Source organism: Streptomyces sp. NPDC006335 (genome assembly GCF_040612795.1).
GTDB lineage: Bacteria > Actinomycetota > Actinomycetes > Streptomycetales > Streptomycetaceae > Streptomyces.
This window is the reverse complement of record NZ_JBEXQX010000001.1, coordinates 1202936-1310365: the sequence shown is the minus strand read 5'-3', so window position 1 is coordinate 1310365 and position 107430 is coordinate 1202936. Positions and strand designations below refer to the sequence as shown.

91 protein-coding genes, 1 tRNA gene and 1 pseudogene (1 of these 93 running past the window's edge) are annotated in these 107430 nt (G+C 72.3%); 40 read left to right on the top strand and 53 right to left on the bottom strand.

Annotation, left to right across the window (positions count from 1 at the left end):
* The 7 genes from ABZ098_RS05830 to ABZ098_RS05800 all read right to left on the bottom strand — a co-directional run.
* A partial coding sequence (locus tag ABZ098_RS05830) for an extracellular solute-binding protein (protein WP_356587567.1) occupies positions 1-506 on the bottom strand: 506 nt, incomplete at its 3' end.
* Positions 507-708: 202 nt separating this feature from the next.
* On the bottom strand, positions 709-1764 hold the full coding sequence (locus tag ABZ098_RS05825; protein WP_356587565.1) for a LacI family DNA-binding transcriptional regulator: 1056 nt from the start codon (positions 1762-1764) through the stop codon (positions 709-711).
* 1374 nt (positions 1765-3138) lie between these two features.
* Positions 3139-3528 carry a D-ribose pyranase gene (rbsD, locus tag ABZ098_RS05820; protein WP_356587563.1) on the bottom strand — a complete coding sequence of 130 codons (390 nt, stop codon included), beginning with the start codon at positions 3526-3528 and terminating at the stop codon, positions 3139-3141.
* Entirely contained in the window at positions 3525-4430 is a 906-nt protein-coding gene (locus tag ABZ098_RS05815; protein WP_356587561.1) for a ribokinase, read from the bottom strand. The genes rbsD and ABZ098_RS05815 overlap by 4 nt, the downstream gene beginning before the upstream one ends.
* 66 nt (positions 4431-4496) lie before the next feature.
* Positions 4497-6443, bottom strand: coding sequence for a substrate-binding domain-containing protein (locus tag ABZ098_RS05810; RefSeq protein WP_356587559.1), 1947 nt, complete (start codon positions 6441-6443; stop codon positions 4497-4499).
* Positions 6430-7959, bottom strand: coding sequence for a sugar ABC transporter ATP-binding protein (locus tag ABZ098_RS05805; protein WP_356587557.1), 1530 nt, complete (start codon positions 7957-7959; stop codon positions 6430-6432). The genes ABZ098_RS05810 and ABZ098_RS05805 overlap by 14 nt, the downstream gene beginning before the upstream one ends.
* The gene (locus tag ABZ098_RS05800; RefSeq protein WP_356587555.1) at positions 7956-8975 is read right to left on the bottom strand and encodes a LacI family DNA-binding transcriptional regulator; all 1020 of its coding nucleotides are present in this window, start codon (positions 8973-8975) and stop codon (positions 7956-7958) included. Before ABZ098_RS05800 ends, ABZ098_RS05805 begins: the two co-directional genes overlap by 4 nt.
* Before the next feature lie 209 nt (positions 8976-9184).
* On the opposite strand from ABZ098_RS05800, the gene ABZ098_RS05795 reads away from it, so the two are divergent.
* Positions 9185-9550 (top strand): hypothetical protein, encoded by a 366-nt coding sequence (locus ABZ098_RS05795; protein ID WP_356587553.1) that lies wholly within the window; start codon positions 9185-9187, stop codon positions 9548-9550.
* A 187-nt stretch (positions 9551-9737) separates the two neighbouring features.
* Here ABZ098_RS05795 and ABZ098_RS05790 read toward each other — a convergent pair whose 3' ends face one another.
* A complete protein-coding gene (locus tag ABZ098_RS05790; protein WP_356587551.1) occupies positions 9738-10763 on the bottom strand; it encodes a hypothetical protein in 1026 nt (341 codons plus the stop codon).
* Positions 10764-10863: 100 nt separating this feature from the next.
* On the opposite strand from ABZ098_RS05790, the gene ABZ098_RS05785 reads away from it, so the two are divergent.
* Positions 10864-11523 carry a TetR/AcrR family transcriptional regulator gene (locus tag ABZ098_RS05785; RefSeq protein ID WP_356587549.1) on the top strand — a complete coding sequence of 220 codons (660 nt, stop codon included), beginning with the start codon at positions 10864-10866 and terminating at the stop codon, positions 11521-11523.
* 29 nt (positions 11524-11552) lie between these two features.
* On the opposite strand, the pseudogene ABZ098_RS05780 reads toward ABZ098_RS05785, so the two are convergent.
* A pseudogene (locus ABZ098_RS05780) lies at positions 11553-11735 on the bottom strand (hypothetical protein); the annotation flags it as partial.
* 125 nt (positions 11736-11860) lie between these two features.
* Here ABZ098_RS05780 and ABZ098_RS05775 point away from each other — a divergent pair.
* Positions 11861-14110 (top strand): ATP-dependent RecD-like DNA helicase, encoded by a 2250-nt coding sequence (locus tag ABZ098_RS05775; RefSeq protein WP_356587547.1) that lies wholly within the window; start codon positions 11861-11863, stop codon positions 14108-14110.
* Between the two features lie 231 nt (positions 14111-14341).
* Positions 14342-15631, top strand: a complete 1290-nt coding sequence (locus ABZ098_RS05770) for a citrate synthase (protein ID WP_356587542.1) — start codon at positions 14342-14344, stop codon at positions 15629-15631.
* Positions 15632-16407: 776 nt separating this feature from the next.
* On the opposite strand, the gene ABZ098_RS05765 is transcribed toward ABZ098_RS05770, so the two are convergent.
* Both ABZ098_RS05765 and ABZ098_RS05760 read right to left on the bottom strand, forming a co-directional pair.
* Entirely contained in the window at positions 16408-18630 is a 2223-nt protein-coding gene (locus tag ABZ098_RS05765; protein WP_356587540.1) for a heavy metal translocating P-type ATPase, read from the bottom strand.
* A 77-nt stretch (positions 18631-18707) separates the two neighbouring features.
* Entirely contained in the window at positions 18708-18947 is a 240-nt protein-coding gene (locus ABZ098_RS05760; RefSeq protein WP_031037814.1) for a heavy-metal-associated domain-containing protein, read from the bottom strand.
* 150 nt (positions 18948-19097) lie between these two features.
* Between ABZ098_RS05760 and ABZ098_RS05755 the strand changes: the two genes are divergently transcribed.
* Positions 19098-20141 carry a zinc-dependent alcohol dehydrogenase family protein gene (locus ABZ098_RS05755; RefSeq protein WP_356587538.1) on the top strand — a complete coding sequence of 348 codons (1044 nt, stop codon included), beginning with the start codon at positions 19098-19100 and terminating at the stop codon, positions 20139-20141.
* On the opposite strand, the gene ABZ098_RS05750 is transcribed toward ABZ098_RS05755, so the two are convergent.
* The 3 genes from ABZ098_RS05750 to ABZ098_RS05740 form a co-directional block, all read right to left on the bottom strand.
* The gene (locus ABZ098_RS05750; protein WP_356587536.1) at positions 20122-20688 is read right to left on the bottom strand and encodes a GNAT family protein; all 567 of its coding nucleotides are present in this window, start codon (positions 20686-20688) and stop codon (positions 20122-20124) included. The genes ABZ098_RS05755 and ABZ098_RS05750 overlap by 20 nt on opposite strands.
* Positions 20689-20777: 89 nt before the next feature.
* Complete coding sequence (locus ABZ098_RS05745; RefSeq protein WP_020116516.1) at positions 20778-20978, bottom strand: MerR family transcriptional regulator; 201 nt, start codon at positions 20976-20978, stop codon at positions 20778-20780.
* A gap of 327 nt (positions 20979-21305) precedes the next feature.
* Entirely contained in the window at positions 21306-22223 is a 918-nt protein-coding gene (locus ABZ098_RS05740) for a sugar phosphate isomerase/epimerase (RefSeq protein ID WP_356587534.1), read from the bottom strand.
* 131 nt (positions 22224-22354) lie between these two features.
* On the opposite strand from ABZ098_RS05740, the gene iolC reads away from it, so the two are divergent.
* Genes iolC through mmsA form a run of 5 tightly spaced genes read left to right on the top strand, consistent with a single transcriptional unit; the run spans position 22355 to position 28402 of the window.
* Entirely contained in the window at positions 22355-23305 is a 951-nt protein-coding gene (gene iolC, locus ABZ098_RS05735; protein ID WP_356587532.1) for a 5-dehydro-2-deoxygluconokinase, read from the top strand.
* Positions 23302-24183, top strand: coding sequence for a deoxyribose-phosphate aldolase (locus ABZ098_RS05730; RefSeq protein ID WP_356587530.1), 882 nt, complete (start codon positions 23302-23304; stop codon positions 24181-24183). The genes iolC and ABZ098_RS05730 overlap by 4 nt, the downstream gene beginning before the upstream one ends.
* A 10-nt stretch (positions 24184-24193) precedes the next feature.
* On the top strand, positions 24194-25009 hold the full coding sequence (iolB, locus tag ABZ098_RS05725; RefSeq protein WP_356587528.1) for a 5-deoxy-glucuronate isomerase: 816 nt from the start codon (positions 24194-24196) through the stop codon (positions 25007-25009).
* Complete coding sequence (gene iolD, locus ABZ098_RS05720) at positions 25006-26883, top strand: 3D-(3,5/4)-trihydroxycyclohexane-1,2-dione acylhydrolase (decyclizing) (protein ID WP_356587526.1); 1878 nt, start codon at positions 25006-25008, stop codon at positions 26881-26883. Before iolB ends, iolD begins: the two co-directional genes overlap by 4 nt.
* Before the next feature lie 16 nt (positions 26884-26899).
* Positions 26900-28402: a CoA-acylating methylmalonate-semialdehyde dehydrogenase gene (gene mmsA / locus ABZ098_RS05715; protein ID WP_356587524.1), complete on the top strand. Its 1503-nt coding sequence runs from the start codon at positions 26900-26902 to the stop codon at positions 28400-28402.
* 51 nt (positions 28403-28453) lie between these two features.
* On the opposite strand, the gene ABZ098_RS05710 is transcribed toward mmsA, so the two are convergent.
* Positions 28454-29290: a hypothetical protein gene (locus ABZ098_RS05710; RefSeq protein ID WP_356587522.1), complete on the bottom strand. Its 837-nt coding sequence runs from the start codon at positions 29288-29290 to the stop codon at positions 28454-28456.
* 202 nt (positions 29291-29492) lie between these two features.
* On the opposite strand from ABZ098_RS05710, the gene ABZ098_RS05705 reads away from it, so the two are divergent.
* The 5 genes from ABZ098_RS05705 (at position 29493) to ABZ098_RS05685 (ending at position 38240) form a co-directional block, all read left to right on the top strand.
* Complete coding sequence (locus ABZ098_RS05705) at positions 29493-30884, top strand: APC family permease (RefSeq protein ID WP_356587520.1); 1392 nt, start codon at positions 29493-29495, stop codon at positions 30882-30884.
* A 217-nt stretch (positions 30885-31101) separates the two neighbouring features.
* Positions 31102-33726: a CocE/NonD family hydrolase gene (locus tag ABZ098_RS05700; protein ID WP_356587518.1), complete on the top strand. Its 2625-nt coding sequence runs from the start codon at positions 31102-31104 to the stop codon at positions 33724-33726.
* On the top strand, positions 33723-34589 hold the full coding sequence (locus ABZ098_RS05695) for an ABC transporter permease (protein WP_356587516.1): 867 nt from the start codon (positions 33723-33725) through the stop codon (positions 34587-34589). Before ABZ098_RS05700 ends, ABZ098_RS05695 begins: the two co-directional genes overlap by 4 nt.
* 147 nt (positions 34590-34736) lie before the next feature.
* Positions 34737-36257 (top strand): von Willebrand factor type A domain-containing protein, encoded by a 1521-nt coding sequence (locus ABZ098_RS05690; RefSeq protein WP_356587514.1) that lies wholly within the window; start codon positions 34737-34739, stop codon positions 36255-36257.
* Between the two features lie 72 nt (positions 36258-36329).
* Positions 36330-38240 (top strand): AMP-dependent synthetase/ligase, encoded by a 1911-nt coding sequence (locus ABZ098_RS05685; RefSeq protein WP_356587512.1) that lies wholly within the window; start codon positions 36330-36332, stop codon positions 38238-38240.
* Between the two features lie 61 nt (positions 38241-38301).
* Here ABZ098_RS05685 and ABZ098_RS05680 read toward each other — a convergent pair whose 3' ends face one another.
* Positions 38302-38715: a rodlin gene (locus tag ABZ098_RS05680; RefSeq protein ID WP_356587510.1), complete on the bottom strand. Its 414-nt coding sequence runs from the start codon at positions 38713-38715 to the stop codon at positions 38302-38304.
* Positions 38716-38965: 250 nt separating this feature from the next.
* Here ABZ098_RS05680 and ABZ098_RS05675 point away from each other — a divergent pair, with 250 nt between their 5' ends.
* From ABZ098_RS05675 to ABZ098_RS05665, 3 genes are all read left to right on the top strand, one after another.
* Positions 38966-39358, top strand: a complete 393-nt coding sequence (locus ABZ098_RS05675) for a rodlin (protein WP_280851401.1) — start codon at positions 38966-38968, stop codon at positions 39356-39358.
* A 262-nt stretch (positions 39359-39620) separates the two neighbouring features.
* Entirely contained in the window at positions 39621-39848 is a 228-nt protein-coding gene (locus ABZ098_RS05670; protein ID WP_356587508.1) for a chaplin, read from the top strand.
* 128 nt (positions 39849-39976) lie between these two features.
* Positions 39977-40873 (top strand): chaplin family protein, encoded by an 897-nt coding sequence (locus tag ABZ098_RS05665; RefSeq protein ID WP_356587647.1) that lies wholly within the window; start codon positions 39977-39979, stop codon positions 40871-40873.
* A 73-nt stretch (positions 40874-40946) separates the two neighbouring features.
* On the opposite strand, the gene ABZ098_RS05660 is transcribed toward ABZ098_RS05665, so the two are convergent.
* Together ABZ098_RS05660 and ABZ098_RS05655 are read right to left on the bottom strand one after the other, a co-directional pair.
* A complete protein-coding gene (locus tag ABZ098_RS05660; protein ID WP_356587506.1) occupies positions 40947-42233 on the bottom strand; it encodes an NAD(P)-binding domain-containing protein in 1287 nt (428 codons plus the stop codon).
* Positions 42233-43531, bottom strand: a complete 1299-nt coding sequence (locus tag ABZ098_RS05655; RefSeq protein WP_356587504.1) for an ATP-grasp domain-containing protein — start codon at positions 43529-43531, stop codon at positions 42233-42235. Before ABZ098_RS05655 ends, ABZ098_RS05660 begins: the two co-directional genes overlap by 1 nt.
* A gap of 122 nt (positions 43532-43653) precedes the next feature.
* Between ABZ098_RS05655 and ABZ098_RS05650 the strand changes: the two genes are divergently transcribed.
* Positions 43654-44955 (top strand): glycosyl hydrolase, encoded by a 1302-nt coding sequence (locus ABZ098_RS05650; protein ID WP_356587502.1) that lies wholly within the window; start codon positions 43654-43656, stop codon positions 44953-44955.
* Positions 44956-44974: 19 nt separating this feature from the next.
* On the opposite strand, the gene ABZ098_RS05645 is transcribed toward ABZ098_RS05650, so the two are convergent.
* The 9 genes from ABZ098_RS05645 to ABZ098_RS05605 all read right to left on the bottom strand — a co-directional run bounded on the left by ABZ098_RS05645 (position 44975) and on the right by ABZ098_RS05605 (position 55986).
* Positions 44975-46072: a GNAT family N-acetyltransferase gene (locus ABZ098_RS05645; protein ID WP_356587500.1), complete on the bottom strand. Its 1098-nt coding sequence runs from the start codon at positions 46070-46072 to the stop codon at positions 44975-44977.
* The gene (locus ABZ098_RS05640; RefSeq protein ID WP_356587498.1) at positions 46069-46728 is read right to left on the bottom strand and encodes a lipopolysaccharide biosynthesis protein; all 660 of its coding nucleotides are present in this window, start codon (positions 46726-46728) and stop codon (positions 46069-46071) included. Before ABZ098_RS05640 ends, ABZ098_RS05645 begins: the two co-directional genes overlap by 4 nt.
* Positions 46725-47870, bottom strand: coding sequence for a glycosyltransferase (locus ABZ098_RS05635; RefSeq protein WP_356587496.1), 1146 nt, complete (start codon positions 47868-47870; stop codon positions 46725-46727). Before ABZ098_RS05635 ends, ABZ098_RS05640 begins: the two co-directional genes overlap by 4 nt.
* A 1-nt stretch (position 47871) precedes the next feature.
* The gene (locus tag ABZ098_RS05630; RefSeq protein WP_356587494.1) at positions 47872-48624 is read right to left on the bottom strand and encodes a polysaccharide deacetylase family protein; all 753 of its coding nucleotides are present in this window, start codon (positions 48622-48624) and stop codon (positions 47872-47874) included.
* Entirely contained in the window at positions 48614-50362 is a 1749-nt protein-coding gene (locus tag ABZ098_RS05625) for a lipid II flippase MurJ (RefSeq protein WP_356587492.1), read from the bottom strand. The genes ABZ098_RS05630 and ABZ098_RS05625 overlap by 11 nt, the downstream gene beginning before the upstream one ends.
* A 506-nt stretch (positions 50363-50868) precedes the next feature.
* Positions 50869-52233 carry an O-antigen ligase family protein gene (locus ABZ098_RS05620; RefSeq protein WP_356587490.1) on the bottom strand — a complete coding sequence of 455 codons (1365 nt, stop codon included), beginning with the start codon at positions 52231-52233 and terminating at the stop codon, positions 50869-50871.
* Positions 52234-52239: 6 nt separating this feature from the next.
* Positions 52240-53664: an exopolysaccharide biosynthesis polyprenyl glycosylphosphotransferase gene (locus ABZ098_RS05615; protein WP_356587488.1), complete on the bottom strand. Its 1425-nt coding sequence runs from the start codon at positions 53662-53664 to the stop codon at positions 52240-52242.
* Positions 53661-54836 (bottom strand): glycosyltransferase, encoded by a 1176-nt coding sequence (locus ABZ098_RS05610; RefSeq protein WP_356587486.1) that lies wholly within the window; start codon positions 54834-54836, stop codon positions 53661-53663. Before ABZ098_RS05610 ends, ABZ098_RS05615 begins: the two co-directional genes overlap by 4 nt.
* A 49-nt stretch (positions 54837-54885) precedes the next feature.
* Positions 54886-55986, bottom strand: a complete 1101-nt coding sequence (locus ABZ098_RS05605) for a DUF3344 domain-containing protein (protein ID WP_356587484.1) — start codon at positions 55984-55986, stop codon at positions 54886-54888.
* Between the two features lie 256 nt (positions 55987-56242).
* Between ABZ098_RS05605 and chpG the strand changes: the two genes are divergently transcribed.
* The 8 genes from chpG (at position 56243) to ABZ098_RS05565 (ending at position 61108) form a co-directional block, all read left to right on the top strand.
* Positions 56243-56482, top strand: coding sequence for a chaplin ChpG (gene chpG / locus ABZ098_RS05600; RefSeq protein ID WP_037721718.1), 240 nt, complete (start codon positions 56243-56245; stop codon positions 56480-56482).
* Between the two features lie 155 nt (positions 56483-56637).
* Positions 56638-57300 carry a hypothetical protein gene (locus tag ABZ098_RS05595; protein ID WP_356587482.1) on the top strand — a complete coding sequence of 221 codons (663 nt, stop codon included), beginning with the start codon at positions 56638-56640 and terminating at the stop codon, positions 57298-57300.
* Positions 57301-57445: 145 nt separating this feature from the next.
* On the top strand, positions 57446-57727 hold the full coding sequence (locus tag ABZ098_RS05590) for a hypothetical protein (RefSeq protein ID WP_356587480.1): 282 nt from the start codon (positions 57446-57448) through the stop codon (positions 57725-57727).
* Between the two features lie 187 nt (positions 57728-57914).
* Complete coding sequence (locus ABZ098_RS05585) at positions 57915-58415, top strand: DUF5949 family protein (protein ID WP_356587478.1); 501 nt, start codon at positions 57915-57917, stop codon at positions 58413-58415.
* Between the two features lie 4 nt (positions 58416-58419).
* On the top strand, positions 58420-59025 hold the full coding sequence (locus ABZ098_RS05580; RefSeq protein WP_356587476.1) for a vitamin K epoxide reductase family protein: 606 nt from the start codon (positions 58420-58422) through the stop codon (positions 59023-59025).
* A gap of 124 nt (positions 59026-59149) precedes the next feature.
* Positions 59150-59665, top strand: coding sequence for a hypothetical protein (locus ABZ098_RS05575; protein ID WP_356587474.1), 516 nt, complete (start codon positions 59150-59152; stop codon positions 59663-59665).
* Between the two features lie 101 nt (positions 59666-59766).
* Entirely contained in the window at positions 59767-60258 is a 492-nt protein-coding gene (locus ABZ098_RS05570) for a tyrosinase cofactor (protein WP_356587473.1), read from the top strand.
* Entirely contained in the window at positions 60242-61108 is an 867-nt protein-coding gene (locus tag ABZ098_RS05565; protein ID WP_356587471.1) for a tyrosinase family protein, read from the top strand. The genes ABZ098_RS05570 and ABZ098_RS05565 overlap by 17 nt, the downstream gene beginning before the upstream one ends.
* Positions 61109-61204: 96 nt before the next feature.
* Here ABZ098_RS05565 and ABZ098_RS05560 read toward each other — a convergent pair whose 3' ends face one another.
* The 4 genes from ABZ098_RS05560 to ABZ098_RS05545 form a co-directional block, all read right to left on the bottom strand.
* Positions 61205-61504 (bottom strand): chaplin, encoded by a 300-nt coding sequence (locus ABZ098_RS05560; protein ID WP_356587469.1) that lies wholly within the window; start codon positions 61502-61504, stop codon positions 61205-61207.
* A gap of 139 nt (positions 61505-61643) precedes the next feature.
* The gene (locus ABZ098_RS05555) at positions 61644-62603 is read right to left on the bottom strand and encodes a D-2-hydroxyacid dehydrogenase family protein (protein ID WP_356587467.1); all 960 of its coding nucleotides are present in this window, start codon (positions 62601-62603) and stop codon (positions 61644-61646) included.
* Positions 62604-62685: 82 nt separating this feature from the next.
* The gene (locus ABZ098_RS05550; protein WP_356587465.1) at positions 62686-63168 is read right to left on the bottom strand and encodes an SAM-dependent methyltransferase; all 483 of its coding nucleotides are present in this window, start codon (positions 63166-63168) and stop codon (positions 62686-62688) included.
* Positions 63169-63291: 123 nt separating this feature from the next.
* Positions 63292-63364, bottom strand: a tRNA-Arg gene (locus ABZ098_RS05545).
* Positions 63365-63686: 322 nt separating this feature from the next.
* Between ABZ098_RS05545 and ABZ098_RS05540 the strand changes: the two genes are divergently transcribed.
* The 5 genes from ABZ098_RS05540 to ABZ098_RS05520 all read left to right on the top strand — a co-directional run bounded on the left by ABZ098_RS05540 (position 63687) and on the right by ABZ098_RS05520 (position 69970).
* Positions 63687-65294, top strand: a complete 1608-nt coding sequence (locus tag ABZ098_RS05540; protein WP_356587463.1) for a dynamin family protein — start codon at positions 63687-63689, stop codon at positions 65292-65294.
* A gap of 3 nt (positions 65295-65297) precedes the next feature.
* Positions 65298-67211, top strand: a complete 1914-nt coding sequence (locus ABZ098_RS05535; protein ID WP_356587461.1) for a YfjP family GTPase — start codon at positions 65298-65300, stop codon at positions 67209-67211.
* A gap of 198 nt (positions 67212-67409) precedes the next feature.
* Positions 67410-67871, top strand: coding sequence for a single-stranded DNA-binding protein (locus tag ABZ098_RS05530; protein WP_356587460.1), 462 nt, complete (start codon positions 67410-67412; stop codon positions 67869-67871).
* A gap of 276 nt (positions 67872-68147) precedes the next feature.
* Entirely contained in the window at positions 68148-69560 is a 1413-nt protein-coding gene (locus tag ABZ098_RS05525) for a TQXA domain-containing protein (protein ID WP_356587459.1), read from the top strand.
* 32 nt (positions 69561-69592) lie between these two features.
* The gene (locus ABZ098_RS05520) at positions 69593-69970 is read left to right on the top strand and encodes a hypothetical protein (protein WP_356587457.1); all 378 of its coding nucleotides are present in this window, start codon (positions 69593-69595) and stop codon (positions 69968-69970) included.
* Positions 69971-70627: 657 nt separating this feature from the next.
* On the opposite strand, the gene ABZ098_RS05515 is transcribed toward ABZ098_RS05520, so the two are convergent.
* The gene (locus ABZ098_RS05515) at positions 70628-70837 is read right to left on the bottom strand and encodes a hypothetical protein (RefSeq protein ID WP_356587455.1); all 210 of its coding nucleotides are present in this window, start codon (positions 70835-70837) and stop codon (positions 70628-70630) included.
* 180 nt (positions 70838-71017) lie between these two features.
* Between ABZ098_RS05515 and ettA the strand changes: the two genes are divergently transcribed.
* Genes ettA through ABZ098_RS05500 form a run of 3 tightly spaced genes read left to right on the top strand, consistent with a single transcriptional unit; the run spans position 71018 to position 73763 of the window.
* Entirely contained in the window at positions 71018-72682 is a 1665-nt protein-coding gene (gene ettA, locus ABZ098_RS05510; protein WP_280851437.1) for an energy-dependent translational throttle protein EttA, read from the top strand.
* A 2-nt stretch (positions 72683-72684) separates the two neighbouring features.
* Entirely contained in the window at positions 72685-73098 is a 414-nt protein-coding gene (locus tag ABZ098_RS05505) for a thioesterase family protein (RefSeq protein ID WP_123760786.1), read from the top strand.
* The gene (locus tag ABZ098_RS05500) at positions 73095-73763 is read left to right on the top strand and encodes a hypothetical protein (RefSeq protein ID WP_356587453.1); all 669 of its coding nucleotides are present in this window, start codon (positions 73095-73097) and stop codon (positions 73761-73763) included. The genes ABZ098_RS05505 and ABZ098_RS05500 overlap by 4 nt, the downstream gene beginning before the upstream one ends.
* A gap of 22 nt (positions 73764-73785) precedes the next feature.
* Here the strand turns inward: ABZ098_RS05500 and ABZ098_RS05495 are convergent, their stop codons facing one another.
* The 4 genes from ABZ098_RS05495 to ABZ098_RS05480 all read right to left on the bottom strand — a co-directional run bounded on the left by ABZ098_RS05495 (position 73786) and on the right by ABZ098_RS05480 (position 81446).
* On the bottom strand, positions 73786-74742 hold the full coding sequence (locus ABZ098_RS05495; protein WP_356587451.1) for an ABC transporter ATP-binding protein: 957 nt from the start codon (positions 74740-74742) through the stop codon (positions 73786-73788).
* Between the two features lie 124 nt (positions 74743-74866).
* Entirely contained in the window at positions 74867-77599 is a 2733-nt protein-coding gene (locus ABZ098_RS05490) for an FtsX-like permease family protein (protein ID WP_356587449.1), read from the bottom strand.
* A gap of 49 nt (positions 77600-77648) precedes the next feature.
* Positions 77649-80843, bottom strand: coding sequence for an FtsX-like permease family protein (locus tag ABZ098_RS05485; RefSeq protein ID WP_356587447.1), 3195 nt, complete (start codon positions 80841-80843; stop codon positions 77649-77651).
* Between the two features lie 189 nt (positions 80844-81032).
* A complete protein-coding gene (locus ABZ098_RS05480; protein ID WP_356587445.1) occupies positions 81033-81446 on the bottom strand; it encodes a globin in 414 nt (137 codons plus the stop codon).
* A 68-nt stretch (positions 81447-81514) separates the two neighbouring features.
* On the opposite strand from ABZ098_RS05480, the gene ABZ098_RS05475 reads away from it, so the two are divergent.
* Positions 81515-82495, top strand: a complete 981-nt coding sequence (locus ABZ098_RS05475; RefSeq protein WP_356587443.1) for a methyltransferase domain-containing protein — start codon at positions 81515-81517, stop codon at positions 82493-82495.
* 30 nt (positions 82496-82525) lie between these two features.
* Here the strand turns inward: ABZ098_RS05475 and ABZ098_RS05470 are convergent, their stop codons facing one another.
* From ABZ098_RS05470 to ABZ098_RS05440, 7 genes are all read right to left on the bottom strand, one after another.
* Positions 82526-84376, bottom strand: coding sequence for an FHA domain-containing protein (locus ABZ098_RS05470; protein ID WP_356587441.1), 1851 nt, complete (start codon positions 84374-84376; stop codon positions 82526-82528).
* A 49-nt stretch (positions 84377-84425) separates the two neighbouring features.
* A complete protein-coding gene (locus ABZ098_RS05465; protein ID WP_356587440.1) occupies positions 84426-85772 on the bottom strand; it encodes a VWA domain-containing protein in 1347 nt (448 codons plus the stop codon).
* Between the two features lie 100 nt (positions 85773-85872).
* Positions 85873-87195 (bottom strand): protein phosphatase 2C domain-containing protein, encoded by a 1323-nt coding sequence (locus tag ABZ098_RS05460; RefSeq protein WP_356587438.1) that lies wholly within the window; start codon positions 87193-87195, stop codon positions 85873-85875.
* Positions 87196-89700, bottom strand: a complete 2505-nt coding sequence (locus tag ABZ098_RS05455) for a tetratricopeptide repeat protein (protein ID WP_356587436.1) — start codon at positions 89698-89700, stop codon at positions 87196-87198.
* A complete protein-coding gene (locus ABZ098_RS05450; protein WP_356587434.1) occupies positions 89697-91031 on the bottom strand; it encodes a hypothetical protein in 1335 nt (444 codons plus the stop codon). The genes ABZ098_RS05455 and ABZ098_RS05450 overlap by 4 nt, the downstream gene beginning before the upstream one ends.
* Before the next feature lie 57 nt (positions 91032-91088).
* Positions 91089-92156, bottom strand: coding sequence for a glutamate ABC transporter substrate-binding protein (locus tag ABZ098_RS05445; RefSeq protein ID WP_356587432.1), 1068 nt, complete (start codon positions 92154-92156; stop codon positions 91089-91091).
* Positions 92157-92170: 14 nt separating this feature from the next.
* Positions 92171-93586 (bottom strand): hypothetical protein, encoded by a 1416-nt coding sequence (locus tag ABZ098_RS05440; RefSeq protein WP_356587430.1) that lies wholly within the window; start codon positions 93584-93586, stop codon positions 92171-92173.
* A 249-nt stretch (positions 93587-93835) separates the two neighbouring features.
* Between ABZ098_RS05440 and ABZ098_RS05435 the strand changes: the two genes are divergently transcribed.
* Positions 93836-94429 (top strand): hypothetical protein, encoded by a 594-nt coding sequence (locus tag ABZ098_RS05435; RefSeq protein ID WP_356587428.1) that lies wholly within the window; start codon positions 93836-93838, stop codon positions 94427-94429.
* On the opposite strand, the gene ABZ098_RS05430 is transcribed toward ABZ098_RS05435, so the two are convergent.
* The 7 genes from ABZ098_RS05430 to ABZ098_RS05400 all read right to left on the bottom strand — a co-directional run bounded on the left by ABZ098_RS05430 (position 94417) and on the right by ABZ098_RS05400 (position 102607).
* Complete coding sequence (locus ABZ098_RS05430) at positions 94417-95388, bottom strand: BadF/BadG/BcrA/BcrD ATPase family protein (protein WP_356587426.1); 972 nt, start codon at positions 95386-95388, stop codon at positions 94417-94419. The genes ABZ098_RS05435 and ABZ098_RS05430 overlap by 13 nt on opposite strands.
* A complete protein-coding gene (locus tag ABZ098_RS05425; protein WP_356587424.1) occupies positions 95379-96644 on the bottom strand; it encodes a 6-phospho-beta-glucosidase in 1266 nt (421 codons plus the stop codon). Before ABZ098_RS05425 ends, ABZ098_RS05430 begins: the two co-directional genes overlap by 10 nt.
* A gap of 7 nt (positions 96645-96651) precedes the next feature.
* Complete coding sequence (locus ABZ098_RS05420; RefSeq protein ID WP_356587422.1) at positions 96652-97545, bottom strand: carbohydrate ABC transporter permease; 894 nt, start codon at positions 97543-97545, stop codon at positions 96652-96654.
* 2 nt (positions 97546-97547) lie between these two features.
* Complete coding sequence (locus ABZ098_RS05415) at positions 97548-98516, bottom strand: sugar ABC transporter permease (RefSeq protein ID WP_356587420.1); 969 nt, start codon at positions 98514-98516, stop codon at positions 97548-97550.
* The gene (locus tag ABZ098_RS05410) at positions 98516-99871 is read right to left on the bottom strand and encodes an ABC transporter substrate-binding protein (protein WP_356587418.1); all 1356 of its coding nucleotides are present in this window, start codon (positions 99869-99871) and stop codon (positions 98516-98518) included. The genes ABZ098_RS05415 and ABZ098_RS05410 overlap by 1 nt, the downstream gene beginning before the upstream one ends.
* A 54-nt stretch (positions 99872-99925) precedes the next feature.
* Positions 99926-101119: an ROK family transcriptional regulator gene (locus tag ABZ098_RS05405; RefSeq protein WP_356587416.1), complete on the bottom strand. Its 1194-nt coding sequence runs from the start codon at positions 101117-101119 to the stop codon at positions 99926-99928.
* A gap of 390 nt (positions 101120-101509) precedes the next feature.
* Positions 101510-102607: a mechanosensitive ion channel family protein gene (locus ABZ098_RS05400; protein ID WP_356587414.1), complete on the bottom strand. Its 1098-nt coding sequence runs from the start codon at positions 102605-102607 to the stop codon at positions 101510-101512.
* A 282-nt stretch (positions 102608-102889) separates the two neighbouring features.
* Between ABZ098_RS05400 and ABZ098_RS05395 the strand changes: the two genes are divergently transcribed.
* A complete protein-coding gene (locus ABZ098_RS05395) occupies positions 102890-103426 on the top strand; it encodes an HNH endonuclease (RefSeq protein ID WP_356587412.1) in 537 nt (178 codons plus the stop codon).
* Positions 103427-103516: 90 nt separating this feature from the next.
* On the opposite strand, the gene ABZ098_RS05390 is transcribed toward ABZ098_RS05395, so the two are convergent.
* The 3 genes from ABZ098_RS05390 to ABZ098_RS05380 are packed head-to-tail and all read right to left on the bottom strand — an operon-like array spanning position 103517 to position 106109.
* Positions 103517-104884: an FtsX-like permease family protein gene (locus ABZ098_RS05390; RefSeq protein ID WP_356587410.1), complete on the bottom strand. Its 1368-nt coding sequence runs from the start codon at positions 104882-104884 to the stop codon at positions 103517-103519.
* Positions 104881-105579 (bottom strand): ABC transporter ATP-binding protein, encoded by a 699-nt coding sequence (locus ABZ098_RS05385; protein WP_356587408.1) that lies wholly within the window; start codon positions 105577-105579, stop codon positions 104881-104883. The genes ABZ098_RS05390 and ABZ098_RS05385 overlap by 4 nt, the downstream gene beginning before the upstream one ends.
* Positions 105576-106109 carry a PadR family transcriptional regulator gene (locus tag ABZ098_RS05380; RefSeq protein WP_356587406.1) on the bottom strand — a complete coding sequence of 178 codons (534 nt, stop codon included), beginning with the start codon at positions 106107-106109 and terminating at the stop codon, positions 105576-105578. The genes ABZ098_RS05385 and ABZ098_RS05380 overlap by 4 nt, the downstream gene beginning before the upstream one ends.
* A 209-nt stretch (positions 106110-106318) precedes the next feature.
* Here ABZ098_RS05380 and ABZ098_RS05375 point away from each other — a divergent pair, with 209 nt between their 5' ends.
* Together ABZ098_RS05375 and malQ are read left to right on the top strand one after the other, a co-directional pair.
* The gene (locus ABZ098_RS05375) at positions 106319-106531 is read left to right on the top strand and encodes a hypothetical protein (RefSeq protein ID WP_356587404.1); all 213 of its coding nucleotides are present in this window, start codon (positions 106319-106321) and stop codon (positions 106529-106531) included.
* On the top strand, positions 106532-107430 hold the 5' portion of the coding sequence (gene malQ / locus ABZ098_RS05370; protein ID WP_356587402.1) for a 4-alpha-glucanotransferase. It continues 1156 nt past the right edge of the window; the window shows 899 of its 2055 coding nt (coding positions 1-899); the start codon lies at positions 106532-106534; its stop codon lies beyond the right edge, outside the window.

Below are 107430 nucleotides of genomic sequence, written 5' to 3'. Positions count from 1 at the left end.
ATGTCCACCCCGGCCTTCTTCAGGACCGCCTTGTTGTAGTAGAGGGCCAGCGTGTTCGCGCCGATCGGCGTGCCGTACGTCTTGCCGCCCGACTGACCGGCCGCCAGCAGGTTGGGATCGACCTTGGAGGTGTCCAGCTTGCTGTCGGCGGTCGTGGTCAGCACGCCCGCCTCCGCCAGCGTCGACACCACCGGGTTGTCGACGATCAGGACATCCGCGGAATTGCCCTGCTGCGCCGCCAGCAGCGCCTTGTTCGTGAGATCACTGGTGTCGAAGCCGGTCCGCTTGACCTTCACCCCCGCCTGGGTACCGCACTTGTCCAGCAGATCCGTCCACGCCGAGCCCTTGGCGAACTGCGGGTACGGGTCCCAGACCGTGTACGTGCCGCTGTCCGCTGCCTTCGTGGAGCTGCCGCTCCCGCTGGAGGAACACGCGGTGGCGCCGGTGGTGACGGCGACGACGGTCAGGGCTGCGGCGGTGAGACGCCGTCTGGCGGATCGGTTCATGGTGTCTTCCTCACGGGTTTTGGCACAGGTGTGCCTTGAGATCGGCACAGGGGTGCCCTGGGGTCGGCACGGGTGTGCCGTGGGAGAGGTGTTCGGGAGCTGTCGGGCTCGCCGGACCCGGGCCGGGAGGCCGGGCGGGGAGGCCGGGGGGCCCGTATGGGGTGCGGAGGGGGAGAGGGCGAGGGAGGGAGGTGGGTGACGGTCAGGGATGCTTGGGGAGGCCCAAGTCCGCGCCGGGGTCGGCGGCCCTTGTGCCGACAGGTGCGGTGCTCGCTCGCAAGGAGATCGGTGGTGCGAGCAGGTGGTGCCGGGCCGGTGCGTCCGGGTCGTCGAGCCGCTTGACCAACAGGTCGACGGCGAGGCGGCCCATCTGTTCCGCCGGCACGTCCGCGGCGGTGAGCTGCGGGGTCACCGTCTCCGCCCACCGGCCGGCCACCACCCCGGTGACGGAGAAGTCGCGCGGCACATGACGACCGGCCTGGGCCAGCCCCCGGTAGAGACCACCGAGCGCGGCCTCGTTCAGCGTGACCAGGGCCGTGGTGGCCGGGTCGTCGTGCAGGATCCGTTCCAGACAGGCCAGGCCCGCGGCGGCGTCGTCCGCGCAGCAGTACGTCCGGACGGTGAGCCCGCGTTCGGCCGCGGCCTTGGTGAAGCCGTCCAGGCCGCGGTGCGCGGACTCGTACCCGGCCCTCAGGAGTTGTTCGGGCCGGTTGACGAAGGCGACCCGGCGGTGGCCGAGGTCCGCGAGGTGGTGGACGCAGGCCGCCGCCAGCGCGGTGTGGTCCAGTCCGACCCACCAGCTGCCCTCCGGGTGGGCCGTACGGCCGATGGCGACCGAGGGGAAACCCACCGCCGTGAGGTGGTCGAGCCGGTCGTCCTGGAGCCGGATCTCCATCAGGATCGCGCCGTCGACCCGCCGCTCCCCCAGCAGCCGCTGGAACGAGCGGTCGCTGTCCACCCCGCTGGGAGAGAGCAGCACGTCGTAGTCGTAGGCCGCGGCGGCCTCGGTGACGCTGCCGATGAAGTCCAGCTGCATGCCGGTGTAGTGGTTGCCGGCCGGCGGGAAGACCAGACCGATGGTGTTGGTCCGGCCGTTGGCCAGGGCGCGGGCACTGGCGTTGGGCTGGTAGCCCAGCTCGTCGATGACCCGCTGGATCTTGTCGCGGGTCTCCTCGGACACGGGGCGCTTCCCGCTCAGGGCGTACGACACGGTGCTCCGCGAGACACCGGCCCGCTTGGCGATCTCACCGATGTTCACGGGGGCTCCTTGCCTGCAGGTGTCGAACCGGTTCGAGGAATACCAGGGTGCGGAATCAGCCAGATGCCGATCGTCGAACCGGTTCGCGTGAAGTGAAGGTAGGAGCAACCCGGGCAGGTGTCAACGCCTCGTGTCGAAATTCTCGTAACGGCCCGGAAACGTCGGTGTGCCGAGATTCGCTGTCTGGTTTGCCTGGCTGTCGGCCCGTTTAGGAGGCGGACTGGATGCCCGGATCTGTGGACGGCGGGCACCTTGATCTGCCCGGCCGGTCGGCCGCGGACGCCCGAAGAGATCCATGTCAGGGGGCTATTACTGGCCGCGTCCCGCTGCTAGCGTGATCGAATCGGTTCGATGAATCGCCGCAGGGATGAGTGCTGTCGAGGCGCCACCTCCGCGGGGCGTTGTGCGGCCCCTTGCCCCTGCGCCGAGGGCATCTGCCGCCCGGAGCTCCCCCTTCGGGCGGCGGCTGCACCCGGGTGGCCGCTCGGGCTCGTGGGTGGCGGTGGCGGTGGCTGCGTTGCCGACACGGCACACAGGGGCCGGCTTGTACGTACGCGACGCGTAGGTGCCGAACCTGCGTCCGGCGCGCGACGGAACCTGCCCGTCTTCTCCCTGGTCGGGAACGGCAGCAAGGCCCGTGCGGGCCGTGCCCCTTCTTGATCTCCCGGGTACGAACCGGCAGGGGAGGGCTTGGATCGTGTGGACATCGACGGAACGCGCCCCGTTGGCGCCTGACCGGAACCGTCGGACACGCCTGTGCACGGGCGTGCTCACCGGCCCCGCAGCCGGGCCCGCGCCCGCCCCTCCCCGGCACTGCGCCCCGCGGATCTCGCAGCGGAGGCCCCCGAACCGCAGCCCGCCCCTCCCCGGGCGCCGCGCCCCGCGAACCGCGCCCGCCCGTCCCCGGCGCCGCGCGGACCGAGCAGCCGGGGCCCGCGAACCGTGCACGCTGCTCTCGGCACTGCGCCCCGCGGATCCCGCAGCCGAGGTCCGCGAAACACCGCCCGCCCCTCCCGAGGCGCCGCGCCCCGCGGATCCCGCAGCCGAGGTCCGCGAACCGCAGCCCGCCCCTCCCCGGGCGCCGCGCCCCGCGGCCCCCCGCAGCCGCCCCTCCCCGGCGCCGCGCCCCCGCGGATCCCGCAGCTTCCCTCCTCCCGCAGGCCGAGGTCGCAGCGCGCATCGAGGAGGCGGTCTCCGCCGACCTCGCTGAGCGCACCGGCATGCCCGCCCGCTCCACGTCGGAGATCGGCGACGCAACCGCGCCCGCCCCCCGGCGCCGCGCCCCGCGGAGATGTGCCACGGCCCGCGCAGAATCCTGCCCGGGCCGTGAACAGCGGTCACTGGATGCCTTGGAAACAGCGGTAATCGACTGCCCTAGAAGAACACCCCGCACCTGAGCAGCACGTTCGAGTACGGCCGGGCCTCCCCCGTGCGCACGATCAGCCGCGCGCCCGCCGACAGCTCCTTGAGCTTCTCGTGGGAGACCAGGTCCAGTTCGGGGAAGCGGGCCTCCAGGAGCTCCGCGGCCGCCGGGTTGGCCTTCCGCACCTCCGCCGCCGCGGTGCCCCCCTCCACGACCAGCTCGGCGAGCAGCCCGTCGAGGACCTCGGCGAAGGACGGCACCCCGGCCCGGAAGGCCAGGTCGACCACGCGCGGCCCGTCGGGGATCGGCATGCCGGCGTCGCACACCAGCACCCCGTCCCCGTGCCCCAGTTCGGCGAGCGCGCCGGAGAGATGGCGGTTCAGTATTCCGGCCCTCTTCACAGCGCCGCGACCTCCTCCGAGGTGGGGAAGGAGTCCTGCGCACCCTCCCGGGTCACCGCGACCGCCCCCACGCGGGACGCGTACGAGGCCGCCTCCGTCAGGGAGGCACCCTCCCCGAGCCGGAACGCCAGCGCCGCCGTGAAGGCGTCCCCGGCCCCCGTGGTGTCCACCGCGTCCACCTTCACCGACGCCACCCGGGTCACGTGCCCGGACGAGGACGCCACAAGCGACCCCTCGGCACCCAGCGTCACCACCACCGACCGCGGCCCCTTCGCGAGCAGCAGCCCCGCCCAGTCCTCAGGCCGGTCGCTGACACAGGCCGCACCCAGGATCACCTTCGCCTCGTGCTCGTTGACGATCAGCGGATCACAGGCGGCCAGCACCTCCGTGGGCAACGGCCGCGGCGGCGACGGGTTCAGCACGAACCGGCTGTCCGGCGACAGGTTCCGTACGACCTCCACGACCGTCTCCAGCGGGATCTCCAGCTGGGTCGACACCACCCGGGAGGCGTGGAAGAGGCTGACCGCGGCCCGCACGTCACCCGGCGTCAGACGCCCGTTGGCACCCGGCGACACCACGATGCTGTTGTCCCCGGACGGGTCGACGGTGATCAGCGCGACCCCGGTCGGCGCCCCGCCCACCAACACACCCACCGTGTCGACCCCGGCCGCCCGCTGCGAGTCCAGCAGCAGCCGGCCGTGTCCGTCGTCACCGACCCGGGCCAGCAACGCCGTACGGGCACCCAACCGGGCCGCCGCGACCGCCTGGTTGGCGCCCTTGCCCCCCGGGTGCACGGCCAGGTCCGAGCCGAGCACCGTCTCGCCGGCCCCTGGCCGCCGCTCCACGCCGATCACCAGGTCGGCGTTGGCCGACCCTACGACCAGAAGGTCGTAGTCGTACATGAGTGACTCCCCTAGTCAGTGACGCGGGGCGGGCGGTCGAAGCGACCGCCCGCCCTTACGCCGTCGTCAGCCCGTGAAACCGGCCACGTTCTCCTTCGTGACCACCTTCACCGGCACCTTGATGGTCTCCTCGACCTTCTTGCCCTGAAGGGCCTTCAGCGCGTTGTCCACGGCGATCTTGCCCAACTGGGAAGGCTGCTGTGCCACGGACGCGTACAGCGTGCCGTCCTTCACCGCGTTCAGGCCGTCCGGGGTGCCGTCGAAACCGACCACCGAGACCGACTTGCCGGCCTTGGAGCCCAGCGCCTTGATCGCGCCGAGCGCCATCTCGTCGTTGGCGGCGATGACACCCTGGACGTCCGGGTGGGCCTGGAGCAGGTTCGACATCACGTCGAGGCCCTTGGTGCGGTCGAAGTCGGCGGGCTGCTGCGCGACGACCTGGATGCCCGGGTACGCCTTGAGGCCGTTGGCGAAACCCTCGGCGCGCTCACGGGCCGCCGACGTACCGGCCTGCCCCTGGAGGATCACGATCTTGCCCTTGCCGCCGAGCTTCTCGCCGATGGTCTTGGCGGCGAGCTCACCGCCGGCGACGTTGTCGGAGGCGACCAGCGCGTCCACAGAAGCCTTGTTGACGCCCCGGTCCACCGCGATGACCGGGATCTTCGCCTTGTCGGCGGCCTTCACGCTGTTGCTCGCCGCGTCCGAGTCCACCGGGTTGACGATGATCGCGCCGAGGCTCGAACTGGTGAAGTTCTGGAGCTGGTTGGCCTGCTGGGAAGCGTCGTTCTGGGCGTCCGTGACGGTCAGGTCCACGCCCAGCTTCTTCGCCTCGGCCTGGGCGCCCGCCCGGATCTGCACGAAGAAGGGGTTGTTGAGGGTGGAGAGCGACAGACCGACCTTCGGGTTCGCCGTGGAGGAGGAGCCGTTGTGCAGGAAGGAGGTCGCGCCGACGATCGCCACGGTGACCACGGCCGCGAGACCGTACGTCGCCGCCTGGCGCCCCTTGCCGCCCGGCCCGCCGGCACCCGCGGCCACCGGGGTCGCCCCCGCCTTGCGGCGCAGGGTGTCCAGGAGCACCGCCAGCGCGATGACGACACCGATGACGACCTGCTGCCAGAACGCGGACACGTTCAGCAGGTTGAGGCCGTTGCGCAGCACCGCCAGGATCAGCGCGCCGATCAGCGTCCCGGACGCCTTGCCGGTGCCGCCCGCGAGCGAGGCACCGCCGATGACGACCGCGGCGATCGCGTCCAGCTCGTAGCCGTCGGCGGCCTGCGGCTGCGCCGAGGAGAGCCGGGCCGCCAGCACGACACCCGCAACGGCGGCGAAGACACCGGAGAAGGCGTAGATGGCGAGCTTCTGCTTCTTCACCCGGAGGCCGGAGAGGCGGGCCGCCTCCTCGTTGCCGCCGATCGCGTACATGGAACGGCCGATGTACGTCCGTCCCAGCACGAAGGCCGCGATCAGCCCCATGACGACCATGACGAGGACGGGCACCGGCAGCCAGCCGCCGAGCGTGTCACCGAGGTGCGAGACGGAGTCGGGGAAGGCGATCGGGGAGCCCTCGGAGATCACCAGCGACAGACCGCGCGCCACCGAGAGCATCGCCAAGGTCGCGATGAACGGGGGGAGTTTGCCGTACGCGATCAGGAAGCCGTTGACGAGTCCGGCCGCGATGCCGGTGACCACGGCCAGCAGGACCGCTATGAGGACCGGCACCCCGTGTGACGTGGCGCTCCAGGCGAGGACGGTGGCCGACAGGGCCGCCACCGAGCCCACCGACAGGTCGATGCCCGCCGAGACGATCACGAAGGTCACACCGAAGGCGAGGATGGCGGTCACGGCCGCCTGGACGCCGACGTTGAGCAGGTTGTCGGTGGTCAGGAAGTCGCCCGACAGCGCCGACATGGCGATGACGAGGACGATCAGCGCGGTGAGCGCGCCGTTGTCGAGGAGCAGCCGGCGCAGGCCATCCGCGCTCGCCCCGCTCTTGAGCGTGTCAGTGGCGGCCACGGGGGGCCTCCTTCTCGGTCTTGACGTTGTTCGTGCTGACGGCGAGTGCCATCACGGAGTCCTGGGTGGCCTCGGCGGCGTCGAGTTCGCCGGCGATCCGGCCCTGGGCCATCACCAGCACCCGGTCGCTCATGCCGAGCACCTCGGGCAGATCGCTGGAGATCATGAGGACGGCGGCCCCTTGGGACGTCAGCTCGTTGATGAGCTGGTAGATCTCGACCTTGGCGCCGACGTCGATCCCGCGCGTGGGCTCGTCGAGGATCAGCACCTTGGTGTCGGCGAGCAGCCACTTGCCGATGACGACCTTCTGCTGGTTGCCGCCGGAGAGCGTCCGCACGTGCTGGTGCAGGCCCGCCATCCGGACCCCGAGCTGTTCGGCGATCCGCGCGGCGGCCTCCCGCTGCCCCTTGAGGTCGACGAGCCCCGCGCGGGTGGCGGCCCGCATGGTCACCAGCCCGAGGTTCTCCTCGACCGACTGGTCCAGCACCAGGCCCTGGCCCTTGCGGTCCTCCGGGATCAGCCCGATCCCGGCGGCCATGGCGGCGCCCACGTCATGGCCCCTCAGGGGCGCCCCGGCGACGTGCACGGCGCCGCTGTCGTACGGGTCCGCGCCGAACACGGCCCGTACGACCTCGGTACGGCCCGCTCCGACCAGCCCGGCGATGCCGACCACCTCGCCGGCGTGCACCTCGAAGCCGATGTCGTGGAAGACGCCGTCGCGCGTGAGGCCCTCGACCTTCAGCAGGGCCGCTCCGGTGTCGCCGCGCTCCCGCGGGTACTGCTGCTCGATCGACCGCCCCACCATCAGGCGTACGAGTTCGTCCTCGGGCGTGGCGGCGGGCACCTGGCCGACGGACTTCCCGTCCCGGATGACCGTGACCCGGTCGCCCAGGGCGGCGATCTCCTCCAGGTGGTGGGTGATGAAGACGATCCCGACCCCGTCCTCGCGCAGCCTGCGCACGATCGCGAAGAGCTTGTCGACCTCCTCCGAGGTGAGCACGGCCGTCGGCTCGTCCATGATCAGCACGCGCGCGTCCAGACTGAGCGCCTTGGCGATCTCGACCATCTGGAGCCGGGCGATGCCGAGTTCACGCACACGCGCGCGGGGCGACACATTGACCCCGACGCGCTTCAGCAGCACCTCGGCGTCGGCCTCCATCGTCTTCCGGTCGATCATCCCTAGCCGGCGCGGCTGCCGGCCCAGGAAGATGTTCTCGGCGACCGTCAGATCCGGTACCAGGTTGAACTCCTGGTAGATGGTGGCGATGCCCAGCCGCTCGGCGTCCTGCGCCCCGCGGATGTGCACCTCCCGGCCGTCCACCAGGACGCGGCCCTCGTCGGGGTGGTAGGCGCCCGACAGCATCTTGATCAGCGTGCTCTTGCCGGCGCCGTTCTCGCCGAGCAGTACGTGCACCTCGCCCCGGCGCAGGTCGAAGTCGACGCCGTCGAGCGCGACCACGCCGGGGAAGGACTTCCGTATGCCCTCGATGCGCAGCAACTCGTCCTCGTTGCTCACGACGTACTCCTTTGCACGGGATGGGGGTTCTCGCCGCACGAGCGGCGGACGACCAGACGGGCGGGGAGGGTGACCGACGCGGGCGGCCGCCCCTCGATCCGGTCGACGAGCGCGCGCACGGCGGCCCGCCCCAGCTCGCCCGTGGGCTGGGCGATCGCGGTGATCGGCGGATCGGTGTGCACGAACCACGGGATGTCGTCGAACGCGGCCAGGGCGAGGTCCTCCGGCACGCGCAGCCCACGCGCGCGTACGGCGTCCAGCGCGCCCAGCGCCATCAGGTTGTCGGCCGCGAAGACGACCTCGGGCGGCTCGGGCAGGTCGAGGAAGCCCTCGGTGACCCGGCGCCCGCTCTCGGCCTGGAAGTCGCCCTGCCCTATGTAGGCGTCGGGCAGCTCCAGGCCGTACGCCTGGAGGGCCTCCCGGAAGGCCGCCACGCGCTCCTGGCCGGTCGTGGTCGCCGCGGGGCCCGCGATGATGGCGAGCCTGCGGTGCCCGAGGCCGTGCAGATGGGCGACGAGATCGCGCACCGCGGCCTGCCCGTCGGCCCTGACGACCGGCACGGCCACGCCCGGGATCCACCGGTCCACGAACACCATGGGCGTCCCCGCGCGGACGGCGTCCAGCATCAGCGGGGAGCCGCCGTCGGTGGGGGAGACCAGGAGGCCGTCGATGCGACGGTCCAGCAGGTTCCGTACGTGGTGGTCCTGGAGGTCGGGCCGTTCGTCGGCGTTCCCGATGATCACGCTGTAGCCCAGCGCGCGGGCCTCCTCCTCGACGGACCGGGCCAGCTCGGTGAAGTAGGGGTTCATCACGTCGCTGATGACCAGGCCGAGGGTGTGGGTCTGGTCGGTGCGCAGGGAGCGGGCGACGGCGTTCGGGCGGTAGCCCAGGGTCTCCACGGCGGCCAGCACGCGGGTGCGTGCGTCCGCGCTGACCGACGGATGGTCGTTCAGGACCCGCGACACCGTGGCGACGGAGACCCCCGCCTCGGCAGCGACGTCCTTGATGCTCGCCATCGCCGCTCCACCTCCTTGTGGATCGTGCTTGTGGACCGTGCGTGGAATCGATTACATCCACGTGGTGTAGAGGATTGGAATCGATTACACGGGCCTTGGCAAGACCCCGAGACCGGATCGTGATGTCGCGGGCCGCGCGGGGGCGGATCAGGCTGGGAGGAGCACGAGTCGTTCCTCATCAGGCCATGGAGGGCCGGAGCGGAGAAGTCATGACAGCGGCCACTCACGACGAGGTTCCCGTCGCTCTCGCGGGCGACGGACTGGACGTACGCACCCAGCCCATCGGCGGCGGCATGTCCGTCGGCTTCTTCCGGCTGCCCGAGGGCACCGACATGGGCCCCGCCCTCAAGGGCCTCGACGGCGACGCCTGCCAATGCCCGCACTGGGGCTACCTGTTGAAGGGCCGGCTGAAGATGCTGACGGCGGCCGGTGAGGAGGAGTACGAGGCGGGCCAGGCCTACTACTGGGGTCCCGGCCATGTCCCGGTGGCCCTGGAGGACTGCGAGTTCGTGGAGTTCTCACCGACCGAGGAGTTCCAGACGGTGATCGACCACGTGACGTCGCAGGTGGGGTAGCCGGTACCGGCGCGCGGGAGCCAGCGCGACGATCACGTTCTCGACCCGGCCCGTCATGCCGAACACCGCCGACCCACGGCCGCGGTCGTCGCCCCCCGCTTCGCCTGCCCTGGCGCGTCGAAGACCAGGACCCCGCCGTCGGCGCCGAGGCGCGGGGCGGCACCGTGGTCACCGAGCACGGCGTCCGTCACCTCCGATACCGCTGCGCCACTGCCGCGAAGGCGGCCTTGGGTTCCCACTCCATGTCGGGGTAGGTCTGCCCCCGGCGCCCCTCGAGGAGTTTGACGATGCCCAGGCCGGCCCGGTCCAGATCGTCCCTGGGATCCCCGTCCGGGCGGTGCGGGAAGCCAGGCAGGGCGAACAGGAACACGAACGCGCTGTCCACGCCCTCGGTGTCGTAGATCTCCAGCAGTTCGCTCAGATATGCGGCCTGGCCGTCCTCGTCACGCTCGTACGTGCCGTTCAGCCGCACGGGGGCCTTGGTCTCCGGGTCGTACTCGACCACTTCCAGTACCCGCCCACCGCGGTCTCCCGCGCCGCGGTAGGCGGCGGTGCCGAACCCGGTGACGGCGAGCGGCTTCGGGCCTTGGACCAGGGTGCGCACCGCGTCCCGGAACCGGTCGGCGACCTCGGCGGAGCGGATCAGCTCGAACGTCACGATGTCGAAGGGAGTCCAGTCGACCTGCTCGAACTGGATGGCTGCGTAGGTGAGTCTGCCCTGGAACCGCTCGCGGACCGTGGCCGCGGCGTCGCGGAGGAACGCGTTGATGCGCACGCCGAGCTCACGCATCGCTTCGGCCCGCCGGTCGGGCCGGCTCATCAGCTGCTCGGCCCGTTCCTCAGGGCTCCCTCCAGGCAGGAACCCGCGGTTCATCACGCTCAGCTCGACCCCTGCGACGAACACAACCGCGGCCCCCTGCCGCCGGAGCCGTTCCGCTCGCTCGGCGCAGTCGCGGAAGAGCGTGAGGATCTGCTCCGGATCCAGCTCCAGCGGATAGGGCGAGAACCAGACCTCCAGGCCGAGCTCGGCGGCGGCACCGGCGGCCAGCTCCAGTCGGTCCGGGTCGCCGCCGATGATCTGGATCGCGTTGCAGTGCAGGTCGTCGCGGATGATGGCGAGCTCACGACGGACCACCACGGGGTCGAAGTGCTCGCGGGACATCTGGCCGTGCACGACGAATCCGGTGTCGTAGGTCATTCCTCTTGCGCGCATGGTGACGTCCTCTCTGTCGGTCTCGTCGGGTCGAGGCTGACAAGAAAAGTGCGTGCACGCAAGTTTGCGTGCACGCATTTCTGTGTGGAATGCTGACCTCGTGACGACACCACGACCTGGGCTGCGGGAGCGGAAGAAGCAAGCCACGCGCGAGGCACTGCGCGAGGCGGCCCTGCGCCTGGCCGTGGAGCGCGGACCGGACCAGGTGCGGGTCGAGGACATCGCCGAGGCGGCCGGGGTCTCGCCGCGCACCTACAACAACTACTTCGCCAGCCGCGAGCAGGCGATCGTCGCCGCTGTCACCGCAGACCGGGAGGCGCGGATCGCGGAGGCGGTCGCGGCCCGGCCCGCAGGAGTGCGTCTGGCCGACGCCGTCACCGAAGCCGTGGTCGAGCAGTACACGAACACCGGCGAGCGCGAACACGAGGCGCTGCTGCTGATCACCACCCGGACCACGCTGCGCGACGCGTTCCTCGACGCCACCGCCGACATCGAGCCCCCTCTCGCGGCGGTGATCGCTGAACGCCTTGGCGACGCCGGGGCGCACACAGCCCGCGTTCTCGCGGCGAGTGTGGCCGCGGCGGTTCGCATCGCCTTGGAAGGCTGGCTTCAGCCGGCCGGGGACGCCGGGAACGCCGGGAACGCCGGGAACTCCGGAGGGCTGGTCGTGCCCTCCGGCCCCCTGCCCGACCAGCTCCGCGCGGCACTCTCCCCGCTCGCACCCGCGCTCGACGCCGCCGAGCGACGCACCCAGCCGTGAAGCCGGCCCGACTGGGGCACCAGAACCCCTCAACCGGGCAGTCCCACACGGCCACGAGACCCTCTCCAGCGCCACCCCCGCCACCACGGGGAGACTCTCCCGCGCGGCCCCGCCTCCAGCGTCCCGGCCCCCGTCGCGAGCCGCCCCCGCAGCCCGACGAGCCCGGACCCGCCGCTGCCCGCCGACCGTGGCACCTCGTCGTTCTCCACCGTCGGCACCACCCGCGCCCCCTCTCTCCGCGGAGCCACCACGCGCCGCCGCAGCGCCCGGCACGCAGCAGCCCCCCGGATCCGGCTGACCGCCGGAGGCTGTCAGTGCCGACCGGTACCGTCGGATCATGACCGATCAGGCGGGGGCCTCCACGGGCGAACGACGGCTGGCCGTACTCGAAGGCGTGCTGGAGCGCATCACGTACGCCAACGAGGACAACGGCTACACGGTCGCCCGCGTCGACACCGGTAGGGGCGGCGGCGACCTCCTCACCGTCGTCGGCGCGCTGCTCGGCGCCCAGGTGGGGGAGTCCCTGCGGATGGAGGGGCGTTGGGGCTCCCACCCGCAGTACGGCAAGCAGTTCACCGTCGAGAATTACACGACCGTCCTGCCGGCCACCGTCCAGGGCATCCGCCGCTATCTCGGTTCAGGGCTCGTCAAGGGTATCGGCCCGGTCTTCGCCGACCGCATCACCCAGCACTTCGGCACGGACACCCTGAAGATCATCGAGGAGGAGCCGAAGCGGCTCGTCGAGGTCCCCGGCCTCGGCCCCAAGCGCACCAAGAAGATCGCCGACGCCTGGGAGGAGCAGAAGGCGATCAAGGAGGTCATGCTCTTCCTCCAGACCGTCGAGGTCTCCACCTCCATCGCCGTGCGCATCTACAAGAAGTACGGCGACGCCTCGATCTCCGTCGTGAAGAACCAGCCCTACCGGCTCGCCTCCGACGTCTGGGGCATCGGCTTCCTCACCGCCGACAAGATCGCCCAGTCCGTCGGCATCCCGCACGACAGCCCGGAGCGGGTGAAAGCCGGTCTCCAGTACGCCCTTTCGCAGTCCACCGACCAGGGGCACTGCTACCTCCCCGAGGAGCAGCTGATCGCCGACGCGGTCAAGCTCCTCCAGGTCGACACCGGCCTGGTCATCGAGTGCCTCGCCGAACTCGCCCTGCCCGACGAGGACTCGGGCGAGCCCGGCGTCGTCCGCGAGAAGCTCCCGGGCCCCGACGGCCACGAGGTCACCGCCGTCTACCTCGTCCCCTTCCACCGCGCCGAACTCTCCCTCGCCGCCCAGCTGTTGCGCCTCCTGCGCACCGACCAGGACCGGATGCCCGGTTTCCGGGACGTGGCCTGGGACAAGGCGCTCGGCTGGCTGAAAAGCCGTACGGGCACCGACCTCGCCCCCGAGCAGGAGGCCGCCGTCAAGCTGGCGCTGACCAAGAAGGTCGCCGTCCTCACCGGCGGTCCCGGCTGCGGCAAGTCCTTCACCGTGCGCTCGATCGTGGAGCTGGCCCGCGCCAAGAAGGCCAAGGTCGTCCTCGCCGCCCCGACCGGCCGGGCCGCCAAGCGTCTCGCCGAGCTCACCGGCGCCGACGCCTCCACCGTCCACCGGCTCCTGGAGCTGAAGCCCGGCGGCGACGCGGCCTACGACAAGGACCGCCCGCTCGACGCCGACCTGGTGGTGGTCGACGAGGCGTCCATGCTGGACCTGCTGCTCGCCAACAAGCTGGTGAAGGCCGTACCCCCGGGCGCGCACCTGCTGTTCGTCGGGGACGTCGACCAACTGCCCAGCGTCGGGGCCGGAGAGGTCCTGCGCGACCTCCTCGCCGACGGCGGCCCGGTCCCCGCGGTGCGCCTCACGCGCGTGTTCCGGCAGGCCCAGCAGTCCGGTGTGGTCACCAACGCGCACCGCATCAACGCCGGGCAGCACCCCGTCACCGACGGCATGAAGGACTTCTTCCTCTTCGTCGAGGACGACACCGAGGAGGTCGGCCGGCTCACAGTGGATGTGGCGGCCCGTCGGATTCCGGCCAAGTTCGGCCTCGACCCGCGCCGGGACGTCCAGGTGCTCGCGCCCATGCACCGGGGCCCCGCGGGCGCCGGCACCCTCAACGGCCTGCTCCAGCAGGCCATCACCCCGGGCCGCCCCGACCTCGCCGAGAGGCGGTTCGGCGGCCGGGTCTTCCGGGTCGGCGACAAGGTCACCCAGATTCGCAACAATTACGAGAAGGGCGCCAACGGTGTCTTCAACGGCACGGTGGGCGTGGTCACCTCGCTCGACCCGGTCGACCAGCGCCTCACCGTGTTGACGGACGAGGACGAGGAGGTGCCCTACGAGTTCGACGAACTGGACGAACTGGCCCACGCGTACGCGGTGACCATCCACCGTTCCCAGGGCAGCGAGTATCCGGCCGTGGTGATCCCGGTCACCACCAGCGCCTGGATGATGCTCCAGCGGAACCTGCTGTACACGGCGGTCACCCGGGCGAAGAAGCTGGTCGTCCTCGTCGGTTCGCGCAAGGCGATCGGTCAGGCGGTGCGCACGGTCTCGGCGGGACGGCGCTGTACGGCGCTGGACTTCCGGCTCGCGGGCCTGTGACGGGCGTCAATCGTGAGGCAGCGCAAAAAATGATCGATCAAATGAGTCACGTGGGTCACAGAGCTCTTCCGGAAGCGGTTGCGGAGGGGCAGGATGAGCAAGTTGGCGGCACTCAGTGCCGCTGATACGCCCAACGGCCGACCCCGAGTGCACTCTCCTGCGCCAAATGGGGGATGGTAGAGACAGTCAGGGCAACCTCGAAGAAGAGGCACAACGTCGGTGAGGGATGACGTGAGCGACAACTCTGTAGTAGTGCGGTACGGCGATGGCGAGTACACCTACCCGGTGATCGACAGCACCGTCGGCGACAAGGGCTTCGACATCGGGAAGCTCCGCGCCCAGACCGGTCTGGTCACCCTGGACAGCGGCTACGGCAACACCGCCGCGTACAAATCCGCCATCACCTATCTCGACGGTGAGGCCGGCATCCTCCGGTACCGCGGCTACCCGATCGAGCAGCTGGCCGAGCGCTCCACGTTCCTGGAGGTCGCCTACCTCCTGATCAACGGTGAGCTTCCGACCGTCGACGAGCTCTCGGTCTTCAAGAACGACATCACGCAGCACACCCTGCTGCACGAGGACGTCAAGAACTTCTACCGGGGCTTCCCGCGCGACGCCCACCCGATGGCCATGCTGTCCTCGGTCGTCTCCGCGCTGTCCACGTTCTACCAGGACAGCCACAACCCCTTCGACGAGAAGCAGCGCAACCTCTCGACGATCCGCCTGCTCGCCAAGCTTCCGACGATCGCGGCGTACGCGTACAAGAAGTCGATCGGTCACCCGTTCGTCTACCCGCGCAACGACCTCGGTTACGTGGAGAACTTCCTGCGCATGACCTTCTCGGTCCCCGCGCAGGAGTACGAGCCCGACCCGGTCGTCGTCTCCGCCCTGGACAAGCTGCTCATCCTGCACGCGGACCACGAGCAGAACTGTTCGACCTCCACGGTCCGCCTCGTCGGCTCGTCCCAGGCGAACATGTTCGCGTCGATCTCCGCCGGCATCAACGCCCTGTGGGGCCCGCTGCACGGCGGTGCCAACCAGTCCGTGCTGGAGATGCTGGAGGGCATCCAGACCTCCGGCGGTGACGTCGACTCCTTCATCCGCAAGGTGAAGAACAAGGAGGACGGCGTCCGGCTGATGGGCTTCGGCCACCGGGTCTACAAGAACTTCGACCCGCGCGCGAAGATCATCAAGGCCGCCGCGCACGACGTCCTCTCGGCCCTCGGCAAGTCCGACGAGCTGCTGGACATCGCGCTCAAGCTGGAGGAGCACGCGCTCTCCGACGACTACTTCGTCTCGCGCAGCCTCTACCCGAACGTCGACTTCTACACGGGCCTGATCTACCGCGCCATGGGCTTCCCGACCGAGATGTTCACGGTCCTGTTCGCCCTCGGCCGCCTCCCGGGCTGGATCGCCCAGTGGCACGAGATGATCAAGGAGCCGGGTTCCCGTATCGGCCGCCCGCGCCAGATCTACACGGGCGTGGTGGAGCGGGACTTCGTGCCGGTGGAGGAGCGCTGACACCTGCTGGTGAGCTTGGGGGCGTCGCTGGGGCGGCGCCCCTTCGGTGTTTCCGGTGTGCGGATGCGTCCCGCAGCGGCCGACCGCGCCAGATCTGGACGGGCGTGGTGAAGCGCGACTTCATCCCCGTAGCGCAGCGCTCACAGGACTGACCTGTCTTTTCAGGGGCGCGGGGAACTGCGCGACCAGCCCCCACCGGCCCGCAGCCGACGACGAAACCGTAGTTCCGGCTGGATCCGCGAAGCGAAAAGCGGAAGGCGCCCTGGCGACGGTCCCCCCACGGGCCGGCGTCCAGGGCGCCTTCCCATGTCCCGGTGCGGATTCCCCCCACGGGATCCGGCCGGGCGTCTGAGAGACCAGCGCCTGAAATCGCTGTCTTTCCGGTACTGCTGTCACTGCGGTTGAGCAGAACGAGCAAAACTCCTCGTACTACTCGTGTGTGCGGTCTGCCGGGACAACGCACGGTCGGGAGGGCCGCTCAAAGCTTCCCTATGTGCGTGCCCCGGCAACGCAGCTCCGAGGAAGTCCCCCAAGACATCCTCAGACGTCAGGAGGCGCCCCCCAAGACGCTGCCTGACATCGCCAACTTAGACCTTCGAACCCCTTCGATGGTTACGTTCGCGTCACTGTGATCTGCGTCTCTTGCATATGTCCGTTAGATACGCAAGAGCCCGGATACGGCGATCGGGACCCCAGCGTAAGGACGATGCGCGAGTCTTGTGAAGAGCTTATGTGAGCGTGGCTCCGGACTCCAGAGGGGGTCCGTCAAAGGATCCTCAACGGAAGGCACGCAGCCGCAGGCTGTTGGTCACCACGAACACCGAGGAGAACGCCATCGCCGCCCCGGCGATCATCGGTTTCAGCAGCCCGGCCGCGGCTAGCGGCAGCGCGGCCACGTTGTACCCGAAGGCCCACACGAGATTGCCCTTGATCACGGACAGGGTGCGCCGGGAGAGCCGGATCGCGTCCGCGGCCACCCGCAGGTCCCCGCGCACCAGCGTCAGATCCCCCGCCTCGATCGCCGCGTCCGTCCCGGTCCCCATGGCGAGCCCCAGGTCGGCGGCGGCGAGCGCGGCCGCGTCGTTGACCCCGTCGCCGACCATCGCGACGACCCGTCCCTCGCCCTGGAGCCGCCGTACGGCCTCGACCTTGTCCTCGGGCAGCACCTCGGCGATCACCTCGTCGATGCCGACCGCCCGGGCCACCGCCTCGGCCACCGCCCGGTTGTCCCCGGTCAGCAGCACCGGCGTGAGCCCCAGCGCCCGCAGTGACCGCACCGCCTCCGCGCTGGTCTCCTTGACCGCGTCGGCGACGGCCAGGACGCCGCGGGCCACACCGTCCCACCCGACGACGACAGCCGTACGGCCGCCCCGCTCGGCCTCTTCCTTCACCCGGGCCAGCTCGGCGGGCAGCACGTCGAAAAGGCGCCCCACGGCCACCTCATGGCCCTCCACGCGCCCGCGTACGCCCTTCCCGGGGACGTTCTCGAACCGCTCGGCCCCCGGCAGCGGCCCGACCTTCTCCTCGGCGCCCACGGCGACCGCCCGGGCCACGGGATGCTCGGAGGCGTGCTCCAGGGCGCCTGCGAGCCGCAGCACCTGCTTCTCGTCGGCGCCGTCGACGACGTAGACCTCCTGAAGCGTCATGCGGCCCGTGGTGACCGTGCCGGTCTTGTCCAGGACGACGGTGTCGACGCGCCGCGTGGACTCCAGGACCTCCGGACCCTTGATGAGGATGCCGAGCTGGGCGCCGCGGCCGGTGCCGACCATCAGCGCGGTCGGCGTGGCCAGCCCCAGTGCGCACGGGCAGGCGATGATGAGCACGGCGACGGCCGCGGTGAACGCGGCGACAGTGTCCCCGGTGACGCCCAGCCAGCCCCCGAAGGTGGCCGTCGCGATCAGGACGACGGCCGGCACGAAGACCGCGGAGACCCGGTCGGCCAGCCGCTGCACCTGCGCCTTGCCGTTCTGCGCGTCCTCCACCAGCTGTGCCATCCGCGCCAGCCGCGTGTCGGCCCCGACCCGGGTCGCCGCCACGACGATCCGCCCGCCGGCGTTGACGGTCGCGCCGGTGACGACATCCCCGACGCCGACGTCCACCGGTACCGACTCGCCGGTCAGCACGGAGGCGTCCACGGCCGAGGCGCCCTCGACGACGGTGCCGTCGGTCGCGATCTTCTCGCCGGGCCGTACGACGAACCGGTCCCCCACCTCCAGCCGTTCCGCCGGAATCCGCACCTCCCGTCCGTCCCGCAGCACGGAGACGTCCTTGGCGCCGAGCTCCATCAGGGCCCGGAGAGCGGCCCCCGCGCGGCGTTTGGCGCGGGCCTCCAGATAGCGGCCGAGGAGGATGAAGGCGGTGACTCCGGCGGCCACTTCGAGATAGGTCGTCGAGGCGCCGTCCATGCCGCCGACGGTGAGCTCGAACCGCTCCCGCATGCCCGGCATGCCCGCGTCACCGAAGAACAGCGCCCACAGGGACCAGCCGAACGCGGCGAGGGTCCCGACCGAGACGAGGGTGTCCATGGTGGCCGCGCCGTGCCGGGTGTTCGTCCAGGCGGCCCGGTGGAAGGGCCACGCGCCCCAGACGACGACGGGCGAGGCGAGGGTCAGGGCGAGCCACTGCCAGTTGTCGAACTGGAGGGTGGGGGCCATGGAGAGCACGACGACCGGGACGGCGAGCGCGACCGAGACGAGGAGCCGCTGCCGCAGGGCGGTGAGCTCGGGGTCGGTGTCGTCGCGGCTCTCGGGCCCTCGCGCCGCGGGCGCCGGCTCCTGTGCCGTGTAGCCCGTCTTCACGACGGTCGCGATCAGGTCGGCGACGTCGACCCCCGCGGGGTAGCTGACCCGGGCCTTCTCGGTCGCGTAGTTGACGCTGGCGCTGACCCCGTCCATCCGGTTGAGCTTCTTCTCGACGCGGGCGGCACAGGAGGCACAGGTCATCCCGCCGATGACGAGTTCGACTTCGGACACGGGCGCGGTCGGGGCCGTGGTGGACATGTTCCCTACTCCGGAAAACGGTCGAGCCGCGACAGGCTGTCGGTCACCGACGGCCTGTCGCGGCACCCCTCGGGCGATCAGGCCTTGCCGACGAGTTCGAAACCGGCCTCGTCCACGGCGGCCCGCACGGCTTCCTCGTCCAGCGGCTCCGCCGACACGACCGTCACCTCGCCGGTGGAGGCGACCGCCTTCACCGAGCTGACCCCCGCGATCTCGGAGATCTCACCGGAAACGGAACCCTCACAGTGCCCGCAGCTCATCCCGCTCACCTTGTAGACGGCGGTGACGGAACCCGGGGTATCGGTCTGGGCGGTCATGTCGTTCTCCTCGTGGAGGCGTGTGGGGTTACTGCATCACAGCCTATACCCCTAGGGGGTATTTCTCCAAGAGTGGTCGGCCGTCTCGCACGGGCGCGTCAGTGACCAGTCACGATGGACCGGCAGACGAGAACGGCGATGGAGACGTGGATGCGAGCGGTTGTCTTCGAACACTACGGCGAACCCGCACAGGTGCAGGACGTGCCCGACCCCCACCCGGCGGAGCACGGAGCGGTCGTCCGGGTGGAAGCCACCGGCCTCTGCCGCAGCGACTGGCACGGCTGGCAGGGCCACGACCCCGACATCACCCTCCCGCACGTGCCGGGCCACGAACTCGCGGGCGTGGTCGAGGCGGTCGGCCCCGGGGTGAGCGGCTGGCGCCCGGGCGACCGGGTCACCGTCCCCTTCGTCTGCGCCTGCGGCACCTGCGCGGCCTGCGCGTCCGGCGACCACCAGATCTGCGAGCGCCAGACCCAGCCCGGCTTCACCCACTGGGGCTCGTTCGCGCAGTACGTGGCGCTGGACCACGCCGACGTGAACCTCGTGGCCGTACCGGGGGGCATGTCCTTCGCCACGGCCGCCTCCCTGGGCTGCCGTTTCGCCACGGCGTTCAGGGCGGTCGTGCAGCAGGGCGGGGTCGGCGCGGGGGAGTGGGTCGCGGTGCACGGGTGCGGCGGGGTGGGTCTGTCCGCGGTGATGATCGCGGCGGCCTCGGGAGCCCGGGTGGTGGCCGTGGACGTGTCGTCGCGGGCCCTGGACCTGGCGAGGCAGTTCGGCGCCGCGCACACCGTGGACGCGACGGCCGCGCCGGACACCGCGACGGCGATCCGCGAGGTGACCGGCGGCGGGGCCCATGTGTCCCTGGACGCGCTCGGCTCACCCGCCACCTGCGCGGCCTCCGTCGACTCCCTGCGCCGTCGCGGCCGGCACGTCCAGGTCGGCCTGCTTCCCTCGCCGGACGGGACGACACCGGTGCCCATGGCCCGCGTGATCGCCCTGGAGCTCGAACTCCTCGGCAGCCACGGCATGGCCGCCCACACCTACCCGCCGATGCTGGAGCTGGTCCGGGCGGGCGTCCTGCGACCGGACCTGCTGGTCACGTCCACGATCGCGCTGGACGCGGCCCCGGACGCCCTCGCGGCGATGGGCACGGCCCCCGGAGCGGGGGTGACGGTCATCGAGCCGTGGCGTTGAGGGCGGTCCACTCGCGGTCGAGGAGGCCCATGACCACCCAGTCCACCCACTCCCCGTCCCGCAGGTCGGACTCCCGCCGCACGCCCTCGACCGTGAACCCGGCCTTCTCGTAGACCCGCAGGGCGCGGGCGTTGTGGCGGTAGACCTCCAGCTCGACGCGGTGCAGGCCGAGCCGCTCGAAGCCGTACCCGACGATCAGGCGGGTGGCCTCGGTGCCGAGTCCGCGTCCGCGCCCCCGGGGGCCGAGGAGCGTGCGGAACGTGCAGCTCCGGGCCTGGGCGTCCCACTCGTGGAGGACGACCTCGCCGACCAGTTCGCCGGTGGCGCGGTCCGTGACGGCGAGGTCGAGGCGGTCGGGCTGCTCGGACCGGGAGCCGTACCAGGAGCGCAGCCGCTCCAGGGTGAGTTCGGCGGCGGGGGTGCCGGTGAAGCGGGCCACCTCGGGGTCCTCGATGATCTCCGCCATGACCTCGGCGTCCGCCTCCGTGAACGGCCGCAGGATCGTCTGGTCGCCGGTCAGCACGGGTTTGACGGAGAAGTCGCTCATGCGCCGACTGTGTCAGACGCGGCCACCTCCCGGCCCGCGGTTTTCCGCGGCCCGGCGGGGCGGGCGCCCGCGGCCCGTCCGGCGCCGCCCTAGTCCTCTCTCCGCCCCCGGTTCCCCGGCCGGGACGCGACCCACGCGCGCACGGTGTCGGCGTACCAGAAGGGCTTGCCGCCCTCGACGTGGTCGGGCGGCGGCAGCAACCCGTGCTTGCGGTACGACCGCACGGTGTCCGGCTGCACACGGATGTGCGCGGCGATCTCCTTGTACGACCAGAGCCTTCGGTCGGTCATGTGGTGCACCTCCCCGCGCGCACCGCGGCGGCGGCCGGGAACGGCCGTCGGGGGTACCGGGCGCTGCGCTGGCGATCACAGAAGCCTGTGCCCACGTGAACGACGTACGGCGACCGTCGGTCAGGGCTTGTGTGCCGGGTGTGACGGGGAGTCCGCGTACGCGGGACATGTGTGACACGGAGGGGGCGTTTGTGACAGAGGTGACGCAAAGGCGCGCGCGGGCGCGAGGGCGCGGCGCGTTGACATCCGGGGGCCCCGGACCTCGTGGCCGCCCCGCGGCCGGTGGGCCGGACCCGCTGCGCCGGGCCCGGCCCACCGGATCAGGAACTACGCCCCGCAGGACCGCAAAAACGCCCTGGTCCGCTGCGCGATCGGCAACGGCTTGTCCGGCTCGCACGGATACATGTCCTGCTCGACGATCGCGAACAGATCCACGTCCAGCTTCTGCGCGGCCTCCAGCACGGGACCGAGCGCCGGCACACCCGAAGGCGGCTCGCACATCACACCCTGTGCCACGGCCGGCCCGAACGGCGTGCCCTTGGCCCGCACGTCCGCCAGGATCTCCGGGTCCACCTGCTTGAGGTGCAGGTACCCGATCCGCGAGCCGTACGTCTCGATCAGCTTGACGCTGTCGCCGCCGCAGTACGCGTAGTGCCCGGTGTCCAGGCACAGCGACACCAGGCCGGAGTCCGTGGCGTCCAGGAAGCGGACCACGTTCTCCTCGCTGTCGATGTGGGTGTCGGCGTGCGGGTGGACGACGATCTGGAGGCCGTACTCGTCCTTCACCCGCTGCCCGAGCCGCTCGGTCAGCGTGCTGAGGTTGCGCCACTGCTCGGGCGTGAGGGTGTCGGACTCCAGCACCTCACCCGTCTTGTCGTCCCGCCAGAACGACGGGATCACGACCAGGTGCCTCGCGCCCATCGCCTGCGCCAGCACCGCGTTGTCCGCGACGTGGGCCCAGGTCTTCTCCCACACGGCCTCGCCGTGGTGCAGGCCGGTGAAGACGGTGCCCGCGGACACCTTCAGGCCACGCCGGGAGACCTCTTCGGTGAGGACTGCCGGATCGGTCGGCAGGTACCCGTACGGTCCCAGCTCGATCCACTCGTAGCCGGAGTCCGCGACCTCGTCGAGGAAGCGCTGCCAGGGGACCTGCTGGGGGTCGTCGGGGAACCACACGCCCCAGGAGTCCGGAGCCGAGCCGATCCGGATGCGGGACAGTGAGGGCTGAGGTGCGGGCGCTGTCATGCCGGTCAGCTTCGGTTCGGAAAGCAAGCGCTGTCAAGGTCTCGTCCGAATGTCTGGACAAAACATTGACAGGGCTCCTCGTGCGGGGCTACAAACGCCCAGAGAGCCGACGCAGGTACGAAGGGAAGCCGATGGGGTACGACCTGATCACCATGGGGCGGATCGGTGTGGACCTGTATCCACTCCAGACCGGTGTCCCGCTGCCGCAGGTGACGTCCTTCGGCAAGTTCCTCGGGGGCTCGGCGACGAACGTCGCGGTGGCCGCCTCCCGCCTGGGACGACGGACCGCGGTGATCACCCGCACCGGCGACGACCCCTTCGGCGCCTATCTGCACGAGGCCCTCCAGGGCTTCGGTGTCGACGACCGCTGGGTCACCCCGGTACCCGGCCTGCCGACCCCGGTCACCTTCTGCGAGGTCTTCCCGCCGGACGACTTCCCGCTGTACTTCTACCGGCAGCCCAAGGCCCCGGACCTGGAGATCGACGCCCACGAGCTGGACCTCGACGCCATCCGCGGGGCGAGCGTCTTCTGGGTCACCGGCACCGGCCTGAGCGAGGAGCCCAGCCGTACGGCGACGCTGGCGGCCCTCGCCCACCGCGCCAAGTCCGGCACCACGGTCTTCGACCTGGACTGGCGTCCCATGTTCTGGAAGGACCCGGACGCGGCCCGCCCCTTCTACGAAGAGGCCCTGCGGCACACCACCGTCGCCGTCGGCAACCTCGACGAGGTCGAGGTCGCCACCGGGGTGCGCGAGCCCCGCGAGGCGGCCCGGGCGCTGCTGGACGCCGGTGTCGAGCTCGCGGTCGTCAAGCAGGGCCCCAAGGGTGTCCTCGCCGTCGACAGCAAGGGCAACGAGGCCGAGGTCCCGCCCCTGCCCGTGAACGTCCTCAACGGCCTCGGCGCCGGAGACGCCTTCGGCGGCTCCCTCGTCCACGGCCTCCTCGAAGGCTGGGACCTGGAGAAGATCATGAGCCACGCCAACGCGGCCGGCGCCATCGTCGCCTCCCGTCTGGAGTGCAGCTCGGCGATGCCGACGACCGACGAGATCGAGCGCGCGATCGCGGCGGGAGCGGTTCTGTGAGCGTCGACCTCGCGGAACTCGTCCGCCTGCGCGCCGAACGCCCCGAGGCGATCGCCGAAGCCGCCGCCCGTCGTACCCGGCGGCCCCTCCTGAACGACAACGGCCGCCTCATGATCGTCGCCGCCGACCACCCCGCCCGGGGCGCACTCGGCGTCGGCGGCAACCGCATGGCCATGGCCAACCGCGCCGACCTGCTGGAGCGCCTCAGCCTGGCGCTGTCCCGCCCCGGCGTCGACGGCGTCCTCGCGACCGCCGACATCCTCGACGACCTGCTCCTCCTGGGCGCCCTCGACGGCAAGGTCGTCATGGGCTCCATGAACCGCGGCGGCCTCCAGGGCGCGAGCTTCGAGCTCGACGACCGCTTCACCGGCCATCGCCCCGAGGACATCGAGCGGCTCGGCTTCGACGCCGGGAAGCTGCTCCTGCGCATCGACTACGACGACCCGGGCTCCCTCACCACCATGGAGTCCACGGCCCGCGCCATCGACGACATGGCCGCCCGAAAACTCCCCGTCTTCGTCGAGCCGTTCATCAGCGGCCGCACCACCGAGGGCAAGGTCAGGAACGACCTGTCCGCCGAGGCCGTCACCAAGTCGATCGCCATCGCCTCGGGGCTGGGCGGCAGTTCGGCCTACACCTGGCTCAAGGTCCCGGTCTGCGACAACCCTGACGACATGGGCGAGGTCATGGCCGCCTCCACGCTGCCCGCCGTGCTCCTGGGCGGCGAGGTCGGCGACGACCAGGACGGCGCGTACGAGAAGTGGCGCGGCGCCCTGCAACTGCCCACCGTGCGCGGCCTGGTGGTTGGCCGCTCGCTGCTGTACCCGGCGGACGGCGACGTGGCCGCCGCCGTGGACACCGCCGTAGGACTGCTGTGAGGGCCGCCGCATGACACACAACGAGCTGTACGTCCCCAAGGGTGGCTCGACCAACGCCCAGTACGCGGTGGACATCGACCCCAAGCGGGCCGGCTGGACCCACAGCAGCCTGCGCGTCGTCGAGCTGGCACCCGGCGGCACGCACACCTTCACCTCCGGTGACAGCGAGTGGATCGTGCTTCCGCTGGAAGGCGGCTGTACCGTCCGCACAGGTACCGAAGAGTTCCAACTCCTGGGCCGGGAGAGCGTGTTCGCCGGAGTCTCGGACTTCGCGTACGTGCCCCGGGACGCCCAGGCATCGATCGCCTCCGGCGCGGGAGGCCGCTTCGCCCTGGCAGGAGCGAAGTGCGAGCGACGACTCCCCGCCCGCTACGGCCCCGCGCCGGAGGTCCCCGTCGAAGAGCGTGGCAGCGGCACGCAGTTGCGGCACGTGCGCAACTTCGCCTCCGCCGACGCCTTCGACTGCGACAAGCTCATCGCCGTCGAGGTCGTCACGCCGGGCGGCAACTGGTCCTCGTACCCGCCGCACAAGCACGACGAGAACCGGCCCGGTGTGGAAGCCGAGTTGGAGGAGATCTACTACTTCGAGATCGACGGCCCGAACGGTTTCGGCTATCAGCGCGTATCTCCCTCCCATGAGGGCGGTTCCGACGTCCTCGCCGAGGTCCGCTCCGGCGACGCCGTCCTCGTCCCCGACGGATGGCACGGCCCGTCCATCGCCCAGCCCGGCCACGACATGTACTACCTGAACGTCATGGCGGGACCGGGCGAGACGCGGGAGTGGCGGATCTGCTTCCACCCGGACCACACCGAGGGGTACCGATGACGATCCGCCTGACCGTCGCGCAAGCGCTGGTCCGCTTCCTCGCCGCCCAGTACACCGAACGCGACGGCGCACGGCAGCGGTTGATCTCCGCGACCTGGGGCATCTTCGGCCACGGCAACGTCGCCGGGCTCGGCCAGGCACTCGTCGAGTACGCCGACGACATGCCGTACCACCAGGGCCGCAACGAGCAGTCCATGGTGCACGCGGCCGTCGGCTACGCGCGTCAGTCGGGCCGCCTGTCCACGCACGCGGTGACGACGTCGATCGGCCCCGGCGCGACCAACCTGGTCACCGGCGCCGCCCTCGCCACCATCAACCACCTGCCGGTCCTGCTGCTCCCCGGCGACATCTTCGCCACCCGTGTCGCCGACCCGGTCCTCCAGCAGCTCGAAGTGCCGTACGCGGGCGACATCAGCGTCAACGACTGTCTGCGGCCCGTCTCGAAGTACTTCGACCGCGTCACCCGGCCCGAGGCCCTGATCCCGGCCGCCCTCCAGGCGATGCGGGTCCTCACCGACCCCGTGGAGACCGGCGCGGTGACGCTCGCCCTCCCGCAGGACGTCCAGGCCGAGGCCTACGACTGGCCCGAGGAGTTCTTCGCCGAGCGCACCTGGACCGTACGGCGGCCGGGCGCCGACCCCACCGAACTCGCCGAAGCCGTCACTGCGATCAGGTCGGCTCAGCGGCCCCTCGTCGTCGCCGGCGGTGGAGTCCACCACAGCCGCGCCGAGGAGGCCCTCGCCGAGTTCGCCGCCGCCACCGGCATCCCGGTCGCCTCCACCCAGGCCGGCAAGGGCTCCCTGCGCCACGACCACCCCCAGGACGTCGGCGGCGTCGGCCACACCGGCACCGCCACCGCCAACGAACTCGCCCGCCAGGCCGACCTGGTGATAGGCGTCGGCACCCGCTACACCGACTTCACCACCGCCTCCGGCACCCTGTTCGCCGCCGACGGCGTCCGCTTCCTCAACCTCAACATCGCGCCCTACGACGGCCACAAGCTCGCCGGGATGCCCCTGGTCGCGGACGCCCGCAGCGGCCTGACGGAGCTCACCGAGGCACTGCAGCTGCACGCCCACCGCGTCACGAGCGTGTACACCGACGAGTACACCCTCGACAAGGAGCGCTGGGAGCAGCGCGTCGACGCCTGCTACGAGGCCGACGAACCCGACATCAGGCCGACCCAGCCGCAGGTCCTCGGCGCCCTGGACGCGCTCGTCGACGAGTCCGACGTGATCATCAACGCGGCCGGCTCCCTCCCCGGCGACCTGCACAAACTGTGGCGCGCCCGGTCGAGGGACCAGTACCACCTGGAGTACGGCTACTCCTGCATGGGCTACGAGATCCCAGCCGCCGTCGGAGTGAAGATGGCCGCCCCCGACCGCAACGTCTGGGCACTGGTCGGCGACGGCACCTACCTGATGATGCCGACGGAGATCGTCACGGCCGTACAGGAGGGGATCGCCATCAAGCTCCTCCTGATCCAGAACCACGGCTACGCCTCCATCGGCGGCCTGTCCGAGACGGTCGGCGGCGAGCGCTTCGGCACGGCGTACCGCTACCAGTCCGACGACGGCACCTACACGGGCGCCCCGCTGCCCGTGGACCTGGCCGCCAACGCGGCCAGCCTCGGTATGCGCGTGCTGCGCGCGAAGACCGTGCGCGACCTCCGCGCCGCCCTCGAAGAGGCGCGGGCCGCCGACACTCCCACTTGTGTCTACGTCGAGACCCAAACGGCAGACACAGTGTCGGGCGCGCCTCCGGCGCAGGCCTGGTGGGATGTTCCTGTGGCCGAGACCGCGACGCGCGCGTCCGCGGTGAAGGCCCGCGAGCTGTACGAACGGCACGTCTCAACCCGACGCCGCCATCTGTGAAAAGGAGTACTCGGTCATGACGAAGATCGTCAACCACTGGATCGGCGGCAAGACCGTCGAAGGCGCGTCGGGGAACTACGGGCCGGTCACCGACCCGGCGACCGGCGCGGTCACCACGAAGGTCGCGTTCGCCTCGGTCGACGAGGTCGACGCCGCCGTAGCCGCCGCGAAGGACGCGTTCCAGACCTGGGGCACCTCCTCGCTCGCCAAGCGGACCACCATCCTGTTCCGCTTCCGCGCGCTCCTGGAGGCGAACCGGGACGCGATCGCCGAGCTGATCACCGCCGAGCACGGCAAGGTGCACTCGGACGCGCTCGGCGAGGTCGCCCGCGGTCTGGAGATCGTGGACCTGGCGTGCGGGATCACCGTGCAGCTCAAGGGCGAGCTGTCCACCGAGGTCGCCAGCCGCGTGGACGTCGCCTCGATCCGCCAGCCGCTGGGCGTGGTCGCGGGCATCACCCCGTTCAACTTCCCGGCCATGGTGCCGATGTGGATGTTCCCGATCGCCATCGCGACCGGCAACACCTTCGTCCTCAAGCCCTCCGAGAAGGACCCCTCGGCCTCCGTCAAGATCGCCGAGCTGCTCGCCGAGGCCGGTCTGCCCGACGGTGTCTTCAACGTCGTCCACGGCGACAAGGTGGCCGTCGACCGCCTCCTGGAGCACCCGGACGTCAAGGCCGTCTCCTTCGTCGGCTCGACCCCGATCGCCCGCTACATCCACACCACCGCCTCCGCCAACGGCAAGCGCGTCCAGGCGCTGGGCGGCGCCAAGAACCACATGCTGGTCCTGCCGGACGCCGACCTGGACGCGGCCGCCGACGCCGCCGTCTCCGCCGCCTACGGCTCGGCCGGCGAGCGCTGCATGGCCATCTCCGCGGTCGTGGCCGTCGGCGCGATCGGCGACACGCTGGTCGAGAAGATCCGCGAGCGCGCCGAGAAGATCAAGATCGGCCCCGGCAACGACCCGGCCTCCGAGATGGGCCCGCTCATCACGAAGGTCCACCGCGACAAGGTGGCCTCCTACGTCGAGGGCGCCGCCGCCGAGGGTTGCGAGGTGATCCTGGACGGCACCGGCCACACCGTGGAGGGCTTCGAGGACGGCCACTGGATCGGCATCTCGCTCCTGGACAGGGTGCCCACCACCGCCAAGGCCTACCAGGACGAGATCTTCGGCCCGGTCCTGACCGTGCTGCGCGTGGACACCTACGAGGAGGGTCTGGCGCTGATCAACGCCTCCCCCTTCGGCAACGGCACCGCGATCTTCACCCGGGACGGCGGCGCCGCCCGCCGCTTCCAGCTGGAGGTCGAGGCGGGCATGGTCGGCGTGAACGTCCCGATCCCGGTCCCCGTCGGCTACCACTCCTTCGGTGGCTGGAAGGACTCGCTCTTCGGCGACCACCACATCTACGGCAACGACGGCACGCACTTCTACACCCGCGGCAAGGCCGTTACCACCCGCTGGCCCGACCCGGCCGACGCCCCGGCGGGCGTGGACCTGGGCTTCCCGCGCAACCACTGAGGCACTTCCGAGCGCCGGGCACGCACACGCGTGTCCGGCGCCCGGCCGCGCTCACTGCTTGCCGGCGGTGCCCTTCACGGCCTCGCTCAGGTCACCGGTCTCGGCGGCCGGCGGCGCCTTGACCACGGCCGTCTTCCCGAACTTCTCGAAGTCCATGGTCACGGTCATCGCGCCGATCTTCTGCTTCAGCCGCACCGGCAGGTCCTTGCCGCCGACCCAGATGTCCATGGTCATCGAGGAGGCACCGCCGGTGACCGAACCGGCGAGGCTGTCCGCGTCGCCGTAGGCGTCCTTGAACTTCCCCATCTGCGCCTGGTCGATCCGGGCCCGGTAGTGGGTCGTGCTCTGCCCGTCGACGGTCTCCTTGCCGAGGTCCTCGACGTTGTTGGCGTACTTCAGGCTCCTCATGGAGGCCGCCGGGCTCCCGCCGCCACCCCCGCTGAACGCCTGCGCGCCCTTGTCGCCGAACACGGCCGACGCGTCGATCCTCATCCACTCCTTGCCCTTGAGCGGGCCCGCGGGCTGCGGGTCGACGTCGTAGTAGTAGGCGCCGTCCACGAAGAGCATGCGCGTGGTCGGGGCGTCCTGGAGCTGCTGCATCTGGGCGGCCTTCGTGTCCATCTCGACGTCGAAGGCGTAGCCGTCGCCCCAGGAGTACGTGCCCTCCATGCTGATCGGAGCCGTGTCCGGCGTCGCCGTGGAGACCTTCACCTCGGCGGACCCCAGGTTCTCCGTCCGGTCGGTCGCCCGTGCGAGCGCCGCCATGATCGCGTCCGTCTTGTCGGCGACGTCCACCGCCTTCTTCACGCTCTCCGAGCCGCAGGCCGAGACAGCGACCATCGCCGCCGCCGTGAACCCCACCCAGGCAGCGGTGTACTTGAGCTTCATGTGCCCCCCTGTGAATGACCTTTGAGGGCAGACTTTAGCGGCACGTTTTTTCACGCCGACGCTGCGGTTCCCGTAGAGCCCGAACAGTAGAAGCGGCCGCGCGAAACTGCCGTATTCGCCACTCAATACGCTCTTGATCTACGGATTCCGCAGCTCGACCCCTATTGACGTGCCGCTTTTCGTCGGGGTTCCATGCACCACCATGACCGACACCCTCCGCCCCGCCGACACCGCCGTCCCAGAGGCGCAGGAGCACGGCCACGCCAAGCTCAACCGCTCCATCGGCGTGGTCGGCGGCACCCTCCTGACGCTGTCCTGCGTGACCCCCGCCTCCACGCTCTTCGTGGTCGTCCCCGACCTCTTCGGCTCGCTCGGCACCGCCACCGCCCTGACCATCGCCATCGGCTCCCTCCTCTGCGTCGCCGTGGCGTTCTGCTACTCCGAACTGGGCACCCTCATCCCCAGCGCGGGCGGCGAGTACGCGATGGTCTCGACGCTGGCGGGACGACTCGCGGGCTGGCTCGTCTTCGTGCTGTCCCTCCTGGTCGTGATGATCGTCCCGCCGGTGATCGCGATGGGCACGGCGGACTACCTGGCCCCGCTGATCCACCTGGACCCCTCCCTGGCGGGCGCCGGAGTCATGCTCCTGGCCACCCTCGCCGGCCTCCTCGACCTGCGCGCCAACGCGTGGATCACGGGCGTCTTCCTGGTCCTGGAGGTGATCGCGGCGGCGGTGGTGGCACTGCTGGGCTTCACACACGCGGAACGCGGCCCCAGCAGCCTGATGTCGATGCAGGTCGCGGGCGCGAACGGCGACACGGACACCGTGACGGCCATGCTGGTGGTCTCCGGACTGGCGATCGCCCTCTTCGTCACCCAGGGCTTCTCGACCGCCGTCTACCTCTCCGAGGAACTGGAGAACCCCCGCCGCAACGTGGCCCGCACGGTCCTGGCCACCCTCGCCATCTCCACCGTGATCATCCTGGTCCCGGTGGCCGCGATCACCATGGGCGCCTCCGACCTGACCGAACTGACCGGCGGCGACATCGGCACCATGGTCACCGCCTGGTCCGACTCCGCGGTCGGCACCTTCGTCAGCCTCTGCGTCGCCCTGGCGATCATCAACGCGGGCATAGTGATGGTCATCCAGAACTCCCGGGTCCTGTTCGCCTCCGCGCGCGACAAGGCCTGGCCGGCCCCGGTCAACGCCGTCTTCGCCAAGCTCGGCCGTTTCGGCTCCCCTTGGGTAGCCACCCTCGCGGTCGGCATCCCCGGAGCGGCCCTGTGCTTCGTCGACCTGGACACGCTGTACGGCGTCACGGGTGTCTCGGTGACGGGCATGTACCTGCTCGTCGCGATCGCCGCGCTGCTGTCCCGCCGCAACCACCACAGGCACACCCCGGCCTGGCGCATGCCCCTGTGGCCCGCGATGCCGGTCCTCCTGATAGCGGTCCTGGCCTACATCCTGACCCAGCAGGAGACGGAGTACCTGCTGTGGACGGGCGGCATCACGGCGGCGGCAACCTTGTACTGGGCGCTGTACCTCCGCCCGAGAGCGGAAACAAGGTGGCTCGTCTCGATTCCGGAGGTGTGAGAACTCAGGGGCGCGGGGCTGTGTCGATGTGCGGCTACCGCCGCGTGGGCGCGACCAGCCACAGCGAACCCGCACCCGGCAACCGAACGGACGAGACCGAGGTCGTAGCCGTACCGCACCTGCTGTACACCACACATCCCCATCCACCTCCAGGATGGCCCGCAGTTCAGCCCCCGGAGGGCACGTCCCCGACAGCTTCACCCCGTACCGTTGAATCATGGATCTTCGACGCCTCCGGAGGCCGCGGTGGATCGCCGCCGCGGCCTCCGTCGTCGTCCTCGCCGCTGCCGGGACATGGACGGCCGCCGCTTCTGACGACCCACCCCCGGTGCACCGCGCGGACCAGATGATGTCGATCGACGGCGTCCGCATAGACACCTCGTACTTCACCACCGACGGCGTCGAGAAGCGCCCCGCGGTCCTCCTCGGCCACGGCTTCGGCGGCAGCAAGAACGACGTACGCCAACAGGCCGAGGACCTCGCGAGAGACGGCTACGCCGTCCTCACCTGGTCCGCCCGCGGCTTCGGCAGGTCCACCGGCAAGGTCGGCCTCAACGACCCCAAGGGCGAGGTCGCCGACGTCTCCCGGCTCATCGACTGGCTGGCGAAGCAGCCCCAGGTCCGGCTCGACAAGCCCGGCGACCCCAGGGTCGGCGTCGCGGGCGCGAGCTACGGCGGCGCGATCTCCCTCCTCGCCGCCGGCCACGACCACCGCGTGGACGCCATCGCCCCGTCGATCACGTACTGGGACCTCTCGGACGCCCTCTTCCCGAACGGCGTCTTCAAGAAGCTGTGGGCCGGCATCTTCGTCAACTCCGCGGGCGGCTGCGACAAGTTCGAGCCGCGGATCTGCGCGATGTACCAGAGGGTGGCCCAGTCCGGCACCCCGGACGCGCAGGCCGAGAAGATGCTGGAGGAGCGCTCCCCGTCGGCCGTCGCCAAGGACATCAAGGTCCCCACCCTCCTCGTGCAGGGCCAGACGGACTCCCTCTTCCCCCTGAACCAGGCCGACCAGGCCGCGAAGGCGATCCGCGCCAACGGCGCCCCCGTGGACGTCGACTGGATCGCGGGCGGCCATGACGGCGGCGACCTGGAGACGGGCCGAGTCCAGGCCCGCGTGACCTACTGGTTCGACCGCTACCTGAAGGACGACAAGGCCGCCGACCCCGGCCCTGCCTTCCGCGTCACCCGCACCCTCGGCACCGACACCGGCGACGGCGAGACCCGCCTCACCGGCGTCACCGCCGACACCTACCCGGGCCTGGAGAGCGACGACCACAAGATCGCCCTGACCGGCCGGGAACAGGACTTCGCCAACCCGGCCGGCGCCAGTCCGCCCGCCGTCTCGGCCCTCCCCGGCCTCGGCGGCGGCGGCCTCTCCCAGCTCTCCTCCCTGGGCGTCGGCGTCTCCCTCGACTTCCCGGGCCAGTACGCCGCCTTCGAGTCCGCCCCGGTCGAGGACGACCTCCGGATCACCGGCTCGCCCACGGTCACCGTCCACGTGAAGTCGACGACCGACGACGCCGTCCTCTTCGCCAAGCTGTACGACGTGGGCGCGAAGGGGCAACAGACCCTGCCCTCCCAACTCGTCGAGCCGATCCGGGTCGAGGGCGCGAAGGCGGGCAAGGACGTCACGATCACCCTCCCGGCGATCGACCACGACCTCGACGACGGCCACCGCCTCCGCCTGGTCCTCGCCTCCACGGACCTCGGCTACGCCTCCCCGGCCACCCCGGCGACGTACACCGTCTCCCTGAAGGGCGACCTGAGCGTCCCCACGCCCCTCGGCGAGAAGAACACCCAGGCCCCCCTGCCCGCCTGGGTGTGGTGGCTGCCGCTGGCCGGCGCGGTGCTCGCGCTGATCCTCGTGGTGACGGGCCACCGCCGGACCACGGCCCCCGCGGCCCCCGAACCGCAGCTGAGCGAAGTCCCTCTCCAGATAACCGACTTGAGCAAGCGGTACGCCAAGTCCGCCGACCGGTACGCGGTCCGCGACCTGTCCTTCCGTGTCGAGAGGGGCCAGGTCCTCGGCCTGCTCGGGCCGAACGGCGCGGGCAAGACGACCACCCTGCGCATGCTGATGGGCCTGATCAGGCCGGACGGCGGCGAGGTCCGCGTCTTCGGCCACGCGATCGCACCCGGCGCCCCCGTGCTCTCCCGGGTCGGCGCCTTCGTCGAGGGCGCGGGCTTCCTCCCGCACCTGTCGGGCCGGGAGAACCTGGAGCTGTACTGGCAGGCCACCGGCCGCCCGCCCGAGGACGCCCACATGGACGAGGCGCTGGAGATCGCAGGTCTCGGTGACGCGCTGTCCCGCGCGGTCCGCACCTACTCCCAGGGCATGCGCCAGCGCCTGGCCATCGCCCAGGCCATGCTGGGCCTGCCGGACCTGCTCATCCTCGACGAACCGACCAACGGCCTCGACCCGCCGCAGATCCGCGAGATGCGCGAGGTGATGATCCGGTACGCGGCCGCCGGCCGCACGGTCATCGTCTCCAGCCACCTCCTCTCGGAGGTCGAGCAGTCCTGCACCCACCTCGTCGTCATGGACCACGGCAAGCTGGTCCAGGCGGGCCCGGTCGCCGAGATCGTCGGCTCCGGCGACACCCTCCTGATCGGCACCGCCACCGAGGTCGAGGAGCCGGTCGTCGAGAAGATCGCGGCCCTGCCGGGCGTGGCCTCCGCGATCCCCACCGACGACGGCCTCCTCGTACGGCTCGCCGCGGACGGCAGTGCGGCACGCCTGGTCGCCGAACTCGTCCGCCTTGAGATCCCCGTGGAGTCGGTGGGCCCCCACCGCCGCCTGGAGGACGCCTTCCTCACCCTGATCGGAGACTCCGCATGAGCAGCACGCTGACCGAGCGCGCGGAGGTCGCCGACGGCTACCGCGCGGGCCGCACGCTGCCGGTCCGGGTCGAGCTGGTACGGCAGTTGAAGCGCCGCCGCACCCTCGTCATGTTCGGCATCCTCATCGCCCTGCCCCTCGTCCTGCTGATCGCCTTCCAGCTCGGCGGCGGACCGGGCTCGGGCAACAACCGCGTCAACCTGATGGACACCGCGACCGTGTCCGGGGCGAACTTCGCCGCGGTGAACCTCTTCGCCTCCGCGGGCTTCCTGCTCGTCGTCCCGGTGGCACTGTTCTGCGGGGACACGGTCGCCTCCGAGGCGAGCTGGTCCTCCCTGCGCTATCTGCTCGCGGCCCCCGTGCCGAGGGCCCGCCTGCTGTGGTCCAAGCTCGTCGTCGGCCTCACCCTGAGCCTGGCCGCGATGCTCCTGCTCCCACTGGTCGCCCTCGCGGTCGGCACGGCCGCGTACGGCTGGGGCCCGCTCCAGCTCCCCACCGGCGGCGCACTGGAACCGGGCACGGCCGCGCAACGCCTGCTGATCACGGTGGCGTACATCTTCGTGTCCCAACTCGTCACCGCCGCCCTCGCGTTCTGGCTCTCCACCCGCACCGACGCCCCGCTCGGCGCGGTCGGCGGCGCGGTCGGCCTGACCATCGTCGGCAACGTGCTGGACCAGGTGACCGCCCTCGGCGACTGGCGCGACTTCCTCCCCTCGCACTGGCAGTACGCCTGGCTGGACGCCGTACAGCCGACGTTGCAGTGGTCCGACATGATCCAGGGCACCTCGCTCTCGATAACGCTCGCCCTGGTGCTGTTCGCCCTGGCCTTCCGGGGTTTCGCCCGCAAGGACGTGGTCTCCTAGGTCAACGGAAGATCTCCCACCGGTCTCGACGGCCCTTCTCCGTGCCCCCTTCGATACCCATCCGCAACGCTCCGTAGCGCACGTTCCTGCCCCCCGGCCCGTCACAGTCGCAGAAGCCGACGTCAACAGGCCCAGGGGGTACGGACGATGGAGCGACAGCGGACACGACAGGTGATGATCGCCCTCGCACTGGCGGGCGGTCTCATGCTCACCGGTTGCAGCGGAAGCGACGACGGAAGCAAGAGCAGCGCGGACGGCGCGAAGGACGGCTCCTACGACTCGGGCTTCCCGGCCCCGAACCAGCCCCAGGGCGAACAGGACCCCGACGAGTCCCACGGCGACTACGTCGCCCCGTCCCCGGACTACCTCTCCACCTTCGCCCTCGACGTCGACACCGCCTCCTACGGCTACGCCCGCCGCACCCTCGCCGAGGGCCGCCGCCCCGACCCCTCGACGATCCGCCCCGAGGAGTTCGTCAACAGCTTCCGCCAGGACTACGACCGCCCCGACGGCAACGGCTTCACGGTCACCGTCGACGGCGCCCGCACCGACCGCGACGACTGGTCCCTGGTCCGCGTGGGCCTGACCACCAGGAGCGCCGACGAGGACTCCGGGGAACGCCCGCCGGCCGCCCTCACCTTCGTCATCGACATCTCCGGCTCCATGGCCGAACCCGGCCGCCTCGACCTCGCCCAGAGGTCCCTCGACACCATGACGGAACGGCTGCGCGACGACGACTCGGTCGCCCTCGTCACCTTCAGCGACCAGGCCGAGACGGTCCTGCCGATGACCCGCCTCGAGGGCCACCGCGACCGGATCCACGAGGCGATCGACAGCCTGGAACCGACGTACTCCACCAACCTCGGAGCGGGCGTGGAGACCGGCTACGAGACCGCCGTCGACGGCCTGCGCGAAGGCGCCACCAACCGGGTCGTCCTCATCTCCGACGCCCTCGCCAACGACGGCGAGACCGACCCCGACGCCATCCTCGACCGCATCGACACCGCCCGCCGCGAGCACGGCATCACCCTCTTCGGCGTCGGCGTCGGCAGCGACTACGGCGACGCCCTCATGGAACGCCTCGCCGACAAGGGCGACGGCCACACCGTCTACGTCTCCGGCGACGACGCCGAGAAGGTCTTCTGCGAACAGCTCCCGCAGAACATCGACCTGACCGCCCGCGACGCCAAGGCCCAGGTCGCCTTCGACCCGGAGACCGTGGCCTCCTTCCGCCTGGTCGGCTACGACAACCGCCGCGTCGCCGACGACGACTTCCGCGACGACCGCGTGGACGGCGGCGAGGTGGGCCCCGGCCACACCGTCACCGCGCTCTACGCGGTCCGCACCCGCCCCGGCGCCGACGGCCACCTCGCCACGGCCACCGTCCGCTGGCAGGACCCGAAGACCCGGGCCCCGCACGAGAAGTCGGCCGCGCTGGAGACCTTCGACGACTCGCTGCGGGACGCGAACCCCCGCTTCCAGGTCGACGCGGTGGCCGCCTACTTCGCCGACGCCCTCCGCGACACCCCCACCGACAACCGACTGCCGGGCAGGCCGTCCCTGCGCGAACTCGCCGACTGGGCAGACGAGTTGGGGGACCGCACCGAGGACAGCGCGGTACGCCAACTCGCCGACACCATCCGCCGGGCCCGGCACATCGCGGACTGACGCCGGACCCATTGACCTTTTCTTACTTCAGAGTAAGTTAGCGGCCCAGTCGGAGCCGACCGGGGAGCCACCATGGGCGTACGCAGGGATCTGAAGAGGGCGAAACACCTGGCGGGCCGCACCAGGGTCGAGATCGTCAAGGACGAGAACGGCGTCGTACGAGAGGCCCGCACACCGCCCCTCGCCCCGCCCCCGACCACGGGCAGCATCGCCGACCTCCCCTTCACCAACGCGGCCGAGGCCCCCGACGCCGTGGTGTTGCACCGGAAGGAAGGGGACACCTGGAGCCCGGTCACGGCAGCCGCCTTCGCCCGTGAAGTGACCGCCGTGGCCAAGGGGTTGATCGCCGCGGGTGTCGAACCGGGCGGCCGGGTCGCGGTGATGTCCCGCACCCGCTACGAGTGGACGGTCCTCGACTTCGCGATCTGGGCGGCCGGGGCCCAGACCGTCCCGGTCTACGCCACCTCCTCCGCCGAGCAGGTGGAGTGGATCGTCCGCGACTCCGGCGCCCGCCATGTCGTCACCGAGAACGCCGAGAACGCGGCCACCGTCACCACCGGCACCGCGGACCACCAGGTCAAGCCGCGCGTCTGGCAGTTGGAGGCCGCCGCCCTCGACGAACTCACCGCCCTCGGCCACGACCTCCCCGACGAGGAGGTCACCAAGCGTCGCGCCGCCCTGACCCCCGACACCATCGCCACCGTCTGCTACACCTCCGGCACCACCGGCCGCCCCAAGGGCTGCGTTCTCACCCACGCCAACCTGCACGCCGAGGCCGCCAACACGGTCGAGCTGCTCCACCCGATCTTCAAGGAGGTCACCGACCAGACCGCCTCCACCCTCCTCTTCCTCCCGCTCGCCCACATCATGGGCCGGACCCTCCAGATCGCCTGTCTGATGGGCCGCATCGAGATCGGGCACTGCCCGAGCATCAAGCCCGACGAACTGCGGCCCGCGCTCAAGGAGTTCCGCCCGACCTTCCTCGTCGGCGTGCCGTACCTCTTCGAGAAGATCCACGCCACCGGCCGCGCCACCGCCGAGAAGATGGGCCGCGCCGCCTCCTTCGACCGCGCCCACCGCGTCGGCGTCCGCTTCGGCCAGGCCTACCTCGACAAGTTCCTGGGCCGCGGCAAGGGCCCGGGCCCCGGCCTCTACGCCGCCTGGGGCCTGTACGACCTGCTGGTCTACCGCCGTATCCGCAAGGAACTCGGCGGCCGCACGCGCTACGCCATCAGCGGCGGCTCACCCCTGGACCGCGAGCTCAACCTGTTCTTCTCCGCCGCCGGGATCATCATCTACGAGGGCTACGGCCTCACCGAGACCAGCGCCGCCGCCACCATCGTCCCGCCCCTCGACCCCCGCCCCGGCACGGTCGGCCAGCCGATCCCCGGCACCGCGATCCGCATCGCCGACGACGGGGAGGTCCTCATCAAGGGCGGGGTCGTCTTCGGCGCCTACTGGAACAATCCCGAGGCCACCGACGCCGTCCTCGAGGACGAGTGGTTCGCCACCGGCGATCTCGGAGCCCTCGACGAGGACGGCTACCTCACCATCACCGGCCGCAAGAAGGACCTCCTCGTCACCTCCGGCGGCAAGAACGTCTCCCCGGCCGTCCTGGAGGACCGCCTGCGCAGCCAGGCCCCCGTCGGCCAGTGCCTGGTCGTCGGCGACAACCGCCCCTTCGTCGCCGCCCTGATCACCCTCGACCCCGAGGCGATGGCCCACTGGCTGTCGGTGCGCGGACTGCCCGCCGACACCCCGCACTCGGAACTCGTCGAGGACGAACGCCTGCTCGCCGACATCCAGAAGGCCGTCGACCACGCCAACGCGGCCGTCTCCCGCGCCGAGTCGATCCGCGCCTTCCGGCTGGTCGAGGGGGAGTTCACCGAGGAAAACGGCATGCTCACCCCGTCCCTGAAGGTCAAACGGCACGTGGTGACGGCGGCCTACGCGCAGGACATCGAGGCGCTGTACCGGCGCTGACACGCCGAAGGGGCCGCCGAGATGCTCGGCGGCCCCTTCGGCCCTGACCGGAAGACCGGGATCAGTGGCCGGCCTTCTTGTCGCCGGACTCCTCGTTGGTGGACAGGATCGACACGTCCTCCAGCAGGTGGGCCAGCGCACCGTCCCGCTTGGCCTGGGTCGAGTTCTCGGCACACTGCTGGGTCTGCTGGTCCGACAGGATCGGGACGTCCTGCACGTTGACGACCTGGAGCACACCGATGGGCAGGTCGCTGACGGCGATGCAGGGCTTGTTGAAGGACCCCTGGATCAGCGCCATCTGCGGGCTCATGTTCCCGTAGGTGCTCGAGTTGCCGAAGCTCTGCCAGGAGCCGTTGCCGTTCGCCGCGGTCGGTCCCTGGTCGTTGCCGATCGCGAGTGCCTGCGGAGCCGCGGCGGCGGAGGCACCCACGGCGGACGCTGCGATGGCCGCGGTGGCAACAATCTTCTTGATCACTGGCCAGTCCTTTCTGAGGAAGCCCCGTGGACCGGAGCGCTCTGGCTAACTGCGCGCCCGCGACGAGGTTTCTCCCGTTCACTCCGACGGCCGATAGCGCGGACCGGCCGAGAGCCCCCTCGGATCCGGTGGCGGCCGGGGCGCCCACGAAGGCGATAGGGCCAATGGGGTGAACGCCCGCAACCATTCCTCCCGTGCCGGGTTGATGTGGCAGTAGGGCATTGTGTCGCTACGAGGAAAGGAACGCGAAGTGCTTAAGAAGGCAATGGCCGCCGCGGCGGCCGCCGCTTCTGTCGTCGGAATGTCGGTGGCGGCAGCTCCGACGGCGCTTGCCATCGGCAACGACAACGGACCGACCGTGCAGAACGGTAACGGCGCCACGTCGTCGTTCGGCAATTCGGCGACCAAGGGTGACATGAGCCCCCAGCTCTCGCTGGTCCAGGGCACGCTCAACAAGCCGTGCCTCGGCCTGAGCGACACCAACGTCGGCGTCCTGCAGATCGTCAACGTCCAGGACGTCCCGATCCTGTCGGACCAGCTCACCCAGCAGTGCAGCGACAACTCCACCCAGTCCAAGCGGGACGGCGCCCTGTCGCACGTCCTCGAGGACCTGTCGGTGCTGTCGGCCGCGACCGAGGACTGATCAGAATTCGGTTGACCGGGCGGCCCGCAGAACTTCCTGCGGGCCGTCCGGGTTTTTTGCGTGACCCTTTACACCGCGGTCGAGGGTGAAACGAGTGACGGCGCGGTGCAATCGAGTGAATTCCCTCGCGCCACGCGTTCGGTAGTTTCTCCGGGGGCTATCCCTCGTTCTACAGCCTGCAGGTCATGGCGCGAGCCGTTCCGTCTGTGCTCGCTCGGTCACACGCCGACAAAGGGGCATGACCGCAGAGAAGGGAAATCTCATGAAGAAGACCGCCGCTGTCGCCGCGGGCGTGATCATGGCCTTCGGCGTGGCCGCCCCGGCCTTCGCGGACGCCGGAGCTCAGGGTGCCGCCATCGGTTCTCCGGGCGTCCTCTCCGGCAACGTGGTCCAGGTGCCGATCCACGTTCCGATCAACGTGTGCGGCAACACGATCAACGTCATCGGTGCGCTGAACCCCGCGTTCGGCAACGTGTGCGTGAACGACTGACCACGTAACGCCGCAGCCGTACCGGCTGTCTTGGCCGGCCCTGGACCGCTCGATTCCGTCCGGGGCCGGCTTTTCCCACTTCTACAAGCAGGAAGACAACGAGATTGCGACAGACCCTGAGTAGGGGAATGGTCGCGGCCGCCGCCGCGACAAGCATTCTGTCCCTGTGCAGCAGCCCTGTCCTCGCCGACACGCACGCAAGCGGGGTCGCCACGGATTCGTCAGGCGTCCTGTCCGGCGACAGCGTGGCGGCGCCCGTCGACGTGCCGGTCAACGCCTGCGGCGACTCCGTCGACGTGGCCGCCGGCCTCAATCCGGCCTTCGGCAACTCCTGTGCCGTCGAGCCGGGTTCGGGCAAGCACGGCTCGCGCGGCGCGCGGCACGGCGACGACGGTCCGGGTTACGGCGACGACTCCGGGCACAAGGGGGATGGCGGATACGGGGACGACTCCGGGGAGGAGGAGGGCGGCGGCTACGGCGACCACACGCCTCCGCCGGGCGGTCACCACACGCCCCCGCCTGGTGACCATCACACGCCTCCGCCGGGTGGTCATACGCCGCCTCCTGGTGACCATCACACGCCTCCGCCGGGTGGTCATACGCCGCCTCCTGGTGGGGAGCACACGCCTCCGCCCGGTGGTCATACGCCGCCTCCTGGTGGGGAGCACACGCCTCCGCCCGGCGGCGAGAACACCCCGCCTCCGGGTGGGGAGCACACGCCTCCCGGCGGCGAGAACACCCCGCCTCCGGGTGGGGAGCACACGCCTCCGCCGGGTGGTCATACGCCGCCTCCTGGTGGGGAGCACACGCCTCCGCCCGGCGGCGAGAACACCCCGCCTCCGGGTGGGGAGCACACCCCACCGCCCGGCGGACACACCCCGCCTCCCGGTGGTCACCACACGCCCCCGCCCGAGCTGCCCCACACCGGGGCCGAGGCCATGCTGGCCGCTTCCGGTGCCAGTGCCGCGATGATCGTTGGTGGAGTCGTCCTGTACCGCCGAGGCCGAGCCGCCTCTCGCCGCTAGTGCGCCGGGTGCCGGACCTCGAACGTCCGGCACCCGCGGCCCGGTACACCCGCGCAGGGCGCGGTCGACGGTGTCAGCCGCGCGCACCCGCCGTCGCCCCGCTGTACCCACGCCTCCCCGGCGCCGGAACCGCCGTTCCCACGCCCCCGGCCCGCAGCCGGCGCCGTACTCCCCGTACCAGCGTCCCCGCCGTGTAGGTGGCCCCGTGCACGAACCGCATCGACGGGCCGAACCCCGGCGCGGTGATCAGGCCGGCCAGGAAGAGGCCGGCGTGCGAGGACTCGAAGGCGGCGGACACCCGGGGTGAACCGGCCGAGTTCGTCACGAGGGCGGTGCGCAGATCGGGGGAGAGGAGGGTGAGCCGGTCACAGGTGGCCGTGAAGCCCGTGGCCGCGATGACGTGGTCGGTCTCCAGCGGTGCCAGGACTCCGGGCCCCTCGCCACCACTCCGGTGCACCACCTCCAGCCGTACCCCGGCCCCGTCCCGCACCGACCGGGCCGCCGCGACCTCGTGACCGGGCAGTACCTCCACCGCCCCCTCTACCCGGTCCCTCACCCACCACGCGCCCGCCGGGCCGAGTGCCGTCGCGGCGACGCGGGTCCGGGTCGATTCCGGGAGGCGATGGAAGAGGCCGGGGCGTTCGGCGTAGAACCAGTTGCGCCAGCCGCAGCCCAGGCCGCTGTGCGGGGCGCGCGCCGACTGCCACCAGGGGCGTTCCCAGGGCGGTGGCACGTCGTTCCAGTCCAGGCGGTCGGCGCGCACCAACACCCTTACTCGCGTGCCCTGTTCGGCGAGCAGTGCCGCGGTCTCCAGTGCCGCCTGGCCGCCGCCGACGACCGTGACGTCCCGGCCGTGGAAGCGGGAGAGGTCGTCGTGGTGGCTGCTGTGCGAGACGAGGGACGGGGGCAGACCGCGCAGGGCGGGCGGGATCTCGACGAAGGGCATCACGCCGACCGCCAGGGCGACCGTGCGGGCGTACACGACCTGCCCGTCCTCCGTGACCGCCTCGAAGCCGCCGGGGCGTGGGGTCACCCGGGTCACCGTGCGTTCGTCGACCTCGGGCGCGGTGTTGCGGGCGAACCACAGGCCGTACTCGGCGAACGTCTCCACCGGGATCGGCTCCCCGTGCCGGGCCGCCACCCCCTGGTCCGCGCAGTACCGGTCCAGCTGCCAACGGCCTTGCGGGTCCGAGAGGTTGGAGGCCCACGGCTCCGACTTGAGGAACATGCCGCGGGGCATGTGGTCGCGCCAGGACGCCATGGGCCGGCCGAAGACGCGCAGCCTGAGCCCGGCGGCCGCGGCGTGGGAGGCGATGGACAGGCCGTAGGGACCGGCGCCCACCACCAGCAGGTCGTACATCAGCAACTGCTCGCTTTCTCGTCGCAGACGTCGGGTGTCCGCTCCTGGCCGACCGCCCCCGCACCCGGCGCCGGGTTTACCGCCCCCGCCCCCGCACCCCGCGCCGGACCGCCCGCCCCCGCGCCCCGGACGCGGGCCAGCAGTCGGCTCGACGCATGGCGCGCCCACAGGCCCCACAGCGCACGGCCGGGCCCCCGGTCGTCCCGGGCGTTCCAGGCCAGTTCGCGGCCGGCCGCAGGGGCGGGCCGCAGCGCGGTCAGCGGGGCGTAGTTCTCCACCACGAACTCCCGCCCCGGCAGCGGCACCCCGTCCGGCAGCGGACGGTGGGTCAGGTCGAGGTGCAGGGCGCGTACGACGTCCAGCCCGGCGGTGTCGGTGAAGAGCCGGAACTGTGCTCCGGGGCGCGGGTTGAAGTCGAGCAGGTGATGGCGCCCCGTCGCGCCGCAGCGGCGGAAGTCGAGGTCGAAGATGCCGCGGTAGCCCAGTTCGCCCGCCAGCTTCTCGGCCAGCGTCCGCACCTGCGGGTCGGGAGTCCAGCGGCCGACCGCCGTCAGTCCGGCGCCGCGTGGCCAGGCCCGTGTCTTGACGCCGGAGCCGCCGCCGCGCACGGTCCCGGACCGGTCGGCGTACCCGTGGAAGAACCAGTCCCGGTCGGGGCCCGGAGGCAGGAACGCCTGCAGCAGCAGCCGGCTGCCCGCCTCGCCGGTACGCAGATACAGGTCCCGCGCCTCCTGCGCCGAGCGGACCACGACCGTGCTGCGCAGCCCGGTTCCCGGGGGCAGCAGCCAGGGCCGGCTCCACTTGGCGATCACCGGGAGCCCCAGCCCCCGGGCGGCCCTCGCGGCGTGCTCCGCGCTCTCCGGGACGACCGTCTCCGGGTGCGGCACGCCCGCCGCCGCGCACACCTCGGCCAGCTCCGCCTTGTCGGCCACCAGCTCGGGCAGCGCGCCCGGCTGCTGGGGCAGCAGGTAGGCGGGGGCAAGCTCCTCCCGCAGCCGGCCCACCGCGATGGCACTCGCGTCATCCATCGGGATCAGCACGGCCGGACGCGCGACGCCGTGGGCGATCCGGCGCAGTGCCACGGCGATGTCGGCGAGGGAGGCGCCGGGCGGCGGCGGGGGGTGGATCTGGCGTACGAAGCGGGATGTCCGTACGGGACTTCCGGTGGAATCCGCGACGAGATGGACCTGGACTCCCGCCCTGCCGAGTGAGCGTACGGCCCCCAGTGTTCCGTGGTGAAAGGGATTCCGGTCGATCCGCAGCAGGACGGCGGGGACACGGGTGTCGAGCAGCGACACGGGCATTTCCTTCGGGTGGTTTCACTCGGGCGGGCGATCGGTGCACTCGAAAGCCGCAACCGCGGTGGCGTTGGTCATATTGATGTGACTGAGTGTCAGTTATCGGAGAGAAAGGAGCAGGCATGTCCTCACAGCAGCGAGGGGCCCGTTCCCGACGACTGGCGGTCACCACGGCGGCGGTCGCCGCGTCGGTCGTCCTGGCGTCAGGTCCGGGTTTCGCCGCGGGGACGGCGCGGGTCGCCGATCCTCCCGCTCCGACACCCACGGTCACCCCGCCGGCCATGCCACCGGTCCCGGCGCCGGCGGTCACGCCGCCGATCCCGACGATCCCGCCGGTCCCGCCGGCGAAGAACGTCCCCGCCTTCGGCGCCTACCTCGACTACGGCCCCCGCGGCGTGGCCCGCATCGCCGAGCTCAGTCACTGGCTGGGCGGTGCCGAACTGCGCGTCGGGCACACCTATCTGCCCGGCGACCGCTGGAGCAACATCGAGGGCCGGCCCGGCTTCCTCGACGTGTGGGCGGACTGGCGCACCCGGCAGACCGACCGGATGCTCGTCCTCAACGTGCCCATGATGGAGCGCAACGAGGAGAACGTCTCCGACGCCGAGGTACGGCTGCTGCTGCGCCGGGGCGCCGAGGGGGCGTTCGACCGCCACTACCGCGCGCTCGCCGAGCGGCTGGTCGAGCTGAAGGTGCCGGACACGGTCGTCGTCCTCGGCTGGGAGATGAACGGCACCACGTACACCCACCGCTGCGGGCCCGACCCGGAGGCGTGGAAGACGTACTGGAAGAGGATCGTCACCACGATGCGCGCGGTGCCGGGCCAGAAATTCCGTTTCGACTTCGCTCCGAGCCGCGGGCGGGACGCCGTTCCCTGGACGCAGTGTTATCCCGGGGACGACACGGTCGACATCATCGGAATGGATTCGTACGACCAGCCGACCGGGCTGTCCTTCGAGCAGCAGGTGAAGGAGCCGTACGGCCTTCAGCACCAGGTGGACTTCGCGAAGGCTCACGGAAAGGCCATCTCCTATCCGGAATGGGGGCTCTTCCGCAACGGTGACAATTCCGCGTACATGCGGGGCATGCTCGCGTGGATGGACACGCACAAGCCGCTGTACAACACGCTGACGGACTACTGCCCGCACGGTGTCTGGCAGTGCTCCGCCAACCCCAGGTCCTCGGAGGTCTACCGGTCCGTGCTCTTCGGCCGCACCGGCGACCCGACCCCGCAGCCGACCAAGCCCGGCGGAGACACCACACCCACGACGCCTACGACACCCACGGCACCGGTCACCCCGACCGCACCGGCCACTCCCGTGCCCCCGGCCAACTGCTCGCCGCTGCAACTGGGCGACTGGGTCGAGTACTGGCTCGGCGGGAAGCTGTGCCTGCGCTTCGACTGGTGGTCGCGCAGCCGGTGATCCCGAGGCGGCGGGTCGGTCACGGCCCGTCGCCACCGCGCTCCCTCCACCGTCGCACCAACTCCTTGCCCCGCCGTCGGGCGGCCACGTCGCACAGGGTCGCCGACAGCAGCGGGGCGGTGCGTCGCCGGGCCAGCAACAGCCGCTGGTTGAACACCGGTTCGGGGCGCCAGTGATGCTTGTAGGGTTCGTTGCCGCGCAGCAGGCTCAGCGTGCCGCGTCCGCCGGTGCGGGTGTGCTCGGCGCACGCGTCGAGCAGCATCACCGCCACGTCCGCCTTGCTCTCCCGCAGCCGCGGGTGGGCGCCGTAGAGGTAGCCGCCCGCCAGCCGTCGTGACAGCAGCGTCAGGTCCACGGCCACCACGTCCTCGCCGAGGCGGAACTCGGTGACCACGGCGTCCCCCGAGCGCACCATCGGCTCCACCGAACGCACCAGGTGGTCGCAGAACCGCGTCCGCAGATGCTCCGACGTCACCTTCCGCCCCTGCCACTGGAGCCGGTGCAGCTCCAGCAGCCGCCGCAGCGCCGTGTCGACCTCCTCCGGGCGCACCACCTGACGCTCCACGCCGAGCGCGGTCAGCTTGCGCAGCTTGGCCCGCACCCGCTGGGCCTTCGCCGAGGGCAGCCGGGCGACCAGCTCCTCCATCGGTACGGCGGGCAGCTCCAGGCACAGTGAGTCGCTCACCCGTCGACGCGGGCCCCGCCAGCGGTCGTAGATCCGCTCGGCCGCGCCCCCGGGCCGCACCTCGCGGAAGTCGATCAGCGCGGTACGGGCCGCCGCGGCGAGTCCCTCGGTGAGGGCGGTCACCGCCTCCTCGCCGCGCTCGTCGTCCAGCAGCACGTCCCCGTAGTCGGAGATCGCCCCGCCGAGCGGCACGAGCGTGGGCACCGGACGCCGTACCCGCATCAGCGGGGCGGCGGCGACGAGTTCGCGGCCGTCGCGGACCAGCAGGAGGCGCAGCCGGCCGCGGCTGCCGTAGGACAGCCACCACGAGTGCAGCCAGGCGTGGCTCTGGAACGGGGTCGCCGCCGCGCACCTTTCGTACAACCGGTGCCAGTCCTTGGCGAGTTCGGCGAAGGCGGTGTCGTCGGTGACGAGTTCCACGGAGTACTTCACGGCTGCCCGTGGACGTCGGCGGCGACGGCCGGGCTCGGCACGGACGGCGGCCGTACGGGTCCGCCCGTGGCCGCTCGCCGGGGCCGGACCAGCAGCACAAGCCCGCCGAGCAGACCGCCCGCGCTCGCCCCCACCAGGCCCGTCACCGCCGCGGACGCCGAGGAGGGCGCGTCGGGGCGGGTGGCGCGGGCGAACTGCCGCAGCTCCACCCGGGTGTCGGCCCGGGAGTCCTGCGCGTGCCGGGTCAGCGCGCGCGAGACGGCGTTGGCCATGTCGGCGGCGGAGTCCGGGCGCGAGGAGGTCGCCGTGATCGCCACCATCGGGGCGTCCGGCGAGGTCGCCGTCTGCACGCTCGACTGGAGCGTCTTCACCGGCACGCCCGCCCACACCTGCGCGTCCCCGAGCACCGCGAGCTGGGTGGCGACCCTGCCGTAGGCCTGCGCGAAGCCCAGCGCGGTCGCGGAGTCGGACCGCTCGGTAGGTACGGCGACGACATAGCTGGTCGCCGTGTACGTGGGCGTCCTGACCAGGCCGTACGTGCCGCCGAGCAGACCGCCGGCGAGGACACCGGCCGCGAGCAGGGACCAGGCCGGCAGGGACCTCGCGCGGGTGAGGGCGCGGGACGGGCGGCGGGGGCCGTTGGGATTCTCGGTCATGAGGAACTGACTCCGTGAGGTGACGAGGACGAGGAGTGGGCCGCCGCGTAGACGTCCATGAGCAGCGCGGCGCTGCGGGCGATGCTGTAGTGGTGGGCGGCGTCGGGCGCGGTGCGCGCGAGGGGGCCCTCGGCGCGGGCCGCTGCCAGCGCCCGGGCGAACGCGTCGGGTCCGCCGGTCACCCGGCGCGCGGCCGGCGCGGAGTGCGGGGGCAGGTCCTCGACCGCCGGGCAGGCGGCGTAGCGGACGGGCAGCCCGGCGGCGAGGGCCTCCACGACGGCCAGGCCGAACGCCTCCTCGGGGCACGGCGAGGCGAGCAGGTCCATCGCGGAGGTGAGCGACGGGAGGTCGGGGCCCGGGGAGCCGTCGGGCACGCAGGGGCGTTCGCCGGTGAACAGGACGCGGTCCGCCACCCCGGCCGCGTGCGCGGTGCGCCGCAGGACGTGCTCCTCCGGTCCACCGCCGACGAGTAACAGCCAGTAGTTGTCGGGGAGTTGGGCGATCGCGCGAATGAGGACGTCGAACCGCTTGGCCGCCGTGAGCCGGCCGATGCCGCCGACGACGTACGCGGTCTCCGGCAGTCCGAGGCGTTGGCGGGTGCGCAGCCGCCGTGCCGGGTCGAAGCGGAAGCGGGCCAGGTCGATGCCGTTCGGGACGACCTCGATCCGCGGGGCGGGCACCCCCCAGCGCTCGAGCCGGTCGGCGACCGTGGGGGAGACGGCGACGGTGGACCGGCCGAGCCGCTCGCTGGCCAGGTACAGGGCCCGGACACCCGAGGTGAGCGGGCGTCCCTCCATCTGCGAGTCGCCGAGGGAGTGCTCGGTGGCGACGACGGCCCGGATCCCGGCGAGGCGCGCGGCGAGCCGGCCGTACACGCAGGCGCGGTAGAGGTGGGTGTGCACCAGGTCGTAGCCGCCCCGGCGGATGAGCCGGACCAGGCGGGGCAGTGCGGCCAGGTCGCGGTTGCCGGCCATGCCGAGGTGTCTGACCCGCACCCCGTCCGCGGCGAGCCCGTCGGCGACCGCGCCCGGGTTGGTGAGTGTCACGACCTCGCAGTCGACCGGCAAGTGGCGCAGCAGCAGCCGCAGTTGCTGCTCGGCACCGCCGACGCCGAGGCCGGTGATGATGTGCAGGGCCCTCATGTCACAGACCTTCCACGGGGCGCCGCCGCAGCCGGTGCAGCCGGTACTTCAGGAACAGGCGTACGGCGTTGTCGTTCTGCCCGATGTGGAGGCGGGGCAGGGCGAGCGGGCCGGTGAGCGGGCCGGGGTCGATGGCGCAGGCGTAGCGGTATCCGGCGCTCCGTACGGCCTCGACGGCCCGCCGGTCGAGCGTGCCGTAGGGGTAGCAGAAGCCGTCCACCGGGGCGCCGAGCAGGTCCTCCAGCGCGGCCCGGCTCTCGACGACCTCGGCCTTCAGCCGGAGGTCGTCCGCCGTCGTCAGGTCGACGTGCGTGAGCCCGTGCGAGCCGATCTCGATCCCCGCCCGGGCCGCCTGCCGGATGCCGTCCGCGGTCAGCAGCGGCTTGCGAGGGCCCAGCGGGTCCCAGGCGTTGTCGCCGCCGAGCCGGCCGGGCAGCACGAAGAGGGTGGCGCCGAAGTCCAGCCGGCGCAGCACCGGCAGGGCGTGGTCGACGAAGTCGGCGTAACCGTCGTCGAAGGTGAGCCCCGCCAGCCGGCGGCCCTCGCCGCGCGCGCGTGCGGCCAGCAGTTCGGCCATGGACACGCCCCGCACACCCCGCAGGGCGAGCCATCTGAGCTGCTGTTCCAGCCGGTCGGGAGTGACGGTGATGCGGTACGGGTCGTCCGGGCAGTCCGTCACCGAGTGGTACATCGCCACCCAGGGAGCGGGACCGCGGCGGGGCGCCGTGCGGGCACCGGCGGAGTCAACGGCCATGCGGGAGCCTTCGGGTGATGGTACGGGCGGCGGCCCGTACGGAACGGAGGGCGGGTGCGAAGCCCTGGGCGCCCAGGGCCAGGCCGAGCAGGACGAACACGACGGCCACGGTCGCCGCCCCCGCCAGGAGTCCCGGCAGCGGTCCCCCGGCCCGGCTCGCGACGAGCCAGCCCGCCGGTGTCGCGACCGAGGCCGCGCACACCGGCCGGCTCAGCTCCGCGAGCACCTGCCGGGTGCGGACGGGGATACCGCGCGGAACGCCCCGGTACGTCGTCCCCATGCCGGCGAGCAGCAGCGACGCCGTCAAGGTGATCCCGGCGGCGTTGGCGGCGGCGATCCCGGACACGCCCCAGGGGCCCACCGCCCAGGCGCCGCACCACGAGGTGACGGCGATGCCCGCGGCCATCGCGCAGACCGGGTACCAGGTGGGGCGGCCCGCCGAGAAGTACGAGCGGATCAGCGCGCCGACCAGGGTCTGACCGAGCAGCCCGAGGGCGTACACGCGCATCACGCCCGCCGTGGCCGCCGTGTCCCGGGCGGTGAACGCGCCGCGCTGGAAGAGGACTTCGATGATCTGCGGGGCGCACGCGATCACCGTGGCCGCGCCGAGCAGCACCGTGCAGGCGGCCAGCGCCAGGTCCCGCTCCACGCGGGCGCGGGCCCGCTCGGTGTCGCCGTCGGCCAGGGCCCGCGCGACCACCGGGAAGGTGACCGTGCACAGCATCAGCGACAGGGTCATCGGGATCTGGGCCACCTTCTGCGCGTAGTTCAGATGCGAGATGGCCCCGGCGGGGAGGGGGGAGGCGAGGAAGCGCTCGACGAGGACCTGGGACTGCCGGCACAGCGCGAAGAGCAGGACGGTGGCGACGAGCGCCAGCGTCACCGCCCGGTCCGGAGTCTCGGCGGGCGCGTCCCGGCGTACCGTGGAGTGACGCAACTGCCGCCACACCGCGGGAAGTTGGACCACCACCATCAGGGCACCGCCCGCCGCGACACCCACCGCGGCCGAACGCACCCCCCAGTCGCCGCCCAGCACGAACATCGCCGTGATGATGCCGACGTTGTACGCCACGTAGATCGCGGCCGGCATCAGGAACCGCCGGTGCGCCCGCAGCACCGCGCTGCAGTACCCGGCCAGCCCGAAGCTCAGCACGCAGGTCGCGGTGAGCCGGGTGCAGTCCACGGCCAGGGCGGGGTCGGGCAGGCCCGGCGCCAGCGCCTCGACCAGGTAGGGGGCGGTGGCGACGATCAGCGCGGACGCGGCGACGAAGACCAGGGCCAGGCGGGGCAGGGTGGCGGCGACCAGGGCGCGGACCGGGTCGCCGGGGGCACCCTGGGCGCGCCGGGCCAGGGCCAGGCTGAACGCCGGGATCAGCACGAACGCCAGCCCGTCCTCGATGAGCAGCGTGGCCGCGAACTCCGGCACGGTCCACGCCACCAGGAAGGCGTCCGTGCCGCTGCCGGCCCCGAACAACCGGGCCAGCGACTGGTCCCGCACCAGCCCGAGCAGCGCCCCGGCGACGGACAGGGCTGCGGTGACGGCGGTGGCCTTGGCGAGGAAACGGCGGGAGACGGGGGGGAGTTCGGGAGCACCGGGGGTGGGGGCGGCGCCGGAGGGGAGTTCTGGGGCACCGCCGGACGGGCCGACGACGGTACGGGCCGCGGGGACGGCCGACGTCCCGCCGCCGACCCGCCGCGAGCGCCAGGAGCGCCGGGAGCCCGCGGCGGCCTCCGGCACGGTCCGGGGCTCGTCGGAGGCGGGGCGGGGGGTGGAGCCGGACCCGAGCGAGGCGGCGGCGACGCCCGGGCATGAGCTCGCTCCGGGGGCCCCGAGGACCGGGCCCGAGCTCGAAGCGGCGGTCCCGCAGGCGAGGCCGAGGGGCGCTTCCGTTGGTCCGGAGGGAGGGCCGAGGCGTGCTTCCGCTGGTCCGGAGGGACGGCCGAGGCGTGCTTCCGCTGGTCCGGAGGGACGGCCGAGGCGTGCTTCCGCTGGTCCGGAAGGAGGGTCGAGGCGTGCTTCCGCTGGTCCGGAAGGAGGGCCGAGACGTGATCCGGCTGGCTCGGAGGGAGGGCCGAGGCGGGATTCAGTTGGCTCGGAGGCAGGCCCGAGGCGCGATTCGGCCGGCCCGGAGGCAGGGCCGAGGCCCGACCCCGACCCGATCGCCTTCGGTCCGCGGTCCCCGAGGACCGGGCCAGGGCCCGACCCCGACCCGGTCGCCCCGGAGGGGTGCGGAGGTGTCACCGTCATCGTGTCCGGGCCTCCTCGGCCTCGCAGGCGCCCTCCCGCGCCGGCGCGGAACCACCACCGTCCCGCCCCGGTACGGCACCGCTTCCGACCAGCGCCCACCAGGCCACCACCCCGAAGCACACCGCCGTCAGCACGGTCGAGGGCCCGCCGATGTCCGCGTACGCGAAGTCCGTCAGCTGCCACACCAGCAGCCCGCAGCCGACGAGCGCGCAGTCGAGCCCCCGCCCGGACACGCGCGCCCGCACCAGCCCCCGCAGTCCGCACACCAGCAGCGCCAGCCAGGCGCCCGCGAGGGCGAGCAGGCCGATCAGGCCCTGTTCGGCGAGCACGAGGAGGTACATGTTGTGGGGGGAAAGGAGCGGCTGCCTGCGGAAGGCCGCGCCCGCGCCCTCCGTGTCGCTGCCGGCCGACAGGGCCAGCGAGGCGTGCGCGTCCCGCTGCTCGGGGAAACCCTTCAACCCCACGCCGGCCAGCGGCCGTTCGTGCCACATGCCGACGGCCGCCGCCCACATGGTGTACCGGTCGGTCACGGACTGGTCGGGGGCGTCGGTGACCTGCGTGATGCTGCTGATCCGCTCCTGCAACTGCGCCGAACCGACCCCGAACCCGCCCACCAGGACCACGCCGACGGCGGCCACCACGGCCCCCACCACCAGCGCCCGCCGCAGTCCGGCCAGCACCAACTGCACCGAGCAGGTCACGGCCGTCGCGATCCACGCACCCCGGCTGAAGGACAGCGCGAGCGGCAGGAGCAGCGTGAGCGCGCACCCGGCGGCGACCACCCGCTGCCGTACGGACGCCCGGCCGAGCGCCAGCCCGAGCGCGCACACCAGCCCGAAGGAGACGACGGTCGCCATCCCCATCACGTCCGCCGCCCCGAAGGTGCCGACGGCCCGGATGTCCTGTCCCTGGTAGGAGGCGCCGGTCCCGGTCGCGTACTGGTGCACGCCGATCGCGCCCTGCCACCCGGCGAGGGCCACGAACGACCAGGCCAGCAGCCGGAAGTCGCGCCGGTCCCGCACGAGCAGCAGCACGGCCGCCGGGACCAGCACGAAGACCTGGAGGTAGCGGCCCAGTCCGGTGAGCCCGGCGGCCGGGGAGGACGCGCCCAGCGCGGCGACGGCCAGTCCGGCCACCGGCAGGCCGAGGACGACCGCGGCCGTCCGGGACAGCGGGCGCCGCCGCTCCCGCAGCAGCCGGATCACGCAGTACAGCACCACCAGCCCGGAGACCGCGTCGGCCGGCCCCGCACCGCTCTCGGCGGTCGGCGACACCGGCAGCGCCAGCAGGGCGACCACGGCCACCACCGGCAGAACGGGGGAGAGCTCCCGGACCCGCGGCAGGCTCAGCGCGAGACTCATGCGCGCTCAGCTCCCTGTCGGACGCACGAGCGCGGCCGCGGTGCGCAGCAGGATGCAGATGTCCTGCCACAGCGACCAGTTGTCGATGTACGCGTTGTCGAACCGGCAGCGGTCCTCGATCGAGGTGTCACCGCGCAGACCGTGGATCTGGGCGAGCCCGGTGATGCCGGTCCGCATCCGGTGGCGGGCCGCGTAACCGGGGTAGGTCTGGCTGAACTTCGTGACGAAGTACGGGCGTTCGGGTCGCGGACCGACCAGGCTCATGTCGCCGCACAGGACGTTCCACAGCTGGAGCAGCTCGTCCATCGAGGTGCGTCGCAGGAAGCGGCACAGCCACGGCATGTGGTGCTCGTTCGCCACGCTCCAGCGCGTCGCCGCCTCGTGCGCGTCGACCGGCCGGTGGGTGCGGAACTTCAGCAGCGTGAACGGCTTGCCGTCCTTGCCGATCCGCTCCTGCCGGAACACCACGCCCGGCCCGGCGCTCAGCCTCAGTGCCACCGCGCACACCAGCAGCAGCGGGCTGACCAGCAACAGCAGTGCCCCGGACACGATCACGTCCAGCGCCCGCTTCCCGGCGCTGCCCCGCCGCCGCGACCCCATCACCAGACGCCGGCAGGAGAACCCGGCGAGCTGCTCCCGCGTCTCGTACGACGGCGACTCCGCGTCGATCTCCCACACCGCGCAGCCCGACTCGGCGAGCGCCCGCAGCAGCGGCCCCTGCCGGGACCGTACGGACGGGTGCACGGTCAGGACGTCCCGTACGCCGTTCTGGATGAGCGCCCGTTCGACCTCCTCGCCGGTCGTCAGCACGGGCAGCCCCTCGCCGCCGTCGGGCTGCTCGGTCACGATGCCCACCGGCCGCACCCCGCAGCCCGGATGGCGCAGTACGGCGGCGGCCACGCGCTGCGCGGTCGCCGCCGGGCCGATGACGAGGGCGGCGCGCGGCCGGGTGAGCCGGGCGAGGCGCTGCCGCCGGCGCACGGTGCCGCGGCCCGCGCAGGCCGCCACCGACTGGAGCAGGAAGCCGACGAGCAGGGTGGTCGGGGATAGCGCCCGGTCCGCGTCGTACGAGGCCACCGCGGCGGCCAGGACCAGCCAGGCGACCGCGATCCGGGCGCAGACGGCGGGCAGTTCGTCGAGGACGCCGGTCACCTGCCGGGGCGGGTGCGGCCGCAGCAGCATCGACGCGGCCACCAGCACCGCCACGAGCAGCGGCCGCCACCGGTCGCCGGTGAACGCGCACGCTCCCACCAGGGCGGCGAGGAGGTCCGCGGTGAGCAGCGGGACCGGCGAGGCGGGGCGGGCCGGGGGCCGGCGGGCGGGGAACCGGAATCCCGCGCCGGAGCCGCGCGGCGGCATGATCGAGACGGACGAGAATCCGAGGTCCCGGGCGTGTCCGCCGGGGGAGGGGACGGTGCTTTCCGCGGTCACGAGTGGATGGGCTCCCTGCACTCGGTGGGCGCGACGCGCGCGGCGGGTTCGGCGTCGAGCAGGTCGCGGTACAGGCCCGCCACCGCCTCGGACGTGCGCCGCACGTCGTGCGTGGACAGGACGTGACGGCGCCCCAGGTGGCCGAGCGACTCGCGCAGCGACGGGTCGAGCAGCAGTGCGGAGACGGCGTCGGCCAGTGCCGTCGGGTTCTCCGGGGGCACCAGGCAGCGCGGCGCGAGAGCGGGCGGCAGGCTCTCCCGGGCGCCGTCCACGTCCGTCACGACCACGGGCTTCCCGCAGGCCATGGCCTCCAGCGGGGCGAGCGCCATGCCCTCCCAGCGCGACGGCAGGACGAGCAGATCGGCGGCCCGGTACCAGGGCACGGCATCGGCGACGGCCCCCGCGAAGAGCACGGACCGCGGGGCCCGTTCGCGCAACCGGTCCCGCTCCGGTCCGTCCCCGACCAGCACCAGGTGGGCGTCCGGCACCCGTCGCAGCACCGCGTCCCACGCCCGCAGCAGGACGTCCTGCCCCTTCTGACGGCACAGCCGCCCCACGCACACCACGAGCGGCGCCGCCGGGTCGACCCCGGGCAGAAGCTGCGCCCGTACGGTGTCCGCGGGGGCGGGACTGAAGCGTTCGGCGTCGATCCCGTTGGGGATCACGCTCCACCGCCCCGCGATCCCGGCCCGCAGCCCCGTCCGCCGCTCGGCCTCGCTGACGCACACCGTCCGCGCGGCCCAGCGCGATCCGCGCCGTTCCCAGCCGAGGGCGAGCGCCGCGGTGACGCCGCCGACCGCCTCGAACGACCAGGCGTGCGGCTGGAACACGGTCGGGATCCGCCCCCGCACGGCGATCCGCCCGGCCAGTCCGGCCTTCGCGCTGTGCGCGTGCACCAGATCCGGCCGCACCTCCGCGATCACCCGGGCGAGCCGCCGTACCTCTGCGACGAGTGCCGGACCCGGCGAGCGCGTCGCCTCCCACCGCCGTACGTCCGCGCCCAGGGCCCGCAGGTCGGCGGTGAGGGGGCTGTCCGGGCAGGCGACCGTGACGTGCAGACCGGCGGCGACCTGGGCCCGCGCCAGGTCCGTCACCACCCGGGCGACCCCGCCGTCCACGGGTTGCGTGAGGTGCAGGACCCGCGGCCTGCGGTCGGTTGCTGACTGGTGCATTGCGCGGTTTCCTCGCTCACGGACGTGCTCGGGACGGGCCGGAACGCGCCTACTGCCGGGCGTCGACGGCGACGAAGAGCGCGCCGGCCCATGCCGCGTCCCGCTGGGAAACGAGCCGGAAGGTCAGGTGGTCACCGCCGCGCCGCAGAGCGTTTCCGAGTTCGAACACGTCCGAGTCGTAACCGAGGGTGTGCGCGTACGAGGGCACACGCTCCGGCGCGGGCGCCCCCGCCTCGGAGATCGTGGAGTTCAGTACGTCGTCCCGGGGGCCCGCGGGACCGTAAAGCACGGTGTTCGCACCGCGGCCGGTCGAAACGGTGAACGAATCTCCGGTGCGGCCGCGGTCGCCGTCGTACGCGACGAGCCCGGCCCGGCCGGTGCCGTTCGTCGCCAGGCGCAGCCCGCCCAGGCGGATCTCCCGGACGGTGCGGGACTCGAGGGCGTCGAAGCCGTCCCAGACGGCGAGGTGCCGCAGCGGCAGCTCCGGGTTCTCGTACGCCACCACCAGCGTCCAGCCGCCCCACGCCCCGGCCCTCGACCTGCCCATCGCCACGTTGACCTGCGCCACCGTGTACAGGCCCGCACCGCTCTCGCGGACCAGCCTCGTGACGTCCGCCGAGGCCTGGAAGGCGTCCGCGCCGTGCGCCACCCGGTGGCCCACCACGGTGTCCGCGAGGAGGGCCTTGTACTGGCCGCCGGGCTCCGCGATCAGCACCCGCCCGTTGTCCTTCGGCGGCTTCTGCTCGCCCACCCGCAGGTTGCCGCCCCAGTACAGCCGCGCGTACGTCACCCGCGAGCCCTCGGGCAGCCGGACCTCGGCGCGGGAGGAGTTGTAGGTGTTGGGGTCGCGGTCCACGTCGACGTAGAACATGTCGAAGTCGCCGTTGGCCCCCTTCCCGCCCGCGCGTACGGCCGGGCAGGAGGGCGCGGCCCCGGTGCCGGTGGCACGGCAGGTGATGGAGGTGTTGGCCGCGCGGACGACGCCGCCGTGCTGAGTCGCGCGGTACCGCTCGGTGAAGGGGACCCGCTGGGCCTCCGCGACCGACGGGGCGGGCACCGTCGCTTCGGCGTGGACCGGCGCGCACAGCGCGGCCAGCAACAGCACGCCCGCCATCGCTCGGCGCGGCAGTGGACCCGGGGAGTTACGCATGACCGACGTTGCCCTTTCGGGAAGGTACGGCGCCCCGTGCGTGCGACGTGCCGTCTGTGGGGGCCTCGGGAGGTCCGCAACTCTAGTCGCGAATCGGACTATTGCTGTCAAATCAGTCAACCGTGTCGGAATCACACGCCCGGGGTTCCGGCAGATCACCCCTTTGGCCGCACAACTCGCGTGGGCGCCGCGCGTTGACACAACGCCGGGCATCCCGCCCGGGTGTTTTGTGTCAACCCCCAAGGAGCAACTCTCCATGTCGCGTATCGCGAAGGGCCTGGCCCTGACCTCCGTTGCCGCCGCGGCCGTCGCCGGTGGTGCGGGCATCGCCGCTGCCGACAGTGGCGCGCAGGCCGCCGCCGCTCACTCCCCGGGTGTGCTGTCGGGCAACGTCGTCCAGGTTCCGGTTCACGTTCCGGTCAACGTCTGCGGCAACACCGTCGACATCATCGCCCTGCTGAACCCGGCGTTCGGCAACCAGTGCGAGAACGACTGACGTTCACACGCCACCCCGTAGGCCGGCCGCCCTCCCGTGTTCCACGCGGGAGAGCGGCCGGTCTGCGTTGCCCCCAACGGGGGACACGAGTTGCGGGGCCCGGGGGGTGAATTCACGGTGGGCACAGATCCGAACGCTCATCGAAAGGAACACCCATGCGTGGTCTGCCCGCACGGCGTATCGCGTCCACCGCCCTTTGCGCCGCCCTTCTGGTCGGCCTGGCGGGGCCGGCCGCCGTCGCCGACCCGGCCCCGGAGCGCACCCAGGCGGCGTCCAGCACGCCCCTGTCCGACACGGACGCGCTCCTCGCCCAGGTCAAGAGCCTGGGTGACCTCGGCGGCGTGCTCACCCCGGTCACCGACCTGCTGAACACCGTGCTCAAGGCCGACAACGGCCGGCTCAGCCCCGCCGAGGCGACCGAGCTCGGCACCGCCGTGAAGGACGCCATCGCCAAGGTCACCACGACGGCGCCGGCAGCACCGGGCACGGGCACCTCGGCGAGCACCGCACCGACGACGCCGGTCCCCTCGACACTGCCAGCCACGCCGGCGACCACCCTCCCCGCGCTCACGAGGAACGACGGCACCGAGGCGGCCCCCGCCGACGTCATCGGCGACGCGCTGGCCGCGCTCCAGAAGGCGATCGACGAGCTGATCAAGGCGGTGACCTCGGGCGACGCCGCTCAGGTGACCCCGGCGGTCACCGACACGGTGAGGAGCCTCGTCAACACCGTCGCCGCGACGCTGCTGGGCGGCAAGCTACCCGCACCGAGCCTGCCGAGCCCGCCGAGCCCGCCGACGGGCGGTCTGCCGGGCTAGCTCGCCGCCTTTCGATCCGCCGCACGGTCAACCGGCGGGATTTCATATGAGGACTCATAGGAGGAGTTTCCGCTCCGGCCGCGACTCGTTGGGCACGGCGTCAGAATTCCCTCTGGCGACATGAGTTGCCGAAGAAAGGAACACGATGAAGTCCCTGAAGGCCGCTGCTGTCGTTGCCGGTTCCCTGGTCCTCGCCGGTGCCGCAGCGCCCGCGTTCGCCTACAACAGCGCCGACCTCACGCCCACCAGCCTCAACGGCGCCGTGAACGCGCTCACCAGGGGTCCCATCGACGTGATGCCGCTGCAACACCAGTCGGACGCGCTCGACACCGAGAACACGGGCTCCGTGCTCAACACCGTGAAGGGCGCGACCCAGGACCTGAACAACGACGGCGGAATTGCCGGCGTTCTTCCCGTGGGTGGCTGAGCCGCTTTTCCCGGCACCGGAGACATCCGGGAAAAGGGCCGATTCCATGGTGGCCGTCCAAGGCCATGGAGTCGGCCCTTCGCGCTGTTCGAGCCCGTCCCTCGTTCGTGTGGACGGACGGCGGCCCATCGCCCGCTCGGGTGAGAACGCGCCGGATGGCCCTCCTGAGCGTCGATAAGGTCGCCCGGTGACCTCAACCTCAAGCGAAACCCGGCCCTTCCGCTCCGCCGACCTGGGCACCGTCGTCGTACTGCCCTGGAGCGGGGAGAACGCGGACGGCGTCGACATCCCCCACCTCCTGGTCTGCTCCCTCGGGAACGCCGAGGGCGGTCCGGAGGCGACGTCCGCCGCGGTCGAGCGGCTGCTGACCGACAACGGCCTGCCGGTCGGCCGTGAGCTGGTCGACGGCATCGCCAGGCCCAGCCTCCCGGTCGGCCTGCTCGTCGTCGCGGGCCAGGCCGTCCTCACCATGCCGCGGCTCACCGCCCAGTGCACCGTGCCGCCGGAGTGGCTGGAGGCGGTCGAGGCGCGCGGCTTCGCCTACCTGATCTTCACCACCCGCGCCTGGACCGAGGCCGAGCCGGGCGCGTCCGTCGACCCGGAGGCGCTCGCTGCGTTCGTCAACGCCGACGAGACCCTGGACGCCGCCGCGCACATCGTGCTGCCGGCCCGCAGCCTGCGCGCCTGACACCGTGACCGCCCCGGAGCAGCACCCGCGAGAGCCGGTGGGCGCGGGCCGCGCCCTCGCCCTCCTGCTGGTGATCACGGGGGTGGCCGGACTGCTCGCCTCCTGGGTCATCACGCTCGACAAGTTCAAGCTGCTCGAGGACCCGGACTTCACCCCCGGGTGCAGCCTCAGCCCGGTGGTGTCCTGCGGCAGCGTCATGGAGAGCGACCAGGCCTCGGCCTTCGGGTTCCCCAACCCGATGCTGGGCCTGGTCGCCTACGGCATCGTGGTCTGCGTCGGCACGACCCTGCTCGCGGGCGCCCGCCTCCCCCGCTGGTACTGGCTGGCCTTCTGCGCCGGCTGCCTGTTCGGGGTCGGGTTCGTGTCGTGGCTCCAGTTCGAGTCGCTGTACCGGATCAACGCGCTGTGCCTGTGGTGCTGTCTGGCGTGGGTCGCCACGATCGCGCTGTTCTGGTACGTCGCCTCGCACGCCGTACGCCACCGGTTCCTGCCCGCGCCCGCCCCGCTGAGGGCGTTCCTCGACGAGTTCGCCTGGGTGCCCCCGGTGCTGCACACCGGGATCGTCGGGATGCTGGTCCTGACCCGCTGGTGGGACTTCTGGACGAGCTGACCGACCGCTGTCGGTTCGTCGTACTACTGCGGCACCCGGGGGATTCTTGCGCTGGTGACCGCCCCAGGATCGTTACGCGGTACGGACGTTGAGCCCCCGAACCCTGAAAGGGACCGCACCTGCCATGAAGTCGACCACCCGAGGAACCCTTGCCGCCGTCGTCACGGGCGTCGCGGCCGCCATGGGTGCCGCCGCCGCGCCCGCCGCCGCGGTCGCCACGGTCCCCGTCCCGGTGCCCCTGGAAGGCGCCGAGAAGACCCTCAACATGGAGCTGCCCAGCCTGAACGGCGAGATCCCGCTGCCGAAGCCGGGGAAGCCGGACGGGCCGCAGTTCGTCGAGGGCCGGCTCCTCCCGGCACGCACCGTCCCGCAGTTGCCGGTCACCGGCGGCCTGCCCGGCGCCGACCTGCGCGCGCCCGTGCCCCACGTCCTCGGCACGGACTTCGACCACGTCGGCGTCGGCGTCCCCGCCTCCGACCTGCGCACCCTGTCGCCCGGCCTGAGCGTGGACGCCCCGCTGACGCGGCCGAACCCCGACCACATGGGCCTGCCGAGCACCAAGCTCCCGCAGGCGGGCATCCTCGCCCCGGTCCTCCAGGCGGTGCCCGCCGCGAACCTGGGCATGGGACCGGGACTGTAGGGACCACGGCGGCCCGGGCCCCGGCCCGGACCGCGGGAGTGACCACGGGGGCCCTCGGGCGGTTACGGCTGTGTACATCGGAACCGGACGAGGAGTACACGATGGTCGTCAGCGTCGGTGGGGGAGTGGCGAGGGCCGAGACGGGGACGGTGAGAGCCGGGCCGGTGCGCACCGCGCGGCGGGACGCGCTGCGCGGGCTGCTCGCCACGGCCGTGGCCATGGCGCTGGCCCCCGTCGTCGCGGCCTCCCGTCCCCTGCGCCGGACCGCGCGGCCGGCGGACCTGGCCTACGCGTTCGACGAGACGTACCGCGGCCGGCGCATCCGGGGCTCGCGGGTGATCACCGCCGGGCACCCCGTCGGCGCCGCCGCCGAGCCGTGGCACGTCACCGTGGACGGCCGGCCGCTGCACCTCATGCGGCGCGCCGACGGCAGCTGGCTGAGCATGGTCGACCACTACCGCTCGTGCCCGACCCCGCTGGAGGCGGCCCGCGCGGCCGTCGACGAGCTGGGGCCGGGGCGGCGACTGCACGACACGGGCGCCCCGATGGACGGCGACGCGCACACGGGGGGCCACCATGGCGTACACGCGTAAGGACGTCAGCACCCTGACCGCGGGCGAGAAGCGGCGGTTCGTGAACGCGTTGCTGGAGCTGAAACGGCGCGGTGAGTACGACGAGTTCGTGCGTACCCACATCCAGTACTACGTCTCCGACGGCGAGGACGGTCTGCGGACGGCCCACATGGCGCCCTCCTTCCTGCCCTGGCACCGCCGCTTCCTGCTGGACCTGGAACGGGCGCTGCGTCGGGTGGACTCGTCGGTGACGGTGCCGTACTGGAACTGGACCCGGGACCGCACGACGACGTCCGTGCCCTGGACCAAGGACCTCCTCGGCGGCAACGGGCGGCGCTCGGACCGCCAGGTGATGACCGGGCCGTTCGCCTACGCGAGCGGCAACTGGACCCTCACGGAGGGCGTCACCGACGGGGAGTTCCTCACCCGGGATCTCGGACGCGCCGCCGCTCCCCTCGCGCTGCCGACCAGGAGCGAGCTGGAGGGGGCGCTCGCCGACCCCGTCTACGACGTCTCGCCCTGGAACTCGACGGTGACCAAGGGCTTCCGCAACAAGCTGGAGGGGTGGGGGAGCGGGCGGGGCAGCGTCTCCTGGCGCAACCACAACCGGGTGCACCGCTGGGTCGGCGGGGCCATGGTCGGCGGTGCGTCCGTCAACGACCCCGTCTTCTGGCTCCACCACGCCTTCATCGACCTGTGCTGGTACCGCTGGCAGCGGCGGCACGGGGGCGCCCGCTATCTGCCCGCCAGGCCGCCCGGCCCGACCAGCGACCAGCACGAGCGGGTCGTGGCCCGGCACGAGAAGCTGCCGCCGTGGGACGTGACGCCGGATCAGCTGGAGGACGTCAGCGGGATCTACCGGTACGCCTGAGCCGCCGGCCAACCGGTGGGTCCCGCCGACGTGGGAGCGGGCATGGGAAGAGCCCCGGCGCTCGAGGTGCCGGGGCTCTTCCGCGCGTACGGGCGATCAGCCGCCGTAGCCGCCGTGCCCACCCGGGCCCGGGTTGCCCTTGTGGCTGTCGCCGCCGCTGATGTTGGCGCAGGTGTTGCCGAAGGCCGGGTTCAGCAGACCGATCACGTTGACGGTGTTACCGCACACGTTGACCGGGATGTGGATCGGGACCTGGACGACGTTGCCGGACAGGACGCCGGGCGAGCCGATGGCGGCGCCGTCGGCGCCCGCGTCCGCCAGGGCCAGGCCCGCGCCGCCGATGACCACGGCACCGGTGCCGAGGGCGACACCTGCTGCCTTCGCGATGCGAGACATCACGTTCTCCTTTTGACTCGGTGAGTGCGACGGCAGGACGCGCCGTCGCACTCCCCCTTCAACGCGGAGGCTCACTCCTGGTAACGGCGTTCATGTGGGGATCACCCTTTTTGAAGCGGAGGCCCGGCCACCGCCTGCCTCAAGGGAGCCGTCGTACGGGGGAGCCCGCGAGGTAGGCCTGGATGTTCTCGACGGCCTGGCCGTAGTACGTCGCGTAGTTGGCCCGCGAGACATAGCCGAGGTGCGGGGTGGCGAGCAGGCGCGGGGCCGTGCGCATCGGGTGGTCGGCGGGAAGGGGCTCGGTGTCGAAGACGTCGACGCCCGCGCCCGCGATCCGGCCCTCGTGCAGGGCGGCGAGGAGCGCGTCCTGGTCGACGATCGCCGCGCGCGAGGTGTTGACCAGGTAGGCGGTGGGCTTGAGCAGGGCGAGTTCGGCGGGGCCGAGAAGGCCCCGGGTGCGGTCGCCGAGGGCGAGGTGGACGGAGACGAAGTCGCTGTCGGCCAGCAGCTCTTCCTTGGATCCGGCGAGGTGCACGCCCACCTCGTCGGCGCGTGCCCGGGTGAGGTTCTGGCTCCAAGCACTGACCTCCATGCCGAAGGCGAGCCCGACCTGTGCCACCCGGCCGCCGATCTTCCCGAGACCGAGCAGTCCGAGCCGGCGGCCGTGCAGGTCGGCGCCTACGGTGGACTGCCAGGGGCCGTTCGCGCGCAGGGAGTTGCTCTCCTCGACGATCCCGCGGGCGAGGCCCAGCAGCAGCGCCCAGGTCAGCTCGACCGGCGGGGCCGAAGAACTCGCCGTACCGCAGACGGTGACCCCGTGCGCCTCGGCGGCCGCGTAGTCGATGACGGAGTTGCGCATGCCGGAGGCGATGAGCAGCTTCAGCCGGGGCAGGCGGGCGATGAGCGAGGCGGGGAAGGGGACGCGCTCGCGCAGGGTGACCACGATGTCGACGTCGGCGAGGGCGGCGGCCAGGGAGTCCTCGTCGGCGAAGTGGGTGTCGTAGGGGACGACGTCGACCCGGTCCGCGAGCGGTGACCAGTCGGCGAGCCGGGTCGCCACCCGCTGGAAGTCGTCGAGCACGGCACAGCGCAGACGCATGTCGGGCCTTTCCCCTGCTTGTTCCGGTGCTCGGTTCGGTGCTTGATCCGGTCAGGGTGATCGACTCTACGCCGCGGCACTGTCAGTAGTAGTCGCGCATGATCTCGCTCGCCCAGGCGGGCTGCTCCGTGGGCCCCTGCGGGCCGAACTCGGCCATGTAGGGCTTGATGTCGAGGACCGGGGTGCCGTCGACGGCGTCCAGGCCCTGGACGTGGATGTCGAGGCCGTCGGTGCGCAGCAGCCGGCAGCGGGAGACGCCGATGCGGTTGGGGCGGTTCTTGCCGCGCTGGGCGAAGATGCCGACCAGGGGCCAGTCGGTGTTGCCGCGCGGGTGGCGGGCGCCAGTCTCGATCCGGTCCACCGGGACGCGGTCGAAGTGGTAGACGATCTCCAGGTGCGAGAAGCCGTCCAGCCCGGCGAGCGCCTCGGGCCCGAAACGGTCCGCGTCCAGTCGTATGACGGCGGTCTCCTTGCCCCAGTCGTCGTCCACGACCTCCGCCCGTCCGCCGACGACGGTCCCCACGCGGACGGAGACGACCTCTGCCGGGGAACTGTTCTCGGACACGCGGGCCCCCTTCGCTGCTCGGCCTCGCGTGCGCGACTGCCCCGAAGCGCTTGGCCACCTACCGGTGCAGGGGCCGGACATGAAAAGACCCCCTGCCCAAAGTACGTGGTCAGAAGGTGTTTGCGCCCCCGGCAGGACTCGAACCTGCGGCCAAGCGCTTAGAAGGCGCCTGCTCTATCCACTGAGCTACGGGGGCCGGGTGTGGTGGCCTCTGTCTTGGGTGCCCGGGTGTGGGCCGTTCCGTGACGTTGCCGGGGACAAGGATAGGGCTCCCACGACCTTGTCCCTGTTGCTTCGCCTCCGTGGCTCGATGTGGAGGTTCGGTGAAGCGGTCCTGATAATCGCAGGCAGGTACGAATCGTGCATCGCTTTTGGCGCCTCGCGCACCGGGTGTTGTGCACTCGTTATGCCTGGACTGTGCCCGCGCCCCAGTCATCCCATCCGTCCCTTGTGTCCGGTCGGCGCGCAGACATGGCCATATGCTTCAGAATTCCCCCAAAATTGGGCATTCTTCACATGTGGTGACCTTGGACGTACGGCCTCAGCTACTCGACGCACTCTCCGCCCTGCGCGACCGTGTCGCCGCCGCACGCTTCCCGCTGCCCCTGGCGGGGGCCCCACGCGCGCGTGCCAACCGCGACGAACTGCTCGCCCAGCTCGACGACTATCTGGTGCCCCGGTTGAGGGACCCCGAAGCGCCACTCCTGGCCGTGGTGGGCGGTTCCACCGGGGCCGGCAAGTCGACCCTCGTCAACTCCCTTGTGGGACGCCGGGTGAGCGAGGCGGGCGTACTGCGGCCGACCACGCGGACACCGGTCCTGGTCTGCCATCCGGAGGATCACCACTGGTTCAGCGGAATGCGCGTACTGCCCGACCTCACGCGCGTGTGGACGCCCCACCAGGAGTCGGCGGACGAACTCCTGCTGCCCGGCGAGAACCCCGCGCGCGTGCTGCGCGTCGAGACCGCCGACACCCTCCCGCCGGGCCTCGCGCTCCTGGACGCACCCGACGTCGACTCCCTGGTGGCCGACAACCGCGTCCTCGCCGCCGAGCTGATCTGCGCCGCCGACATCTGGATCATGGTCACCACGGCCGCCCGTTACGCCGACGCCGTCCCCTGGCATCTCCTGCGCACCGCCAAGGAGTACGACGCCACGCTCGTGACCGTCCTCGACCGGGTGCCGCACCAGGTCGTCTCCGAGGTCTCGCGGCAGTACGGCGCCCTGCTCACCAAGGCGGGCCTCGGCAACGTGCCCCGGTTCACGGTGCCGGAACTGCCCGAGTCGGCCTGGGGCGGCGGGCTGCTGCCGGCCACCGCCGTGGCATCGCTGCGCACCTGGCTCGTCCACCAGGCGCAGGACCCCGCGGCCCGGCACCACACCGTCGCCCGTACGGCCCACGGCGTCCTCGACTCCCTCAAGTCCCGGATGCCCGAGCTGGCCGGCGCGGCCGCCGCCCAGTACGCGGCCGCGCTGCGGCTCACCGGGGCCGTCGAGAGCGCCTACGACAGCGAGTACGCGCGCGTGCGGGGGCGGCTCCAGGCCGGTGCCGTGCTCGCCGGTGACGCCCTCAAGCGCTGGCGGGCCTTCCCCCTCGACTGCACGGCCGGCGAGCTCCTGGACGCCCTGGTGGAGAGCCTGGGCGCCCTCCTGTTGTGCGCGGTCACCGCCGCCGACGAGCGCGTCGAGGAGGCCTGGCGGCGCGAACCGGGCGCGACCGCACCGGAACTGACGGCGCGCGACCCGTCCCCGGAGAGCGCCGAACACCGGATCGGGATGGCCGTACGACGCTGGCGGCGGGAGCTGGAGGAGTACGCCGAGGAGGAGATCCGCGACCTCGACCGCGGGGTCGCGCCCGACCCGGAGACGGTCGCCGCCCTCGTCGCCACCGCGCTGCTCGGCGGACGCCGGGCGCGCGTCGCGGGCGAAGGACTCGCCGAACGGATCGGCGCCCACGGGGCCCTGCGGCTGCGCGACCGGGGCGGACGGCTGCTCGCCGAGCACCTCGACCGGGTCGTGCACGCCGAACGCGAGCGCCGGCTCGCCCCGCTCGACGCCCTCGACGTACACCCCGAACCCCAGGCCGAACTCATCGCCGCGCTGTCGGTACTGCAGAAGGAGAGGTGACCGATGACCGCCGTCACGGATCAGGACCACACGGAGCGGGCGGGGGACGCCGTATCGGAGAACGGGGAAGGACGGGGCGAGGGGCCTGTGGGCGACGCAGCGGCGGACGAGGGCGGGAAGGGCGGGCACGCGCGCGTGAAGAGGGCGGAGGGCGGTGACGGGCGGGCGGACGCCCGGCACGCGCGCGAGGAGGCCGTGGAAGGCCCCACGGGGCCGCGCGACGCCGAGTCCGAGGGTGCCTGGGACGACGGGCTCATCGCGCGGCGGGTGACCGCCGAGACCGAGCAGGCCGCCGCCGTGGAGGCCCGGGGGCCCAACGTCCCGCCGGCCGCCCCGCTCACCTACGACGGCCCCCTGCGCTCCCGTCTGGACGCGCTGCGGGAACTGGTCGGACTCTCACGGGCCCGGCTCGACAGCCGGACGCTCGCCGAGGCCGGCCAGGTCCTGGACGAGGCGGCCGCGCGGCGCAGGCTCTCCGGGCAGCACACCGTCGTCGCCATCGCCGGCGCGACGGGCAGCGGCAAGTCCCAACTGTTCAACTCGCTCGCGGGAGTGGCCATCTCGGAGACCGGCGTACGCCGACCGACCACCGCCGCGCCGATCGCGTGCAGTTGGAGCGACGGTTCGGCGAGCCTCATCGAACGGCTCGGCATCCCGCCCCGGTTGCGGCGGCGGCCGGTGCAGAGTGCCGAGGCGGAGGCCCAGTTGCGCGGGCTCGTCCTGGTCGACCTGCCCGACCACGACTCCGCGGCCGTCCAGCACCGCGAGCACGTGGACCGGATCCTGGCCCTCGTCGACGCCGTCATCTGGGTCGTCGATCCCGAGAAGTACGCCGACGCGATCCTGCACGAGCGCTATCTGCGGCCCATGGCGGGCCACGCGGAGGTCATGTTCGTCGTCCTCAACCAGGTCGACCGGCTGCCCGGGGAGGCCGCCGAGCAGGTCCTCGACGATCTGCGGCGGCTGCTGGACGAGGACGGGATCGCCCTCGGGGAGTACGGCGAACCGGGCGCGACCGTGCTCGCGCTGTCCGCGCTCACCGGGGACGGAGTCGGTGAACTGCGCGAGGCGCTCGGCCAGTTCGTCGCCGAGCGCGGCGCTCCCGCGCGGCGGATCGCGGCCGACGTGGACGCGGCGGCTTGGCGGCTGCGGCCCGTCTACGCGACGGGCCGGCGCACCGGGCTGAGCGAGGAGGCCCGCGACGACTTCGCCGCCCGGCTCGCGGACGCGGTCGGCGCCACCGCGGCCGGCGAGGCGGCCGAACGCGCCTGGCTGCGCAACGCCAACCGCGCGTGCGGCACGCCCTGGCTGCGGCTGTGGCGCTGGTACCAGGACCGGCGCGAACCGGCCACGGGGCGCCTGCCGTTGCGCGCCCAGCCCGACGAGGAGGCGACCGCGCGGCAGCGTGTCGAGCAGGCGGTACGGACGCTCGCCGACCGGGCCTCGGCGGGACTGCCCGCGCCGTGGGCGCAGGCGGTGCGCGAGGCGGCCGTACGCGGCTCCCAGGGGCTGCCCGAGGCGCTGGACGAGCTGACGGCCCGGGCCGGGCTGCCACCGGGCCGTCCCCCGCGTCCGGGCTGGTGGCCGGTGGCCGTGCTCGCGCAGGCGTCCATGACGCTCCTCCAAGTCGTCGGAGGGCTCTGGCTGGTGGGTCAGATCGTCGGGGTCATGGCGCCGAACCTGGGCGTTCCGGTGCTGCTGATGGTGGCGGGCATCGTCGGCGGCCCGCTCGTCGAGTGGAGCTGCCGGATGGCGGCGCGGGGGCCCGCGCGACGGTACGGCGTGGAGGCGGAACGGCGGCTGCGGGAGGCGGCGTCCGGATGCGGGCGGGCGCGGGTGCTGGATCCGGTGGCCGCGGAACTGCTGCGTTACCGGGAGGTCAGGGAGCAGTACGGCAAGGTCGTGGGAGTGGGGTGAGGGCCGGTCCTGTGGACGGGGGTCCCTCGTTCGGGTGGCGGGGTTTTCCACATCCTGGGGACGGTGCACAGGGCGCAGCGGGCTCGGCCCGTCGGAGGCAGTCTGGCTTCGCGGCGATCGCGGTGACGCGGTCGGCACGCAGACAGCAGCAGCCGTACGGGACGGGCCCGTACGCATGTCCGGGAGGGGTTCCCAGCGATGAACGAGACCATGATCTGCGCGGTGGGCAACGTGGCGACACAGCCGGTGTACCGGGAGCTGGCGACGGGCGCTTCGGTGCGGTTCCGGCTCGCGGCGACGGCGCGTTACCTGGACCGCGAGAAGAACGAGTGGACGGACGGGCACACCAACTTCTTCACGGTGTGGGCCAATCGCCAGCTCGCCACGAACGTGGCGGGGTCGATCAACGTGGGTGACCCGGTGGTCGTGCAGGGCCGGTTGAAGGTGCGTTCGGAGGTGCGCGAGGGGCAGCCGGCCTGGACCTCGGCCGACATCGACGCCGTGGCGATCGGCCACGACCTCGCCCGCGGCACCTCGGCCTTCCGGCGCACACAGCGGTCGGAGAACGCGGTCACGGGAGCGTCCGCGCAGCCCGAGCCCGCCTGGGAGACACCGCCGGGCGAGGCCGCGGACCGCCAGGAGCCCGTCGCGGTGACGTGATGTGACATCGCGTCGGCCGAGAACGCGGGGCTCTGACCGAAGTGCGGCTTATCGACGTATGCGCTCCGGATGCCTGCGGTCGACTTGTCGATAAGCCATGCGGGTGAAAGGCCCTGGCGATAACGATTCCGAGTCGGATCGATCTTCCGACCGCATCCCCGGGAAGAGCGGGGCGGCCGCGTCCCTAGGATGCCGAACACAGCTCCCGGGGTTACTGATTCTGCTGGTGGGACCGCCACCCCGCTCGTCAACGGGTCCTGTCCGAAGGGGAATTCCGTGTTTTCTGTGTTCTCTGCGCTGTCCGTGCGCGGACGGGGAGCGGCTCGCCTCGCGGCCGTCACGTTCGTCTCCGGCCTGCTCGCCGCCGGTGCGACGGTGGCCGTCGCCGCTCCGGCGACGGCGGACGGGGCGGCGCAGAACCAGAGAGGGGCGACCGCCACGATGGGGGGCCTGAAGACCTACGGTGACGCGGTCATACACGACACCGACGGCGATCTCCAGGTGCCGGCCGGGCTGTTCGAGATGTCCGTCGAGGGCGGCGGCACTCTCCAGACCTACTGCGTCGATCTCTACAACCCCACACAGAAGGACGCCAAGTACCACGAGACCGACTGGAGCGGCACCTCGCTCGGCACCAACAAGGAAGCGGGCAGGATCCGTTGGATCCTGCAGAACTCCTACCCCCAGGTCAACGACCTCGCGGCGCTCGCCGCCAAGGCCGGTATCGCCGCGGGGCTGACCGAGCAGGACGCGGCGGCGGGCACGCAGGTGGCGATCTGGCGCTACTCGGACGCCGCGGACGTCGACGCCGCCGACCCGCAGGCCGAGAAGCTCGCGGACTACCTGGAGAAGAGCGCCCGTGACGTCGCTGAGCCGGCGGCGTCGCTGACGCTCGACCCGCCCGCGGTCTCCGGCCACCCCGGTGAGCTGCTCGGCCCGGTGACGGTGCGCACCAACGCGGCCGGTGCCACGGTCAGCCCGCCGGCGGACGCGGCCACGAGCGGCGTGCGGATCGTCGGCAAGGACGGCAGGCCGGTGACCTCGGTGGGCAACGGCAGCGAGCTCTACTTCGACGTCCCCGAGGACGCGGCGGCGGGCTCGGCCGATCTGACCGTGCAGGCCTCGACGACCGTGCCGGTCGGCCGGGCGTTCGCCTCCGAGAGCCGCAGCCAGACCCAGATCCTCGCCGGCTCCAGCGAGTCGACGGTCTCGGCCGCGGCGAGCGCGACCTGGGCGAAGGAGGGTGCCGTCCCGGCTCTCTCCGCGGCCCGGAACTGCACCGAGCGCGGCCTGGGCATCACGGCGGTCAACCAGGGCGACGAGGAGTTCACGTTCGAGCTGATGGGCACGGAGTACGCCATCGCGGCGGGCGAGACCCGCACGGTGACGGTCCCGCTCCAGGAGGACCAGGCGTACGACTTCACGATCACCGGCCCCGACGGTCTCGCCGAGCGCTTCACCGGCGTCCTCGACTGCCGCACCCGCAGCAGCGAGACGGGCGCCACGACCCAGACCCTCAGTGAGCCCAGCCCCGCCACGGTGGCCGTCCCCACCACCGACGTCAACCTCGCCGAGACCGGCGGCTCCGCCACCACCCCGCTGATCGCCGGTACCGCCATCGCCCTGGTCGTGATCGGGGGCGCGGCGCTGGTTCTCACCGGCAGGAAGCAGAACCGGGCGCAGGACTGACCGGGCGCGTCGGCGCGGGGCAGAATGGCCTCATGACCAAGCCCTCCGCATCGCCGACGCGTCACACCTCCTCGGACTCGGTGCTGTCCCTGTGGTCGACGGACTCGGTGCTGTCGATCGGCTCGGTGGGTTCGGTGCTGTCCATCGGTTCCGTGGGCTCGGCCCTGTCGGTCGGCTCGATCGGAAGCGCCCTGTCCGTGGGCTCGATCGGGTCGGCGCTGTCCCTGATCTCGGCGGGCTCGTGGCTGAGCACGGGGTCGCTGCTGTCGGCGCGGTCGAGGTGGTCGGTGCTGTCGTGGGGCTCGTCCCGGGGGCTGATGCGGTCCGCGGGGGCGGGAGCAGTGGGAGTGGCGGGGACGGTGGCCGTGGGTGCGGCTGTGCTGCTGGCCGTGCGGGGGGCCGGCGACTGATCCCGCCTTGGCGTTCGGGGGCCGGGGACTGATCCGCCTTGGCGTTCGGGGTGCCGGGGGCTGATCCGGCGGGGCGTTCGAGGGCGGGCGACTGAAGCGGCGTGCCGTTCGGGGAGGTCGGCGTAAGGGCGGGCCGAGGCTCGTCCCGGGGGCTGGTGCGGTCCGCGGGGGCGGGAGCAGTGGGGGTGGCGGGGGCGGTGGCCGTGGGTGCGGCTGTGCTGCTGGCCGTGCGGGGGGCCGGCGACTGATCCCGCCTCGGTGTTCGGGGGCCGTGGACTGATCCGCCTTGGCGTTCGGGGTGCCGGGGGCTGATCCGGCGGGGCGTTCGGGGGCGGGCGACTGAAGCGGCGTGCCGTTCGGGGAGGTCGGCCTAAGCGCGGCCGAGGGTCGTCCCGGGGGCTGATACGGTCCGCGGGGGCGGGAGCAGTGGGGGTGGCGGGGGCGGTGGCCGTGGGTGCGGCTGTGCTGTTGGCCGTGCGGGGGCCGGGGACTGATCCGGCGGGCGTTCGGGGCGTTCGATAGGTCGGCGACTGACGCGGCGGCCGTGCGGGGAGGCCGGCGTAGGCGCAGGCCGAGGCTCGTTCTGTCGTCGTTGATCGGCCAGGTGGTCGTAGGTCACAGCCGTCGTTGATCAGTTGTCGCCACACGCACGGTCGGTCACCCGGAGCCCGTGTTCAGGACTGTCGAGGAAGCGCGATGTTCCTCGCAGACGGCCCACCAGCTCTCGCCGCCCTTGTCCTTGACCCGGACGCTCCAGCGCGCGTCACGTGTGCACGGCGAGCCCCAGGCGCAGCGCTGCATGTGGGATTGCGTGCCGACAGCGTGCAGCTCCGGGGTCCAGTCGACGGGTCCCTCGATGATTTCCACGATGCAAGTGAAGCGTGCCCCGCCGTGCCACCGCAGTCGAATGCGTGTCGAACCGGCAGCCGAGGACGAACCCCCAGGTCACAGCCCCCCGACCAAACGGGTTACCACCCGAGGGTGGACCTCAGGCAAGATGGGGTGTATCTGCCCACTGCCAGATTTCAAGCTGCCGGACGGTTTCTCTTGGCTGAGTACATCTACACCATGCGCAAGACGCGCAAGGCAATCGGCGACAAGGTCATCCTTGACGACGTCTCGCTGAACTTCCTGCCTGGCGCGAAGATCGGTGTGGTCGGCCCGAACGGTGCCGGTAAGTCGACCATTCTGAAGATCATGGCGGGGCTGGAGCAGCCGTCGAACGGCGATGCCTTCCTGTCGCCGGGTTACACCGTGGGGATCCTGCTGCAGGAGCCGCCGCTGAACGAGGAGAAGACCGTTCTGGAGAACGTCCAGGAGGGTGTTTCCGAGGTCAAGGGCAAGCTCGACCGGTTCAACGAGATCGCCGAGCTGATGGCGACCGACTACTCCGACGCGCTGCTCGACGAGATGGGCAAGCTGCAGGAGGAGCTCGACCACGCCAACGCGTGGGACCTCGACGCTCAGCTGGAGCAGGCCATGGACGCGCTCGGGTGCCCGCCCGGCGACTGGCCCGTCACCAACCTCTCCGGTGGTGAGAAGCGCCGCGTGGCTCTGTGCAAGCTGCTGCTCGAAGCTCCTGACCTGCTGCTTCTCGACGAGCCCACCAACCACCTCGACGCCGAGTCGGTGAACTGGCTGGAGCAGCACCTCGCCAAGTACGAGGGCACCATCGTGGCCGTGACCCACGACCGGTACTTCCTCGACAACGTCGCCGGCTGGATCTGCGAGGTCGACCGCGGTCGCCTGCACGGCTACGAGGGCAACTACTCCAAGTACCTGGAGACCAAGCAGACCCGTCTCAAGGTCGAGGGCGCCAAGGACGCGAAGCGGGCGAAGCGGCTCAAGGAAGAGCTGGAGTGGGTGCGGTCCAACGCCAAGGGGCGTCAGGCCAAGTCCAAGGCCCGTCTCGCGCGCTACGAGGAGATGGCCGCCGAGGCCGACAAGATGCGGAAGCTGGACTTCGAGGAGATCCAGATCCCGCCGGGCCCGCGGCTCGGCAGCGTCGTCGTCGAGGTCAGCAACCTCAGCAAGGGCTTCGGCGACAAGGTCCTGATCGACGACCTGAGCTTCACGCTGCCGCGCAACGGCATCGTCGGTGTCATCGGCCCCAACGGCGCCGGCAAGACCACCCTCTTCAAGATGATCCAGGGCCTGGAGGAGCCGGACTCCGGCACCATCAAGGTCGGCGAGACCGTCAAGATCTCGTACGTCGACCAGAGCCGCGCGAACATCGACCCGAAGAAGACCCTGTGGGCGGTCGTGTCGGACGAGCTGGACTACATCAACGTGGGCCAGGTCGAGATGCCGAGCCGGGCTTACGTCTCGGCGTTCGGGTTCAAGGGCCCGGACCAGCAGAAGCCCGCCGGTGTCCTGTCCGGCGGTGAGCGCAACCGCCTCAACCTCGCGCTCACCCTCAAGCAGGGCGGCAACCTGCTGCTCCTCGACGAGCCGACCAACGACCTCGACGTCGAGACCCTCGGCTCCCTGGAGAACGCGCTCCTCGAGTTCCCGGGCGCGGCCGTGGTCGTCTCCCACGACCGCTGGTTCCTGGACCGGGTCGCCACCCACATCCTCGCCTACGAGGGTGACTCCAAGTGGTTCTGGTTCGAGGGCAACTTCGAGTCGTACGAGAAGAACAAGATCGAGCGGCTCGGCCCGGACGCGGCGCGTCCGCACCGCGCCACCTACAAGAAGCTGACCCGGGGCTGATCTTGCGGCACATCTACCGCTGCCCGCTGCGCTGGGCGGACATGGACGCGTACGGCCACGTCAACAACGTGGTCTTCCTCCGCTACCTGGAGGAAGCCCGTATCGACTTCCTGTTCCGCCCGGAGAAGGACTTCAAGCAGGGGTCCGTGGTGGCACGCCATGAGATCGACTACAAGCGGCAGCTCGTCCACCGGCACGCGCCCGTGGACATCGAGCTGTGGGTCACCGAGATCCGAGCGGCGTCCTTCACCATCGCCTACGAGGTGAAGGACGGCGACGACGTCTACGTCCGGGCCTCGACGGTGATAGTGCCGTTCGACTTCGAGGCCCAGCGGCCGCGCCGGATCACCGCCGAGGAACGGGAGTTCCTGGAGGAGTACCGGGACGACGACGAGGAGGAGGCCGTCGCCGCATGACGGTGCTCCACCTCGCCGACGAGGGGGAGGCCGCGGATCTCGCCGCCTTCCTCTCCCGGCTGCTCCACTACGACCGCTCGGCCGCGGTACGCCTCCAGGGCACCGGCACCGCGCTCGCCGTCTTCGGGCGCCCGCCGTCCTTCGAGGTGCTGGCGATCCGGGCGGTGCGCCTCGCCAAGCCGTACGAGAACGGGCTCGACGTCACGCTCGATGTCACCGTCTCCGCCGGGGAGTTGCTGGAGTCCCTCGACGAGAGCGCGGGTACGGCCCGCGTGCCGGAGGCGGTGACCGGGCCGCCGTGGGCCGGAGTGCTGCCGCCGCGAGGCGGGTGGCAGGAGGTGGCCGGACTGCCGGAGCCGGAGGCGCTGCGGGCGCTCGTCCACGCCGGCGTCACCGAATTCCGGTCCCGCACCGAGGAGTTGGGGCCGGAGCAGCGTACCCGGGCCGAACTCGACCGGATCGGGCGGGAGATCTGGTCGCGGACCGTGGGGGACACCCGACTGCCGGTGCGGGCCGTGCACGCGGCCCAGTCGCTCGGCTTCCTGCGACCCGGTGGAGGAGCGGCGCTCTTCGTGTCGGGGGCGTGGCTGCGGCTGCGTACGCCGTACGGCTCGATCGCCGTACGGCAAGGGGGACTCGGGATGCTCGGCGTCAGCGTGCGCTGAGGCGCCCGAACGGCGGCGGCCGTCAGTCCCGGTCGCTGTCGTCCGGCCACACGCCGATGTGATCCGGCTCCAGTTCCAGCGCGACCCGCTCGCGCATGCCCAGCGCCTCGGTGTACTCCTTCGGGAGCTGGAGGCGGCCCGCGCGGTCGAGCATCGCGTACTCCCTCGCCACCAGGGTCTCGTCGCCCGTCGCCGCGTCCACCGCGCTGCGACGCAGCACCTCGGTGGAGGTACGACCGTCCCGGATGGCCACGGCGCGGCGGACCTCGCCCGCCACCGCCTGGTCGTGGGTGACGATGACGATCGTGGTGCCGAGCTGTTCGTTGGCGGTGCGGAACGCCGCGAAGATCTGTTCCGCGGTGTGCGAGTCGAGCTCGCCCGTCGGTTCGTCGGCGAGCAGGACGGCGGGGCTGTTGGCCAACGCCACCGCGATCGCCACGCGTTGCTGCTGGCCTCCCGACATCTGGTGCGGGCGGCGGTTGCGGCAGTCGGCCACCTCCAGCAACTCCAGGAGTTCCAGCGCGCGTTCGGTCTGTGCGCGGCGGGCCGTCCGGGAGCCGGAGAGCTGGATGGGCAGGGTGATGTTCTGGGCCGCGGTGAGGTAGGGGAGGAGGTTGCGGGAGGTCTGCTGCCAGACGAAGCCGACCGTCTTGCGGCGGTAGGCCAGGCGGTCCTTCGCGGTCATGGTGAGCAGGTCGTGGCCCGCGACTCTCGCGGCGCCCGCGGTGGGGGTGTCCAGGCCCGCGAGGATGTTCATGAGCGTGGACTTGCCGCTGCCGGACGCGCCCACCAGAGCGAGGAGTTCGCCCTCCCGGACGAGGAGGTCGAGGCCCTGGAGGGCCTGGACCTCCACGCCGTCCGTGGTGAAGATGCGGACGAGCCGGTCGCAGGTGATCAGGGCGTCGTGGCCGTAGGTGGGGCGGGAGCGGGCCTCGGTCGCCTTGTGGGCGAGTTCGGTGAGGGTGGGGTTCGTGGTCACTGGCCGTCTCCTGTGGGGGCGCCTGTCGATGTGCCGCGCTGTGCCTTCGGGCGGGTGCCGCTGTCCGCGGGCCGGGAGCCGCCCCGGCGGCGTGAGCGCACGCCGCCGAGGGTGACGAAGCCGTTCATCTCGCGTCCCCCGCTCTCAACTCCTGTACCGATCCCCGTCTCCCCGACCACCACGCCTGGCCGATCCCCATCCCCACCGCCAGCAGCAGCACGGCCGCCGCCGGCAGCGCCAGGGACAGGAGGTCCGTGCGCAACTCCGCCGGGACCGAGGAGGGTTCGGCCGACGGGACGGCGACTGCCGTCAGGTCGATGCCGGGGGACAGGAGGCGGATCGTGGCCCAGCCCGTGAGGGTGCCTCCCAGGGCCGCCAGGACCGCCTGGGGCAGGGACTCCAGGATCAGCAGGCGGCGGCCCGCCGCCCGGGTCAGGCCCATCGTGCGCAGGCGGGCCAGCAGGGCCGTGCGCTCCGGGGCCGTGCGCAGGAAGGACAGCAGCAGGGCCAGCACCGCGTATCCCGTGCCCGCCGCCACCGCCGTCGCGTAGACGCCTTCCGCGCCGGTCTGCAGGGGGGAGTCGACGTAGCGTTCGCGTTCCTCGGACCTCAGGTGCACGGACGCCGCCTCGGGAGCCGCCTCGCGCAGCGCGGCCCCGTCCAGGCTCGTCCCCGTCAGCAGCAGCGTGGTCGGTCGCGCCATCGCCGGGCTCAGTGCCTCGCGGTTCACGATCAGGAAGTCCGGGCCCGTCACCGCCGGGGTGCGGTCGAGGACGGTGGTGATGCGGACGGTGAGCGAGCTGCCGTCCGGGAGGAGGACGGGGAAGGGGCCGGTGCCGTACGTCCGGGCGGTGGCCGTGGAGGCCAGGGCCGGGATCGTGCCGCCGGTGGCCCCCTCCCGCAACCGGGCCGCCGAGAAGGCGCCGATGTCCGTCCGGGACGACAGTGCCGCGTAGTCCGCGGGGTTCACCCCGGCCAGGGTCACCGACTGGGCTCCGTCCGCCGGCTTCGCGTCGTAGGTGACGCTCACCGCGGACAGGTCGCTCACCCCCGGTGCCCGGCGCAGCCGGTCCGGCAGCCCCGACGGAAGCGGCGCCGCCGTCTCCACGCGGGCGTCGGCGCCCACCGAGAGGAGGGCCGCGTGGTCGCGGGCCTCCCGCACGCCGGCGAGGACCGAGCCGCCGAAGGCCGCCGTGGTCAGGGCGGTCAGCAGGGCCAGCAGGGGCAGCACGGCGGAGGCCGAGGTGCGGCCCGCGCGGGCCAGCGACAGATGGGCCAGGGCACCGCGCAGGCGGGCGGCCGGGCGGGCCAGCCCCCGCAGCGGGAGCGGGTACAGGCGGACCAGGACCAGGGCGGCGATCACGCCCACCAGCACCGGTGCCAGCGAGACGAGGTCGTCGGAACCGCCCGACGTGCCACGTCGGCGCAGCGAGGCCACCGCCCCCACCGTCAGCAGCAGCAGCGTCAGTTCGGCGACCGTACGGCGCCGGGACGGTCGTACGGAGGAGATGTCCTCGCGGCCGGTGTGGAGGCGGACCACGCGGTGGGCGGCGGCCGCGCGGAGCGGCAGGGCCGCGCAGGTGACGGCGGTGACCGCCACGGCGGCCGCGATGGCGTAGCGGACGCGGCCCTCGGGGACCGCGAGCAGCGCGGCGGCCAGGCCCAGGGCGCCCGCCGGCACGGCCACGACGGCCGTCTCGGCGAACAGGCGGCCGGCGAGACCCGGGAGGGAGGCGCCGCGGGCCCGCAGCAGGGCGAGTTCGCTGCGCCTGCGGTCGGCGGTGAGGCCGCCCGCCATCAGCAGGACGACGGCGGCGACCGTGCCGGTGCCGAACGCCGCGACCGCGACGAGCGGGGCGACCGCCTCGCGGAACCGGTCGTAGTCCATGAGGACCCCGTCGAGGTCGGTGAGGACCTCGGTCTGCCCCTCGGTCGCCGTCAGCTCGGTCACCGGGCCGTCGATCGACAGGCGCAGCTTCCGCAGCGCCGGACCGGCCTCCAGGGAGGCCAGCGCGGACAGCAGGGCCGGGGTGTCACGGGCCCGCAGCGCCTGCTCCGAGGGCGCCAACTGCCAGTAGGGTTCCGGCATTCCCGGGGTGGCCAGCAGGACCGGGGCCGCCTCGGGCGCGATGAGCAGCGCGCCGAGCCAGTGCATGTCGATGGACGGCGCGGGTTCGCGGATCAGGGACGGGCTGCGCAGGATGGGGTGGGTGGCCCAGTAGGCGCCCTTCGGGTCGCGCGGGGTGACGATGCCCGTGACCCGGATCGGGAGCGTACGGCCGGCGGCGGGTGCGTGGATCACCGAACCCACCTTGATGTGCAGGGCCTTGGCGGTCTCGACGGTGACCGCGGCCTCCAGTTCGGGTTCGGAGGCGGTAACCTGGTCGCCCGCACGCGGCAGACGTCCCCGGGCGACCGTGGCGTGGGCGCCGAGTCCCGCCTGCGCGATCAGCGTCACCTGCGCGGGCTTGCCGGTCGGCCTAGGCAGCCACGGGTCCGGTACCTCGAGGTCCACGGTGGTGCGCGCCCCGAACGTCGACTGGCCCGGGTCGAGGGGCAGCGCGCGCGGGACCTGGGCGCGGACCGCGGCGTACTGCCGGGCCAGCACGTCGGGACGCAGCACGTCCTCGCGCTCGCTCGGCTTCAGCAGCATCGACGGCTGCGGGGCGTACACCTCGATGCTGGTGCGGTCGGGGCGGGCATGTTCGGCGGCCCCGCGCAGTCCGGCGTCCTCGTAGCGGTCCACCGCCCGCGGGAACGCGGCCGCGAGGCACGCCGTCAGCGCGACCAGCAGCGCCAGCCAGAACGCGGTGCCGGGCGCGGTCCGCAACCGGGTGCGCACCCAGGGCACGCTCACCCCGGGCTCCCCGGCGGCCCTCTCCCGGCGCGCGATGAGACGCCTCACCTCACTCACCCCCCTCACGCAGCGCCCGCGCCGGATCCGCCCGCCGCAGCGCCAGTGCCGCCGTGACCAGGAGCGGGGCGAGGGCCACCGCCGCCAGCAGCGCGGCCGCCTGCGGGAGCGGGAGCCGGACCAGGACCTGCGGGACCGGTTTCGTCGCCTCGTCCGTCAGCACGATCAGCGGGACCACCGCCCGGGTCAACGCCGTGCCCAGCAGCGCGCCCACCAGCAGCGCCAGCACCACCAGCACGCCCTGTTCGACGGCGACCGCCCGGGCCAGCCGGCGCCGCGGGGCCCCCAGGGCGCGCAGTACGGCCAACTCCGCGCCGCGTTCCCTCAGCGAGCCCGCCGCGCTCACCGCGAACCCGACCGCGGCCAGTGCCGCCGCCACCCCGGCCGCCACGGCGAACGCGGCCTCGGGGCCCGCGCCGAACGGGTCGTCGCGCAGTTGCCCGGCGAGTTCGTCCCGCACCACGACCTGCGCGGGGTCCATGTCGGGCCGGGCCCGCAGCGCGGCCGCGACCTCGTCCGAGGCGCCCGGGCTCGTCGTCAGCCACCACTCGTTCGGTTCCACGCCGCGACCGGACTTCGCCTGCAGTTCCCGGTTCACGGTCCGCAGATCCAGCAGCAGGGCCCCGCCGCTGTCCGAAGCGGTGGGCAGCTCCCGTATCGAGCGCACGATCCGCACCGAGACGGTGTCTCCGTCCAACGGCACGTCCAGGCTGTCCCCGACGGCCGCGCCCGCCGAGGTGAGGAAGCTCCGGGTAGCGACGGCCGTGACCTTGGCCGGCTCGGGCTGCGGGGCCTTCAGCCGGACCGTCAGCGCCCCCGTGCTCCAGGTGTCGTCGTACGGGATGAACCCGGTGCCGTAGTCCACGCTCAGCCGCCCGGGTCCCGAACTCAGGCGTGGGGGGACGGGTTTGGTCTTGGGGTCCGGCGTCGACGCCACCCCGTCGCTCTGCGAGTGGGCCCCCCAGTCGGTCGGCAACGCGAGCCGTCGTACCGCCCCGTCGGCGCTCTCGGCCGTCAACCCGGTGACGGTGAAGCGCTGTCGGTCGGCCTTGCCGCCCGGGACGGGCACGACCAGTTCCAGGGTGGTGAGGGTCAGCGGGCCACCGGACACGTAGACGTCCAGCGCGTGCGGGCGGCCGTCGGCGGGGAGTTGGCCGACCGGGACCCGGTAGGGGATGTCGTAGCGGTCCACCAGGGTCACGGTGACCTGCGCTGTCGTACTCGGCTCCGCGCTGCGCAGGGCCGTCGTCAGCCGCAGCCGGGTCGTGTCCGCGGGCACCTGCACCCCTGTGGTCGCCCCCTTGGGGCCGAGCCCCTGGAGGAAGGGTCCCGAGTGCAGGTCGGGGCGGATGAGCATCGAGGCGCGCGAGGTGTCCAGCGCCAGCACGGTCGCCGTGCGGCTGCCGGACAGCGGCAGTTCGGAGCGGGCGGCGGGGGCGGTTCGCCGTACGCCCGCGACGCCCGCGTACTGCTCGGTGCGGCCGAGGCCCGCGTCCCCGGAGACCATGACCCGCACCGGCGCCCCGGCCCGGAAGTCCGCCTGGTCGGTCTGCGAACGGTCCCAGGAGGCGCCCTGTCCGATCGCCAGCATGCCCAGCGCCATCGCGAGGACCAGCAGCAGCACCGGGCCCGCACCGCGCCTTGGACGGCGGGCGATCTGCCAGCCCGCCAGGGCCGCGGTCAACCCGCGCCCGCCGGTCGCCCGGCGTTCGGCGAGCCGGGCCAGCGGCGGCAGCAGCCGCAGCGTCAGGACGGTCCCGGCCAGCAGCGCGAGCGCCGGCGCCGCCACCAGCAGCGGATCCACGCCCAGCGTGCCGGAGGTGTCGTCGGACACGGCACCGGAGGTCTGCCGGCTGAGCTGGAAGTAGGCCACCGCCGCCACGGCCAGCAACCCGAGGTCCGCCCCCGCGCGCACCGCGCCGGGCAGTGCCGCGGCCCGGCCGCGCGCGAAGGAAGACGTCAGCGCGGGCAGGGTCACCGCCAGCGCGCACCCGAGCGCCACCGCTCCCGCGACCAGCCACACCCCGGGGCGCCCGCCCGAGGGCACCTCCAGGTGCAGCCCGATCCGGGCCAGCGGTCCCCGTCCGGCCAGCAGCCGGGTCAGCGGGCCCGCCAGCAGCGGCGCGCACAGCAGCGCGGGCGCCGCCAGCAGCACCCCCTCCAGGGCGGCGAGGCCGGCGATCCGGGCCCGGGAGGCGCCGCGCGCCAGCAGCAGCCGGCTCTCGCCCGTGCGCTCACTGCTCAGCAGCCCGGCCACCAGCAGCAGGGCGCAGCCCGCGAGGAGCACCAGTTGGAGGGCGACGATCAGCAGGGTCGAGCGGGAGACGAGCAGCGAGCGGTCGGCGCGGTCGAGGACCTCGGGCAGCGAGGTCGACGCGGTCGTGGCGCCGCCGAGGGAGGATTCCTTGCGCAGCGCCGCGTTCCCCGCGACGGCGGACCTCCGCAGCGCGTCCGACCGCGCGGTCGTCACCGTCGCGAAGTCGGCCGACGCCAGCCACCCCGACGTCCCGACGCTCACCGTGCCGTCGGCCAGTACGCCGGGATCGGCGAGCAGGGGTCCGTACGTCGTGAAGTCGAGCTTGTTGACGCCCCGCCCGTGCAGGTCGTCGAGGAGCCAGTACGGGTCGTCCGCGCGCACGGGCCGGTACAGACCGGTCACCGCGACCCGCACCGCCGGGCCGCGCAGCCGGTCGGTGAGGGTGAAGCGGGCGCCGGGACCGAGGTGCAGGGCGCGGGCGGCGGCCTGCGGGAGCGCCACCTCGACCAGCCCCTCGGCCGGCCGCGGCAGCCGCCCCTCGACCAGCCGCACCCGGGAGCGGTCCAGTTCCGCGAAGTGGGTCAGATCCGGGTCCCCGGACCGCGCCGACGCGGGCTGGAGCGACCGCGGCAGCGCGTACGGGCCCGACCGCAGGAAGGTCCGCACGGTCACCGGCAGCCCGTCGAACGTCCGCCGCGCCACCTCGCGTACGGCGGTGTCGGCGGCCTTGCGACGCTCCTCGGGTACGTCGGCCTTGACGACCAGCGCGGTGTCGGCGGCGTTGCGCGGGTCCGCGAGGGAGTGGCGCAGGGCCGCGTCGCCGATCGCGCCGGAGTAGGCGGTGAGGGTCGCGAGGACCGCCGTGGTGAGCAGGACCGTGAGCAGCGCGGCGGCGAGCAGCAGCCGGTGCGCCCGCGCACGCAGGAACACGAAACGCGCGATTCCCCCGAACCCCGTCACCCGGCCCCCCGCCGTGTTGTGCCAGATCTCCGGCGAGGATGTCAGAGGCGACGGCTTCGAGTAAGCGCTTGTAGCCCGGGCTTGACCGGATCGTGACCGGAATCCGGCACCGCGCGACCGGAATCCGGCAATCAGTGAACGGCGGTCACCGGGGGGTGATCAGTCGGCGGTGTTCACCATCGAAGCGGCCGCGTACGTCAGGTAGTTCCACAACTGCGTCTCGTGCTCCTCGGACAGACCGAGGTCGTCGACGGCGTCCCGCATGTGCCGCAGCCACGCGTCGTGCGCCTCGCGATTGACGACGAAGGGGGCGTGACGCATGCGCAGCCGGGGGTGGCCGCGGTTGTCGCTGTACGTGGTCGGGCCGCCCCAGTACTGCATCAGGAACAGCGCGAGGCGCTCCTCGGCCGGGCCGAGGTCCTCCTCGGGGTACATGGGCCGCAGGACCGGGTCCTGGGCCACCCCCTCGTAGAAACGGTGGACGAGGCGGCGGAAGGTCTCCTCCCCGCCGACCTGCTCGTAGAAGGTCTGCGTCTGAAGCGTGCCGCGCCGGATCTCTTTCACGTCAACCATGGTCTCAGACGGGGTGGCGGAGGACTCAAGGCTTAGGACCTCCCGGGCCCAGGGTGCAGAGTGGAGGTATGGGCGCGCACGCTCTCGACCGGGACCTCGCCTCACTCGCCGCCTCCGCGCGGGCCGCGCTGGTGCGGGAGATCGACGCGAGCGGGGCCTGGGCCGCCGACCCGGGATGGCGGGAGGCCTTCGAGGCGGTGCCCCGGCATCTGTTCGTGCCGTACTACTACGTGGGCGTCGTCGGGGGCTACGAGCGGCGCTGGGGCGAGAGCCCGGACCCGCGCACCCGGGAGAAGTGGGTCCGCGGGGCCTACGCCGACGCCCCGCTGGCCACCCGGCTGCGCGACGGCGAACTGGTCTCCTCCAGCAGCCAGCCCTCGCTGATGGCGATGATGCTGGCCGAGCTGCGGGTACGGGACGGCGACCGGGTCCTGGAGATCGGCGCCGGCACCGGCTACAACGCGGCCCTGCTCGCGCACCGGCTCGGCGACGACCACGTCACCACCGTCGACCTGGAGCCGGAGATCACCGAGGCGGCGCGCCGACACCTGGCCGCCGCCGGGTACCACCCCGTCGTCGTCACCGGCGACGGCGCGCGCGGAGTGCCCGAACGCGCCCCCTACGACCGGATCATCGCCACCTGCACCCTGGCCTCGGTGCCGACCGCCTGGCTCGCCCAGTGCCGCCCCGGCGCACGCGTCCTGAGCCCGCTCGCCACCGGACTGATCGCCCTGACCGTGCGGGACGCCGGGCACGCCGAGGGACGGTTCCTGCACACGCCGGCCTACTTCGTGCCGTTGCGTGGCGCGGGCCGGCCGGACCAGGAGCCCACGGACCTGGCCGGGGTCCCGCGACCGGCCCGGGAGAGCGACCTGTTCCGGTTCCTGCTGTCGCTGAGCCGCGGCAGCCTCGCACCGCCGGAGGCGTACGCGCTGTGGGAGCGCGAGGGCCGACCGGGTCGTGAGCGCTACGGCGTCACGGTCGACGGCGACCGGGAGTGGGCGTGGCTGGACGACCCGGAGGGACCGCACGCGTGGCCCCTCCGGTGACGTGGCCGTTCTCCAGCCGCGGCGGTTTCTCTAGCCGCGGCGGATGGTGATCGTCGTCCAGGCGCCGACGTGCACCCGGTCGCCGTCCTGGAGCGGCACCGGCACGAACGGCGTGATGGGCTCCTCGGCGCCGTTGACCGTGGTGCCGTTGGTCGAGTTCTGGTCGACGACCGCCCAGGAGCCGTCCGGCTGCTGGACCAGCACCGCGTGCTGGTGCGAGACGCCCGGGTCCTCCGGCGGCACCGACAGGTCCACGTCGGGGGTGTCGCCGGTGGAGTGCCGGCGGCGGCCGATGGTGACCTGGTTGCCGGTGAGCGTGCGCTGCTGCTCGGGGGAGTACGCGGGCAGGTTCAGGCCCGCGGCCTCGGGGCCGGAGCGCTGCATCATCGCCATGAAGTAGTCGCGGTCCGGGCCGATGGTCGCCGTCCAGGTCGCCGGCTGCTGCGGGAAGGACGGGCCGGGGGGCGCGGGCGGGGCCTGGGTGGAGCCGGCGCCGGGCTGCGGGAAGCCGTACCCGCCGGGGCCACCAGGACCGCCCGGACCACCAGGACCGCCGCCGGGGCCGCCCGGGGCGTTGGAGGACGGCGGGGAGATGACCCAGTCGTCGGCTCCGCCACCACCGAAGGACGGACCGCCCGGCTGGGGCCGGTTGGTCTCCTGCGGGAAGGCGGGCGGGGCCGACGCGCCCTGAGCCTGGAAGCCCTGCGGCGCACCGCTCGTGGCACCGGGTCCCGCGGGCGGGGTCGGGCCGGGGGGCGGCGGGACCGTGCGGGAGGGGTCCGCACCGAAGTTCGGCGGACCGCCGGGGCCGGGCCGGGACGGGTCGCCGGGGAAGCCCTGCGGACCACCGGGGCCGCCGGACTGGCCGGGTCCACCAGGACCGGGCTGGGTGGGAGTGCCGCCGCCGAAGCCCTGCGGACCACCACCGGGGCCGCCGGGGCCGCCAGGGCCTCCGGGACCGGAAGGTCCGGGCGGGGCCTGGGTGTTGCCGGGCTGCGGGTAGCCGTAACCGCCAGGGCCACCGGGGCCGGGCTGGCCGGGGCCGCCGGGGCGGGACGGGTCGCCGGGGAAACCGGAGGGGCCGGGACCGCCAGGGCCACCGGGACCGCCCGGGAAACCGGAGGGGCCGGGTGCGCCGGGTCGTCCGGGGTCGCCCGGGAAGCCCTGCTGGCCGCCGGGGCCGGGCTGGCCGGGGCCACCGGGGCGGGACGGGTCGCCGGAGAAACCGGAGGGGCCGGGACCGCCAGGGCCGCCGGGACCGCCCGGGAAACCGGAAGGACCGGAGGAGCCGGGGCCGCCGGGACCGGACTGGCCGGGGCCGCCAGGTCGGGACGGGTCACCGGGGAAGCCCTGCGGAGCTCCGGGACCGCTCGGACCGCCGCCGGGACCGCCCGGACCCGTGCGACCCGACGGCTCCGAACCGAAGGGGATCGGTTCCGCGGGGCGGTTCACCTGGGACGGGCGCGAGCCCTGGTACTCGTAGGAGTCACCGCCGCCGAAGGACGGACCGGGTCCGGGCCCCGACTGCTGCTGGAAGTGCGAGGGCGGGCCGCCGGAACCGGCCGGCGGGCGCGGGGCGGCCGGGGTGTACGAGGTCGCCGTGTTCGTCAGGAAGTTCCACCGGCACTCCTCGCAGAAGGGCGCGCCGCCCTCACGGGGCGTACGGCACTGCGGGCAGAGCTCCGGCTCGGGGTCCGGTACGGAGGACAGCGGGCGTCCACCGGGCTGGCCGCCGGGACCGCCGGGCGGCGGGAAGCCGTAGCCGCCTCCACCCGGGCCGGGCGGCGGAGGGGGCGGAGGTACGGCACCGGCCATGCGGTGACCGCAGACCTCGCACCAGTCGTCGGAACCCGACTGGTGTCCGTTCGGGCAGGTCGGCATGTCGGCGCTTCCCCCTCTCGGATCAGGGAACTTCTACGTCGGAAACGGTCTACTTCTTTACACGAACAGTCTTTGTCGACCGTGTCTCGAGAGTCATCTCGTCGGCCTCCTCGACCTTCGCCTTCAGTCGCACAGTACCTGTCGTGGCGTCGACGACGTCGACCACCTTCGAAAGCAGTTTCGCAGTATCGGCGTTCCCGGAGTCGTTCGCGAGCTGAACCGCCCGGCCCAGTTTGGCCGTTGCTCCATCGAAATCGCCCGCTTTGCGGAGATCGAGCCCTTGTTGGATGGCCTGTGCCAGTTCGGCCTGGCCGGTGTAGTGGGCGACTTGGGGGTTGATCGACGTCGAGGCGACCATGTCGTCGGTCCACACGGCCCTGACGAGACCCTGGGCGCCCAGGTTCTGTGCGGTGCCGTCGGGCTGCGGGACCACCAGGGAGACCCGGGCGGCGAGCATCTCCTGGCCGATGTGCGCGGCCGGGACCTCGACGCAGACGTGGTAGTCACGGGACTCGTCTCCCCAGGAGCCGGTGGGGTAGTCCCCGGCGCGCGGACCGGCCTCGGCGCGGCGGTCGGTGAGCTCCTCGACGGTGGGCGCGACCTGCTTGACGAACTTGATGGTGGTGCCCACCGGCGTCCACACCCTCAGGGCCACGTCGGCGACCTCCTTGCCCATGGCCGTCTCCATCATCTGCGTGAAGTCGGCGGCGAGGGCGGCCGGGTCGGCCACGATGTCGGCGGTGCCGAGCAGGGCGGAGGCGATCCCTGTGACTTCTTTCACTTCCCAGTCGGTGCCCACGCCCCGGGCGTCGCAGGTGAAACGCCCCGCGCAGGCGTCGAGGGAGGCCTTGAGATCCTCCGGCGACTCGTGTTCGTTGCGCCCGTCGGTGAGCAGGATGCCGTGCCGTATGGCGACGTCCGCCGAGGACAGTAGGCGGTCGGCGAGGCGCAGCCAGGTCCCGATGGCCGTACCGCCGCCCGCGCTGAGCTTGCGCAGGGCCTGCTTGGCCTGGTCGCGGGTGGTGGCGTCGGCGACCGCGAGACGGCCGCCCCCCGGATACACCTCCCGCGCCACGTGGGTGCCGTCGATCACCGCGAAGTGCACACCGTCGCGCAGGGTGTCGATCGCGGCCGCCGTGGCGTCGCGGGCGTTGCGCATCTTGGTCGGCGGGTAGTCCATGGAACCCGAGCAGTCGACCATGAGCGCCACCGCCGCCGAGGGGCCCTGTCCCGGCGACCAGAGGTGCGGGGCGGCGACCGCGCTTCCCATCGTGCCGCCGCCGGTCGCGGTCACCGTGACGATCGCGTTGACCTCGCGGCCGCCCTCGGGCAGGTACTCGTTCTGGTAGACGTCCATCACGAACTGCGGCACGTTCGACTTCGAGAAATTGGCCACGCCTGCTCACATCCCCCTCAGGAACCCCACCTCCGTGGGGCGACGACTGATCGCGGACCGGTCCCCTCCGGCCCGCCGAGGCATCCCCGTTCGTGCGGCCTCAGGCCGATCCTGCCCCCTGCGGAGGGGTCGGGAACGGCACGACGGCCACTGTTACGTTGTCGTGGCCCCCGCCGTCCAGGGCGTGACCGACCAGCACCCGGGCGGTGTGCAGCGGGCGCGCGGCGGCGTCGGCCGGCACGGCCTGCGCCATCTCGTCGGCCGCCTCCGCGTAGTTCCACAGGCCGTCGGTGCACACCACCACCACACCGGGCCGGTCCGGCTTGAAGGAAGCGGTGTGCGGGTCGAGTTCGTAGGCGTCCGCGCCGAGCCAGCCGGTGATCGCGTGGGCGCGCTCGTCGGCGTACGCCTCGGCCTCGTTCATCAGGCCCGCGGCGACCATCTGCGCGGCCCAGGAGTCGTCCTCGGTGAGCCGGGCCGGAGGTGAACTGCGGTCCGTGGGCACCCAGTAGACGCGGCTATCGCCGACCCAGCCGACGACCAGCAGGCTCGGGGTGACCACCGAGCCCACGATCGTGCACGCGGGGGCGTTCTGGTGCGGCTGGTGCTCGCGGGCCGTGGCGGGTTCCCCGGCGAGCGAGTTGACCGCGCGGGACGCGGCGACGATCGCCTCGTGCATGGCCTGCTGGGGGTGCGTGCCCTGCGGCAGCGCGGCCAGCAGCGATTCGGCCGCGGCCCGGGAGGCGGCCAGGGAGGCGTCGTCGGGGCGGGTCGCGGAGGACACGCCGTCGCAGACGACCGCGAAGGTCGCGGGCTGTCCGTCGGGCAGCACGCTGGTGCCGAGGCTGAAGGCGTCCTCGTTGCGGTGGTGGCGCAGGCCGCGGTCGCTGACGGCGGCGATCGGACCGGCCTCCTGCTCCATGTGGTCGCGCTCACGCGGCTGGGCGTGCCCGCAGTTCTCGCAGTAGCCGTCGTCGTCGACCCGACCCGCGCGGCAGGCCACGCACACTTTGGTGCCCTCGGCGGGGGTCGGCGGCCCGGCGGCCACCCGCGGGTCGGGCGCCTGCAATGGGTACTCGTCGGGCTCCGGCGGCCGGTCGAAGCGCACACCGGAGGCGGGGGAGACCGGCGAACCGAGCACCGGCCCCGACTGGGGCGGCACGGGGGGCAGTTCGTGCTCGCCCGACGCGGAGGCCCGCAGGTCGCTCGGCAGATGGAGCTCCGCCGGAGGATGCGGTGCCGGTGGCCAGGGGCCGTCCGCAGGCGCGCCGTTCAGGGCGACGGTCGGGTGGTCGTCCGGCCGCGCCGGGACGGCGGACAGGTCGTATCCGCACGCACCGCAGAAACGGTCGCCCGACTCGAGGGGTTCCTCGCAGCTCGGGCACCTCGAAAGGGCGGTCTGCTGGGGCATCTGCGACATCAACTACACCCACGTCCGGGGGCGGTAACGGTTGGCTCGTTCCACCAGGTCGATCCTCTCCTTGCCGCCCTGCGCGAGCCGGGCCAGCGCGCGGTACGAACGCTCCAGGCCGAAGCGCAGTCCTCGCTCGTCCAGTCCGCTGCCGAGCAGTGCCCGTTCCCCGGGGGCGGGGGCGACGGAGTCCTGGCCACCGGAGAGTATCCAGTCCAGGGCCGCGCCCAGCACCTCGGCCGACAACTGCTCGCGACGCGCCGGATCCAGTCCGTACGCGTCCAGCGCCTCGACCTGCCCGGCGGCGGCGGTCAGGTCGTCCAGGAAGGGTACGTCGCCCGCGGTCGCCGTGCGTCCACGCAGCCGCGCGCGGACGGCCGCCACCCGGGCGCCGGTGTAGTGGATGGAGGACTCCGGCACCGACTCCAGCGTCCGCACCGCGCTCCGGCGGTCCCCGGTCGCGAGTTGCACGCGCGCGAGACCGAACGCGGCGCTCACATAACTGGGGTCCGTCGACCAGACCAGGCGGTAGTACTCGGCGGCGTTGTCGAGCTGGCCGAGGACCTCCGCGCACAGGCCGAGGGCGAGCTTGGGGGCGGGCTCGCCCGGGAAGGCGTCGTAGATCGCGTCGAAGGCGAGCGCGGCGGCCTCGTGGTCGCCGGTCACCAGCGCGGCCACGCCCCGGTACCAGACCACCCGCCAGTCGTCGGGCCGTTCGTCCTCCAGGCGCCGCAGCGCCTCGTCCGCGGTGTACGTGTCGCCGTTCTCCAGCCAGGCCCGCACCTGCCTGAGCCGTGACTCCGCCGACGGGGCCGGCGCGGCCGCGAGGGCGCCCAGCAGCTCGGCGGGCGCGGTGGTCATGAGCCCGGCGAGGAAACCGGCGTTGGGGTCGGAGGGGTCGACGTGGGGGACCGGGAGCGCGAGGGCGGCGACGGGAGCCTGGACGTCCTTGACGATGGCCCGGGTGGCGCCGACGACCGCGGTGCCGGCGGAAGCCGCGGTCGCCTTGCCGCGGGTCGGCACCACCCGGGCCCCCAGCCGCGACACCTCCCCGTCCAGCTTCGGGAACAACTCCGTGTCGGTGACCCGGACTTCGGGGCCGAACAGGGTCGACAGGGAGGGCCTGGCACGGCCCGTCTGAAGGGAGACGACCTCCCGCAGGACACCCGTGAGCTGCTCCGACATCTCCTGCGCGGAGGCGAAACGGCGGGCCGGGTCCGGGTCGGTCGCACGGACCAGCAGTCGGTAGAAGGACTCGTACCGGCGGAAGACCTCGATGTGGTCGGGGTCGGGCAGCGAGTCGACGAAGACGTTGGTGTAGCCCTGGAAGTCGAAGGTCAGCACGGCCAGGGTGCGGCCGACCGTGTACAGGTCGGAGGCGACCGACGGACCCACCTCGGCGACCTCGGGCGCCTGGTAGCCCACCGTGCCGTAGATGGCCGACTCCTCGTCGTCCATCCTGCGCACCGCGCCCATGTCGATCAGCTTGAGCTGGTCCTCGGTCTGGATGGCGTTGTCGACCTTGAAGTCGCAGTACAGGAGGTTGCGGCTGTGCAGGTGGCCGAGCGCCTCCAGGGCCTCGATGCCGTAGGCGCACGCCTGCTCCACCGGCAGCGGATCCCGCTTGCCGTCGGTCGACCGGCGGCCGTTGGCGATCTCCTTCAGCGACTTGCCGCCGACGTACTCCATGACGATGTAGCCGTCGAGCGAGCCGGTGCGCTGGTCGAGGTGCTCGACGAAGTTGTAGATCCGCACGATGTTGGAGTGCTCGATCTCCGCGAGGAAGCGCCGCTCGGAGATCGCCGCGGCCATCGCGTCCTGGTCGCCGGTGTCCAGCAGGCCCTTGAGCACCACCCAGCGGTCGGACACCGCGCGGTCCACGGCGAGGTAGACCCAGCCGAGACCGCCGTGCGCCAGACAGCCCGCGACCTCGTACTGGCCGTGCACGATGTCCCCGGACTTCAGCTTCGGCACGAACGAGTACGGGTGGCCGCACTTGGTGCAGAAACCCTCCGTGCGCCCGGGCCGCTCCCCGCGCGAACGCCCCACCGGGGCACCGCAGTCGGAGCGCGAGCAGAACCGCTTGCGCTCGGGCACCTCGGGGTTCTCCAGCACCATCTCGCGCGGGTCGGGCCGCGGCACCCCGGGCACCTCGACGAGCCCCGCGCCGAGCCGGCCGCGTCCGGTCGAACCGGCGGAGGAGCCGGAGCCGCGCACCGACACCGAACGGCCCGTGGACTTCCCGGAGACCGAGCGCGAGAGCCGCCCCGACACCGAGCGCCGCGACTTCGACGAGTGCGAGGACGTACGCGAGGAACCGCGGCCGGTGGAGCGCGAGACGCCGCTGCCCCGCGAGCCCCCGTCACCGGTGGTGCCGCTGGGCACCGAGCCGGCCCGGCCGGACCCCGCGACGACCGGCGCCAGGCCGCAGGTGTCGCAGTACAGCTCGCCGCCGCCCATGTCCTCGTAACGGCCCTCGCAGCCGGGCCGCTGGCAGGGCTGCTGTTCCTGACTCATGACGACGACTCCCCCCTACGGTCTTCGGGACCGCCCTGCTGCGACACCCGCGGGGCACTCAGCAGTTCGGCGGCCGCGTGCTGGTAGCGCAGCACGGCCTGTTCGGCGACCCGCAGGTCGCAGGGCGCGCTCCACAGCATCCGCCGGGCCGCGTCGTACCGCTCGATCAGGAACGGGTCCTCGGCCAGACCGTGCCGGGCGACCTTCGCCTTGTACGCGTCGAGCCGGCCGCGCAGCTCCGCGCGGACCGCGAGCGGGGCGGTGACCGCCGTCAACGACTCGCGGGCACGCAGCAGTTCGTCCTCCGCCTTCTGCTCCAACGACTCCAGGAGCGGGGACAGCCGATTCCACTGGGCGTGTCTGCGGTACTCGGCGGCCGTCGCCAACTGCTCCTGGAGCACGGTCGGCGGCCCGCTGACGACCGGCACCTCCGTGGCCGCGATCTTCGCGAGGACCTCGACGCGCGCGATACGGGCCTCGGCGAGCGTGCGGTCCGCGCGGGAGAGCACGTCCCGCAGCCTGACCAGCCGGGCCTCGGCGTCCTGGCGGACCGTGAGCACCGCGTCGATCTCCCGGCGCACCTCCTCCAGGGCGCGCGCCTCCCGGTCGTAGGCCGTGGTGTCCGGCTTTCCGCCGCCGGGAGCCGAACTGCCCTGCGCGCGCTGCCAGAAGGCCAGCGGATCCGAGATCACCTGCTCGCGCAGCGAGGTGAGGGTCCGGGTGATGCGCTCCAGGTCGTCCCCTGCCGGATGCTCCCCGGGGCGTACGCCGACGGAGTGCGCGAGCTGCCGGGTGCGCTGGAGTTCGGCGGACAGCAGGTCTATCCGCGCGGGCAGCGCCGACCACACCGCGTCGGCGGCGACGACCATGTCCAGGCTCGTCGCGTACAGCTCGTTCATCCGCTCCACGAGCGTCACCAGCGAGAACCGCTCGCTGAGCTTGCCCGAACTGCCGTGCAGGGTCGGCGCGTTGGCCGTGGCGGTCGCCGAGCCCGCGACCGTGACCGACTCGCCGCGCAGCAGCTCGGTCAGCTCCACCAGGTCCTCGCGACTGGACCAGCGGCGCCGGGAGCGGATCTCGCGGGCCGAGCGCAGCGCGTCCGAGTACGCGTCGAAGTACGCCCACAGCAGGGTGATCGACGCGTCGGCGGACTCCCAGCGCTCCTTGGTGACCCCGGTGAGGTCGGCGCCTTCGAGGAGCCTGCGGCCCGCGTGGTCCTGCAGGGCGAGGAGCGAGGTCTCGATCGCCTCGTGCTCCGCGCCGAGCCGCGCCAGCGCACGGTCCACCTCGTCCCGGTCCATCACCGGCCCAGGGGGTCCCGTGACGCCCATCGATCACCTCTCGCTGCTGAAGGGTTGCTGGGGGTGTTTTCTGTCCTGGACGGTCCGTCAGCTCTTGCGCAGGTACTTCGGTGGCGGCGGCTCCGACTTCGCCGAGCTCTTGTCCAGTGTGGCGGACAGCCACCTGTCGTACGACGCCTGCCAGCCGTCGGTGGTGTCCTTGCGGTAGTCCACCAGGATCTGGTTGACCCGGCGTACCAGATCGTGGGCGTCGCTCTTCATCGCCACGCCGTAGTACTCGGTGGTGAAGGGGGAGCCCTTCAGTTCGACCGTGGGGTCCTGGGCGGCCTGGCTGGCGGCGAGCGCGCCGTCGGTGACCACGGCGTCGACCTCGCCGAGCTGAAGCCTGACCAGGCAGTCGAGCTGGTTGGGTACCGTGCTCCTGATGTCGGCGGAGGCGACGAGGGTGCCCGCCTTCTTGTCCTCCTCCAGCTTGCTGTAGGCGGTCGAACCCTCCGCCGTGCAGATCTTCTTCTTCGCCAGAGTGCCGTCGTACCCCTTGACGGTGGAGGACTTCGGGGCGAGGACCTGCTGTCCCGTCTTGAAGTACGGTGCGGAGAACGCCACTTGGCCCACGCGCGTGCAGTTGATCGTCATCGTGCGGACCACCATGTCGACCCGGCCGTTCTGTATCGCCGGGATGCGCTGGTTGGTGGGGATCGCCTTGAACTGCACGGCGTTCGGGTCGCCGAGGATGTCCTGGGCGATCCGGTGCACCAGGTCGATGTCGAAGCCCTCCAGGTCGGCGTGCTCCCCGCCGTTGGGGTTGCGGTAGCCCCAGCGGTAGCTGTTCTGGTCGACGCCGACGATCAGCTTGCGCTTCTCGCCCTCGCGGGCCTTGATCTTGTCGATGGTCGGACCGTCAGCGCCCGACGGGGACAGCGTCTGCTCCTCCGGGTGCGCCTTGATCGCCGGGACGAGACAGGGATCGTCCTCGGCCGCCGCCCGCTCGGCACGGGTCAGGCCCGCACCGCCGGTACCCGTACTGCCGTCGCCGTGGGACCCGGCCAGGGGCAGCAGCAGGGCGAGGGAGAGCACCAGGGCGCAGACGGCCGCCATCGCCCCGACACCGCCCCAGCCCTTGAGACCGGCCCGCCCACGTCCGCGCATCCGCATCGTCACGCCCCCTCTCACCGGTACTCCGACAGCCTGCGCCCGATGCCGAGCACCGCGCCGGCCGCGCCCAGGACGGCCAGGACGGCGGCGCCCACCGACAGGCCGGTCATCGCGTCCAGCCCGTCACCGGCCGCCTGCCGGAACTCGGACTCCTCGTGCGTCAGGGCGAGGGAGAGGTTGTGGTCGACGCTGTCGAAGCACTCGCCCGTCGCGCCCTTGCCGCCGATGACCCGCTGCAGCGCCGCTTCGTAGTTGCCGTAGTCGTCCTGCTCGCGGGCCGCGGAGTGGCGCTCCTTCCACACCTTCATGTTGCCCTGGGCCGCGGTCACCGGCTTCTCGCCGCTGCTGTCGTCGGCGAGCTCCGACGCCTTCGCCAGGCCCTTGCCGAGGGCGTCCATGTCCTGGTTGAAGTCGTAGTCGTAGGCGTCGTAGGTGACGTCCTTGCCCTGGGCGTTCTTCTTGACGACCGTCTCCGCGCCGCGGGCCACCAGGGTGAGGTTCTCGTTGCCGCGCGCCTTCAGGGAGGCGATGCGGGCGTCGTGCAGCACGTTGAGCGAGCGGACCCCGTGGTCGTAGGAGTCGTCCAGGCCCGCGCGGGCGACGGTGTGACCGACGACCAGCCACAACAGCACCACCGTGGCCGTCGCGGTGGCCGCCACCAGGCCGTGGTTGAGGACCCGGTTGGTGCGCCGGTAGTTGCGGTGCTGGGCCCAGGCGAGTCCGGCGAGCGCCAGGACGCCGAGGCCGATCGCGGCCCACGGGTAGGGCGTGGCGTCGGCGTAGTCGGCGCGCAGCCGCTGGTTCTCGCTGGTGTAGAGGTTCTGCGCCTTCGGGAGCATCTCCTCCTGCATCTTCTCGTTGGCGTACCGCAGATACGCGCCGCCCACCGGGAAGCCCTGCCGGTTGTACGTACGGGCCTGCTCCACCAGGCCCTTGTACTCCGGCAGCAGGGTGTTGAGCTCGGCCACGGTCTTGGCGGCGCGGGAGTCCGGTTCGGAGTTCGAGGCGGCCCTGACCAGACCGGCCGCGGCCCGGTCGATGTCCTTCTCGTACCGGTCGCGTGAGCCGGCCGACTCCTGGCCGCCGGCGAGGAAGCCGCTGGAGGCCGTGGTGTTGGCGTCGGCCAGGTACAGGTATATGTCGGCGGCGGCGCTGCTGAGCGGCTGGCTCTTGTGGAGCACGTCGTCCGCGGCGGTGGCCCGTTCGTCGCTCTGCCAGGCGGTCACCGCGCCGAAGAGGACGACGAGCAGGGCGAGCGCCGCGCCGATGATGCGCAGCCGGCCCGGTTCGGTGGTGGCGGCCGCGCGCACCTGGTCGAAGCCCTCCGCGAAGGCCGTACGGCGGGCGGGTGCCCGGTCCGGCGCGGGGGCGGGCGGGGACGCCTGCGGGGCCGGGTCCGGCGGTCCCGGCTGCGGCGGTACGGCCGGCATCGTGGGCACCCCGGAACCCGGTGGTGCCGCACTGCTCTTCGGCGGGTGTGTCACCGTTTGACCTCCCCCATGGTCATCCCTCGCCGCAAGTATCGCTGCCGGGACCGACATCCGCACCGGGCTTCACTGGATCTTGATCGGATCGCAGCGGACTGCCTGCCGGCGGCTCCGCGTTCTGCACCACCCCTTGCCCATGAATACGCCGCCGGAATCGGTTCGGTTCCCCCGGGGGCGCGTAGGCTCGCCGTCGTGCGCGGGGTACGTGTGGTGATGATCGGCGGAACGTCCCATACCGGTAAGTCCACGGTCGCGGAGGAGGTCGCCGGGCGGCTCGGCTTCGAGCATCGCTCGACGGACCTGCTGGCGAGACACCCGGGGCGGCCCTGGCGCACGCCGGAGCGGGAGGTGCCGCCGCATGTGGCCGAGCACTACGCGACGCTCGGCGTCGACGAGTTGATCGACTCGGTCCTCGCCCACTACGAGCGACTGTGGCCCCGCATCGAGGAGCTGGTCGCAGAGCACGCCACCGGCGGACCGGGACTGGTCCTGGAGGGCTCCGCGCTCTGGCCGGAGCGGGTCGCCACGCTGGACGTCCCGCGCACGGCCGCCGTGTGGCTCACCGCCGGCGAGGACGTCGTACGCGCCCGGATCCGTGCGGGCGGGCGGTATGACGGGGCGTCGGCGGGGGAGCGCGCGCTGATGGACACGTTCCTGGCCCGCAGCGTGCGGTACCAGGAGCTCATGGTGGAGGCGGTCGACCGGTTGGGCCTGCCCCGCGTCGACGTCGAGGACGGCATGTCCGTCCCCGACGTGGCCGACGCGGTGCTCGCTCAGGCCTCGTAGTACGCCCGCACCCTCGCCTGGACCTCCGGGGGCGCCCCCGCCCGGTCCAGGCCGAGGAGCGCGGCGCCCAGGACCGGACTCGCCGTCACCACCCGGGGTACGGCCTTGGGGGCGCGGGCCGCCAGGAGTTCCCGTACGCCGTCGTCCAGTTGGGGGTGCCGGGCGGCCAGGACGCTGCCGCCGAGCAGGACCGGGGTCTCCTCGTCGAGGAGGTCGAGGCGGGTCAGGGCCACCGTCGCCATGGACACCACCTCGTCGGCCAGGCGGTCGACGAGCGAGCGGGCCACCGGGTCGCCGGCGGCGGCCGTGGCGAAGAGCACCGGGGTCAGCTCGTGACGGCGGACGGGGGCGATGTCCTCCAGGTGCAGGGCCTCGACGAGGGCGTACATCGACGGCAGCCGGAAGTGGGCGGGGAGCACGCGCGCGAGCTCGGTGTCGACACCCCGCCCGTCCTCCGCGCGGGCCGCGTGCCACAGCGCCTCCTCCGCGAGGCCCCAGCCACCGCCCCAGTCACCGGAGATCCGGCCGAGCGCGGGGAAGCGGGCGGTACGGCCGTCGGGCCGCATGCCGACGCAGTTGATGCCGGCGCCGCACACCACGGCGACCCCGCGCGGTTCGGTGACCCCGGCCCGCAGGATCGCGAAGGTGTCGTTGCGGACCACCACGTCCGGGCCCCACGCGCGCGTGTGCAGCGCGGCGGTCAACTGCCGCTCTTCCACCGGGAAGTCGGCGTTGGCGAGACAGGCCGAGACATGCTCGACCGAGGTCACCCCGGCGGCGGCGAAGGCCCGCCCCACCGCGTCGGCGACGGCGTCCACCGCCTTCTCGACGCCCACCACCGGCGGCCGGAACCCGCCGCCGCGGGCCGTGGCGAGGACGCTCCCGTCGGCCGCCACGACCGCGACATCGGTCTTGCTGTTGCCCGCGTCGACGGCGAGGACGCTTGCGGTCAGGCCCACGCGAGATGCTCCCGGTTGTGTGCGATCAGTCGGTCGGTGAGGCCCTCGGCGTACGCGTACTGGCCGACGAGGGGATGCGCCAGCAGCGCCTTGAAGACCCGGTCCCGGCCCCCGCGCAGGGCGGCCGTCAGCGCCAGGTCCTCGTACGCGGTGACGTTGGCCATCAGGCCCGCGAACAGCGGGTCCACGGCCGGTACCGCCAGCGGGGTCGGCCCCTTGGGGCCCACCGCCGCCTGCACCTCGATCACCGCGTCGTCGGGCAGGAAGGGCAGCGTGCCCCGGTTGAGGGTGTTGACCACCTGGTAGGGGCTGCCACCCCCGCCGAGCAGCCCGGCGGCCAGGTCCACCGCCGCCTCCGAGTAGTAGGCGCCGCCCCGCTTGGCCAGCAGCTCCGGCTTCTCGTCCAGGGCCGGGTCCCCGTACATCCGCAGCAACTCCTCCTCCATCGCCGCGACTTCGGCGGCCCGGGACGGCTTGGTGCCGAGCTCCCGCACGACCTCGTCGTGGGCGTAGAAGTAACGCAGGTAGTACGACGGGACCACGCCGAGCCGGTCAAGGAGCGGGCGCGGCAGGTGCAGGTCGCCGGCGATCGCCTCACCGTGCTCGGTGAGCAGCTTGGCCAGCACGTCCTCGCCCTCGGGGCCGCCGAGCCGTACCCCGGTCTCCCAGGTGAGGTGGTTGAGGCCCACGTGGTCGAGGTGGACGTCGGCGGGGGTGAGGCCGAGCAGCCCGGCGAACTTCCGCTGGAAGCCGATCGCCACGTTGCACAGCCCGACCGCCTTGTGCCCGGCCTGGAGCAGCGCGCGGGTCACGATCCCGACCGGGTTGGTGAAGTCGATGATCCAGGCGTCCGGGTTGGTGCGGCGGACCCGTTCGGCGATGTCGAGGACCACCGGGACCGTACGCAGCGCCTTGGCGAGGCCGCCCGCTCCGGTCGTCTCCTGGCCGACGCAGCCGCACTCCAACGGCCAGGTCTCGTCCTGCCGGCGGGCCGCCTGGCCGCCGACGCGCAGTTGCAGGAGCACGGCGTCGGCGCCGTCCACGCCCGCGTCCAGGTCGGACGTGGTGACGATACGGCCGTCATGGCCCTGCTTGGCGAAGATGCGCCGGGCGAGCCCGCCGACCAGCTCCAGCCGCTCGGCGGCCGGGTCGACGAGGACGAGTTCCTCGACGGGCAGGGTGTCGCGCAGACGGGCGAAGCCGTCGATGAGTTCGGGGGTGTAGGTCGATCCTCCGCCGACCACGGTGAGTTTCATGTGGAGTTCAACCCTTCACTCCGGTCAGGGTGACGCCCTCGACGAACGCCTTCTGCGCGAAGAAGAACACGAGGATCACGGGGGCCATGACCAGCACGGTCGCGGCCATGGTGAGGTTCCAGTCGGTGTGGTGCATGCCCTTGAAGGACTCCAGGCCGTAACTGAGCGTCCAGGCGTTCTGGTTCTCCGAGGCGTAGATCTGCGGGCCGAAGTAGTCGTTCCAGGCGTAGAAGAACTGGAAGAGCGCGACGGCCGCGATGCCGGGCCTGGCCATGGGGATCACGACCCGCAGCAGTGTGCGGAAGTCGCCGCAGCCGTCGACCTTGGCCGCGTCCACGTACTCGTTCGGGATCGTCATCAGGAACTGCCGGAGCAGGAAGATCGAGAACGCGTCCCCGAACGCCATCGGGATGATCAGCGGCCACAGCGTGCCGGACAGGTCGAGCTGCTTCGCCCAGAACAGGTACATCGGGATGATGACCACCTGGGGCGGCAGCATCATCATCGAGATCACCAGCATCAGGGACAGATTGCGGCCCCGGAAGCGGAACTTGGCGAGCGCGTACGCCACCGGGATCGACGACACGACTGTAAGGACTGTTCCCAGTCCCGCGTAGACCAGCGTGTTGCGCCACCAGGTCAGAAAGCCCGGGGTGTCGAAGACCCGCTTGTAGTTGCCCCATTCCCAGGTGTGCGGGATCAGATCCCGGCTGAGGGCCTGGGTGTCGCTCATCAGCGAGGTCAGGAACACGAACACGAAGGGCAGCGTGAAGAAGAGGGCGGCGGCGATGCCGAGGGAGTGGATCGCCACCCACTCCAGCAGGGCCCTGCGGCGAGCGGTGCGCTCTGCGGGCGAGGCCGGGGTGTTCAACTCCACCGGCCGGTCCAGTACTTGGGTCATGGTCAGTCACCTGCCTGGATGAGACCGCCCCGGCGCCGCATCAGGAACGCGGTGAACACCATCGACAGGGCGAAGAGGACGAGGGCGACGACACACGCGGAGCCGTAGTCGAAGCGCTGGAAGCCGAGGTTGTAGACGAGCTGGGGGAGGGTCAGCGTGGACTTGTCCGGGTAGCCGGGCTCGAACTGCGTGCCCGCGCCCTGGATCACGCCCGAGGCGACCTTCCCCGCGATCAGCGGCTGTGTGTAGTACTGCATGGTCTGGATCACGCCGGTGACGACGGCGAACATCACGATCGGCGAGATGTTGGGAAGGGTGACGAACCGGAACCGCTGCCACGCCGACGCCCCGTCCAGCTCCGCCGCCTCGTACTGCTCTGTCGGCACATCGAGCAGCGCGGCCATGAAGATGACCATCAGGTCGCCGATGCCCCACAGGGCGAGCAGGGTGAGGGCCGGTTTCGACCAGGTGGGGTCGTTGAACCAGCCGGGGGCCGGGACGCCGACCTTCTCCAGGATCGAGTTGACCGGTCCCGTACCGGGGTTGAGCAGGAACGCGAAGGCCATCGTGGCGGCCACCGGCGGGGCCAGGTACGGCAGGTAGAACAGGGTGCGGAAGACCCCCGTCCCCGTCTTGATCTTCGTGATGAGCAGGCCGATCCCGAGGCCGAAGAGGACCCGCAGGGACACCATCACCACGACCAGCCACAGGGTGTTGCGCAGGGCCGGCCAGAAGAAGGGGTAGTGCTCGAAGACGTAGGTCCAGTTCTTCGTCCCGCTCCAGGTCGGCGGCCTGAAGCCGTCGTAGTGCATGAACGAGAAGTAGAGGGTCGACAGCAGCGGATAGGCGAAGAAGACCGTGAAGCCGATCAGCCAGGGCGACATGAAGGCGATCGTTCGCAGTGCTTGTTTCCGCTGCTTCGCAGCGAGGCCGGACCTGCGGCGCTTCGACGTCAGAGTGATCGTGGCCATCACTTCGCCTGCGCGATGTCCGTGTCGATCTGCCGGGCCGCGTCGGCGAGGCCCTTCTCGAGGTCGGTGACCTTGCCGCTCTCGTAGGCGTAGCCGAGCTCCTGGATGGTGGTGAGGTACACACCGCCGTTGATCGAGGACGGGGCGGTCGTCGAGTTCGGGTTCGCGGCGATGTCGAGGAAGGTCTTGAAGCGCGGGTCGTACTTCAGCTTCGGGGACTTCAGGGCCGCGAGCGTCGAGGGCACGTTGTGGATGGCGTTGGAGAAGCCGACCACCGCGTCCGTGTCCGTGGTGATGTACTTCAGGAACTCCCAGGCCGCGTTCTGCCGGGTGCTGTTGGCGGCGATGCCGGCGATGGTGCCGGTGATGTAGCCCTTGCCGTACTGGTCCGCCTGGTCGTCGGGGACGGGCAGCGGGGCGACGCCGATGTCGAAGCCGGGCTTGGCGTCCACCGCCATGCCCAGGCGCCACTCACCGTCGAGCTGCATGGCGACCTGGCCGGTCTGGAAGGGGTGCTTGGGGCCCCACTCGTCGCCGAGCCCGGCCCGGTACTTCTCCAGCTTCCTGTAGCCGCCGAGTTCGTCGACGAGCTTCTTCTGGAGGGTGAAGGCGGCCGAGACGGCCGGGTCGGTGGCGACCGTGGACTTGCCCGAGGCGTCGAAGTAGGTGGGCGAGAACTGGCCCATGTAGTGCTCGGTCGTGGTCTCCCAGCCGTGGTAGTTCGGCATGAACCCGAGCTGCTTGTACGAGTCGCCCTTGGCGATCGTCAGCTTCTTGGCGTCGGCCGCGAACTGCGACCAGGTCTTCGGCGGCGCGCTGATCCCGGCCTTCTCGAACGCGGTCTTGTTGTAGTAGAGCCCGTACGCGTCGCCGAGGAGCGGCACGGCACAGCGGTCGCCCTCGAACTGCGTGTACTTGTTCATCGCGGCCGGGAAGGTCGTGTCCGGGTCGATCCCCGACTTCTTGAAGAACGGGTTGAGGTCGACCAGCGCGCCCGAGGAGCAGAACTTGCCCACGTTGTTCGTGGTGAACGACGAGATGACGTCCGGGGCCTTGTCGCCGCCCGTGCGCAGCGCCTGGTTGATCTTGTCGTCGGTCATGTTGCCGACGACGTTGACGTGGATGTTGGGGTGCCCCTTCTCGAAGCCGGCGACCAGCGCCTTGACTCCCGCCACCTCGGAGTCCGCGCTCCAGGCGTGCCAGAAGTTGATGGTGGTCTCCTTCGAGGCGTCGTCGTCGGCGCCGGAGGAGGACTGGCCGGTACAGGCCGTGGTGACGAGCACGGCGGACACGGTCAGGGCAAAGGCCGCTTTTCGGGCGACTGAGGGTATGGCTGAGGGCATGGCTGTGCGCATGACGGGATCTCCCAGGGACGGGCGGTGAGGTGAGGTGTGGGGGAGTACGGGGGTTCAGCGCGAGGTGTCGAAGACCTCGTCGCGGGTGGCCGCGAGCGCGCTCTCCAGGGCGCCGCGCAGCACGGGGTGTTCACGGACGTCGCCGACGACCAGCCGGGGGCGTGAGGCTGCCAGTTCCTCCAGCTCGGCCTGGACGAGGGCGCGCAGGGTGTCGCCGCCGGCGGTGAGCGAGGCACCGCTGAGGACGACGAGTTCGGGGTCGAGGACGGAGACGAGCGAGGCGAGACCGGTGGCCAGCCGGGTGGCGTAGGTCTCCAGGAGCAGCCGGCCCAGGACGGTGTCCTCGGTGGCGGCCCGCTCGACGAGGGCGGCGGCGACCTCGGCGTACGGCCCCGAGGGGATGTCCGTCATGCCGAGCTCGCGGGCGAGCTGGGGGACGGCCTGGGAACCGGCGAGTTCCTGGTAGCCGCCACTGTTGGCTTTGGTCACCTGCCGTACCAGGGGCGCTCCGGGAACCGGCAGGAAACCTACCTCTCCCGCGCCGCCGGTCCAGCCGCGGTGCAACCGTCCGCCGAGGACCAGGGCGGCACCGAGACCGCCCTCGTTCCACAGCAACACGAAGTCCTCGTGGCCGCGGGCCGCCCCGAGCCGTTGTTCGGCCACGGCGACGAGGTTGACGTCGTTCTCGTACTCCACCGGCATCGGCAGGGCTGCGGCGAGTTCGTCGAGGAGGGTCGGGGTGTGCCAGCCCGGCAGGTGGGAGGCGTAGCGCAGCCGGCCCGTGCCCGGGTCGAAGGCACCCGGGGTGCCGATGACGAGGCGGTGGACGTCGCCCCGGGCGAGCCCCGCCGCCTTGACCGCGCCGTCGAGGGCGTCGGTGACCTGCCGTACGACGGGCTGGGCGGGCCGGCGTCCAGGGGTCGGCAGTTCGTAGGAGCCCACCGTGCGGCCGGTGATGTCGGCGACCGCGGCGAGGACGCGCTCGGGGGTGACGTCGAGCCCCGCGGCGTACGCGGCGGTCGGGTCGACCTCGTAGAGCTGGGCGTTGGGGCCGGGCCTGCCCTCGCTGGTGCCGGTGGCGAGGACGAGACCCGACGCCTCCAGACGGGCCAGGAGCTGGGACGCGGTCGGCTTGGAGAGGCCGGTGAGCTTGCCGATCCGGGTCCGGGAGAGGGGGCCGTGCTCCAGCAGGAGGTCGAGCGCGGCACGGTCGTTCATGGCGCGGAGTGTGCGTGGTGTGCCTGCCATGGGTGCCCCTCTCCGTGACTGCCGGACGACTGTACTGTCCGGCGACTGTTAGGAAGGTTTCCTATCTGATGCACGGAACATAGGTCTGGACCTCATGTCCGTCAAGAGCGGAAAGACAAACCGCCCCGGCAGGAAACGGACTCGTTACCTGCGGGGGCGGTGAGGGTGGGGCCGGTGGGCCTACTGGACGTCGACGTGGTCGCCCAGGTCGGGCCAGGTGGCCGCGGGCGCGACCAGGCCGGTCAGGCCAGGGCACCGCACGCGGCGATGCCTGTGGCGAGCTTTCTCATGTTCCCCACATCCGAAACGGGCCCCTGGGCGTTGCGCACCAGAACAAGATCACGGTCGTGAGCGGGATGTGACGTCGTGTGAAGACGATGAGAGTTCGGGCTACTTCGGCGCCGGACGCTGGGTCGGCGCCGGCACGAGCGGGGAGGCCGCCGCCGACTGCGGGGACTCGGAGTTGGCGAAGACCGACGGGGCCGCGACCGCCGCGGCCGGGTCGGCGGCCTCCTCGTCGGCGAGGACGGTCGCGCCGCCGACGATACGGATGTCCGCCGCGTCGAAGGCGCGCTTGATGCGCCAGCGCAGCTCACGCTCGACCGTGAGGGACTTGCCGGGCATCGTCTTGGCGGAGACCCGCACGACCATGGAGTCCAGCAGGACGCTGTCCAGGCCGAGGACCTCGATCGGGCTCCACAGGAGCTCGTTCCAGGGCTCCTCCTTGCTCATCTTCTCGGCGACCTCGCCCAGCACCCGCTTGACCTTGTCGAGGTCCTCGGAGGCCCGCACGGTCACGTCCACGCCGGCGGTCGCCCAGCCCTGCGAGAGGTTGCCGATGCGCTTGACCTCGCCGTTGCGGACGTACCAGATCTCGCCGCTGTCGCCGCGCAGCTTGGTCACCCTCAGGCCGACCTCGATGACCTCGCCGGAGGCCACGCCCGCGTCGATGGTGTCACCGACGCCGTACTGGTCCTCCAGGATCATGAAGACACCGGAGAGGAAGTCCGTGACGAGGTTGCGGGCGCCGAAACCGATCGCCACACCCGCGACACCGGCCGACGCGAGCAGCGGGGCCAGGTTGATCTCGAAGGCGCCCAGGACCATCAGGGCGGCCGTGCCCATGATGATGAAGCTCGCCACCGAGCGCAGCACCGAGCCTATGGCCTGCGAGCGCTGGCGACGGCGCTCGTTGTTGACCAGCAGGCCGCCGATCGCCGTGCCGTCGACCGCCTGCGCGGTGCGGTTCATCCGGTCGATCAGCTTGGTGATGGCCCGCCGTACAAACATTCTCAGCACGCCGGCGACCACCAGGATCAGCAGGACCCGCAGACCGACCGCCAGCCAGGTCGACCAGTTCTGCTCGACCCAGCTCGCGGCGTTCGTCGCGCTCTCCTGGGCGTCCTGGAGACTCGGCACGGCCGGCGTCGGGGTGTCCGAGGGGGACGGCGACGGGCTCGCGGCCAGTAGGACGGCGGACAAGGACACGGCAGGTACCTCCAGGTGCTGCGTCTGCCGTCCGGTACGGCGGTCAAGGTCACGAAAAGGTCACCGGTACAGCAGGCTCACCACACTAACGGTGCATCGTGTGTGGATCGTTGCAATGTTCGGGGGAGAGACGGCTCTCACCTGGGGATGAAGAAAGGTGTGGTCGAAAACACTCTCAGCCCGTTACCGGGACATGGTGGCGTTCCTCCCGGGCGAGAGGGGACACTGACCTCAGTTCGTCCCGGCGCGAGCCACGCGCCGCCGACGCCCAAGGAGGCATCCGTGCCGCATGTCCTGGTACTCAACGCGTCGTACGAGCCCCTCGGCGTCGTACCGCTCCGCCGCGCGCTCGTCCTCGTCCTGGAGAACAAGGCCGTCTCCCTCGAGGAATCCGGCGCCTACATGCACAGCGCGACCGTCACAGTCCCCGCACCCAGCGTGGTCCGGCTCAAGCGATTCGTCCGGGTTCCCTACCGAGGGCCCGTTCCTCTCACCCGCAGGGCGCTCTTCGCCCGCGACGGGGGCCGGTGCATGTACTGCGGTGGCGTCGCAACCAGCGTCGACCACGTCATCCCGCGCAGCCGCGGGGGCAAGCACGTCTGGGACAACGTGGTGGCGTCCTGCCGGCGCTGCAACCACGTGAAGGCCGACCGGCACCTGTTCGAGATCGGCTGGCGGCTGCGCCACAAACCCGCCCCACCCTCCGGCCTGGCCTGGCGCATCATCGGCACCGGGCACAGGGACCCGCGCTGGCTGCCGTACTTGCAGCCGTACGGCGCGGAGGACGCCATGGCCCGGATCGACGGCATCTCAGCCTGACGACGATCCGGGCCTTTGTGTTGCCGCGCGCGGCGGCTCGGATCCGGCCCCGGAGGTCCCCCGTGCCTCCGGGGCCGGACGGTCATGGCCTCACGTGTACCTGAGTTCCGCCGGCCGCAGGGAGCGGCGCAGCAGGGGCAGTGAGGTGGCGGCGGCCAGGAGGCAGGCCGCGTAGACCGCGAGGGGGACCAGGAGGGCGGCGTACGGCAGCCCCGTGTCCGAGTGGTTCGTGGTCACCGCGGCGTACCAGACGCCGATCGCCGTGCCGCCCACGCCCGCCACCGCGACCGCGGGAGCCAGCGGCAGCGCGGTCTCCAGGAGCAGCGCCCTGGCCAGCACCCGGTACGGCACCCCGGCGGCGACCTGGGCGGCCAGGCCCCGGCGGCGGGTGGCGAGGGACTCCGCGGAACCCACGGCCAGCCCCGTCACGGTCAGGGCGAGGGCGACGAGGATCGCGGCTGCCGTCAGGTCGATGCCGGTCGTGTAGTACGCCATGTCGGTCGCCAGCGTCCCCTCGCGGCGCATGGTGCGCAGGATCTCCAGCAGCACCTGGCGCACGCCCACGAAGCCCGCGCCGACGACCGTCACCAGCAGCACCGAGGCATGCGTTCGGGCCGCCGCCCACGGGTCGTCCCGCAGCCGCTCCGCCGCGATCAGCAGCGCCGGGCTCTGGGCGCGGGCGGCCAGTGCCCCGCCCAGTCGGCGGGCCGTCGTACCGGCCAGCGAGACCGTCGCGAACCCGACGACCAGGACGACGGCGAACAGCGCCGGCGGCCCGAGGGCCACCTCGACCGGGCCGCCGAGGAACGACGACACACCGACGAACACCGCCGCGCCCCCGAGCAGCCCGCTCACCACCCGCAGGGCCCGTCCCGGACCCCACATCGGCCGCACGCGCCGTACCCAGCCCAGCGGCGAGGCCACCACCCGCCGCAGCGAGAGCATGCTCACGGCCGCGCCCAGCACCGGTACGGACACCAGGACCAGGGCGATCCCGGCCCAGGCGAGCGCGGTGGGCCGCTCCCACAGGTGCAGCAGCACCGGTACGCACACGGCCGTGGCCACCGCCGAGCCCGCCAGACACGCCGGCCCCGACTCCAGTGCCGCGATCCGCCGCACCTGCCACGGGTCGGCCCCCGCGAGCCGCAGCGCGGCCAGCCGCCGGTCCCGGTGCACCGCGCCGACACGCGCGCACTGCCCGAGGAAGCCGAGCACCGGGATCAGCAGCAGCACGGCCACGGCACTCACGTTGCGCCGGCCGCTCTCGGAGTCGAGGAGCCCGGCCCCGACGGACACGGAGTAGTAGCCGTCCAGCGAGTTCAGTGCGAAGCCCGCCACCCCGATCCCGGTCGCCAGCGCCGCCCCCACCGCCGTGAGCCCGACCCGCCACCACTCCCGCCGGTCGGAACCGCGGGTCAGCTGCCAGGCGATGCGGAGGTCTCGCCGCAAGGTCTTCACGCCGTCACCCCCACCGGGGCCACGGCCCCGTCGGCGATCCGCACCTCGCGGTCCGCGTACGCCGCCACCTGGGCGTCGTGGGTGATCAGCAGGACCGCCGCGCCGGATTCGCGGGCCGTGTGGACCAGGGCCGTCATGACCTGCTCGCTCGCCAGGGAGTCCAGGGCGCCGGTCGGCTCGTCCGCGAAGACGACCTTCGGTCCGGTGACCAGGGCACGGGCCAGCGCGGTCCGCTGGGCCTGCCCGCCGCTCATCTCGCCGGGCCGCAGCCCGGCCTGGCCGCGCACTCCGAAGCGCTCCAGCCACTCACCGGCCCGCGGGTGGGCCTCGGCGCGGGAGACGCCGGCGAGCAGCAGCGGCAGCGCCACGTTGTCGAGCGCCGTCAGTTCGGGGATGAGCTGCCCGAACTGGAAGACCACGCCGAACTCCGTACGGCGCAGCTCGCTCAGCCGCTTCTCGGGCAGCCGGTCCAGGCGCTCACCGCCGTAGGACACCGAGCCGGCGTCCGGTGCGACGATCCCGGCCAGGCAGTGCAGCAGCGTCGACTTGCCGCTGCCGCTGGTGCCGGTGACGGCGAGGATCTCGCCGGCGTCCAGCCGGACCGAGGCACCGCGCAGGGCCTCGGTCGGGCCGTACGTCTTGACGAGATCGCGCCCTTCGAGAAGTGGCACGGTCGTGTCCCCCTTGGTGTTCATGCCGAGTCGACCTCCGCGGTCAAAGTGGTGAGCCGGGCCGCTGTGGTGTTCATCCAGCGGAGGTCGGCGTCGAGGTGGTTGAGGGCGTAGTCCGCCGAGAGCACGGTCGCGAGGTCGGCCCCTTGGGCGGTCTTGACCGCCGTGAGCTCCCGCATCCGCTCCATGTGGGCGGTGCGCTGGGCCCTGAGGTAGGCGTCCGGGTCGCCGCCGGACAGGATCGAGACGACGACCTTGGCGAAGATCTCGTTGGTCACGAAGGGTGCGGGCGGGGTGATCCGCCCGGCCCACTCGGCCAGTTCGCGCGCCCCCGCCTCGGTCGACCGGTACCTGGTGCGCTCCGGGCCGCCGTCGGAGTCGGTGCCGTCGACCTCGGCGAGACCGTCCCGCACCAGGCGTTGCAAGGTCGTGTAGACCTGCCCGTAGGCCAGCGGGCGGGCCTCGGGGAAGCGTTCGTCATGGCGTCGCTTGAGGTCGTAGCCATGGCTCGGCCCTCCTGCGAGCAGCCCCAGCAGGATGTGGCGGGTGCTCATGATGATCAGTATGCACCACGTACATGTACTGAGTGAATAGTGGTCGGCGGGGCGCGATCCGTGGACGCGCGGAGGCCGCCCGCTGGACGGGAGCGACACAGCCACGGAACATGACGAAAAGCACGTTCTCCCCTCCAGTACGTCTGCCGTCGCGTCCTGTGGGTAGGGCTGCGGTAACCCCCGTCGTCGTACCCGACAAGGAGGCCCCCGTGGCCGCACCGGCACCCCTTCTGCTCCCGGCCCTGTCCAAACCCGAGGCGCCCGCTGAGCACTTCTGTGTCTTCAGCGCCGAGGGCGCCTGCACCGAGACCCCGCTCACCAGCGAACCACCCCTGCCCGACGCCGAGCCCCTCACCAGCGAGCCGCCGCTCGCCGACGCCGCCCCCCTGACCAGCGAGTCCGACGCTTACCTGGAGCCGTAGATGGTGGCGCCCCCCGGTCCGGAGCTGTCCCGGCTCGCCGAGTCGTACGGCGTCGCCACCTCCTACCAGCCCTCCCCGGACCGTACGGTCGCCGCCTCCGCCACCGCCGTCACCCTGGCCCTGGCCGCCCTCGGCGTCGACGCGCGCGACCCGGCCGCCGCCCTCGCGGCCCGGGAACGCGAGCTGCGCGCACGCCTGCTGCCGCCGACAGTGGTGTGCTGGACCGGCAGCCCGCCCGCCTTCGTCGCCGACCTGCCCGAGGGCACCCGGCTGCGCATCGAGACCGAACAGGGCGAGACCCGCGCCGCCGCCGACCAACTCCCGCCCGGCGTCCACCGGTTGACCGCCACCGCCCCCGACGGCCGCACCGCCGACGCCCACCTGATCGTGGCCCCGCCACGGCTGCCCGCGCCGCCGCGGCGGTCGTACGGACTCCTCGTCCAGCTCTACTCCCTGCTCTCGCACCGCTCCTGGGGCATGGGCGACCTCGGCGACCTCGCCGAACTGAGCTCCTGGGCGGGGCGTGCCCTCGGCGCCGGCTTCGTCCAGGTCAACCCGCTGCACGCGGCCGTGCCCGGCGCCCCCACCGACCCGTCCCCCTACCGGCCGTCCTCACGCCGCTTCCCCGATCCGGTGCACCTGCGGATCGAGGAGATCCCCGAGTACGCCCATGTCACCGACCCCGACCGGCTGCGGACCCTGCGCGAGCGGGCCGAGCGGCTGCGCGGGTCCGTGCTGGAGAAGGGCGCCCTGATCGACCGGGACGCGGTCTGGGAGCTCAAGCGCGAGGCGCTCGAACTCGTCCGCGAGGTCCCGCTCGGGCCCGGCCGCCAGGCCGCCTACGCCGACTATCTCGCCGAGGGCGGCCAGGCGCTGGAGGACCACGCGACCTGGTACGC

Excerpts from the sequence above, each read along its gene's own strand:
- ABZ098_RS05815 (WP_356587561.1), bottom strand. The coding sequence starts at position 4,430 with ATGTACGACTACGACCTTCTGGTCGTAGGGTCGGCCAACGCCGACCTG.
- ABZ098_RS05800 (WP_356587555.1), bottom strand. The coding sequence starts at position 8,975 with ATGGCGAGCATCAAGGACGTCGCTGCCGAGGCGGGGGTCTCCGTCGCC.
- ABZ098_RS05795 (WP_356587553.1), top strand. The coding sequence starts at position 9,185 with ATGACAGCGGCCACTCACGACGAGGTTCCCGTCGCTCTCGCGGGCGAC.
- ABZ098_RS05790 (WP_356587551.1), bottom strand. The coding sequence starts at position 10,763 with ATGCGCGCAAGAGGAATGACCTACGACACCGGATTCGTCGTGCACGGC.
- ABZ098_RS05775 (WP_356587547.1), top strand. The coding sequence starts at position 11,861 with ATGACCGATCAGGCGGGGGCCTCCACGGGCGAACGACGGCTGGCCGTA.
- ABZ098_RS05765 (WP_356587540.1), bottom strand. The coding sequence starts at position 18,630 with ATGTCCACCACGGCCCCGACCGCGCCCGTGTCCGAAGTCGAACTCGTC.
- ABZ098_RS05760 (WP_031037814.1), bottom strand. The coding sequence starts at position 18,947 with ATGACCGCCCAGACCGATACCCCGGGTTCCGTCACCGCCGTCTACAAG.
- ABZ098_RS05755 (WP_356587538.1), top strand. The coding sequence starts at position 19,098 with ATGCGAGCGGTTGTCTTCGAACACTACGGCGAACCCGCACAGGTGCAG.
- ABZ098_RS05750 (WP_356587536.1), bottom strand. The coding sequence starts at position 20,688 with ATGAGCGACTTCTCCGTCAAACCCGTGCTGACCGGCGACCAGACGATC.
- ABZ098_RS05745 (WP_020116516.1), bottom strand. The coding sequence starts at position 20,978 with ATGACCGACCGAAGGCTCTGGTCGTACAAGGAGATCGCCGCGCACATC.
- ABZ098_RS05740 (WP_356587534.1), bottom strand. The coding sequence starts at position 22,223 with ATGACAGCGCCCGCACCTCAGCCCTCACTGTCCCGCATCCGGATCGGC.
- iolC (WP_356587532.1), top strand. The coding sequence starts at position 22,355 with ATGGGGTACGACCTGATCACCATGGGGCGGATCGGTGTGGACCTGTAT.
- iolB (WP_356587528.1), top strand. The coding sequence starts at position 24,194 with ATGACACACAACGAGCTGTACGTCCCCAAGGGTGGCTCGACCAACGCC.
- iolD (WP_356587526.1), top strand. The coding sequence starts at position 25,006 with ATGACGATCCGCCTGACCGTCGCGCAAGCGCTGGTCCGCTTCCTCGCC.
- mmsA (WP_356587524.1), top strand. The coding sequence starts at position 26,900 with ATGACGAAGATCGTCAACCACTGGATCGGCGGCAAGACCGTCGAAGGC.
- ABZ098_RS05710 (WP_356587522.1), bottom strand. The coding sequence starts at position 29,290 with ATGAAGCTCAAGTACACCGCTGCCTGGGTGGGGTTCACGGCGGCGGCG.
- ABZ098_RS05705 (WP_356587520.1), top strand. The coding sequence starts at position 29,493 with ATGACCGACACCCTCCGCCCCGCCGACACCGCCGTCCCAGAGGCGCAG.
- ABZ098_RS05700 (WP_356587518.1), top strand. The coding sequence starts at position 31,102 with ATGGATCTTCGACGCCTCCGGAGGCCGCGGTGGATCGCCGCCGCGGCC.
- ABZ098_RS05695 (WP_356587516.1), top strand. The coding sequence starts at position 33,723 with ATGAGCAGCACGCTGACCGAGCGCGCGGAGGTCGCCGACGGCTACCGC.
- ABZ098_RS05690 (WP_356587514.1), top strand. The coding sequence starts at position 34,737 with ATGGAGCGACAGCGGACACGACAGGTGATGATCGCCCTCGCACTGGCG.
- ABZ098_RS05685 (WP_356587512.1), top strand. The coding sequence starts at position 36,330 with ATGGGCGTACGCAGGGATCTGAAGAGGGCGAAACACCTGGCGGGCCGC.
- ABZ098_RS05670 (WP_356587508.1), top strand. The coding sequence starts at position 39,621 with ATGAAGAAGACCGCCGCTGTCGCCGCGGGCGTGATCATGGCCTTCGGC.
- ABZ098_RS05665 (WP_356587647.1), top strand. The coding sequence starts at position 39,977 with ATGGTCGCGGCCGCCGCCGCGACAAGCATTCTGTCCCTGTGCAGCAGC.
- ABZ098_RS05660 (WP_356587506.1), bottom strand. The coding sequence starts at position 42,233 with ATGTACGACCTGCTGGTGGTGGGCGCCGGTCCCTACGGCCTGTCCATC.
- ABZ098_RS05650 (WP_356587502.1), top strand. The coding sequence starts at position 43,654 with ATGTCCTCACAGCAGCGAGGGGCCCGTTCCCGACGACTGGCGGTCACC.
- ABZ098_RS05640 (WP_356587498.1), bottom strand. The coding sequence starts at position 46,728 with ATGACCGAGAATCCCAACGGCCCCCGCCGCCCGTCCCGCGCCCTCACC.
- ABZ098_RS05635 (WP_356587496.1), bottom strand. The coding sequence starts at position 47,870 with ATGAGGGCCCTGCACATCATCACCGGCCTCGGCGTCGGCGGTGCCGAG.
- ABZ098_RS05630 (WP_356587494.1), bottom strand. The coding sequence starts at position 48,624 with ATGGCCGTTGACTCCGCCGGTGCCCGCACGGCGCCCCGCCGCGGTCCC.
- ABZ098_RS05620 (WP_356587490.1), bottom strand. The coding sequence starts at position 52,233 with ATGAGTCTCGCGCTGAGCCTGCCGCGGGTCCGGGAGCTCTCCCCCGTT.
- ABZ098_RS05610 (WP_356587486.1), bottom strand. The coding sequence starts at position 54,836 with ATGCACCAGTCAGCAACCGACCGCAGGCCGCGGGTCCTGCACCTCACG.
- ABZ098_RS05605 (WP_356587484.1), bottom strand. The coding sequence starts at position 55,986 with ATGCGTAACTCCCCGGGTCCACTGCCGCGCCGAGCGATGGCGGGCGTG.
- chpG (WP_037721718.1), top strand. The coding sequence starts at position 56,243 with ATGTCGCGTATCGCGAAGGGCCTGGCCCTGACCTCCGTTGCCGCCGCG.
- ABZ098_RS05595 (WP_356587482.1), top strand. The coding sequence starts at position 56,638 with ATGCGTGGTCTGCCCGCACGGCGTATCGCGTCCACCGCCCTTTGCGCC.
- ABZ098_RS05590 (WP_356587480.1), top strand. The coding sequence starts at position 57,446 with ATGAAGTCCCTGAAGGCCGCTGCTGTCGTTGCCGGTTCCCTGGTCCTC.
- ABZ098_RS05575 (WP_356587474.1), top strand. The coding sequence starts at position 59,150 with ATGAAGTCGACCACCCGAGGAACCCTTGCCGCCGTCGTCACGGGCGTC.
- ABZ098_RS05570 (WP_356587473.1), top strand. The coding sequence starts at position 59,767 with ATGGTCGTCAGCGTCGGTGGGGGAGTGGCGAGGGCCGAGACGGGGACG.
- ABZ098_RS05565 (WP_356587471.1), top strand. The coding sequence starts at position 60,242 with ATGGCGTACACGCGTAAGGACGTCAGCACCCTGACCGCGGGCGAGAAG.
- ABZ098_RS05560 (WP_356587469.1), bottom strand. The coding sequence starts at position 61,504 with ATGTCTCGCATCGCGAAGGCAGCAGGTGTCGCCCTCGGCACCGGTGCC.
- ABZ098_RS05555 (WP_356587467.1), bottom strand. The coding sequence starts at position 62,603 with ATGCGTCTGCGCTGTGCCGTGCTCGACGACTTCCAGCGGGTGGCGACC.
- ABZ098_RS05535 (WP_356587461.1), top strand. The coding sequence starts at position 65,298 with ATGACCGCCGTCACGGATCAGGACCACACGGAGCGGGCGGGGGACGCC.
- ABZ098_RS05530 (WP_356587460.1), top strand. The coding sequence starts at position 67,410 with ATGAACGAGACCATGATCTGCGCGGTGGGCAACGTGGCGACACAGCCG.
- ABZ098_RS05520 (WP_356587457.1), top strand. The coding sequence starts at position 69,593 with ATGACCAAGCCCTCCGCATCGCCGACGCGTCACACCTCCTCGGACTCG.
- ABZ098_RS05500 (WP_356587453.1), top strand. The coding sequence starts at position 73,095 with ATGACGGTGCTCCACCTCGCCGACGAGGGGGAGGCCGCGGATCTCGCC.
- ABZ098_RS05480 (WP_356587445.1), bottom strand. The coding sequence starts at position 81,446 with ATGGTTGACGTGAAAGAGATCCGGCGCGGCACGCTTCAGACGCAGACC.
- ABZ098_RS05475 (WP_356587443.1), top strand. The coding sequence starts at position 81,515 with ATGGGCGCGCACGCTCTCGACCGGGACCTCGCCTCACTCGCCGCCTCC.
- ABZ098_RS05470 (WP_356587441.1), bottom strand. The coding sequence starts at position 84,376 with ATGCCGACCTGCCCGAACGGACACCAGTCGGGTTCCGACGACTGGTGC.
- ABZ098_RS05455 (WP_356587436.1), bottom strand. The coding sequence starts at position 89,700 with ATGAGTCAGGAACAGCAGCCCTGCCAGCGGCCCGGCTGCGAGGGCCGT.
- ABZ098_RS05450 (WP_356587434.1), bottom strand. The coding sequence starts at position 91,031 with ATGGGCGTCACGGGACCCCCTGGGCCGGTGATGGACCGGGACGAGGTG.
- ABZ098_RS05445 (WP_356587432.1), bottom strand. The coding sequence starts at position 92,156 with ATGCGGATGCGCGGACGTGGGCGGGCCGGTCTCAAGGGCTGGGGCGGT.
- ABZ098_RS05440 (WP_356587430.1), bottom strand. The coding sequence starts at position 93,586 with ATGCCGGCCGTACCGCCGCAGCCGGGACCGCCGGACCCGGCCCCGCAG.
- ABZ098_RS05425 (WP_356587424.1), bottom strand. The coding sequence starts at position 96,644 with ATGAAACTCACCGTGGTCGGCGGAGGATCGACCTACACCCCCGAACTC.
- ABZ098_RS05420 (WP_356587422.1), bottom strand. The coding sequence starts at position 97,545 with ATGACCCAAGTACTGGACCGGCCGGTGGAGTTGAACACCCCGGCCTCG.
- ABZ098_RS05415 (WP_356587420.1), bottom strand. The coding sequence starts at position 98,516 with ATGGCCACGATCACTCTGACGTCGAAGCGCCGCAGGTCCGGCCTCGCT.
- ABZ098_RS05410 (WP_356587418.1), bottom strand. The coding sequence starts at position 99,871 with ATGCGCACAGCCATGCCCTCAGCCATACCCTCAGTCGCCCGAAAAGCG.
- ABZ098_RS05405 (WP_356587416.1), bottom strand. The coding sequence starts at position 101,119 with ATGGCAGGCACACCACGCACACTCCGCGCCATGAACGACCGTGCCGCG.
- ABZ098_RS05385 (WP_356587408.1), bottom strand. The coding sequence starts at position 105,579 with ATGAACACCAAGGGGGACACGACCGTGCCACTTCTCGAAGGGCGCGAT.
- ABZ098_RS05380 (WP_356587406.1), bottom strand. The coding sequence starts at position 106,109 with ATGAGCACCCGCCACATCCTGCTGGGGCTGCTCGCAGGAGGGCCGAGC.